The organism is Microbulbifer taiwanensis, assembly GCF_014904815.1.
In the GTDB taxonomy this organism is placed as follows: Bacteria; Pseudomonadota; Gammaproteobacteria; order Pseudomonadales; family Cellvibrionaceae; genus Microbulbifer; species Microbulbifer taiwanensis.
The window spans coordinates 1-84,226 of record NZ_JACZFR010000030.1; the positions used below are offsets into that span (position 1 = coordinate 1).

Below are 84,226 nucleotides of genomic sequence, written 5' to 3' on the forward strand. Positions count from 1 at the left end.
GGCGGCGACGCCGCCGCTGTAGGCTTCGGGATCGCCGCCGACCGGGTTCAGGTAGCCGTGGATAAATTGGATACCCGAAGTGTCGGTGGCGTCGACGAAGGTTACCTGGGGCGGGCCTCCGATCTGATCGGGGTCGCCGCTGTCCCCACCGCCATCACCACCGCCACCACCGCCACCACCGTTTCCGCTATCGCCGCCGCCACCGGATCCGCCACAACCGGCCAGGGCGCCGCAGACGGCGGCCAACAGCAGGCGAGCCGGAATCCGGCTGCGGACGCATTTGTCTATTTGGCTCACGCTATTCCCTCCCCCTCCAGTACAAACCTACATCACGCCGGCGCGACGGGCGCCGGCGCGATGCATCGAGCGTTTCTAGAACTTGTAATTCAGCCCCATGTAGAAACGGCGGCCGGTGTAGAAGCGGTTGTACAACCGGTCCTCGGAGCCCCAGTAGCGCTCACCCACTTCCTTGGTCAGGTTGATGGCCGAGACATTCAGCACCAGCGCATCGGTGAAGTAGTAGGAGCCGTTGACGTCTACCTGGCCGTAGCCGTCGGTGTACACCGTCTGGCCGTTGGACTGCTCGCCGGCGAAGTCATCCCGGAAGTTGTACGAGGCCCTCACACTGAACTTGTCGGTCTCGTAGTAGGCCGACAGGTTGTACTGGTGCTCGGAGGTGCCCGGCAGCGGAATCTCCTTCTTGGAGCCGTCCACCTCCAGCGTCGCCAGGGAGGTATCCGTGTAGGTGTAATTGGCGATCACCCCGCCGCCGAAGTCGAAGGCGTGCTGGTAGAAGAGCTCCAGCCCCGTGGAGGTAGCGTCGGTACCGTTGACCGGCAGGGAGAAGATCACGTCCACCGGCTCGGTGCGGTTGGGCACCTCGCGCTTCTCGGTGGTCTGGGCCATGGTGACAAAGGAATCGATTTCCTTGTGAAATACCGCCGCGCCCAGTACCGAGGCACTGCGGAAATACCACTCGGCGCCCAGGTCGAACTGGGTGGAGTCGTAGGGCTCGAGATCCGGGTTGCCGCGGGAGCCGGTGGTCATATCCGAGCCCTCCGGCGGCGCGTCGAAGCCCTCGGAGGCACCCAGGCTGCCGTAGCCGACCCGGGCGACCACCCTCGACGCGGCGGCGCGAACGATGAGATCCTCGTCGGCCTCCCACTTCAGGTTGAAGCTCGGCAGAACATCGGTGTAACTCCCGGCATTGACGTCCAGCTCCTCGTCGCGAATGCCGAGGGGAGCGTCGAAGGTTTCCGCCCGCTGCTCCGTCTGCACCAGGCGCAGGCCCAGGTTGCCGCTCAGGGCGCCGGTGTTGAAATTGCCCTGCAGGTAGGCCGCGGTGATTTCCTCGTTGATGTTGAAGAAGTTGTTGGGGTCGTCCCGGCGGCTGCGAATAAAGTTGTCGTCGAGCCAGGCCGTGTAGGCATCCCAGTCCACAGACAGGAAGGATTTTTCCGTTCCCGCTTCGCCTGTCAGGCCCTTGACTTTGTGAATAAAGCTGGCGATCTCCGCCGCGGACGGCAGGTTGGCATCCGTGTGCCAGTACTCGTAGCCCAGGCCACAGCAACCGCCCCACAGGGTGGCGTTATTCGGGTCGCCGTCGTCCCAGAGCAGGTTTTCGAAGCGCCGTCCTATCTCGTGGTCGCGATACTTGGCGCCCATGTCGAAGGACTCGAAAATGCCCCAGTCGGTTTCCAGGTTGAAATCCACCTGGGCGTAGAACTCTTCGTCCGACGAGGTGCCGGCATCGGCGGAGCGCCAGCCAAAGCCGTTGAAGTCCGCCGGTTCGGCGTCGTAGTGCATTATGGTGCCGGCGTGCAGGTCCCAGCCGTAGGACTGGGTGGCGCCGCCGACGCCGTAGAAGCGCTGCAGGTTATTGAAGCTGGTGCCGCCGCTGGACTCTGTGTGGCCGACGTTGGCGGACGCGGTGTAGCCATCCCCTTCGTAGACCACTTCCAGGTCGTAGGTATCGGACTTGGATTCCGACAGGGAGCGGCGGGAACCGATGGCCGGCGCCTGCAGGTCGATGGCGTGATCCGACAGGTCCGCGTCCGCCAGGTCCATGGCGACGATGGTGTCGCCGTCGTAGCGGACACTGCCGGGCACTATCGCCGGGTCGCGGTAATCCCACTCCGCCGCCAGGATCAGGTTCTGGTCGTTGTTCTGCTCCAGCTTAGCGCCGATGTAGTTGAAAGTGGTGGAGATCCGATCGGTCGGCTCCCACTGCACCGTCACCTGGTAGCCCTGGCGGTCCCGCGCCTCTTTGGATTGGGACTGCACCACGGCGAAGGGCGCGTAGCCGGTGATTTTGTTGCCGGCGGTATCTTCCAGCGACGCCTGGGCAAAGTCTTCATCCGCGCGCGCATCGTCAAACAGGGTCCAGTTCTCCAGGGAGACTCCCTCGGAGATGCTGGTGCGCTCCTGGGAGGTGTAGGAGACCAGCACGCCGAAGTTTTCCGCGGCGTTCTTCCAGGAATAGAGCCCGCTGTACTGCGGCTCCATCTCGCCGGTCACGTCCGCGTAGGTCTCCTCGAAGTTGAGAAAACCGGTACCGGATTCCATATTCAGGGGACGGCGGGTGTGGACTATGATGGTGCCGCCCAGGCCGCCCTCGTCGATTTTGGCTTCCGGCGTTTTGTAAACTTCCGTGCGCTCGAGTAGGTTGGCCGGCAGCAGGGCAAAGTTGAAGGAGCGCTGCGGGTCCCTGGACGTGGAGGCGGTGGCGATGTAATTGCCATTGAGCTGGGTCAGCGTCAGCGCCGAGCTGGTGCCGCGGATGCTGACAAACTGGCCCTCACCGCCGCTGCGGGTGATGGATACGCCGGGCACGCGCTGCAGGGCGTCGGCGACATTCTTGTCCGGGAACTTGCCCACGTCCTCGGCGGTGATGGCATCCACGAAAGAGACCGCATCGCGTTTGATGTCCAGGTTTCGCTCCAGTGTGGATCGAATGCCAACGACCTCTATCTCCTCGATGGTCTCGCCTTGCGCCCTACCCTCTTGCACCGCATCGGTCTGCGCCTGGGCTGCGCCTATAACAGCGAACAGGACCAGCGCACTGGCGGAAGTCCGCAGGACATCCGAATAGTAATTGGCTCCGGGAAATTCTCTCTTTTTCATTATCCTTGTCTCCACTTATCTTTATTGTTTCGGCTTTCCGTACACCCTGAATACCGCCCCGACCGGAAAAAGCCTCGTTATCTCTCTTTGTCGATTACCGCTGCACTGTTTAACCGGCAGTGTTCGCTGCCGGATTCGTGGCTAGCTCTGTCACATGGCCCACCTCCTTTTCGGCGCCGTCTGAAAAATTATTCCGCTTGGTTCACCCGTCCAGGCCGAGGCGCGCCAGCACTTCCGGCGGTGGGCCGGCGAAAACCGCCGTGGGCTTGTTGCCCACATAGCCGATATCCGCCATGCCCGCTTCGGTGGTGTAGAAGGCGGTGGCGGCCAGGTTGCGCACCTTGGCAAAGAAGCGGGCCCCGGCCTTGAATTCCGCCCTTGCGGTTTTTTCCCACTTGATGTCGTCGCAGATGGCGGTTTTCTGCGTGCCGTCCAGCTCGGTAAAGGGCCGCTGGAAGCGCCGTTTGGATTCGCTGTCGAGCCAGACAACGCCGCCGCGCACGGTGATCAGGTCCGCCTTGTTGTTGTCGTAGGGTGCACTCACATATTCGTTGATATAGTGATGGGCCCCGACCTCGGAGGCGCTCGGCGAAATTTCATCTGCGGGAATGATCACGTCGCACAGGGCCGCCAGGGTCACCAGTTCCCCTTCTTCCAGCACGAAATCCCAGTGAATCGTCGGGTTCAACAGGTCCGGGTCCGTGGGCGAGCGCAGCGGGGCCTTCCTCACCGGCACCGGATTGCGCGGCGCTTCTACAGGGGCGGATTTCGCCGCTTTCTCCACCGTCTTCTCGGCCACTTTTTCCGCGCAGCCGATCACCGGCACCGAGGCGGCGGTGGTGGCGATGAGGCGCAGGGCGCTGCGGCGGCTCAGGTTCAGTTTCTCGTCGCTCATGTCAGATACTCCTCTGCTTCAGCTGTTCCACGATGTAGTCGCTGGTGCGCCAGGCGAGTGCCATGATGGTCAGGGTCGGGTTCTTGTCTGCGTTGGAGACAAAGGGCGCCCCGTCGGTGATAAACAGGTTGGGTACCTCCCAGGCCTGGCAGTAGGGATTGAGCACCGAGTCTTTGGGGCTGGAGCCCATACGCGTCGTGCCCACCTCGTGAATAATTGCCCCGCCGTTGATGATTGCCTTGGCGCCGTCGCTGTGCACCGGAGAAGTCGTCTTGCCGCCCATGGCCTCGATAATCTCGGCAAAGGTCTTGTGCATATGCGCGGCCTGGTTCAGTTCCTGCTCGCTCCACTTCCAGTGGAACTTCAATACCGGTATGCCCCACTGGTCCACTTTGTCCTTGTCGATTTCGCAGTAGGAATCCTCGTTGGGAATCATTTCCCCGCGGCCGTCGAACCACACAAAGGAGCCGTAGTAGCGGCGACAGGCCTCTTTGAAATCACTGCCGTAGGCGCCGCCGGTAAAGTCGCCCATGCCGCCGAAGGCACCGGCGCCGGGCATGCTGCGGCCGCCGCCGAATTCGATGTGGTAGCCGCGCGCAAAATTCAGCTCTCCGCGCAACTGCTCCTTGTACTTCCACCAGGGCATATACATATGCATGGCCGAAGCGCCGTCTTCGTTGTGCGGCGGCAGGTTTTCCAGTGCCGGTATCTGCCCGCTGACGCCGGCACCCACGGTATCCATCAGGTACTTGCCCACGGCGCCGCTGCCGTTGGCCAGGCCGTCGGGGAAGAGCGGGCTCTTGGAATTCAGCAGGATGCGCGAGGTCTCCGCGGCGCTGGCCGCGACGACGACGACGCGCGCAGTGGCGTACTCCTCGCGACGGGTGTTCTTGTCGACATAGAGGACTCCGCTCGCGCGGCCCTTCTTGTCGACCGTCACTTCGCGCACCATCGCATCGGTGATGATGTCCAGGTTGCCGGTGGCCAGGGCCGGCGGCAGCAGCACGGTGGTCGACTGGAAATTGGCCTTGATGGAGCAGCCGCGCCCGCAGGGCGTGGCCCAGAAGCAGGCCGCGCGGGACTGCATCGACTGGCGGGTAACCTCCTGTGCCAGCTTGTTGTCCGGGAACAGTTTCTGCGGAATATTTTCGTGATCCAGGCGCTCGCTGAGGATCGCCAGGTGGGATGGAATTACCGGGATATCGAGTTTTTCGCAGGCTTTTTTTGCCAGCAGCTCGTAGGCGCGCGGCTTGGGTGGTGGCAGTAGAACACCGTCGGACGAGTCGGGGGTATTTTCCAGGCCCTCATTGGTGCCGTAGACACCGATCAGCATTTCCGTCTTGTCGTAGTAGGGCGCCAGGTCTTCGTAGCCGATCGGCCAGTCGAAACCCAGCCCGTCGCGGGAATAGGGTTTGAAATCGTACTCGCCCATGCGCAGGGAAATGCGTCCCCAGTGGTTGGTGCGCCCGCCGAGCATACGCGCGCGCCACCAGTCGAATTTCCGCCCCGGCGCCGTCGAGCCCTGGGTGTAGGGTTCACCGGGCACCTGCCAGCCGCCGTCCACGGTGGCATCGTAAAAACCGAAGGGCTTGTCCGGCGTGCTGCCGCCGCGCAGCGGCGCGTCCTTGGGCAAATTGAACATCGGCGTCTCCTTGACCGGGTCATAGGAGCGCCCCGCTTCCAGCATCAGCACCTTGAGGCCGGCGGTAGCCAGCACATAGGCGGCCATACCGCCGCCGGCACCGGAGCCGACAATCAGCGCGTCATACTCTTTTTGGTTGTTGAACTGTTCACTCGACATCGCATTTCTCCCATTGCGCTGCTTCATTATTTTTTTGCGACCTGGCCCGCGCATGACCGGATCGCTGTAACCGGTTACATTTTCCGGTAAATTTTTATTCCGCCATTAATACACCGATAAAGGTTTGCAAAAGCCCGCTCATACCAGCAGTCGCTCCGCTTGCTGCAGCAGTTTTTTTGTCGCCAGGACACCCAGGTCCTCGTCGCCCTCGCCTTCGAATTCGATACCGATATGCCCCCGGTAACCGGCATCGCGAATTATCTGCAACATGCGCACGAAATCCGTATTGATCTCGTTGCCGTCCGCATCGAATTCAAAACTCTTGGCACTGATGCCGCGCGCGTAGGGCATCAACTGACGCACGCCTAGGTAGCGGTCGTAGTCGCCGAAGTTGCCGAAGTCCGGCAGGCTGCCGCAGTTGGGCAGGTCCACGCTCGCCAACACCTGCGCCAGCCACAGGCCGTCGGAGGAGTAGCCGCCGTGGTTTTCGACAATGACACTGATGCCGTAATCGCGCGCGAACTGCGCCAGTTGGCGCAGGCCATCCACCGAGGCCGCCTGCACGTCTTCGCGGCTGCCGCGCCCGGAGGCGTTTACGCGGATCGAGTGGCAACCCAGGTACTCGGCCGCCGTCACCCATTTGTAGTGATTTTCCACCGCCCGCTGCCTGAGCGCGCTATCCGGGTCTCCCAGGTCTCCCTCGGCATCCACCATAATCAGCAGGCTCTGCACGCCGTTGTCCGAGGCCCTGGTTTTCATTTCGCCGAGGAATTTGCGGTCCTCGGCCCTGTCCATAAAGAACTGGTTGACGTACTCCACCGCCCCTATATCGAACGCCTCGCGCGTCTTGACCGGGAAATCAAGCACCTTGAGTTCGCCGCTTCTCAACTGGCGGTGCAGGGACCACTGGGCCAGGGACAGTTCGAACAGTTTTCTGTCGCTTCCGCCCGGCTGGGACTGGCAGCCTGGCAGCAGGGAGGAGGCCAGGGCCACAGATGCGAGGCCCCCGCTTTTGATCAGAAATTGCCGCCTGTTCATGCGCCCTCCCCTCTTTCGAGTTCCCCTTTTTCAAGCGCGCGACCTTCGCCAGTCGGCGCACCCTCGCCACCGCGCAGTGATCTGCGGAAACCGCCGATGGCACCGCCGATATCCTCTCCGAGGCTGCGAATCCTGCCACTCCCGAACAGCGTCAGTGCGATCAGCAGCACTATCAGCAGTTGCCAGAAACTGATTCCGGAAATGCCCATGGTCAAAGCTCCCGGATTTTGATGTTGCGGTACCAGACTTTATCGCCGTGATCCTGCAGGGCTATATGGCCGCGCTCGGTGCGCGCGAACTGCTGGTAATCGGAAAACTTGCTGTCGGCGAGGCGCGCGCGCCAGTCTTCGGACCACAGCTGGTAGCTGACGATCCTGCGGCCGTTCAACCAGTGCTCCACGCGTCCGTCCTCGACTCGGATCCTGGTGCTGTTGAATTCCCCCGCGGGCCGTACCGCTTCCTCGCTCGGCGCATAGAGGTCGAACAGGGCTCCCGCGCTGTGGCTGGGCTTTTCCAGTTCCGGGTAGGCGGCGTTGTCGAGCACCTGGTATTCCATACCGCTCATCCACACCGGGGCGTCCTCGTCGGCCACGCGATAGATGATGCCGCTGTTGCCCCGCTCGGAGATTTTCCATTCCAGCTGCAACTCGAAATCCGCAAATTTTTCCGCGCTCACCAAGTCGCCGGCGCCGCCGGCGGTGAGCACCAGGTTGCCGTCGACCACCTGCCAGGCGTCGCCGATCCGCGAGCCGTTGACGCCGGTCCAGCCGTTGAGTGTCTCGCCGTCAAACAGCGGGCGCCACTGTTCCGCAGTTTCAGTTTCTGCCTGCACAGACCGCTCGCAGGCGGAGACACCACAGAGCAGCGCCAGGCCGACTGCCACCAGTTTGCCGAACGCCATTTTATTTCCGGTTACCTGCATTATTCTTCTCCCGTTGTACTAGCGATTTGATCGGTAAATCTATTCAGTCACGGCACTCGCCGCTGCTCTCGCGAATCACCAGGTCGAAGGCGAGCTTCGCGCGCTTCTGCTCCGGCGGATTGCCGGCAATCATCTGCAGCAGCGTCTCCATGGCGCGGCGCCCCAGCTCCTCTGCCGGCTGGTCGATGGTGGTCAGCGGCGGGTCCATAAAGGAGGCAAACTCGATGTTGTCGAAGCCCACCACGGAAATATCCCCCGGTACACTCAGGCCTTTCTTCTTGATCTGGTGAATGGCGCCGATGGCCATTTCATCGTTCATGCAAAAGATGGCGCTGGGTGGCCTGTTCGCCGAGAGCAACGTCTCCGCGCCGCGGGCGCCGGAGGACATGGTGAATTCGCCATTCACCAGCAGCGATTCATCGAGTTCCAGGTTCGACGCCCGCAACACCTCGCAGAAGCCCGCCAGGCGATCGCGCACAATCGGGCTGGTCGCCGGCCCGGTGATAACACCCATGCGGCGGTGCCCCAGGGCCACCAGGTGCCGGGCGACGGCGCTGGCGGCACCGCGGTTGTCCAGTTCCACCACCGGGTAGCTGGCGTCGTCGGCGATGCGTTCACAGGCGTTGACCATGGGCACCGACGCGGCCAGGGCCATGTCCTTCTCCGCGAAGGGATAGCGGCAGTCGAGCTGGATCAGGCCGTCCGCCTGGCTGGTCAGCGCCATGCCGGCGTAGAAGTGCTCCCGCTCCGGCTTGCCCTGGGTATCCCCCAGCAGCACCGAGTAGCCCTGGTCCTGCGCCGCCTGCTCTATGCCCCTGATCACCTTGGAGAAGAAAGGGTTGGCGACATTGGGCACCAGCACCACCACCGCATAGGATTTTCCCGAGCTGAAATTTCTCGCCAGCAGGTTGGGCCGGTAACCGGTCTCCTCCACCGCCTTGAGTACCCGCTCCCTGGTCTGCGGCGATACCAGCCGCGGATCCTTCAGGGTCCGGGACACTGTGGCGACGGATACACCCGATAGGCGGGCGACTTCGCGAATGTTGGACATTTGCACCTTTACTCTGTTGTCGGCGACCTTTTTTGGTCGCCCCGTTTATCCCCGGGCCAGGCCTGCTTCAGGCGTTGCAGCTGAACGGCGACGCCGGTCCAGCAGCCAGATGGCACCGAACACCGGCAACAGGGCCAGTGGCACCAGGGCCAGGGACTGGAAGGATTCCACCGATGCCGCTGTCAGCACCGCGTCCAGCTCGGCACCGGAGAGCCGCTCGAAGGCCTCCAGCCCACCGGCGGCCTCCAGTTTCGCCTCGTCGAAGATGGCTCCCAGCTTCGGCAGTACGAACTGGATGGCCATGCCGCCGCCGAATCCCAGCAGCCCCAGGAACAGGGCCCCGCCGCGCACGAAGCGCTCGGAGACCGTGGCCAGCATCGTCGGCCACATATAGCAGACGCCTATACCCCAGAGGGTGGCGGCCAGCAGCGCCGTCGCCGGCGAGCGCGCCAGGCTCAGGGCGTAGAGGCCAGCGGCGGCCAGCAGGCTGGAAAGCCACAGCAGGCCGATGGGCGACAGCTTCTTCGCCAGGGCGCCGGCGAAGTGACGCATCACAAACATCAGCATGCTGACATAGATAAGAATCACTATGCCCTTCATGCCCACCACCCGCGACAGGGTCAGGTCGACCCACTGCCCCGGCGCCAGTTCGGCGGCGGCGGTCATCCACATGCAGATCCACAGCAGGACGAACAGCGGCTGTTTCAGCAGTTCGCGGAACATATCGCCATAGCCGATGCCCGAGGCCACCCTTTCCGTCACCGGGAATTCCGCCGTCGCCACCAGCCAGGCCATCGCCACGGCCGGCAGGGCCAGCACCACCAGGTTCAGCTGCCAGGGGGCGCCGGCAGCGGAGATCGCCAGCCCCAGCAGGCCGCCCACCACTATGCCGCCCGGCCACCAGGCGTGCAGTACATTCAGTCGCTGAGTTTTGTTGTCCGGATCCACGGCGGCGACCATCGGGTTGCTGGCCGCCTCGACCGCGCCCCAGCCGAGCCCGGTCAGCAACAGGCCCACCAGCACCAGGGTTTCGACACCGGGGCCCGCAGGCACCAGCGAGGCGGCGATGATCATCAGGCTGCCGAGCAGGTAGCCGCACGCGGAGAGCAGCAGCATGCGCTTGATACCGACCAGGTCCACCAGCGCGCTGCCAAACAACAGCGTGAAGGCGAAGCCGGTAAAGGTGAAGCCCAGCGCCTCGCCGAGCATGGCGGTGGAGTTGGCCAGGTCAATCTGGTCGTAGATATCCGCCTGCAGGTCGCCGGCGATTGAGGCCCTGACCGCAAAGCCCAGGCCGATCATAAATATCGACAGGTTGCCCACCAGGAATACCCTGCTGTAGCGGGACGCATCTGCGGGTGCTTTCATCTGCTCTTTCTCCGTTATCGTTATTATTTATTTTCTGCTGGTGATCCCGCGCCTTCAGTCCAGGCCCAGTATCCTGCGGTTCCTGGCCCTGTCCGGCTCGGCCCCGGCAAAATCGTCAAAGGCCTTCTCCGCCGCGGTGATCAGGTGGTCATTGATAAAGACGACCCCCTCCCGCGCGCCCTGCTGCTGGTCCTTGATGCAGCACTCCCACTCCAGCACCGCCCAGCCGTCGAAACCGTATTGGGTCAGTTTGCTGAAGATGGCACGAAAGTCTACCTGGCCGTCACCCAGTGAGCGGAAGCGGCCCGGGCGCTCTATCCAGGGCGCGTAGCCACCGTAGACACCGGCGCGGCCGCTGGGGCGGAACTCCGCATCCTTCACGTGGAAGGCCCGGATCCGCTCGTGGTAGATATCGATAAACTGCAGGTAATCCAGCTGCTGCAGCAGGAAATGGCTGGGGTCGTAGAGAATATTGGCGCGGGGGTGGTCGCCGACCGCATCGAGAAACCTTTCGAAGGTGAGGCCATCGTGCAGGTCCTCGCCCGGGTGCAGCTCGTAACAGAGATCGACGCCGGCGCCGTCGAAGGCATCCAGGATCGGCAGCCACAGGCTGGCCAGTTCGCGGAAGCCGTCCTCCACCAGCATCGCCGGCCGCTGCGGCCAGGGGTAGAAGGTATGCCACAGCAGGGCGCCGGAGAAGGTCGCGTGGGATTTCAGCTTCAGGTTGGCGCTGGCCCGCGCCGCCTTCAGCAGCTGATCGCGCGCCCACTCGGATCTGGCCCGCTGGTCTCCACGCAGGGGCTCAGGCGCGAAAATATCCAACATGTCACCGTAGGCCGGGTGCGCGGCCACCAACTGACCCTGCAGGTGTGTGGACAGCTCGGTGATCGCCACGCCGGCGGCATCGCAGATGCCCAACACGTCGTCGCAATAGGCCCGGCTGCTGCTGGCCAATTCCAGGTCGAAAATACGCTTGTCCCAGGTGGGAATCTGCACCCCCCGGTAGCCCAGCCCCGCGGCCCACTCGACCATCGACTGCAGGGAAGCCTGCTCGCCGGCCGGTGGCAGGAACTGGGCGAGGAAGATTGCGGGGCCCTGGATTCTCGATGACATCATTATTGTTGGCCTTAAAATTGCTAGTTAAACGCTGAACAAATCAGTTTCGTCGCTCCGGCGAAAGCCGGAGCCCGGTAACCCGGGGGCTGGATTCCGGCCTGCGCCGGAATGACGATATTCAGGGTTTGCCTAAATTTTTTATCTATCTAATTATTGGGTTGCCGGCTCTTCCCAGAGTGGACGCAGGGAGACCCAACTAGAGTGGTTGCGGCTGCTCTCGATGGCAGCGCGCACAAATGCCATGCCCCGCACCCCGGCCTCTATATCGCTGGCGGCGGCCAGCGAGCCTTCGCGGTGAGCCAGCACCCTGGCGGCAAAATCCCTGTAAATATTGGCGAAAGCCTCGATATAGCCTTCCGGGTGCCCCACTGGCGTGCGACAGAGAGCCCTGGCTCCCTCTGCGAGGTAAGCGCAGTCAGTACCCGCCTGGTATGTCTCCAGCGGCCGCCCCCTGCGCCGTACCTGAAGGCGGTTGGGATCCTCCTGCTGCCACAGAAGTGCGCCCTTTTCGCAGTAGATACTGATATTCAAGTTGTTGCCCTCGCCGGCGCAGACCTGGCTCGCCGTCAGGGTCCCGCGGGCGGAGTTTTCCAGTTTGAACAGGGCAGCGCCGTCGTCGTCGAGCAACCGCCCCTCAACCAGCGAGCGCAAGTCTGCACAGACCTCCGTAATCCTCGAGCCGGTGACATACTCCACCAGGTTGTGGGCGTGGGTGCCTATATCGCCGAAGCAGCCACTCTCACCGGAGCGCGCCGGGTCCGTGCGCCAGGATGCCTGCTTGCTGCCGCCAGTGTCCGCGGCAGATGCAAGCCAGCCCTGGGGATAGGAGACAGTTACCCGGCGCACCGCGCCCAGCTCGCCGTCCAATACCATCTCTCGCGCCTGCCGTACCATCGGGTAGGCGGCGTAGGTATGAGTAAGCCCGTACACCAGGCCCGACTGTTCAACCGACGCTCTCAGGCTGAGGGCCTCCTCCAGCGAGCGCGCTGCGGGCTTGTCCGAGAGGACGTGGAAACCGCCCTGCAGTGCCTCAATGGCCACCGGCAGATGCAGGTCGTTGGGAGTGACTACGGAGACAAATTCCATGCGCTCGCCAGCCGGCCGCGCGGCCTCGCCGAGTACAAGGTCGCGGTAGCTGGCGTAGCTTCGGTCTGCGGGCAACCCCAGCTTCGCAGCAGTTGCCCGGCCGCGCGACGGGTCACTGCTGAAACAGCCGGCGACCAGCTCAATACCGCCATCCAGGGCCGCGGCCATACGGTGTATTGCGCCTATAAACGCCCCTTCTGCGCCCCCCACCATGCCCATTCGCACTCTTTCGCTCATGTACCGCTACCTTGGCTCTACTGGAATCACTACCGTCAAAACATTCGACCCAACAGTCGATGAACGCCAGTGTAACCGGTTACATTCTGTTTCAGCAATCCCCTTTGACGTGCAAATATGAAGATTTGGCGTCAATTTCCTCCATGTATCGCTATAATTGAAATCTATTTGGATAAGTCGACCAACGGACGACATCTTCCGCCGACTGGACGTATTTCATGCCTTTTGGAGCTTTCAGCCTTTATACTTGTCCTAAGCTATAGGTCGCCGGCGCCCCCGGGATACCGGCTGCCTATGAAGTAGGACGTATAAAGAGACTCCCTATGCTTACCAACCGCATCGCCGCGCTGTTTTCCGGCTTCTTGCTCCTCACCCTGCTGTCCGCAGTTTCCCAGGCCGATATCGATGCCCTCAAGCCCGAAGCAGACCAGGGCAGTACCGCACGCGAGATTGTCGGCAAACTCGAGATGCTGCACTACAACAAGCTGAAAATCGGCGACGAGATGTCCGAGCAGCTCTGGGACGAATATATAGAGGCCCTGGATCCGACCAAGAGCTATTTTCTCGCCTCGGATATCAATGAGTTCCGCGAGTGGCGCGCCAGTCTCGACGACCAGCTGCGCGCCGGCGAGGTCAAATCGGGCTTCGAAATCTACAATCGCTACCGCCTGCGGGTGACCGATCGCCTGAACAATATCCTTTCCCAGCTCGACAAGGGCCTGCCCGCATTCGACTTCGACCGCGACGAGTCCCTCGAACTGGATCGTGAGGAGAGCCAGTGGCCCGCCTCCATCAGCGCCGCCGACGAACTCTGGCGCAAGCGCCTGAAGAGCAGCGTGCTGAACCTGCGCCTGACCGACAAGGACGACGAGGAAATCCGCGACCTGCTGGTGCGCCGCTACAAGGGCCAGCTGAAGCGCGTGCAGCAGCAGAGCAGCGACGATGTCTTCGAGCTCTATATGAATTCCCTGACCCGCCTGTACGATCCGCACAGCAATTACCTGTCGCCGCGCTCGCTGGAGAATTTCAACATGAGCATGTCCCTTTCCCTGGAGGGCATAGGGGCGGTTCTGCAGGCGGATGAGGAATACACCAAGGTCGCGCGCCTGGTGGCCGGTGGACCGGCGGACCGCACCGGCAAGATCAAGCCCAATGACAAGATCGTCGCCGTGGGCCAGGACAAGGAAGGCGAGATGGTCGACGTGATCGGCTGGCGCCTGGACGATGTGGTCGACCTGATCCGCGGCCCCGCCGGCAGCTTCGTGCGCCTGGAGACGATCCCAACCGGCGGCGACGGCAGCCATAAGACCATCCTGATCAAACGCAGCAAGGTAAAACTGGAAGACCAGGCGGCAAAGAAAGCCACCTTCGAGTTTTCCGACGGCGAGAAGAGCTACAAGATCGGCATCATCAACCTGCCGACTTTCTATATCGATTTCGAGGCCTACCGCCGTCGCGACCCCAATTACAAGAGCACCACCCGCGATGTAGCCAAACTGCTCGCCGAGCTCAAAGGGGAAAAGGTCGACGGTATTATCCTGGACCTGCGCAACAACGGCGGCGGCTCCCTGCAAGAGGCCACCATGCTCACCGACCTGTTTATCGACCAGGGCCCGGTGGTGCAGATTCGCCACGCCAACGAGCAGATTTCCCGGCACAACCGCTCCCGCTCCCGCGCCATGTACCGCGGCCCGCTGGTCGTGTTGATCAATCGCCTGTCCGCCTCGGCATCGGAAATCTTTGCCGGCGCTATCCAGGACTACAACCGCGGCCTGGTGGTGGGCAACCAGACCTTCGGTAAGGGCACGGTACAGACGATGGCACCGCTGAAAGAGGGGCAGCTGAAAATTACCCAGTCAAAGTTCTACCGCGTATCCGGTGACAGCACCCAGCACGCCGGTGTAACGCCCGACATCCCGATGCCGCAATTGATCGACGCGGAGAGTGTCGGCGAGAGCGCCTACGACACCGCCCTGCCCTGGGATCGCATCCACGCGGTGCCGCACGCCAAGTATTTCAACCTGAAAGACCTGCTGCCGCCGCTGATCAGCAAACACAACCAGCGCACCGCTGCGGATCCGGATTTCATTTTCCTGCGCGCACAGTTCCAGTTCGAGAGCGAGCGCGCGGACCAGAAATTCGTCTCCCTGAATGAAAATGCGCGAGAGGAAGAGCGCAAGGGTCTCAACCAACGCCTGCTGACAATGGAGAACCGCCGCCGCACCGCCAAGGGGCTGGAGCCATACGAGACCTTCGAAGCCTACGAGGAAAGCGAATCCGAAGAGGTGGCGACGATCGGCGGCCCGGTGGAGATCAAACTGGAGAAAGATCCCATACTGAACGAGGCGGGCTATATCATGGCGGACTTTATCGGCCTGTCCGACAAGATTGCCAAGACACCGCCACAGGTTGCCAATTTCTAAACAGTAAAAATGATCGGGGTGCGCACTGCGCGCCCCGTTTACATAACATCTCAGGTTGGGTGCGCCCGGCCTTTTTATTTTTCAGGGGGAAAAATGAAAGTCGTATCCTTTAACGTCAACAGCATACGCGCGCGCCTGCACCAGCTGGAAGCACTTGCGGAAAGCCAGTCGCCGGACATCATCGGCCTGCAGGAAACCAAGTGCACCGACGAGGATTTCCCGGTGGACGCGGTGCGCGACCTCGGTTACGAAGTCATCTACTTCGGCCAGAAGACCCACTACGGCGTCGCCCTGCTCTCCCGCCTGCCATTTGTCGACCGCGAATACGGCTTTCCGAAGGAAGACAAGGACGCACAGCGGCGCATGGTGGCCGGCAAGTTCGATATCGGCGGCAAGGAGCCACTGACAGTCATCAACGGCTACTTTCCCCAGGGCGAGAACCGCGAGCACCCGGTCAAGTTCCCCAACAAGCGCAAGTACTACGCAGACCTGGACGACTACCTGCAGACCACCTGCAAACCCGATGCACCGGTACTGGTGATCGGCGATATGAATATATCCCCGACCGACCGGGATATCGGCATCGGCGAACCCAACCGCAAGCGCTGGCTGCGCGACGGTAAGTGCAGCTTCCTGCCGGAAGAGCGCGAGTGGCTGCAGAAAATCGAGAACTGGGGCCTGGTGGACACCTTTCGCGCGCAGAATCCCGAAACCGACGACGTCTTCAGCTGGTTCGATTATCGCAGCCGCGGTTTCGACCGCGAGCCCAAACGCGGCCTGCGTATCGACCTGATAATGGCCAGCCAGCCGCTGGCGGATGCCTGCGTGGCCACCGGGGTCGACTACGATGTCCGCGCCATGGAGCGCCCCTCGGACCACGCGCCCGTGTGGGCCGAGTTCAAGATATAGAAAAAGCGCTGAAAGATGGCGAAGACAAAGCAGGCCCGGCTGACGGGCAATCTGTTCCTGCTTAGCGAGGACCAGTACGCCTTCTCCGCCGCGCAGATACAGTTGCTGCAGGCCGTTGAGGCCTGCGGTTCCATTTCCGCCGCGGCGAAACAGGTCGGCATCAGCTACAAAACCGCCTGGGACCGCGTTGACGCGATGAACAACATGTCCGAGCTGCCGCTGGTGGTGCGCACCACCGGCGGCGCCAGGGGCGGCGGCACCGCCATCACAGACCTGGGACGGGAAACCATCCGCGGCTTCGTGGCGCTGCAGGAAGAGCACGAAAACTTTCTTCAACGCCTGGGCACCAGGCTGCACTCCATCGGCGACATCGCCAATTTCATCAGGAGCGAATCGGTGAAAACCAGTGCGCGCAATCAGTTTCGCGGCGAGGTCATCCAGGTCACAATCGGTTCGGTCAATGCGGAAGTGGAACTGCGCATCGGCACCGACCAGAAGCTGACCGCCATTATCACCAACGACAGCCTGCAGGCCCTGGGCCTGAAAGCCGGCGCCAGCGCCATAGCCCTGGTCAAGGCCTCCTGGGTGCTGCTGAGCCGGGACACGAAACTGCAGTCCAGCGCGCGCAACAAGCTGGTCGGCACCGTCTCGCGCATCGCCACCGGAGCGGTGAACAGCGATATCACACTCGACCTGGGCGGGGGCAAGAGTATTTCCGCAATCATCACCAATGACAGCGTCGAACACCTGGCACTGAAACAAGGCGACAGCGCCTGCGCCTTTTTCAAGGCATCCAGCGTGATACTGATGGGCGATTAGTTATTTAACGATCGCCACGGACTTGATCTGCGCCCAGACTTTCTTGCCCGGCACTAGCTGCAGGTGATCGACCGATCTGCGCGTCAGCCGCGCAACGATATGGCGGGCTCCGCACTGCAAGCGCACCAGCGCCATGGCTTCGTCACTGTCGGGGCCAATTGCGGCGACCTCGACCGGAAGCCGGTTGAGGATACTGGTTTCCCCCTGGGGTTCCAGGGCAAGACTCACGTCCCGGGCCAGAATGCGCACGCGGATCTGCCGGTCCAGCGCATCGCCGCCGTCGCGCAGCCAGAGCTCGCCGCCGGCGAAACCGACGCGCGCCAGGTGCCATTGCTCGTTCCGCTCCAGCACCCTGCCCTCCAGCACCACGCCCGTTTCCTCCCCGAGGCGCAGCGGCAGATCCAGTCGCGACAACATCTCGGGCATATCTCCCTGTGCAGCCACCCTGCCGCCATCCAACATCAGCAGGTGGTCCGCCAACCGCGCCACTTCGTCGATCGAGTGACTGACGTACAGAATGGGCATATCAAACTCCGAACGCAGCCGCTCCAGGTAGGGCAGAATTTCCTGCTTGCGTGCCGTATCCAGGGACGCCAGCGGCTCGTCCATCAGCAACAGGCGTGGACGGATCAGCAGCGCGCGCGCTATGGCGACTCTCTGCCGTTCTCCGCCGGACATCTGCCCCGGGAAGCGGTCCAGTACCGGCCCGATGCCCATCAGGGAAACAACGCGCTCGATCAACTCACCCGGACATTCGGCGCCGGCGCGTTTGATCGCGTAATCCAGATTGCCCCGCGCGCTCAGGTGCGGAAAAAGGCTGGCCTCCTGAAACACATAGCCCAGCGGCCGCTTGTGGGTGGGAAGGGATAATCCCTCGTCCTGCCAGGTTTCACCACCGACGACCAGCCTGGCCCTGTCGGCTTGTTGCAGTCCGGCGAAACAGCGCAACAGCGTGGTTTTTCCGGAGCCGGAGCGGCCAAAAATGGCCGTGATCCCGCGCCCGGGCAAAACCGTGTTCACGTCCAGGCGAAAGGGATTTCCCCCCGGCGACGGAAAATCAACGCGAAATTGGATTTGGATGGTGCCCGCCATTACACCCAGTACCTCAAGCCAGCGCGAGACTGCCTGTGCTGAAACAGATAGAGCCCCAGCAGCACGACAAAGGAAAACAGCAGCATGGCGCCGGCCAGCCAGTGGGCCCGGGTATATTCCAGTGCCTCGACATGATCGTAGATCTGCACGGACACCACGCGGGTCTCGCCGGGAATATTGCCACCGATCATCAGGATCACGCCGAACTCGCCGACGGTGTGGGCAAAGCCGAGAATCGTCGCGGTGATAAAGCCCGGTTTCGCCAGGGGCAACACCACCGTGAAAAAGCGATCCCAGGGCCCGGCGCGCAGGGTCGCGGCGACTTCCAGCGGGCGCTCTCCCAGCGCCTCTATCGCATTCTGGATCGGCTGCACCACAAAAGGCATGGAGTAAAACAGGGAAGCGACCACCAGCCCCCAGAAAGTAAATGGCAGCGTACCCAGCCCCAGGGCCTGGGTGAACTGTCCCACGGGTCCATTGGGCCCCATGGCCAGCAACAGGTAGAAGCCCAGCACCGTGGGCGGCAGCACCAGGGGCAGCGCCACTATGGCTCCCACCGGACCTTTCCAGCGCGAGCGCGTCCTGGCCAACCACCAGGCAATGGGCGTGCCTATTACCAGCAGCAGAATTGTGACTATGGTCGCCAGCCGCAGGGTGAGCCAGACGGCTACCCAGTCCGCCTCTGAAAATCCCATATTGAAAACTCTAGCTACCGGGCTTCGGGGAAGCGATAGCCGTAGGACTCGATAATGGCCCTGGCTTTGTCCCCGCCCATAAACTGCAGAAATGCCGCCGCCCCCGCACTTTCAATGCCCCGCTGCAGCAGCACCGCATCCTGGCGGATGGGGCTGTACAGATCGACGGGCACAATCCACGCAGATCCCTCCCCGACCGATCCAGACTGCACGATTTGCGACAGGGCCACAAAGCCCAGGTCCGCATTGCCGCTGGCGACGAACTGGTAAGTCTGCGCGATATTTTCGCCCTGCACCCACCTGGTCCGGGTCGCCCCTTCCAGGCCGAGGCTGCGCAACACTTCCACGGCGGCCTGACCATAGGGCGCAAGTTTCGGATTGGCCAGCGCCAGCTTGCGGAAACTTCCATCTTTCAAGGCCGTGGCCCGCGCATCCAGCAGCGCCGGATCGGCGGACCACAGTGCCAGGCTGCCGACCGCATAAGTGAAGCGGCTGCCCGGCACCGCCAGGCCCTCTTTCTCCAGTGCCGCCGGCTTGGCGCTATCGGCGGAGAAAAATAGCTGGAAGGGTGCGCCGTTTTTGATCTGCGCATAGAACTTGCCGGAGGAACCGTAAGCCAGCTTTACCCGGTGTGCGGACGCCCTTTCAAATTCCGTCGCTATCTCTTTCATGGCCGCGGTGAAGTTGGAGGCGACCGCCACCGTCAACTCCTCGGCTACAGTCTGCAGACTGACCACGGCCGACAACAGCAACACGATTAGCTGGCGAACTATCACAGGCCTCTCCCCCCAAGCGAATTATCCGGGCTTGCTTCCCATTCGTTATATACTGCACTATACAACGGAGACGGACAAGCCCGACCGGGCTGAATACCAATCATTGCGATGGAGCAAGGAGCCGTGATACATGCGCGCAAAATCACCCTACCCGGTTTTCTATTTCTGATATCCCCCCTGGCCGCCACTGCTGAGGATGCAGCCCGCTGGCAGCTGGCTGGCAGCTATCGAGTGCGCTTCGAGACACTGGATAACAGCTTTCGCGCCAATATGGCGGGCAGTGACCAGCTGCTGGTCTCCCGACTATTGGTCGGCATTAAGGGGCGCGGCGAACATGTCTTCGGTGAAATTGAAGTCGGGGACTCCCGGGCCTGGCAAGATGATAGCTCCACGCCACTGGGCACGGACGATGTGAATACGCTGGAGCCATTGCAGGCGTATATCGGCTGGCGAGCAGGCCCGAGCAGCAATCTGGCACTGAAAGCCGGGCGCATGACCCTCGATATCGGCAGCCGCCGACTGGTGGCACGCAACCGCTTTCGCAACACCCTGAATACCTTCGACGGCGTCCACGCAGACTGGCGCCGCGGCGCCTGGTACTGGCAGGCCATCTACACAAGACCCGTACGGCGGCTGCCGGGCGAGCGCGACAAACTCGACACCAACGAGCAGCAGACGGACCGGAGCCATTCCGGCACCCGCTTCTGGGGCCTGCACTCCTCCTACAACGGCAGCGGGTCTCGGCGCCTGGAGGCCTATCTCTTTGCCCTGGGCGAAAAGGATGGGGCCGACCTGTCGACACGCAAGCGCGCCATCAAGACCCTGGGGGTACGGTTGCTGAAACCGGCCTCACCTGACAGCTGGGACTACGAGATGGAGGCGGCCTACCAGTTCGGCGAATCCCGAGCGACAGCCGGCGCTGCCGATATTGCCGAGCTCGATCACCGAGCTGTTTTCGCACACTTCCATTACGGCTACCAGTTCGCCGACCGCTGGGCCTCCCGCATCCTGCTGCAGGCCGATTACGCCAGCGGCGACGACGATCCCCTGGATAGCGAAAACAACCGCTTCGACACCCTCTACGGCGCGCGGCGCTTCGAGTTCGGGCCCACGGGTATCTACGGCGCCTTCGCCCGCGGCAATATACTGTCGCCCGGACTGCGCTGGCAGTTCAGGGGCAACGATACCCTGTCCGGGTTTCTCGGCTACCGGGCAGTGTGGCTGGCATCCGCCGGCGATGCGCTGACTACGGCCGGGGTGCGCAACAGTGGCGCAGACTGGGAGCGGTTTGTCGGCCAGCAGCTGGAAGTCCGCCTGCGCTTTGCACCCGCAGCCAGAGTCAGGGCGGAATTCGGTGCCGCCTACCTGCACAAGGGCCCGCTTCTGGACCAGGCCGCGGCGCAGCGTGGCGACAGTACATACTGGTACAGCCAGCTCTCCTACCAGCTCTGATCTGCCGGCAAGCCCACTGCCAGCTCTCTCCGGCACTTTCCCGGGCTATGCATATGCGATTTTTCATATATAATGAAAACCATATGTGAATGTGATGAGCCCCATGAAAAAACGCGTACTTTTCCTCTGCGTCGGCAACTCGGCCCGCTCACAGATGGGCGAGGCCCTGTTGCGACACCAGGCCGGCGAGCACTTCGAAGTCTACAGTGCCGGCACAGCCCCGGAGGATGTGGATCCGAGAGCGATCGAGGCCCTCGATAAGCAGGGTGTTTCGACTGCTGGCCTGTACTCGAAACCGATCGAGGTATTCGCCGAACAGGAGTTTGATTTCGTCATTACCCTCTGCAACAAGGCCCACCGGGAGTGCCAGCCGCTGGCCGGAGTGCACGAACTGATCGCCTGGGATTTTGCCGACCCCAAGACCCGCCCCTGTCCCAGACCCTTCGAGACTACGCTCAGGGAACTCGGGGAACGCATCAAGATGTTTGCCCTGGTGCAAACCAGAGAACTCCATCGCAGCCTATGAATCCCCTGATTTTCTACAAATGCCTCGCCGACGAAACGCGACTGCGCAGCCTATTGCTGATCACCTGCGAAGGAGAACTCTGCGTGTGTGAACTGACCGAAGCCCTTGGCGAAAGCCAACCAAAGGTGTCTCGCCACCTGGCACAACTGAGGAGCTGTGGGCTGCTCGAGGACAGGCGACAGGGACAGTGGGTTTTCTACCGCCTGGCCCCTTCTGTCCCCGACTGGACAAAGAAAGTACTGCAACGGACCCTGGACGCCGAGCGCACTTTTATCGACGAGAACCTGCGCAAGCTGCATCGCATGGGCGACAGGCCAGAGCGAGCCCGTATCTGCTGCTAGTGCAACGGCACCAATGCGTTAGTGTTAATCCCGCCGTCCATTCGGGAGTACCCACCGGTGAAGCGAAGGCTTCGATGCCCCTGTAGCACCTGCTGGAGCATTTCCGCTGCGTGATCAGGCGCAAGCTGGCTGGTGGCAGGACCCAGCTGCTGCATGAGATTAGGAGTAAAATGCATGGGGAATTTTGAACGCTACCTGACGCTTTGGGTCGGCCTGGCCATAGTTGCCGGGGTGGCACTGGGCAGCCAGTTTCCCGCACTTTTTTCCGCGCTCGCCGGAATGGAAATCGCCCGAGTGAACCTGGTGATGGCCCTGCTGATCTGGGCAATGATTTTCCCAATGATGGTGCAGATCGACTTCTCTGCAGCAAGGCAGGTTCACCGCCGCCCCCAGGGGCTGGCCCTGACCCTAGTGATCAACTGGCTGGTCAAACCCTTTACCATGGCCGCACTGGGCTGCCTGTTCTTCCGCGTCCTTTTCGCCGGCTGGGTGGATCCGCAATCTGCCGGGGAATATATCGCCGGCATGATCCTGCTCGGCGTGGCGCCCTGCACGGCGATGGTTTTTGTATGGAGCCACCTCAGCAAAGGGGATCCCAATTACACGCTGGTGCAGGTTTCCCTGAATGACATAGTGATGATCTTCGCCTTCGCCCCCATCACCGCGCTTTTGCTCGGCGTCAGCGATATCCAGGTGCCCTGGCAGATTCTGCTGCTGTCGGTGTTGCTTTACGTGGTGCTGCCACTGGTGGCAGGCATAGTGACGCGGCACAGGCTGGAGGAGCGCGGCGGCCGTGCGCTGGTGGAAAGCTTCCTGCACAAAATCAAGCACTGGTCGATTCTCGGCCTGCTGTGCACCGTCGTGCTGCTGTTCGGATTCCAGGCGCAGACAATCCTGGGCCAGCCCCAGACAATACTGCTGATCGCAATCCCACTGCTGATACAGACCTACGGCATCTTCGCCATCACCTACCTAGCGGCGCGCCGTCTGCGGTTGCCACACAACGTCGCCGCGCCCGCCGGTATGATCGGCACGTCCAACTTCTTCGAGCTGGCCGTGGCAGTGGCAATTTCCCTTTTCGGTCTGCACTCTGGTGCGGCACTGGCCACTGTGGTGGGTGTGCTGGTGGAGGTCCCGGTGATGCTGTCACTGGTCTACTTCGCCAACCGAACCAGACACTGGTTTGAAAGTGAGGCAAGTGACTTGGTTACCGGAGAACAGAAATGACAATCAAGATAGGCATCAACGGATTCGGTCGTATCGGCCGCCTGGTTCTGCGCGCGGGCTGGGACTGGGAAGAAGTGGAATTTGTACAAATCAACGACCCCGCAGGCGATGCAGCGACACTCGCGCACCTGCTGAATTTCGACTCGGTGCACGGTCGTTGGCAACACAGCGCCGAGGCAGATGGCGAGACCATGCTGATCGGCAACCGGCACCTGGACTGCACCGGCCATAAGTCCATCGCAGACACCGACTGGTCCTCCTGCGACCTGGTCATCGAGGCATCCGGCAAGATGCGCTCGGGCGAACTGCTGCAGGCCTATCTGAACCAGGGCGTCAAACGCGTGGTGGTCACCGCGCCGGTGAAAGAGCCCGATGTTCTCAATATAGTGATGGGCGTCAACCACCAACGATACGAACGGGAAAAGCACCGCATTGTCACCGCAGCCTCCTGCACCACCAACTGCCTGGCGCCGGTGGTCAAGGTGATCCATGAACAGCTGGGTATCAAGCACGGCTCCATGACCACCATCCACGACCTGACCAACACCCAGACGATTCTCGATGCCCCACACAAGGACCTGCGCCGCGCCCGTGCCTGCGGAATGAGCCTGATACCGACGACCACCGGCTCTGCCACCGCCATCACGGCGATATTCCCGGAATTGAGCGGCAAGCTGAACGGACACGCGGTGCGTGTGCCCCTGGCCAATGCATCGCTGACCGATTGTGTCTTCGAAGTGGAGCGCCCTACCAGCGCCGAAGAGGTCAATCGGCTGTTGGAAAGCGCTGCGGAAAACGAACTGAAAGATATTCTCGGTTATGAAGAGCGGCCACTGGTTTCCATCGACTACAAAACAGACCCCCGCTCCAGCATTATCGATGCCCTCTCCACCATGGTGGTCAACGACACCCAGGTCAAACTCTACGCCTGGTACGACAACGAGTGGGGCTACGCCAATCGCACGGCGGAGCTGGCGCGGATGGTGGGCCTGATGGACCAAACTTCCTGAGATCCTGAACGAATCTGCCCGTAGGAGCGGCGCGGCGGCCATCCGCCGCCCCGGCCGTTCCACGCATTCACGGCGCCTACGGCCCTACAAATCTATACCGAAACTGCGATGCAAATGCTTTCATCACTGCCACCCCAGGTGCACCAATACCTGATAGTCACCGGCAACTACTGGGCCTTCACTCTGACCGACGGCGCCCTGCGTATGCTGGTGGTGCTCTACTTCCACGATCTCGGCTACAGCCCGCTGCAGATCGCCATGCTGTTCCTTTTCTACGAGATCTTCGGCGTGGTGACCAACCTGGTCGGCGGCTGGCTGGGCGCGCGCCTGGGGCTCAACCGCACCATGAATATCGGCCTGGCACTGCAGGTCGCCGCCCTTGCCATGCTGCTGTTGCCCAGCGCCCTGCTCACCGTGCCCTGGGTCATGGCCGCGCAGGCGCTTTCCGGTATCGCCAAGGACCTGAACAAGATGAGTGCCAAGAGCGCCATCAAGCTGCTGGTCCCGGCCCAGGCCCAGGGCACCCTGTACCAGTGGGTGGCACTGCTGACCGGGTCGAAGAATGCGCTGAAGGGCATCGGCTTTTTCCTCGGCGGGGCCCTGCTGGCGCTAGTGGGATTCCAGGGCGCAGTGCTGGCGATGGCGATCGTCCTCGCACTGGTGTGGCTGCTGAGTATTGTGCTGCTGAAAAAAGATCTCGGCAAAGCCAGGGCGAAGAGCAGGTTCCGCGACATCTTCTCCAAGAGCCGCGCGATCAATCTGCTCGCCGCGGCGAGGCTCTTCCTGTTCGCCGCTCGGGATGTCTGGTTTGTGGTGGCACTGCCGGTGTTTCTCGCCAGCCAGCTCGGCTGGGATCACTGGAAAGTGGGCGGCTTCCTGGCACTGTGGATCATCGGTTACGGAGTCGTGCAGTCCCTGGCACCCCGCTTTACCGGTGGCAGCGCCGGCAGACCGCCGACGTCAAAGACCGCCTTTCTCTGGGCCGGCGTACTCACCGCGAGTCCGGCACTGATCGCCGTTGCCCTGCACGCGGGGATTCATCCCGTCGCCAGCCTGCTGTGCGGACTGATGCTGTTCGGCTTCCTCTTCGCGGTCAATTCCTCGCTGCACAGCTATCTGATCGTCAGCTATGCGCGCGAGGACGGGGTCTCCATGGATGTGGGCTTCTACTATATGGCCAACGCAATGGGACGGCTTGCCGGCACCATACTGTCCGGTTGGGTTTACCAAGCCTGGGGGCTCGAGGCCTGCCTGTGGATTTCTGCAGTCTTTCTTCTGCTCGCGGCTCTTCTGGCATCACTGATCAGGGAGTAATCACGACCTCGAGATCCTTTCAATCAGCTCGGGCACAGCTTCTGCCTCCAATTCGGTAAAACCCACTTGACGCATTGATGGTCGAGGTATTAAATGGTGTCATGAGCACTGCAACAAAAAGCACCCGCGGCGCCGGCAGGCGGGTACCGGACTACGGCGACGCCGCCTACTGGCGCGGCACCATCAAAATGTCGCTATCCAAGTTCTTTGTGCTTTCAGTACTGCACCAGAAGCCCATGCACGGCTATGAGGTAGTCCAGGCGGTAGAGAAAACCACCCGGGGCTGCTGCAGCCCCTCCGAAGGCACCGTATATCCGATGCTCAATGAATTCGAAGCCGGGGGCTACCTGAGCTGCGAGACCCAGGTAGTGCAGGGGCGGCCACGCAAAGTCTACTCACTCACCGACAAGGGGCGCGACGCCTTTCGGGTGGCAGTGGACGCCTGGCTGGAGGCCACCGAGTGCATTCTCGCCAGCCGGAGGAAGAGCTCCCCGGGCGAATAGAGTGGCGGGCCGATTCAGTCGGTCTTTTTTATCTTCCAATACATCGATGGTCGATGCCTTGGTGATGGAGGCTTTAGTGTTTACAGGTAGTCGCAGCCGAACGCCGGTGATCCTATCCCTGGGCTTGTCGCAAACACTGGCTTGGGGATCGACCTACTACCTGCCGGCGGTATTGGCGGCGCCCATGGCCCGGGACCTGGGACTGTCCGACAGCAGTATTTTCGCCGCCTTTTCAGCGGCGCTGGTGATATCTGCGCTGATGGGCCCCGCAGTGGGACGATCGATCGAACGTCGCGGAGGTCGCGATCTTCTGGCCATCTCCAGCCTGGTATGTGCCGCGGGCCTGATGCTACTCGGTTCGGCTGGCGGCCCGCTGCAGCTGTGGGGCGCCTGGTTGGTGATCGGCATAGGGATGGCGCTCGGACTCTACGAGCCGGCCTTCGCCACCCTGACCAGACTCTATGGTCGAGATGCACGCAGCAGCATCACCGGTATCACCCTGATCGCCGGTTTCGCCAGCACCCTGTGCTGGCCGCTTTCCGCATGGCTGGAGGCGGATATGGACTGGAGGAATGCCTGCTATACATGGGCCGCAGCGCACCTCTTACTGGGATTGCCGCTTAACCGGCTCGGTATACCCTCCACAGACAGAGTCGTCGCCCAACCCGAGAAAACCCGGGTTGCCGGGAAGGAATCCGACGCGGGTATGGCAATGGTGCTGCTCGCGTCGGCTTTCTCGATCGTCTGGTTTATCAGCACCGGAATGGCTGCACACCTGCCTCGACTGCTGCAGGAATCCGGCCTGTCCCCGGCGGCGGCGATTGCCGCAGCCGGTCTGGTGGGACCGGCGCAAGTGGCGGCGCGGCTGTGTGAAGCCGCCCTGCAGCGGTACTGCCACCCCCTGCTCTCCGCACGCTTGGCCACCCTGGCCCACCCCGCCGGCGCATTCGGCGTCATCGCTATGGGAGCACCTGCCGCGAATGTTTTCAGCTTCCTGCACGGCTTTGGCAACGGCATCCTGACCATCGCCAAAGGCACTCTGCCGCTGGCGATCTTCGGTGCGCGGGATTACGGCTTGCGCCTTGGCCTATTGATGGCCCCGGCCCGATTTGCCCAGGCACTGTCCCCGCTGGCATTTGCCTTCCTGATTGAGCGCTTCGCTGACGGTGCGCTTTTCCTTTCCTGCGCCCTGGGGCTGCTTGCCTTTGCGATGCTTTCGCTGCTCAACCACCTGACAACAAGGAACCCCGTATGAGAATTCGTACCCTTCCAGAGCCCGACTACCTGCCGGCACTCGAGCGCGACCTCACGGCCTCACTGCCGGGGAGCATACCCAATCCGTTGGGCCATCCGCCGCGGATACTGCTGCTGTATGGCTCCTTGCGCCAGCGCTCCTATTCGCGCCTGGTCGTGGAGGAGTCCGCGCGCCTATTGCGGTTGTTCGGCGCCGAGCCCCGCATCTATGATCCGGGCGACCTGCCCCTGCCGGATCAGGTCAACGGCGATAACCACCCTGCAGTGCAAGAACTGCGGGAGCTCGCCCTCTGGTCCGAGGGGCAGGTTTGGTGCAGCCCGGAACGGCACGGCCAGATTACCGGAGTGATGAAGACGCAGATCGACCACCTGCCGCTCAACATGGGCGGCATAAGGCCCACCCAAGGGCGGACCCTGGCAGTGATGCAGGTAAGCGGCGGCTCCCAGTCATTCAATGCCGTCAACACCCTGCGGCTGCTGGGCCGTTGGATGCGTATGTTCACCATCCCCAATCAGTCCAGCGTTCCCAAGGCTTTTCAGGAATTTGGCGACGATGGCAGGATGCGACCATCGCCGCTCTACGAGCGGGTCGTGGATGTGATGGAAGAGCTGGTGCGCTTCACCCTGCTGCTTCGACCCCACACCAACGCCCTGACCGACCGCTACTCGGAGCGCAGGGAGGCCGCCAGCCCCGGGATCGACAGCAAAACAGATCTATCCGCAATTGCGGTGCGACAGCAATCCCGCTGAAAGCGGTGAGTTTGCAGGCTGCCGCAGAGTAGCGGTGCGCACAGTGCACCCTGCCCGCTATTGCCCACCGAGCGAGCGATTGAACACGCCGGCCAGTCGCACGCCCGCCTGACGCAGCCGCTGTTCGACAACTTTCCTGTTGCGCTGGTAGTACTTTTCCCCAAGTCTTGCCTCATCGGTATAGGCGTGGCTGTGCACCAGGTGCTGGGACTCGGCCGCCCAATCCGGCGCATCGCTCGCCTGCCAGCTCTGGCGCTGCGGTTCGGAAATGGTTTCCAGCTGTGAGTGGGCGTATTGCCGCCAGTCCCGCACAAAACCCGCCGGCAGGTAGACATCCCAGAGCGCGTGCAGATTTGTCGGGAAGCCAAAGAACTGCACTTTTATGTCGTTACCACCGCGATCACTCGCCAGGCCTGTGTGCAACGGCTGGTGCAGGTCGCCGACAAAGTGGGCAATAAACAGCAGTGCCTGCGCGCGCTCGCTTTCCGTCGCGTGACGGTCGGCGAGTACTCTTTCGTACTGCGCCAACGCCCTCAGGATACAGCCCGCTTTCGGGCAATCCCTGGATTCCACATAGCCATCCCATTGCCGCGACAGACTGATATAGTGCAGCGGCGCGGCCCAGTCATAGTTGCTGTCGCTGCGGATCCGATCCGCCCAGGTGGTCGCCTCGGCCAGGCTGGACTCTCCAGCGCTCTGCAAGAGCTGCTCCACTTCGAGCCTCACTTCCGGCTGTAGATAGCTCCAGGCAATCTCTCCGACTACCCGGTGACCATCGTCTCCCCAACCATAGACTTTTGACACAGACAGAACAGCAAGAAACGCCAAAGATAAGCGAATAATATTTGATAATCTTCCCATCGAATAAATTCCACTAAATATTTACCGACAGATTCTAGTTATTGTTTGTGACAGATTATGCCGCGTCATATTTCTGTTAAAAAATAGAGATATAAACGCAACAACTCCTTCACCTCTACGTCAATTACTCCTGCTAAAAAGCGCACTGGCAAGAACTTATAAAAAAAGTTCCCAGTGCCAATTAAAAAAATCCTTACTGCCAATCCTATTGGCCATTTCGAGACCAGGAGAATTTCATGAAACGCTGCTTGTTCCCGCGCGCACTCTTATCTGCCGCGGTGATCTCGGCGATGGGCACGATGCCCGTGGCCAATGCGCAGGAAACCTCTGCCACCATTCGCGGTATTGTCACCGGCACCGGAGGCCAACCGGTGATCAATGCAAAAGTGATTGCCATCCACACGCCGTCCAACAGCCGCAGCGAGATCCTCAGCGGCGAATCCGGCCGCTTCAACCTCAGCGGCCTGCGAGTGGGCGGCCCCTACCGGATCACCGTGGAATCGGAACAGGGTGAGCAGCAACTGAATGGTGTTTACCTGACCCTGGGCGACCCGCTCTCACTGCCCCTGAGTCTCGATGCATCCGCGCTGGAAGAAGTGAGCGTCGTCGGGCGCATGGAGGACGGCGCCGGCAATGTACTCGGCCCAGCTTCCCACTTTACCCTCGCCGACCTGGAGAATGCCCCCGCCGTCAATCGCGACCTGAAAGACCTGGTGCGCCTGGACCCGCGCGTCTATATCGACGAGTCTCATGCCGACGGCGTGCAGTGCGCCGGCGCCAATCCGCGTTTCAACAGCCTCACCGTCGACGGCGTGCGCATGAACGACAACTTTGGCCTGAACAGCAACGGCTACCCCACCGAGCGCATGCCCTTCTCCTACGACGCCATCGACCAGGTGGCCCTGGAGCTGGCACCCTTCGATGTTCAGTACGGCGGCTTCAGCGCCTGTAATATCAACGCTGTGACCAAATCCGGCAGCAACGAGTGGCACGGTTCCGTCTTCTACGACTACACCGACGACGGCCTGCGCGGCGACCAGCTCGAGGGCGATGAGTTTTTTGTCGAGTCCTTCGACGAGCAGCGCTACAGCACCACCCTGTCCGGCCCGATCATTCAGGACAAACTGTTCTTCTTTACCGCCTACGAGAAACTCGATGGCGTGGATACCTTTTCGCGCGGCCCGGCCGGATCTGGCGCCCCCACCCAAGTCCAGGGCGTCAGCCAGGCCCAGGTGGACGAGATACTGCGCATCGCGCGCGATGTTTACGGCTACGAGCCCGGTGGCCTGCCCACCAGCCTGCCGGTGGAAGACGAAAAGCTGCTGGTAAAAATTGACTGGAATATCACCGACGGCCAGCGCGCCGCCTTCACTTACAACTACAACGACGGCTTCACCATCGCCGAGTCCGACGGCGACAGCAACGAGCTGGAGTTCTCCAACCACTTCTACGAGCGCGGCGCCGAGCTGAACGCCTACGTGGCCCAGCTCTTCTCCGACTGGAGCGATGTCTTCTCTACCGAATTCAAGATCGGCTATTCCGAGCTGGACAATCGCCAGCTGCCCCTGGGCGGCACCGAATTCGGCGAAGTGCAGATCAATACGGCAAACGATCACGACGGCGACGGCAACGCCTCGGAAGCCATCGTCTACCTGGGGGCGGACGACTCCCGCCACGCCAACAAGCTGTCGTACGAAACCTTCACCCTCAAGCTGGCCGGCAACCTGCAGCTGAACGACCACAACCTCTACTTCGGCTACGAGCGCGATACTTTCGACGTGTTCAATATGTTCGTGCAGGAGGCCGAGGGCGAGTACCGCTTCAACAGCATCGCGGATTTTGAAGCCGGCATCGCCGATCGCATTACCTACGAGAGCGCGGCGGGCAGCAACGACCCCACCGACGCCGGTGCGGAGTTCGCCTACACCACCAACTCTCTCTACGCCCAGGACGAGTACCAGTTCGCCAATGTCGACCTCACACTGGTCGCCGGCCTGCGCTACGACTGGTACCAGAGTGATGACCACCCGGTGGAGAACCCCGCAGTTGAAGCCGCATACGGTATCCGCAACACGGAAAACATGGACGGCAAGGACCTGCTGCAACCGCGCCTGGGCCTCAACTGGAATGTGAACGACGCACTGGAAGTACACGGCGGTATCGGCCTCTACTCCGGCGGCAACCCCAATGTGTGGATTTCCAACAACTACTCCAACAACGGCGTGATCCAGCTGGAAGTGCGCGATGAAAGCGGCACGCCCCTGGCGGATATGGACTGGACCGGCAGCGGCCGCCCCATCTACGACATTCCCCAGGATCTCTACGACCAGGTGGCCGGCGGCAGCACCTCCGGCAGCGTCAACCTGATGGACCCGGATTTTGAGATACCCTCCAGCTGGAAGTACGCCCTCGGCGCCAGCTACCTGTTCGAGAATGGCTACCTGGCCAGCGCCGACCTGCTGCACAGCGAATTCCAGGACGCCGCCATCATCCGCGACATCTCCCTGGAACAGGTCGGCACCGCCGCTGCCGACGGCCGCCCCCTCTACGCCGCCAGTAACGGCCGCCGGGAAGACTATATGCTGACCAATGTGGACGGCGACTCCGGCTACTCCACTTCGCTGTCGCTGGGACTCTCCAAGTCCTTCGACTTCGGTCTGGACCTGGCAGTGGGTTACGCCTACACCGAGGCGGAAGACGTCAATCCGATGACCAGCTCCGTGGCCTTCTCCAACTACAGCGGTGTCGCCACCGCCGACGCGCAAGATCCGGGTACCGCCACCTCCAACTACGCGATACCGCACCGCTTCACCCTGAAGCTGGACTACGGGCGCGAGTTCCTCAGTGGCTATGAGACCCGCGTGACCCTGTTCGGCTCAATGAACGAAGGGCGCCCCTACACCTACACCTTCTACAATCCCTATGGTTCCGACTTCGGCGCCTACGCCGACCAGTACCGCCAGTTGCTGTATGTACCCAGCGGCGAAAACGATGCAGGTGTGGTATTCGGGGAGGACTTCGATACCGATGCTTTCTTCGCCTGGGCCGACAAGGAGGATCTGGATCGCGGCGACATCGTCGAGCGCAACGAGCTGACCAGCGACTGGTGGAGCCGCCTGGACCTGCGCATCAACCAGGAGCTGCCGGGCTTCCGCGCCGGCGACCGCGCCAACGCCTACTTCGTCGTGGAAAACCTGGGTAACCTGCTGAATGACGACTGGGGTGTGATGTACGAGACAGGCTTCCCGCTGTCCCAGGCCGCAGTCCAGGTCAGCATGGACGAGCAGAACCGCTATGTGTTCGAGGAGTTCCTCGATCCGGCAGGACAGACCCGTGTCGCCGAACCCTCCTTCTGGAAGGCACGACTGGGTATTCGCTACCAGTTCTGACGAAATGGATGCCGGGTGTAGCCCGGCACCCGTGCCTGCCTGAAGCAATGAAAACTACAGGGCGGATGGCATATCCGCCCTTTATTGTGCCTGGCAGCACCCTTGTAGGAGCAGCCGCCCGCTCGCGGCCGCGATCAGGGTTTCAGGTTGCGACTGGCATCTATCGCGGCCATGGGCCACTCCTGCGGTCACTACCGGACCGGCGGGCGAACTTTATCGCCCACTGCCATTTCGGCTGCCGACTAGCCGGCGTTACCCAACCAGCGCTCCAGGGTTTCACACAGTGCATCCTTGCTCAGGGGCTTGGTCAGGAAATCATCCATACCCGCCGCCAGGCAGCGCCCCTCGAACTGCTCTTCCGTGGTGCTGGTCAGTGCGACGATTGGCAATCGGTCGTCCGGCGTGTTTTCCGCCTCCCAGCGGCGCAAGCTCTCGATAATCTCCGCACTGTGCTCGGTATTCTGCTGGCAATCCACCAGCAACAGGTCATATCCGCCATCCGGCATCTGCTGCAGCGCATCCTCGACTGACGCGGCGACATCCACGCGATAGCCCAGCGCCTGCAGCATCTCCTCGGTCACCCCCTGATGCTGTCGGGATTCCTCAATCAATAGCAGGGAACGCTGTTGGGGTTGATCCACGCCACCACAGACGATACGCCGACTGGCCTTTTTCACCCCGCCAAACAACCGCGCGATCAGGGCATCGTGCAGTTCCTTGCGCGTCACCGGCCGCGCCAGGTACTGCGCCGAGGGCAATACCTGCAGTAAAGGCGTGAAATCGGTCTTGTGGCCCTGACCACCGAGGCAGATCAGCGGATGCTGGTCTCCGTCCAGTTCGGCCTGCTTGAGAATTCTGGACACCTCCTGCAGCAGCCCGGAATCGCCCATGGCCGGTGCCAGTAGTATCAACTGTTTTCTCTCCAGAGCGCCTCGAAGAGCCTGTTCCACCTCCCCGCGCGTATCCGCCATCCATTTGAGGCTGCCCACCTCCATACCGAAAGAGCGCAGTACCTGCGCCAGCCCGGCGACAAACAGTCCCTTCTGATGCACCAACAGCACCTCGAAGTCCTGCAGGCGCCTGTCCGGGGTCAGGTAAACCCGCTGGTTGGGCTCCATGGTGAATTTCACCACCACCTGGTAGCGATTGCCCTCCGGCGTCGAATGCAGCTGCAGATAGCCCCCCATGGCTTCCGCCAGGCCCTTGGCGATCGACAGCCCCAGGCCGGTGGTGACCTGGGTGGTGTCCAGGCGGGCGAAGGCGCCGAACAGCTCGCTCTCATCCGGCAGTATCTCGCCGCGACCATCGTCGTTGAGGCTGATCGTCATCTGCCCCTCGGCACTGGTGATCGGGGTGAAACTCACCTGCCCCCAGAGTTCACCCACCTGGGCAATGACCGTGGCCGAATCCACCAGGTTGCGGATCAACTGCGCCGTCTTGCGATTGTCACCGGTCACCATGACCGGCAGGTTGTCGTCGATCTGGAAATTGAATTCCAGTCGCTGGCGGTGTGCGGCGCGGGCGGCAAATTTGAAGGATTTCTCGATCGTCTTGACCAGGTTGAAGGTTCCCTGGCGCAGGCGTATGTCCTTGCGCGCCACGCGCGTGAAGAGACCCACATTGTCCACCAACTTCAGCTGCTGGCTGCCGGCGGTTTTCGCCAGCCGCACCCACTCGCGCTGTCGCTCCGTCAGGGACTCCGCTTCGAGCAGAGCCAGGGCGCCGAGGGAATCGGACAGCTGGCTGCGAAACTCCTGGCCAATATTGGCGACGAATTCGTTGGTCAGCTCCACTGCCGCCTCCGAATGCTTGCGCGCCGCTGCCAGGCTGCTGGCGCGCTGCTGCAACTCCTGCATGGCGGTGAGGCGATCCCAGTAGTTTTCCGACTCCCGTCGCGCCTGGTGGGCGGTCAACCAGACAAAGGCAAAGGTCAGAGCGCCATAAATGGTGCCGATAATCTCCCCGGACAGCACAGCCTGAACCGCCGCCGGCATCAGCGGCAAAGCAATAAACCAGGTCAGGAATCGGTGATAGGGCGCGAAAACCGAAGTGACACTCGAGCAGAAAATAACCGTGTAGAGCCACAGGAACTGGGTTTCCGGCGCGAATCCCAGCAGCCACACATGGCAGTAGAGGATAAGCCCCCACCAGGCGGCACCGACAGTCGAGGCGAGGAAGTAGCGCTGGCGCCAGCGGTGCGGACCGGTGGAATACAGGTAGCTGAACCGGAACACATAGTAGCCGCGCAGCAGGGTCAGCAACACGAAGCCGATCCCCAGTACCAGCAGCAGCCGAGGCGCCTCGATGCGGAGATCGCCGATTGCGGCGGCGATCAGCAGGGCACAGAGGGACAGCAGCATACCCCGCCGGCTGTATTTTGCGATGCGCGTGTCGGTGGCGCGGCATACGCGGCGGTCTTTTTGGACTTTGATTTCGGGGCGATCAAATATCGGCATGGAGATCTTCCCGGGCAAGCCGGGCTTCCAGTTGCTTTAGCCTAATCCCAGTATCTCGACCAGGACTGTTTTTATTAGAAAGCCGAGCAATCCCAGGCCCAGCGCGATAAAGAGGATCAGGGTCCCGAATCGCCCGGCCTTGGACTCCTTGGCCAGGTTCCAGACGATGAAGACCATGAATAGGATAAGTCCGCCAACTCCCAGCCAGAGGGAGTACTCTTCAAACTGCTCAAAGGACATACGCCGCCCGCCTGAAAATTTGGCGCGCATTGTACAGTGACCCTTGATAAGTGGCGAGTGATGAGTGGTCAGTGTTGAGTGCAAGAAACGGAACCGCCAACTTCCCCGCTAACCACTAATCACTGACCGCTCCCATCAGGCTCCCTGATAGTAGTCGCCATCCTCCCCCGCGCGAGTACCGCAGCGCAGGCGCCGCACTTCACGGTCGCGATAGCGGCTGTCGTGCCAGCAGCGTGGCAACGCCTCGCCGGAGAGGAAACTCAGTTGGGTTTTGTCAAACACCTCCGGATCCTGCATCTCTTCGCCCCAGAGATAGCGGCCGACCACGGTCAGCTCATAGGGATTGGACAGTGTCACAATATCGGCCACCTCTACCAGGTGGTTGGTGGATGTATCTTTAAATAGCATCTTGGCACCCATTTCGTCTCGCTAACCTCAGTATAGGGCTTCTGACGCCATATCCCTGAAAGGCCGCGAGAAAATACCGGGGAACCGTCCACTCTATAAACTTCAAGAAAAACGAACATCAACAGGGAAAAACTGCAACGACCTATCGATAATTTAGAAAAGCCAGACAAAAATTCTATCCAACATTTCGAATTGCGCTTTCCGACTCCTGAAGCGTTGCTATCTGCGCTACCCCTCGAGCGTCAGGCGCGCCGAGACCATCCCCTCCTGGGGCAGGGAGTCCAGATTCACAGTGCGAATGCTGAATTTCTGTTGCATCAGGTTGTTGAGCCAGGGTTGCAGATCCTGGTAGCGCGCCTCCTCGATCCAGAGGCGGATACGCCCGTCGCCCTCCGGCTCGAAGCGCTTGATGGTGATGCGGTGCTGCTCGGCGGCTGCCGTCACCCGTTGCAGCAGGGTGCCCGAGGACTGTGCCGCGGCCACTGGCTCCAGGCGCTCCAGCACCGGGCGCTGGGACTCTATCCATTGCACCAACTGTTGCGACTCATCGGCGCGCAGGCGAGCGCCATCGAAGAAATTCTTGGCCGGCATAAACATGCCATAGACCAGGAAGAGTCCGCCGACAAACAGGATCAGGATGCCCAGGGCGCGCTGGTCGTTGGAGGGCAGCGCCTGCCACTTCTGCTGCCACTGTTCGATTTGTTCTTTCATAAGGTTTTCAACCAGATTCTTTGTGGTGCGCGGTGCGCCCTACCCGCTCCCTCAACGCAACCGTATGCGCCCGGAGACCCCTTTTTCCAGCTCGTTGGCCGCCAGCAGCTCGGCGCGAAACTCGCCCTCTCCCAAGCGGCCAACGAAGGTGTCCAGATCGGCCAGGTTGGGGGCCTGCAACTGCAGCACCATCTCGCCGCGATTGCCGTCGAAGCGCAGGGACTGCAGCTTCAGCGCTCCGCCCTTGTGCTGACCCCAGACCCGGCTCAGCAGCTGCATCTGGCTGCCAAAACTGCCACCGCTGCTGCCGGCCCGCTTCAGGTAGCCCTCTATCTGGCGGCGGATATCGGCCCTGGGCCTGTCCTGGGGAAACAATTCGCTGAAGAGCGCCTGCGCCTCGGCTTCAGTGCCGCTCGCGCGCCACTGGAAGTAGCCGCCGGCGGCGGCGAACAGCAGCAGCTGGGCGATAAAGCAGGCCGCGGCAATCTTGGCCGGCCTGTGCCACCAGTCGCGCTCATCGCTCCCGTCGGCCAGCTGGTATTCGCCGGTCATCAGGTTGGCCAGGCGCGCCGGCTTGCAATGCGTCAACAGTGCCTCCTCCGCCGGCTGCTCGACTCGCTGCAGCCTGTCGCCGAGCAGGGATTCCAGTTCCGCCACGGTCATGGCGTCCTGTTCGCCGGCGCCGAGCAGCTGCAGTTGTTGCTGCATCTCCTCGTCGCCCTCCTCTCCCTCGCCGTCAGCCAGGGACGCCAGCAGTGGTTGCAGGTATTGGCGGCGCAGGGACAGACCGTGGCCGGCGCCCTGCCAGATATGCGCCTGGTCACCATCGAGCCATAGGGCGTTGTCGCCCCCCAGCAGGTCCAGCAACTGGTAGTCCGGTATCGCCGCCATCAGCGGCCACTGCAGCCGTTGCACCTGGCTGTGCAGCGCATCCATCTTTTCCAGCGCTATCGCGTAAACACTGCAGAGATCCCCGCTGCGCGGCTGACAGACAAAGTGCAGATCCTCCACATCCTCGGCCAGCCGCTCCTCGACCATGTAGCCGACCGCATTGCTCTGGCGGCGCGCCGCCTTGGGGATCGCCTCCACACCGCTCCAGACCCAGGTGCCCGGCAGCAGCAGAAGGACTCTCGTGCCCTCATTGAAGCTGAGCTGCATGGCATCGCGAGCATTGCCTATCTCTTCGCAGCCGGGATTGAAGGCCTGCACAAAGGCGTCGTCCAGGGCCGCACGACGCCAGCCACTGTGGCTCCAGCAATGCAACTGCAGCGGTGCATTGACGCCCTCACCCTCACTCAGGCGCAGCAGCATCAGCTGGCGCCCGGGCGTAGTATTGCTTTTGTCGGCACTTAAACTATTGATCGTAACCATATGATTTCATTGACTTACTTATTCTCACCGGTGATATCGTAATCCAGGAGTTCCTGCATCATGGCGCCGGAAAAGGTGCGGCGCTGCCGCTGTACCACTACGGCCTCTCCGCTGGACTCGTCCAACTGCAGAGTGGTCTCCCAGTACTGCCGGTAGCCGCCGTCGGGCCCCAGCTGCACCGCGATTCGAGCCAGGAAATACTGGCTGTGAAACACCAGGCCGCCGGAGTTCCTGACCTGATATTCCGTAAACTGACTCCGGTCGTTGAAGACGCCGTCGGACTCGCGAAAACGCACTATCTCGGCGGCATTGGCCTCGGGATCCATCGCCTCGATCAGCTCCTGCGGGGCGAAATTGATATTGATGGCAGTACCCGTCTCCGGCAGGGCGCACAGGAAGGGACGTAGTTTCTGCCAGTCCTCCGCTTCCATGCCCTCCACCACGGACAGCTCGGAGATATCGCTGATCAGCGTATCCGGTGTTCTGTGGGCCAGCTCCCGCCCCAGGTATCCGTCATCCTCGGTGCCGGGCGCCAGCGGCGTATCGCCGGTATCCACCCAGTCCTGAATCGACTTGGCCAGTTCCGCCTTGCCACTGACATTGCGCACCAGGCGCTCGAAAACCTGTCGCTGCTCGGATTGCTCGCCGTCGGCCGTGGCGAGATTATTCACATTAAAACAAGAGTTTAAGTCCTTGATATTAATGCGAATCTTACCGTTATCCGGATTGAATGCCAGCGCCTTCTGCGCCCAGGCCTCGAGTGAGGAGTCAGCGGACTGGCGATCTTCGCGATCCGCCTCAAAATCCTTCTGCAGCGCCACACGCGCCCAGACTTCGGCACCGGTCACGAATTCCGCCAACTGGGTATTTGCCAGCAGTGCACCGGTACGCGATACGGCGATGCGATTGCGCATGATGGCGTGAGTCACTGCAGCGATGGCGATCACCATCACCAGCAGCACTGTTATCAGGGCGACGCCACGCTGGCGGCCGAGGGCATTAGCCATCGTCGCGGCCCCTGCGATCGTCGCGGTTACCGCTTTCGTCGCGGCTCCCGTTGCCGTTGTCGTCGTTACCGCCGTCGTCGTCCCTGTCCGAACCCCCGTCACCACCGGAGGAGGAACCGCCGCTGCCGCCGGCGGTTTCCGCCACCCGCGGCAGGGAGAAGACGCGCCGCAGCTCGCCGCCGGCGCGGGTCGTCAACACCAGTTCCACCGCCTCCGGCAGGCTGGTATCCACTTCTGCCGTGGAACTGCGCGCCGTAACCGGCGGCCACTGCGACAGCCAGGCCTCGGTATCCGGGTCGTAGTAGCGCAGGTTGAGGCTGTCCACACCCAGCAGCAGCGGCTCCGCTACCGGCTCGGAATCCGGCGCCCGGTCCAGAACCCGCCAGCGACTGCGCAGCAGCAAGGCGCCGCTGTCCTCTTCAAGCCCACTGAGCTCCTCATCCTCGACGAAACCGATGCTGTAGCCCAGCCGCTGTAGCTCCCCGCGCGGCTCGCCGGTCAGGTTGGCCGCGCCGAGTCGGGTAAACTCGAACTCGTCAGTATCGCCGCGCAATGCCGGCTCATAGCCGTTGTAGGCGTTCTTGACCGGACGCGCCGTCAACTGGCGCAGGTCGTCGTCGATGCGGTACATGGCCATGGAAAAGCGGCGCAATTCCTCGGCGCGTATCTCCAGCGCCCGGTCGGTACTGTTGAAGGTATCCAGCAGCGCGTAGGAGCCGATGCTGATGATGGAAACCAGTACCAGCACCACCAGGATCTCGATCAGGGTAAAACCGCGCTGGTTTAATGATGAATGCGGAATGCGGAATGCGGAATGAACTGATCCGACCTCCCGGGCACCATTCCGCATTCCGCATAGACTCGCGCCATCCATGGCGCTCGCCCTGCGGGCGCCTTCGGCGTCCAAATTTGCTCCTGCAAATTTGTCATCATTCATGATTCCGCCCCTCTTCCTTCGCAGCCCAGGCGTCGAGGGTAAGGGTCGGGTGCTCCGCGTCGGGGCGGGCTACCTGGATGGTGATATGGCGCATGCGCTCCTCGCGGGTATTCTCCACGCGGGCAGTCACCTGCCACTCACGCTCGCCCAACGGCACCCGCTCGGACTTTTCACCCAGCGGTGGCCAGGGGTTGCGCAGCCGCACCTCGGCCAGCACCTGTTGCGCCACCAGGTTGGCGGCCAGGCGCTCTTCCATCGCCGCCTGCTGGCGCACGCTGTCCTGCATCGTCTTCAGCACACTGGCGGCGACAACGCCGAAGATCACCAGCGCCACCATGACTTCCACCAGCGTAAAGCCGGCTTGCTTTAATGCGGAAGGCGGAATGCGGAATGCGGAATGATCCGCCCCGACTTCCGGAGCATTGTTTGCCGGCCTGCGAAAACTGCAGCGCCCGCGGCACAGGCAGGGAGTCTCCGTACCCCGGACCGCATTCCGCATTCCGCATCCCGCATTCCGCATTACCATTCCGCCTGCCACTCGAGTTGCAGCCCATGCAGGCTGCTGTAGGAAATGGTAGCGCCGCGGCTGGTATCGCCGGCGTCGAGCAGGAACATGGCCAGCTCTACCGGCAGTACCTCGCCGCTGGACAGGGCGATAAACTGGGGGATCGGCTGCTCGTCTTCGGCGGACTCGGCGGCGAACTCCGTCGCCTCCGCGGACGGCAGTTCGGCCTGTTCGAGTACCTCCAGGCGCATATTGTCCGGCAGTTGGTGGGCGACAAAACGCGCCGCAACCGACTTGGCCACCGCCTCATCCAGCGACTGCCATTCCAGCTCGGTCGGGTTGAAGCGCACTACGCTGTAACCGTCCGGCTCCAGCACCACGCCGTAGTGGGCCTTGTCGATCAGCGCCCGGTCGGCGACCAGCTGCAATAGCGCGGCGAGGCGCTGCACCTCTCCGCTCCAGGCACGGGCGCCGGAGTTACCCAGGGAAAGCACCGCCATGCCCGCCAGGGTGGCGATGATGACGATCACCACCAGCACCTCGATCAGGGTAAAGCCGCGGTTGCGGTTGGCCGTGGCGCACATCATGGGTGAGCGGCCTGCTACTCAGAGTTCGGCGACGAAGATATCGGCCGCCTCTCCCTCGCCGCCCGGCTTGCCGTCGGCGCCGAGGCTGAAGAGATCGTAAGGGCCGCTGCTGCCGGGGCTGAGGTACTGGTATTCGTTGCCCCAGGGATCCTTGGGCGCCTTTTTCAGGTAGGGCTCGGCCCAGTTCTTGGCCTCCGGGAAGCCGGATGGCTTGGCCACCAGTGCCTGCAGGCCCTGGTCGGAGCTCGGGTAGACGAAGTTGTCCATGCGGTACATATCCAGCGCCGTCTCGATAGCGCGCAGATCGACGACCGCCGCTTTCATGCGCGCCTCGCCGGTGCGCCCCAAGACATTCGGCACCACCAACGCACCGAGTACGCCGAGAATCACGATCACCACCATGATCTCGATCAGCGTGAAGCCGCCGCTCTTTTTCAGGTTCTTCATTTTTCCCACCTCTCCGGGATCAGTTCGCTTCGGTGCACAGGGCGCACCCTAGACTACTAGCTGGTTCATGCTCATGATCGGCATCATGATGGCCATCACGATAAACAAAACGATACCCGCCATCAGCAACAGCATGGCCGGTTCGAACAGGCTGACGAAGGCGGTTACCGCCCCCTGCAGATCCTGCTCCTGGGACTCGGCGGCGCGGCCGAGCATCTCGTCCAGTGTGCCAGAGGACTCGCCGCTGGCGATCATATAGATCATCATCGGGGGAAAATATTCCACATCTTCCAATGCCTTGCGCAGGCTTCCCCCCTCTCGCACCGACTTCTGCGCGACCTGCAATCTCTCCTTGAGGAAATCGTTGCTCATCACGCCGCTGGCAATCCCCATGGCCTGCACCAGCGGCACACTGCTGCCGGTCAGGATGGCCAGTGTACCCACATAGCGGGCGCTCTGGCTGCCCCGCACCAGCCAGCCGATCATCGGCATTTCCAGCAGCCGGTGGTGGAAACGGTAGCGGATCGCCGGCCGGCGCAACAGGTAGATGGTCGCCGCAATCAGCATCGCCAGCGCCGGCGGTACCAGCCAGCCCCAGGCGGAGATAAAGTCGGACACCGCCATCAGGATGCGCGTCGGCAGCGGCAGCACCTGCCCGGTACCGGTAAACACCTCTATGACGTCCGGCACCACGTAAACCATCAGGCCGGTTACCACCAGGATGCAGACAAACACCAGCACCGCCGGGTAGATCAGCGCCAGCTGCACCTTCTGGCGGAATTTCTGCTGGTTCTCGGTGTAGTCGCCGAGGCGCTCCAGCACCGCGTCCAGGTGCCCCGAGTGCTCGCCGGCCTCCACTGTGGCGCGGTAGAGCTTGGGAAAGGCACGTGGGAAGCTGCCGAGGGCCTGGGCGAAGCTGTGGCCCTCCAGCACCTTGCCGCGCACCGCCAGCACTATGCGGCGAATCTTGTGGTTGCGGGTCTGGCTGGCGATGGCGCCGAGTGTTTCCTCGAGGGGAATACCGGCGCGCAGCAGCGTCGCAATCTGCCGGGTCAGCAGTGCGAGGTGCTTGACACTGAGGCCGGGGCTGCCGGCAAACAGGCTCGCGCTCCCCTCCCCGGCGGATTCTGTGGCCGCTGACACCTCGAGCGGCACCATGCCCTTGGCGCGCAGCTGCTGGCGCGCGGCGCGGGCGCTGTCGGCCTCCAGGGTGCCGCGACTCTTGCGGCCGGAATCGGTGAGGGCAGTGTATTCAAACGCGGCCACGGTCAGGACTCCTGCGTGACGCGCAGTACTTCTTCCAGTGAAGTGATACCGGCCAGCACCTTGGCCACGCCATCATCGCGAATACTGGGCGCCACTTTGCGCGCCTCGGCCACCAGCTTGCTCTCCGAAGCGCGGTCGTGAATCAGTTGGCGCATGGTCTCATTCACCGGTACCAGCTCGTAGATACCGACCCGGCCCACATAACCGCTGTGGTTGCAGTGCTCACAGCCGTCGGGGCGGTAGATGACTGTCTCCCCCTCGGCGCCGAGCATCCGGCACTCGGTGGCATCGGCTGCGTGGGGCTGTTTGCACTCGGGGCAGAGCACGCGCACCAGGCGCTGGGCCAGCACGCCGATCAGGCTCGACGACAGCAGAAAGGGCTCGATGCCCATATCCACCAGTCGTGTCACGGCACCCAGGGCGGTGTTGGTGTGCAGGGTGGAGAGCACCAGGTGGCCGGTCAAGCTGGCCTGGATGGCTATCTGCATCGTCTCCAGGTCGCGGATCTCACCCACCATCACCACGTCCGGGTCCTGGCGCAGTATCGCGCGCAGGCCGCGGGCAAAGGTCATGTCCGCCTTGGTGTTGACCTGGGTCTGGCCGACGCCCTCCAGGTTGTACTCCACCGGGTCCTCGACGGTGAGGATATTCTTCTCGCGGTTGTTGATACTGCCGAGACCGGCGTAGAGGGTGGTGGTCTTACCGGAGCCGGTCGGTCCGGTGACCAGCAGAATGCCGTGGGGGCGCGACAGCAGTTCGGTCATCACCTTCAGGTCGCTGTCCGGCATGCCGAGCTTGGTCAGGTCCATCTTGCCCGCCTGCTTGTCCAGCAGGCGCATCACCACCCGCTCCCCGGCGGAGGACGGCATGGTGGACACGCGCACGTCCACTTCGCGCCCGGCCATCAGCAGGGAGATGCGGCCATCCTGGGGCACGCGTTTCTCGGCGATATCCAGCTTGGCCATAACCTTGATACGCGAGACCAGTAACGGCGCCAGGGCACGGCGTGGCTGCAGCACTTCGCGCAGCACACCGTCGACGCGGAAACGCACCACCAGGCGCTTTTCGAAAGTCTCGATATGGATATCCGAGGCGCCCTGCTTCAGGGACTCGGCGAAAATGGCGTTGATCAGCTTGACGATGGGGGCGTCGTCTTCCTGCTCCAGCAGATCCTCGGTCTCCGGCAATGCGTCGACAATGGCCGCCAGGTCCAGCTCTTCGCCCAGGCCCTCAACTTCCGACAGATTGCCCCCCTCGCGATTTTCGTACAGGCGCTGCAGGGAGGCCTGGAAGATCTCCTCCTCCACCGCCTCGATATCCACCGCAGAGCCGCTGAGGCGCTGCACCTCGGCCAGTACCGTCGGATTCAGCGGCGCCACATACTGACAGCGCGGCTGGCCGTCCATGTCGACCAGCAACACCCGGTGGCGCTTGGCAAAGGCGTATGGCAGGCGCCGGATCATCGGGGACTTCTCTACCGCTTCAGCCGTCATTTCTCGTTCACTTCCGCCTCGAGCACCTGGACCGGCGAGCCCTCTTCACCCTCGTCATAGCTGCCGGTGGGCGGCAGCAGGTCCGGTAATACGTCGCCACGGTGCCAGTCCCAAATCAGGCTGGTTCTGTCTTTCAGGTAAATCTGCTTGGACTGCAGGTCCAGGTAGCGCTTGCGGGTCTCCTCGTAGCCGGCGACCTGGGTACTGAGGATTTTCGGGCGCAGGAAGACCATCAGGTTGGTCTTGTCGACAGCTTTGCTGGAGTTGCGGAATAGGCGCCCGATACCCGGAATGTCCCCGAGCAGTGGCACCTTGGAAACCGACTCCACCACCTTGTCCTCGATCAGGCCGCCGAGCACCAGTATGGCGCCGTCGTCGATCAACACCTTGGTGCGGATCTCGCGCTTGCTGGTCACGATATCCGCCGCGCCCTCGGTAAAGGGCAGCACGTTCTCCACCTTCTGTTCAATTTCCAGGGTGACCGAATTGTTGTTGTTCACTCGCGGGGTCACCTTGAGCTCGGTGCCCACATCCTCGCGCTGGATGGTGGTAAACGGATCGTTATTGCTGCCGGACAGCAGCTGTTCACCGGTGATGAAGGGCACATTCTGGCCCACCAGTATCTCCGCCTCCTCGTTGTCCAGTGCGATGACCGTGGGCGTGGAGAGGATATTGGCGTTGCTCTCGGAAGCGACCGCGTTGATGGCCGCGCGGATATCGGTACCGCTCAGGTAGCCCAGGTGCAGGGCACCGGCGCCGGTCAGGCTGGTCAGCGGCAGCGAGAAGGGGTTCAGGGTATCGGTCACCAGGTTGCCGTCTTCATCGATGCGACTGGTGGCGGCCCGGTTGTCCCAGCCGACCACTACATCTTCGTTGGCGCCGGCGATCCAGCTGATACCCAGATCGTTGCCGGTACCCTCGGTAACCTCGACGATAATCGCCTCGATCAGTACCTGGGCGCGGCGCACGTCCAGTTTGGCGATCACTTCCTTCATGGTCTGCAGCAGCGACGGCGGCGCCGTCAGCACCAGGGAGTTGAGGGCCTCATTGACCTGGATACTGACCTCGACATTGGCCACCTGCTGGTCCTTCTCGGTCTTCTGGATGCTGCCACTCATGCCCTCGAGAATCGGCTTCAGGTCGGCGGCATTGGCGTACTGCACATAGATCACCGCGGTGTTGCCCTCGCCGGAGAGCGGCTGGTCCAGGCGGCGGATCACATTTTTCAGCTGTTGGCGGGTCACCGGATCGCCGGTCAGCAGCACGCTGTTGGAGCGCTCGTCCACGGCGATACGCAGTGGCTGCACCTCGCTCCCGGGGGTGCCGCCCTTACCGCCGGACTGGAGCAACTCACTCAGTACCTGCTTCACCTCCTTGGCAGAGGCGAACTGCAGCGGCACCAGCTCGATCTCAATGGCGCCGGCCCGGTCCAGTTGCTTTACCAGGCGCACTATCTGATCGATGTTCGCCGCACGATCGGCGATGATCAGCGTATTGGTATCCGCGTAGGCGGCCAGGTGGCCGGTCTGGGGGATCAGTGGGCGCAGCATCGCGATCAGCTGCGCGGCGGAAATATTCTCCACCCGCACGGTGCGCACCACCAGGGACTCCGCCGGCGCGCGGGTCTGCTCGTCGGCCACCGGAATCGCCTGCTGCTTGGCCAGGGCGTCGGGCACCACCTTCCAGGTGCCGCCCTGCTCCACCAGGCTGAAGCCGTTGACCTGCAGCACTGACATAAAGACGTCGAAGGCCTCATCGTGGGTCATGGGGTCACCGGCAACCACCGTGACCTTCCCCTTCACATTCGGGTGCACAATGATGTTCTTGCCGGTGAAATCGGCCGCCCAGTTGATCAGGTCGCGGATATCGGCGTTATCGAGAGACAGAGTGACCCTTTCCGGGGCCTGAGCCAGTACTGCAGTCGAAATCAACAATCCCAGTCCGGCAGCGAGCAGCCACCGATAAAACATCCTCATCATTATTTGTCTGGCTCTTTTAATTTTGTGACAGTTAAGAAATGGTCTTGGCAATAGTTAATAGTTATCGTGATCAGTTGCGGCGCTCGGCGCGACGCTCGCGGGCGAGGTTGCGCAATTCCTCCAGGCGCTCGCGAATCGACTGCTGCTTCTCCGAGCGGGATGCACTGCTGGCAGCGCTGATCTCCGCCGCCTGGCGGGCGTAATTGGTGTACTTGCGCAGTGGAACGCTGGGGCGCCCATCTTCGTCCGGATAGGTCAGTTTTTCCATCTTTCCGTTCCGGCGTAGAACTATATGATCCACAGCGACCGAGTAGAGTTCCGCTCCCCCGGGCAGGGTATCTCCGACATAGAGGCGCTGCGCCGGCTTGCCCTTCTCCGCCACCAGGGCGCTGGCCTTGTCCTTGGCACTGTTGTCGAGCACACCGGACAACACCAGATTCAGCTGGGTAATCGGGATATTGGCGAGATCCACCTCGGGTTCTTTTTCCGTCTTGACCGGCGCCTTGCCGAAGAAAGGGGTGTTGGGCAGGGAGGCAGCCCGCTGGGGTCGGACGCCAGCCCCACTGCGATCAGCCAGCAGCGACTCTTCCCCATCAGAGGGAATCAGCAGTGCTCCGTAGGCCAGCAGGTTAATAAACAACCAGCCAGCAATCACGCCAATGGATGCCAGGGCGCTGCGCGGCAAGGGCTTGCGCGACTCGCGCGGTGCAAATCTGGCACCGATGGATCCAACGGCTCGCTTTACTGCGGACATGTACAAACCTGTATATCAGTTCAACGATTGACTGAATTTATCAATTATTGACGCCTATTCTCTTTCCTCACCTCGGGAAAGGCAATCTTCCCCTTGTGATGAATTGTACCGCACAATATTTGGCCACTCCGGCTGACTCAGGCAAAAAGCCGCCGATCCATAAAAGAAAGGGCGGCTCAACGCCGCCCTTTCCAATATTGATCAGTATATTAATCAATAATTACAACTTTGTTTCAAGCTCTGGCACCGCATCGAAAAGGTCCGCCACCAGGCCGTAGTCGGCCACCGAAAAGATCGGCGCCTCTTCATCCTTGTTGATTGCCACAATCACCTTGGAATCCTTCATTCCCGCCAGGTGCTGGATGGCACCGGAGATACCCACGGCAATATAGAGGTCCGGCGCGACAATCTTGCCGGTCTGGCCCACCTGCATGTCGTTGGGCACGAAGCCGGCGTCCACCGCGGCGCGGGAGGCGCCCACAGCGGCACCCAGTTTGTCCGCCAGCTTGTACAGCAGCTCGAAGTTGTCACCGTTCTGCATACCGCGACCACCGGAGATCACCACCTTGGCAGCGGTCAGTTCCGGGCGGTCGGACTTGGCCAGCTCTTCGCCGACAAAAGAGGAAACACCGGCATCGTCGGCGATATCCACAGCATCCACCGCAGCGCTGCCGCCTTCCGCAGCCACGGCGTCAAAGGCGGTGGTACGCACGGTGACAACCTTGATGGTATCGGAGCTCTGCACCGTCGCGATCACGTTGCCGGCATAGATGGGGCGCTTGAAGGTATCGGCGCCTTCGACAGCAATGATGTCGGAGATCGGCTGCACGTCCAGCAACGCAGCGGCGCGCGGCAGCATGTTCTTGCCGGTGGTGGTGGCCGGTGCCAGGATATGGCTGTAGTCCTTGCCCAGGTCCGCGACCAGCTTGGCCACATTCTCCGCCAGCTGATGCTCGTAAGCGGCGTTGTCCGCCACCAACACCTTGGCCACGCCGTCGATCTTGGCGGCGGCTTCGCCCGCCGCTCCACAAGCGGCGCCGGCTACCAGTACATGGATATCACCACCGATGGCCTTGGCCGCAGCGACGGTATTGAGCGTGGCGCCCTTGATTTCGGCGTTGTCGTGTTCCGCAATAACCAGAATGCTCATCAGATTACCTTCGCCTCGTTCTTCAGTTTCTCTACCAGTTCCGCTACATCAGCAACCTTCACGCCCGCCTGGCGCTCGGCCGGCGGCTCGACTTTCAGGGTCTTGGTGCGCGGGGCAATGTCTACACCCAGCTCATCGGGGCTGGTGGTGTCCAGCGGCTTCTTCTTCGCCTTCATGATGTTCGGCAGCGAGGCGTAGCGCGGCTCGTTCAGGCGCAGGTCGGTGGTCACGATAGCCGGCAGTTTCAGCTCTACGGTCTGCAGGCCGCCGTCGATCTCGCGGGTCACTTTGACGGACTCGCCTTCCACGACCACTTCAGAGGCGAAGGTGCCCTGCCCCATACCGGTCAGCGCGCCCAGCATCTGGCCGGTCTGGTTGTTGTCGCCGTCGATGGACTGCTTGCCCATGATGACCATCTGCGGCTCTTCCTTGTCCACGATCGCCTTCAGGCACTTGGCCACCGCCAAGGGCTGCAGCTCGGCATCGGTCTCGACCAGGATGCCGCGGTCGGCGCCCAGCGCCAGCGCGGTGCGGATCTGTTCCTGGCACTGCTTGGGTCCCATGGAAACGGCGACTATCTCGCTGACAACGCCTTTCTCCTTCAAGCGTACCGCCTCTTCCACGGCAATTTCGCAGAAGGGGTTGATAGACATTTTTACGTTTGCGGTATCTACGTCAGTGCCATCCGCCTTGGGGCGAACCTTGACGTTGAAGTCCACAACGCGTTTCACAGCTACAAGAACTTTCATGGAAATCCCGTCTTAAATAAGCTTTTTGGGAGCCGCGACTGACTGTTCACAATCGCGAATGAATACGGTCTTCTGGTCAAACAAGTGTTTGAACGGCGTGTATGTTGGCCCTTCTATAGCGCAAAATCAATAGCCAAATGGACGAGCCGACTGCCATTCAGCAGATCTATTTCCAGCTATAAAAATCACCCATTCGGGGCTTCTAAGCCATTGAAATACAGCGTATTTGCCACGGCAAATGAATAGTCCTGCAATTGGTAGGGCTGAATAAAGGTCTATATAATCCGCTGCCAATGCTAAACGCCAAGACTGAGACAGAATAAACGATAGTCGATGCGAAGGTCCTGCTGCCGGGGCCATTCGCGGGACCCTATGAGGCATGGATGCCGATTAGAGCCTACATGGATGGCCGGTTTTTGCTCCTGCAAAACCGGCATTTCCGCCATCCGTGGCGGTCATATTCACAGCGTGTCCCGCGAATGGCCCCCGGCAGCAGGACCGCCCGGATACCCGAACAGAGCATGTCGGGACTCACAGAAGCAGAATAACCAGATCAACCAGCTGAGGAGAGCGCCGTGGAACGCGAATCAATGGAATACGACGTAGTGATCGTGGGTGCCGGCCCCGCCGGCCTGGCAGCGGCCTGCCGTATTCGCCAGCTCAATGAAGATATCTCCGTGTGTGTGGTGGAGAAAGGGTCCGAAGTTGGCGCCCATATCCTCTCCGGTGCGGTATTCGAGCCCACCGCCCTGAACGAACTCTTCCCGGACTGGAAGGACCGCGGCGCGCCCCTCAACACCCAGGTCAAAGGCGACGACATCTATGTGATGGGCAGCGCCGAGAAGGCCATCAAGGTGCCCAACCTCTTTGTGCCCAGCACCATGCACAACGAAGGCAACTACATCGTCAGTATGGGCAACCTGTGCCGCTGGCTGGCCGAACAGGCCGAGAACCTGGGGGTCGAGATATTCCCCGGCTTCGCCGCCGCCGAAGTGCTCTACAACGAAGACGGCTCCGTCAGAGGTATCGCCACCGGCGACATGGGCGTGGGCATGAACGGCGAACACAAAGACTCCTATATGCCCGGCATGGAGCTGCACGCCAAATACACCCTCTTCGCCGAGGGCTGCCGCGGCCACCTGGGCAAACAGCTGATCGAGCGCTTCAAGCTCGACGAGGGCACTGATCCCCAGCACTACGGCATCGGCATCAAGGAAATCTGGAAGGTCAGCGACGACAAACACCAGCAGGGCCTGGTAGTACACACGGCCGGCTGGCCCCTGGACGAGAGCGGTTCCCACGGCGGCGGCTTCCTCTACCACCTGGAAGACAACCAAGTGGTGGTCGGCCTGATCACCGACCTGGCCTATAGCAACCCCCACCTCAGCCCGTTTGACGAGTTCCAGCGCTACAAGCACCACCCGGTGATCAAGCAGTACCTGGAGGGCGGCCAGCGCGTCGCCTACGGCGCCCGCGCCATCGTCAAGGGCGGCCTGCAATCCCTGCCGAAGATGACTTTCCCCGGCGGCCTGCTGATCGGCGACAACGCCGGCACCCTCAACTTCGCCAAGATCAAGGGCAACCACACCGCGATGAAGTCCGGCATGCTGGCCGCCGAGAGCATCGCCGAGGCCCTGAAGGCCGAGCGCGCCAACGACGAGCTGACCGAGTACAGCGCCAAGTACCGCGACAGCTGGGCCTGGAAGGAACTGCACAAACAGCGCAACTTCGGCCCGGCCCAGCACAAGTGGGGCAATATCCTCGGCTCCGCCTACGCCTTTATCGACATCAACATCTTCCAGGGCAAGCTGCCCTGGACACTGCGCGATACCAAGGCCGACCACGCCCAGCTGAAGCCGGCGGCGGACTGCAAGAAGATCGACTATCCGAAGCCGGATGGTGTGCTCAGCTTCGACAAGCTGTCCTCGGTGTTCATCTCCAACACCAACCACGAGGAAGACCAGCCCTGTCACCTGACCCTGAAGGACGACGAAATTCCGCTGAACCACAACCTGCCCATTTACGACGAACCGGCACAGCGCTACTGCCCGGCGGCGGTTTACGAGGTAGTGGAGGAAGCGGGCAAACTGCGCTTCCAGATCAACGCGCAGAACTGCGTCCACTGCAAGACCTGCGATATCAAGGACCCGACCCAGAATATCGTCTGGGTGGCGCCGGAAGGTGGCGGCGGACCCAACTACCCGAATATGTAACTGCACTTCAAGGCGCCCACCGGGCGCCTTTTTTGTCTGATAGCTTTTTGCTGTGCCGGCTTTTGGTTGGTGTCGTCATACCGGCGCAGGCCGGTATCCAGTTCGGGGGCACCTGGATTCCGGCCTGTGCCGGAATGACGAGAGTTATCTGGACAAGCCCTATTCCACTTGGCCAGTTTTTTACCTCATCGCCAGGAACAGAGCTTTGGCCGCCAGCGAGTTCCCAGACTAAGCTTCCTCCGGTCAACACAACGAAGGACCGGCCATGAAATCCGCCCTACTCTGTATCGACCTGCAATATCTGGACGCCGCCCGCGGCTGTGGCGTCTTCGCGGACTCCGGATACAGCGCCTTCGGCAAGGAGGGCCAGGAATACTATTTTGCACGCCTGGAAAAACAGGTGCTGCCCAATGTGCAAAAGCTGCAGGCGCTGTTTCGCGACAAGGGGCTGGAAGTCATCCATATCCGGGTCATGTCCCAGACCGATGATGGTCGCGACCGCAGCTACTGGCACAGAAAGCTCGACCTTCACTGCCCGCCGGGCTCCAGGGAGTCGGAGTTTATCGAATCTGTCGCCCCCAAAAGCGGCGATCTGGTCATCAACAAAACCGCCTCAGGACCATTTGGCAACAGCAATATCCACTCCCTGCTCTCTCGCCTCGGCATTGCGCAACTCTATTGCTGTGGCGTCTTTACCGATGTAGCCGTGGAATCCACCATCCGCGCGGCGGCCGATTTCGGTTACTGCCCCATGTTGATCGAGGATGCCACCGCTTCGGCCAGCGATATGGTACAGGCAGAGTGCGTCAACCGGCTGGGGGGGCGTTACTGTGAAGTGGTGCGCACGGCGGAACTGCTGGAGGATCTGGAGCAGCATATTCGCTCGGTGAGAAAGGAAACGGGATACTGGTAATTTTCTGGCTGCCAATAAAAAGCCGGATACTGTGGCCAGTACCCGGCTTCAGTCTTTCCCTGTTGTTTAGAACTTATTGATCCTGCAGTTCTGGTTAGAATTTGTACTGTGCACTCAGAGCAAAGGACTGCCCCGGCTTCTCTTCGAAAATGGTTACGCTACTGCGCTCGATCTCGACGCCTTCGTCCAGCAGGTTCTGCATCTTCGCCTTGACAGTAATCTCCTCAGTGGGGTACCAGGAGTAAGTCAGGTCCAGAGAGTGGAACGGCTGCTCGAAGGCATCCGGGGCTCCGTTACGGCCAGCCAGATACAGGCGCTCACCAAACACGTTGTAGCCGAGGGTTGCAGAGTGATCGCCGTCAGGACTATCGAAGCCCAGCAACATATTCACTACGTACTCGGAAGCACCGGTCATTTCGCGCACCGGATTGGTCGGCGCATCTGCCTCCACGCCAGCAACCAGTTCAGAATCCTGCAGTGTTACGTTGCCCTGTACGAAGAAGCTCTCCATAAGGCCACCCATGAAACCGAGGCTTTTCATGCCCTCAATCTCGACACCCGTAATCTCACCAGATTCGGCGTTGATGATTTCGCGTAGCTGGTTGGTGTCGCTCGTGGCCGCCTGGAAGAACTCAATTGGATCGGTAATGTCCTTGTAGAAGGCCGAGACAGTCAGGCTGTCCCCGCTGTCGAAGAACCACTCGCCGCGCACATCAAAGTTATTGAGCTCGGACGGACGCACATTGGCATTACCCTTGACCTGCTCGTCGGTGATCGGGTCAATGTAAATGGCATCGGTAATCTCACGCAGATCCGGACGCACAGCGGTCTTGGAGGCACCAAAACGCAGCTGGAAGGTCTCAGCCCACAGAGAACCCATATAGGTCAGGGACAATGACGGGTAAATATCATCCTGGGCATAGACAGCTTCGGCAAGATCTTCCGGATCCGTCGGCACCTGCGGATCGGCCGGCGTGTAACCGTAGGGGTTCCATTCCAGTGCGACCTGGTTGTAATCCTCCCAGCGCGCGCCAGCAGAAAGGCGCCAGGTCTCATTCCAGGTCCAGTCAAATTTGCCGTAAACCGCATCTGTCAGTGTTGCAGCGATGTAGCTCTGCTTGTTGCTGCCGGCCCTGTCGAACGCAAAGTCATTGTCGACATTGGTGATGTTGTCATCATCGAACACCTGGTCCAGGGGTCCGTTGAGAATCGAATCATCTGCTACATCGAAAATATCCAGGCGCAACTGAGTCTGCTGATAGGTGCGGCCCTTTTCTGTACGAGCAAAGCCACCACTCAGCTCCAAAGAGGAAGTGGAGAGCTCCAGCGGCAAAGTGGCTGACCAGCCGTAGTTGCGCACTTCATCTTCCAGATCGGTATAGCGGAAGTCTGCACTGCGGGAACCGGTACTCACGGACGAACTGATAGTTTCACCGGTAGCAGGATCAGTAATGTTGTCCGCATACACATTGACTTCATTCGGAATATCGGTGGTAGCCGTAGCATCCGTGTAGAACCAGTCAAAGCGCAGATCTTCCGGTACCCAGTCGAGCATATTGCCGGGAACCAGGGCCTTGGTCTGCGGCCCCAGGGCATGACTGCCCCTGAGCTGATTGACCTTCATCTCACGCTCTTCATATTTCAATGCGTACTGGCGAAAACCCCGGCCGTCGGAGATCTGGCGGTTTTCGTTGAAGAAATCGCTGATGGCAGTCTCATCATCGGTATTGCGCAGGAACAGGTTTGTAGACTCCACCTCGTGCTCATCGGCGAAGCGCAGACCCAGGTTCAGGTTACCACTGATATCCACCGCATAGGTGGACTCGTTGCGAGTGTCAGTGCGCTCATCGGGAAACGCATGGCTACGCTTTACACGCTCCGTTTCCCGCCACTGACTTTTGTAGGAACCACCGGCGAGGAAGCCGAGCTCCCACTGATCACCAAAGTAGAAACGGTTGCCGACACTGCCTTTGAAGTTGTAGTCGGGATCATAGGATTCCTTCTCGACGGAAATATCCCTATTCAGGTTCAGCGCCAACTCACGGTTCAGTGCCTGGGCCGCATTCTGGAGCTCCTGCTCAGATGCAAACTGATTGCCTTCGGCTATCAGTGTCTTGCGAATACCTGCCACACTCAGGTCGCCCTTGAAACGCTGCATCGCAGACTTGATATCACCGGATAGAGCCCGGGTACCGTCGTCGGTGCCCCAGGCATCGTCGTCACCGCCCTTATAACTCAGTACGTCGCCGCCGGTTTCGCTGTTGAATCCACCTCCCATCTCGATGGAATAGGTCAGGTCTTCGGGAATGCCCTTGGTGCGGATATCCACGTTGCCGCCGCCAAAGCTAGCGGCCTGGTCAGCAGAATAGCTCTTCTGTACCGCCAGGGATTCCACCACCGAGGTGGGGAAAAGATCCAGCGGTATCACATTACGGGTAAGGTCCGGAGACGGCACTGTTGCGCCATTCAGCGTAGTGCTCGAATAGCGCTCACCCAGGCCGCGAACATAGACGAACTTGTCGTTGATCAGAGACAGACCGGAAACCCGACGCAGGGCCGCCGCTACGGTGGAGTCACCGACACGCCCGATCATCTCTGATCCGAGAATATCGGTGACCACTTCCTCTTCCAGGCGCTCACTGACCAGCATTTCAGCTGAGCTCTGCAGGCGCCCCTGCACCATCACCTCTTCAACCTGTTGGGCTTTTGGTGGCTCGATACTATCCTTTTCCACCTGCGCCCAAACCTGAGGCGCTATTGTTGAGGCCGCGGCAATAGCCAGTACCAGCGGCGCTCTCTGAAATTTTTCTTTCTTAACCATTACCCAGGCCTCTCATGTTCCTGTTTATCACTGCGGTAGAAGCAAAGAGGGCGCCGTCTCCCATTGCGAAGCGGCGCCCTTGCATCGGGGATTAACCCGCTTGCGACTTACTCAAACCACAGCGGCTGAGCGCGGCTGCCTTCGTGCAGGCCGTAGGTCCAGCCCTGGGTCCAGTCGCTGCCGTTTACGCTGAGGGCACCCAGGTAGGCGCGCTCAACCGGAGAAACGGTTACGCCAGCCTGTGCACCGGACGCTTCGGTGTAGAAGGCCGGGGTGCCTCCCAGCAATACGAAGCCGGTATCGGCGCCTGCGGTCGGATCGAGCTTGCCGGTAACCTCGATAAATTCATTGCCAGTAGCAGTCGCCCAATCGGCAGGAGTATCGTCGTTCGGCAGATCACCTTTAACTTTATCCTGACAGGCGAATACGTTGGAGGTGATACCTACTTCAGCACCAGTTTCCGCTTCCGCCAGAGTCTCATCGCTCTCGACACGCAGGCAGTAGTTGCTGCCTTCAGCGCCGTTTTCGTCAGCACTGAAAGAGGCGACGACCATTGAGTTGCTGATCATCGGGTAGATACCTTCGCGGAAACGCCAGCCGGCACCCGGATCGTGAGTACCTTTTGCCTGGGCAGAGACAATACAGGTCAGGCCGTCAATTACCGGGCGGCTGTTGATGCCCTGGTCGATAATCTCAGCGCGGCGATCGGTTTTGGTGCCATCGGCCATATCGTCGTAGCTACCGATACCATCGGACTCGATGCAGTGGTTACCATCGGTCTCGCTCTGGATTACCAGGGCATTGGTAATGGTGCCGCGATAACCTTCATCGATGTCGATGGAGTCGTCGCGCACATACAGGGCAACATAGTTGTCCACGTTGACGGCGCCACCGAAGAATTCGATACCGTCATCGTAAGTGGAGTAAGCCTGCAGATTATTGACGACAGTGCCGTTACCAACCGCGTCAAAGGCAACGCCGTTCAGTTCGTCGCCAGCAGCAACCTGGGCACCGGTGTGCTTGACGCGCACGTAGGTCATTTCACCGGAGCTGTCGGCATTGTTGTCGCCACCGTAGTAGGAGGCCTCATCGTCGGTGGAACCTTCCGCAGCCACGTGACATTCGCCCGTCAGAGCCAATGTGCCATCATCCAGATTGCCTTCGTAGGCACACTTGTTGGTAACACCAAAGCCGTTGATCACCATGCCGCCCCACTGGGATACGTCTTCGGCACCAACAGTACCGAGCACATCGGTTTCGGAAGTAAAGGTAATCGGAGCAGATTCGGTACCGCGGGCAAACAGCTGGGAGCCGCGATTGACAACCATAAAGGCGGAGCTGTCCTTGAACGCGATGGTGGCGCCGGCCTGGACTTCCAGCTTGACACCGTCACCGCCTTTGGCGATACCGGCCTCTGCGAGTTCCGCATTGCTGCCGAAGCTTTCGCCGACAAACAGGCTGCCGTCAAAGATGTGCGCACCACCGCTCGGCAGAGCCGGCAGGTACAGATCTTCGGTCAGCGGATTCGAGGAGGACACGAAGTCGGTACCGTAGCGGCAGTTGGCGCCTTCGGGAGTACCCTGAACTTCAGTGCTTTCGATCACGGCGCAATTGTTGGTGGTGTCACCACCACCCGGAGTGGTCGTAGAGTTGTCAGTAGAATTGTCGTTAGTAGTCGGCTCAATGTTGATACCGCCGCTGTCGCAACCAGCCAGCAGTGCGGCGATTGCGGCTGCCAGCAGCAGCTTGTTGTTTACTCGCTTCATAGTTCCCCCTAACGGAAGTTTTGCCAAATAGGTGTAATTGCGGGCAGCCAGAAATCTGTTTTTATGCTTCAGCTGTGCGTCCTGAACTTAAAAACGGATTCCCAGGTGACCCTGAAACCGTGACTTTTCTTGTTCGCCTTGGCGATTCGGACGCGAGGGAGTGTAGGAAGGGAATATTTCGAAATTGTTACTTTAGTGGTGGTTTTCCAAAAATTTTGAAATATGTTTTCGCGCAGGCAGATTAATTACACTTTTATTGCAAACAGGTTGCGATGAGCGGTGGAACGGCGAACAAAGTGTGCAGGAAAAATACAAACAGACAGGAAGATCAAAAAACATACGAGAGGGGTATATGGCTGGATCAGTACTCGCCGAGCAGGAACTCCTCACCGTCACTGTGAAGCCAGAGCTGGCCGCAGTTGTCCCCCGCCCTCTCCTCGGCCCAGTCCACTAACTGATAGAAGGCCTCGCGAGAAATCCGCGCCCGCAGGCCGTCGCGGACCTCTATATAGGGAACAGGCTGGGGCGGATCGCCAAAGGGTTCCAGATGCCAGCCCCGCCCCCTGTCCAGCGGCACTATGTCGCCGGTATTGGTGGTAAAAAGCAGGCGCTCGTGCTCACCTTCACCGCCTCTGGCTACCTGGGTGGCAATAAAGGGTACATCCTCCACGCGGATGCGGAGCTTCTCCACCGGGGTGACCAAAAAATACTCATCCCCTTCGTGCTTGAGGATACTGGCGAACAGCTTCACCAGCGGCAGGCGCCGTATTTCTGTGCCTTCATGGATCCAGCGGCCATCACGGCGAATGACCAGGTCCATATCACCGCAGAAATCCGGATTCCACTTGTGAACTGGCGGATGGCCGCGGAACTCCTGCTGCAGACGCTGCAGTTCCTTGAACAGTGCTTCAGCCACAGGAGGGGCTCCCAGCCATCTCGGAGAGCCTCAGCTGAAAGAGGAAGTACCGGCCGACTCACCGCCGGGACGGCCCTCATCCTGCTGCGGACGGCGCCCGGAGATGTCGCCGATATGCACGCCCACATCCATGATGAACTCCATCAATCCCTCGCGGTCCTCGATCACGTCGGAAAACGACTTGGAGTGATAGAGCTCCACCGCCCCCTGCACCAGGGCCCAGTAGGTGGAGTAATAGAAGTAGGCCGGCACCTTCTTCAACACCCCCTGTTCCATACGTCGCTCGAATACCCGGTTCAGGGCCGAGGCGTTGGAATTGCGGATGGCATGTAGCTCGGCAATCATCTCCGGTGCCAGGTTGAGGGCGATGATCTTCTCCTCTAGGCGCTGGAACAGCCGATCCTTGGACGGGTCGGCCATGCGCGACTCGAAGTAGGCCCGTGCCGGCGCGGTGATATCGCCCTGCTCGGCCGCGGCCAGCGCCGTCTTGAGGCGATCGGTCAGGGACTTCTCGTAATCCATCAGCAGGCGCATGTAAATCTCTGTTTTAGAGATGAAATGCTTGTAGATGGTGCCCTTGCCGATATCCACGCGCTCGGCAATCTGCTCCACGGTGACCTTTTCTTCACCGTGCTCGAGCAGCAGTTCCAGCGCCGCATCCAGGATGCGCTGCTCGCGGGCGCGAAAGCGCTGAACCTTCTCTTTTGCCTTGTCCATGCTACTGACCTTACCTGTGCGTAAAATTGGAGACTGAAATTGACTATCCATTCATGAATGATAGGCAATTCATGCAGCTTGGGAAAGCTTATAGGGAAAGTTGTTCCAATTCGCGCCAAGCAACCTCCCGTTCCACTCCCCGCCATCTTGCGCAAACGCCGCCTAATCCATCCCCAATGTGACACTCAGATCACAAATATATTGCACGCAATAATTTATTATTGCGCTCAATATAAATTATTTAAATCACGGAGGTGCCTATAGACCGAAAAAATCGATTAGTAAATAAGCAACATCAACCAACTCAACAATAAATAAGAAGAGAACGGCAATGATAGCTAACAATAATTCGGTGCTGGGCACCGCAGCCGCTGTCCTATTGAGCCTGGTATCCCAGGTATCCACCGCCGAGGCGCCCCTTCCGGCGCACCCGGCAGCCACAATAACCCCCGCGGAAATCAATGCCCCGGTGGAACCCAAATACGAGCCTCCACGACAGTTGCGCGCCCTGAGTACTGTGACCCAGGCCGCCTGCGACATGAACGGCTATGCGCAGAACAGCGGCCAGGCGTTGGTGGACCATATCCTCCAGTCCGACATCAACTGCATCAATAACCTCTACGACGGGAATGCCACCAGCTTCGCCGCCTTTACCCGACAGCGGATGATCGACGTTGCCGATGCCACCACCGATCTGGCGGCGGACTACCGGGCTGCCGATGGCGACACCAGTATCAACAAGCTATTTTATTTCCTACGCACTGGCTATTTCATCGAGTATTACTATCCGGACGACACCGAAGCATTCGATGACAATGTCCAAACCGCGGTAACCGCAGCCCTGGACAGCCTTGTCGGTAACAGCGACTTCTACAGCGCCTCATCCAGCCACGGTGACGCCATCCGCGACGCCATCATCCTGATGGACAGCGCCAACGAGCAGGCCCGCTATATCCCGGTAATCAAGGAGTGGCTGATCCACTGGGACCAGCAGGCGGCCCAATATTCCTCCATGCGCTCTTCCGTCAACGGCATATTCAGCATCCTTTACCGCGGGCACTACAATCCCACATTCGTAGCCAGCGCCGGCAGCGACAACCAGCTGATGCAGCTGCTCGGTGGTTTCGCCCGCTCCGACTGGATGCTGGAAGGCAGTGCACAGTTCATGCAGGAAAACGCGGCCCGCGAGCTGTCGCGCTTCGTGCAATATACGGATGCACCCGCCTACTCCACGATAGTGGCAGAAGTGGACGCCGTACTCCAGCACTACAGCATGACGGGCACCGGCAGCAGCGTGTGGCTGCTGACCGCCGGCAATGTGGATTACTTCGGCCAGTGTGCGCAGTTCGAGATCTGCGGCTTCGCCGAAGAACTGGAACAGCAGGTGCTGGCCCACAATCACACCTGCAGCGCCAGCCTGAAAATCCGCGCCCAGGACATGACTGGCCCGCAGATGGTCGATTCCTGCGGCAAGCTATCTGACCAGGAAAGCTACTTCCACCAACTGCTGGCGACCGGCTACAACCCGGTGGCGGACGACTTGAATGAGGACCTCGAAGTTATCGTCTTCGACGACTGGTATGAGTACGACAACTATGCGCCGCTCTTTTTCGGAATCAACACCGACAACGGCGGCATGTATCTCGAGGGCAATCCGGCCAACCCGGAAAATCAGGCGCGCTTTATCGCTCACGAGGCAGACTGGCTGCGCCCGGACTTCGAGGTGTGGAACCTGACCCACGAGTATGTCCACTACCTGGACGGCCGCTTCAACCTCCATGGTGACTTTGGCGATGCGCGCACCGGCACCCACAAGACCGTCTGGTGGATCGAAGGCCTGGCGGAGTACGTATCCAAGAAGGATTACAATGACGACGCCATTGCCCTGGCCCGCACCGGCCAGTTCGAACTGAGCGAAATCTTCGCCAATGACTACGGTAGTGGTAGCGACAGGGTCTACAAGTGGGGCTACCTGGCGGTCCGCTTTATGTTCGAACGCCACCGCGACGACGTCACCCAGATGCTGACCCACTTCCGCGCCGGTAACTATGATGGCTACCTCAGCTATCTGAACAGTATCGGCAGCGGCTACGACAGTGAGTGGCAGAACTGGTTGACCCAGGTGCAGAGCACCGAGGACACCGGCTCCGACAACGAGATAGATAACAACGAGACCATCTCCAACCTCGCCGTACCCACAGAGGGCGACGACCTGCATTTCTATATGGATGTGCCCGAGGGAGCAAACCGGCTGAGTGTTGCCATAGATGGCGGCAGTGGTGATGCGGATCTCTACCTCCGCCACGGCACCGAGGCCACCGACAGCGATTACGCCTGCCGGCCCTATATCGGTGGCAATACCGAAGTGTGCGACATAGACAATCCCGAAGCGGGCCTCTGGTATATCCGCCTCAAGGCCTATGCGCCCTTCTCCGGGGTCAACCTGTTGGCCAGTTACACCACCGTGGTGGATGCCTGTACCAGTGGCACGCCACTGGAATACGGCGCGCTGGAACTGGACAGGGCCTCCTGTGTCGCCGGCAGCAACCAAATCCGCTACTTCTATGTCTTCGTACCCGAAGGCACCGACAGCCTGGATTTCGCGCTGAGCGGTGGCGACGGCAACGGGGACCTGTACGTCAACGACGAGACCTGGGCCACTGCGTCCGACTACGACCAGGTTTCCAGCGGCCCCGGCAACAGTGAAAGCCTGAGTGTGTCTTCGCCGGACAGCGGTTGGTACTACGTGTCGGTGATCGGCGACTTCTCCGATACAACGATTGAGGTCACTGCCAACTGACCGTGCGATCGCGGCCATGGCCGCTCATACAGAGCACATTCGTCATTCCGGCGCAAGCCGGAATCCAGGTGCCCCCGACCTGGATACCGGCCTGCGCCGGTATGACGATGGATTTGGAATGAAATACTTGGAGGAGCGGCGGGACAGCCATCCGCCCATGGCTGCGATGGATCTTTAACGAATCCCCATAAAAAAATCCCGGCACTAAGCCGGGATTTTTTTGATTGAGAGTAACCCGGGTCAGAAATTGTAGCGGGCGACCAAGCTCAAGTAGCGGGCTTCGACCCGGGACTGGGGTATTCCGTAATCCGGATTCAACTCACCATTGATCGTGCGGGTTTCCATGACATCCAACGCCGCATCGTCATTCAACAGGTTGTAGACGGTTCCTTTCAGCATCAGCTCACCATCGAACAACGGCCGCGTATAGGTAAGGGACAGATCCACCTGCTTGGCCCAGGGAAGATTACCCTTGCTGCCACGCTTGGCAGGGTTTCCGTTCTCATCGTAGAAGGAAGCCGCGCCGTAGTAGCGGCTGATGCAATCGCTCCAGGGGCTGCCCTCGGCACAGCTGTCCACGCCGGCGGGGTGGATACTGAAGTAATTCTGCGGGCGCCCGGATACCAGCGAGGTGACGAGACCGAGCGTCAGGTTGTCACTGAAGTCGTAAAAGCCATTCATCTTCACGGCGTGGCGGTGGTCGTTGGGTAAATCGCCACTCCCGTGATCCATCAGGTCGGCGTAGTCATAGGAAGTGGTCCAACCCGGATCCGCCTGGTCATTATCGGTGCGCACCAGCCCTTCGGTGTTACCGTAGCTGTGGGACCAGGTGTAGGAGGCATCCATATACAGTCGGTCAGTAACTTGACCGCGCAAGCTGGTCTCGAGGGCAAAATAACGGCGTTTTGGCTCCGGCAGCGCCAGTTCCGCGGCACTCAGCTTCACATTATCCACCTGGCCATCGCCGTCGAAGTCATAGCTGATTTCCATATCCTCCCCGGGATTCATCAGCACATAGAAACTCGATTGCCCGGTCTTGTTGTCGATTCCCATTTCCGCCAGGCGATTGCCCAGTACCGGACCCACGTCGGTGTCCTCGATTGAGCGTTTCAGGTCCCGGTAGATACCGCGCACTCCCAGCACCATATCGTCGAATACCAGGGTCTCGAAACCGACCGTGAATTCGTCTGAGTACATGCCCTCCAAATTGGCGCTCGCAATCAGATCTGCGTCCACTATGCCTTCCTGGCGAACGTAACCGCTCAGTTGCTCGCCCCGGCTCGGGGAACCATCACTCAATAGCGTCGCCCGTCCATTGGCATCGACCTGATCCAATGCGTAGTACTCAAAGTACTCCCGCGAGGCGGAACCCTGGGTGATGTTCATATTGGTGGAAACCGGTTGGTAGTAGCGGCCATAAGTGGCGTACACCTTGGTGTCGCCATCGCCGTGCAGGTCGTACACCGCCTGCAAGCGGGGCGAGAAACCGTCCGCATCCACGAATACCCTGTCGTCGCCGGCTGAGTCCTGCTCGCAAAGTTCTTTGGCGGCTCCCTGAAGTTGGGCACAGCCGTCGGTCGCGGTGTTCTCGAACTGCTCGTACCGCGCCCCCAGGTTGAGGGTCAATTGGTCGGTGACCGCCCAGGAATCCTGGAGATAGATAGCGCGGGCACTAACATCGGATTCCGCATGGCGCGTGCGCACGCGACGGCTGATCATCGATGTGCCCGGCTCCAGGTTCGAACCGTCGTCCGCTTCGGCAATATCCTGACTCCACCAGCCCAGCGCACCGCCGATTCCATTGGGCGTGGAATCGTAGTAGAGATCCACCTTGTTGTAGTCCACTCCCGCTTTCAGGGAGTGATTGAGTAACTCGTAACTGATATCCAGGCGGAGCTGATCGCGAGTGTAGTCTTCTTCACCTACTGTCGAGTCACTGTGATTACTGTAACTCAGGCAAGCATTGCGGCAGTCCTCGACGATGGGGAGATCACTGATCGCCGCGTTATAGATGGTTTCCTGGGTGCGGCCCGCCACCAAGTCAATTGCGAGCGCGTCCGTCAGTTGCCCGCTGTAGTGCAGACCATATACGTTACCACCCTCTCGCGTTGCAGTTACTCCGGTGAAGTCGCCGACCTTATCCGCGGAAGGATCGTAGGCGTAGTTGTCCCGCTCGCCATTCTCCTCATTGTTGATGGCAGTAATATCGAGGCTGTGGTTTTCATTGATAAACCAGTCGAGGCGAACCAGCCAGCGATCCTCCTCACGCACGCGGTCGTAATAGGAAGAATCACTGACCCACTCGTCCTTGGTGGTGCGCGGCGCAAACAGGGCGTAGAAAAAGGCCTTGTCCGGTACTATGGGGCCACTGGCCCAGAATTGGGATTCGGTGAAGGATTCCCCACTCTGCTCGGTGTTGATCTCATAATCACCGGACTGCCTGCGCACGGAATTGTGCTGCTCGTGCATCGAATTGGGATCGAACCGCACCTGGGAACCAAACTTGAACTCGTTGTCACCCGACTTGGACACGGCATTGATGATCCCGCCGAGCGCACCGCCGTACTCCGGATCGATTGCGCCGGTCTTCACCTGGGTCTGGCTGATCGCCTCCCATGGCAGCGCGATGGAGCCGAGGCCAGTCTTGATATTGGAGACATTCAGGCCGTTCAGGTAGTAGCCGTTTTCCGCCGAGGAGGCGCCACCAAAACTGGATGCGCCGTTAAAGCTGGAACCACCCGGCTGCGCCACTCCCGGGGCCAGCTGCGCCATGGCCTCGAAACCGGTATTTACCGGCAGGGCCTGCAGCCTTTCCTGGGTGATCACCACTCCGGCGGTAGATGAACCGGTATCGATACGCCGCAGCATACTGCCGGTTACCTGTACCTCTTCCAGCACCTGCCCGGCTCCCGTCAGGGTACCGTCGTAGATCATCGACTGGCCCACACGCACCCGTACGTCCTGCGCCTGGGCCGGGCTGTAGCCATCCTTCTCGAAGCGGATACGGTACTCGCCCACCGGCAGGTTGCGCAGGTTGTACTCACCTTTCGCATTGCTCTGCACGGTGCGCACCAGGCCCTTGCCGATATGGGTAACGGTGATCGTGGCACTGGCAATCACCTCGCCAGCCGCGCCCGTCACCTGTCCCTTTAGCGAACCGCCGGAGGTATCGGCACCAGTGGCGAACTGACTTCCGAGGCTGGCACTGATTGCCAGTGCCAGCAGACTTTTTCTTATTTGCATCGTCTCTCTTCCCTTGGTCAAGGTTGGTTATTTATTATTCGACATGCAAAATATTTTGCACGCAAAGGCAAATTAAACATATTCTGTGTACAATAACAACAAAATAACCATAACGAGACTGGAGGCAAAATGTCGCAACTGGACAGTGCAGTCGCGCGGGGCGAGATCCCCGCGCAGCAGATCACGCAGGGAGGGTTCAGCCGCAGCTTCTACATGGCCAACGCCATGGAGATCTTCGAGCGGCTGGCCTGGTACGGCTTCTTTACCCTGTCATCCCTGTATATGAGCACGCCACTGGCGGAGGGCGGGCTGGGCTTCAGCGACGGTCAGCGCGGCTTCCTGCAGGGAGCCATTCCCTTCCTGCTCTACCTGCTGCCGGTGTTTACCGGTGCCCTGGGAGACAGGTACGGCTACCGGCGTATGTTCTTACTTGCATTCGCGATCATGACGCCGTCCTATTACCTGCTCGGCCAGGTGCACGCCTTCTGGGCATTCTTTGCGGTTTTACTGGCAGTTGCCCTGGGTGCGGCCATTTTCAAACCCCTGGTGGTGGCTACCGTCAGCCGCACCACCGGCGACCACAACCGCGGCCTGGGGTTCGGAATCTTCTATACCATGGTCAATGTCGGCGGCTTCGTCGGGCCGCTAGTGGCGGGGCTGGTGCGCGCGGTGAGCTGGGACAGGGTGTTCGCGATGGCATCCCTGTGGATTGCCATCAACTTTGCGCTGCTGCTGTTTTACCGCGAGCCGGTGCAGAGTGGCGAGACGAAAAAACCGCGCTCGGTACTGCGGGAAATTGGCACAGTGCTGCGCAACCGCCCCTTTGTTGTCTACCTGCTGCTGATGTCCGGCTTCTGGGCCTGTTACAACCAGATTTTTATCACCCTGCCACTGTATATCCGCGACTTTGTCGATACTGCCCCCATGCTGGCCTGGATACAGGGCTGGTCGCCGTCGCTCGCAGAGGCGGTCGCAACCGGTGGTGCCAGTCAGGTGGGCCCGGAATTTATCATCGCCTTCAATTTCGCCAGCATCCTGCTGCTGCAGATCGCCATCAGCAAACGCTGCCAGCGGCTGCCGGTAATGCCACTTCTGATGGGCGGCACACTGCTGCTCGCCGCCGCCTTTCTGTGGCTGGGTTTCGGCCCGCTGCTGGGTGGTGCCGGGCTGGTCGCCGCGGTGCTGATTTTCTCCCTCGGCGAAATGTTCGCATCTCCAAAGAGCCAGGAGTACGTGGCCGCGGTCATGCCGCGGGACAGGGCGGCGATGTTTATGGGCTACTACTTCCTGTCCATGGCGCTGGGCTTCCTGCTGGCCGGATTCCTGTCCGGCTGGGGCTACGGCACCCTGGCCAAGGAGTGGGGGCGGCCGGACCTGATGTGGGGCTGCTTTGCCCTGATCGCTGTCGCCTCCGCTGGCGGGCTCTACTGGTTCGACCGGTCCATGGCCAGGCAGCTGGCCGCTCAAAAAGAGGTTCACAGATGAAACGCATCCAGACATTGCGGGAGCAATTTGCCACTCACCGCATCGACGGCCTGCTGGTGGCCAGCATGTCCAGTATTCGCTACCTGAGCGGATTCGCCAGTGATGAGGGCGGCGTGGCACTGCTATTGATCGGTGGCAACAGGGAATACCTGATCACCGACTACCGCTTCGGCGAACAGGCGCGCGAGGAGTGCAGCCATGTGCAGGTAGTGGTGCGCGACCGCGCCCGCCAGACACTCGGCGACCTGGTACGGGAACTGGCGGTTGAATGCAATATTCAACAGCTCGGCTACGAGCGCGAACATTTCCCGCACGGGCGCTGGCTGGACCTGGCCGCGGAAATGGAAGCGCTGGTGCTGAAGCCGGTGCGCGGCCTGGTGGAACTGCAGCGCCGGATCAAAGACAACGAAGAGCTGGGCTACATGCGCCGCGCCGCAGATATCGGCGATCGGGCTCTGGACCATTTGCTCGGTATGCTGCGCCCGGGCATGACAGAGCGTGAGGCGGCAGTGGAGCTGGAATACGCGCTGAAGCGCGCCGGCTCCGAGAGTCTGGCCTTCCCCACCATCTTCACCTCGGGCCCGCGTACATCCCGCCCCCACGGTATGCCGAGCGAGCGACCGCTGCGTCGCGGCGACCTGATCACCGCGGACTTCGGCGCCGTGATAAGCGGGTACCGCTCCGATATGACGCGCAGCTTTGTCCTCGGCAAGGCCAATCCCAAGCAGCGGGAGATCTATCAACTGGTGCGCGCCGCCCAGGCATTGGGGGTGGAATCGGTACGCGCCGGTATTCCCTACAGCCAGCCGGCAGACACGGTGAGCAGATTCCTCGCCGACAGCCCCTACGCGGATTACGCGGGTGAGGGGCTCGGCCACGCACTGGGCCTGGATACCCACGAACAGCCCTATCTCGCGCCCGGCTGCGATGAACTGCTGCAGGAAAATCATGTGGTGACCGTAGAACCGGGAATCTACGTACCGGGCTGGGGTGGAGTGCGCATCGAGGACGATGTGCGGGTAACCGGGTCGAGCACCGAGCTGCTGACCAGGTTCACGCGCGAATTAATCGAAATATGAAAATACCGGCCGGCGGCCCGGCGAAGAGTGGAGAAATAACAACAATGCGCAACCTGCACCGGATACTGTTCTTTTGCTGTACTCTACTGCTGACTTCCTGCGACACACCGCGGCAAACCGCCAGCCAGAGTCTCTACCAGCGGCTCAACCAATTGCCCGGCGTCGAAGTCGCGCGGGTAAAATCACTGGACGGTTTCACCCAGGGCTATCAGCTGTGGGTCGAGCAGCCGCTGGACCACCAGAACCCGGCCGCCGGCAGTTTCAGGCAGAAAGTCTACCTGTCCCACCTGGACAGCGCCCAGCCGGTGATACTGGAAACCGAGGGCTACTGGGTGCGAGATTTCCCGCAGAAGGAACTCGCGGACATTCTGCGGGCCAACCTGTTGGCGGTGGAATACCGCTTTTATGGCGACTCCCTGAACGAAGGGGAAATTCCCTGGCAGTATCTCACCGTCGAGCAGGCCGCGGCCGACCACCACCGTATCGTCGAACTGTTCAAGCCAATCTATTCCGGCCCCTGGGTCAGCAGCGGCTTCAGCAAGGGCGGCGAATCGGCACTGATTCACCGGCGCTATTACCCGCACGACGTACAGGCCACCGTGGTCTACGATGCACCGCTGATCCTGGGCACGGAAGACACGCGAGTGGACAGCTTTATCCGCGACAGGATCGACAGCAGTGGCCAGTGCGGTCGGGAACTGGTGCGATTCCAGCGCGAACTGCTCGAGCGGCGCGCGGAGTTGATCCCGGAACTGCAGGCGCGGGCATCCGCAAACGAGCTGACCTTCTCCATCGGCGAGAGCAAGGTACTGGAATACGCCGCGCTGGAATATACCTTCAGCTTCTGGCAGCGGGGCCAGACCTGCGACGAAATACCGCCAAAAGGCGCTGCCCCCGAACAGATGCTCGACCATATTGAGGAGGGCGGCGGCTACTGGGTTTACAGCGACCAGGGTATCGAGGCGCTGGAGCCGTCCATGTACCAGCATCACACACAGCTAGGCTATTACGGCTTTATGACCCAGGACCTGGTGGATCTGCTGCAGGTTGCGCCCGAGCCGAGCAACCTGGAATTTGCGCCGAAAGAAGTGGCGATAGAATTCGATGCGAAATTTACCCCCAACCTGATCGAATGGCTGCAGCACAACGGCCACAATACGCTCTACCTGTACGGTGAGCGCGATCCCTGGTACGCCGGCGCGGTCGATCACGGCAAGATTACCAACGCCTTTACCCTGGTGCAGAAAGACGGCCACCACCTGAGCCGTATCCGACAGCTGTCGGAGGAACAGCGGGAGCGGGCCTACGATGCGCTCAGCCGCTGGCTACAGCGTCCCGTCAATCGCGGTTAGCGGCAAGGAGAGTTATGATGGGCGCACAATAAAAACCGAGGTGACCAATGAAAAAAAGCATTGCCCTGCTGATTCTCCTGCTTACAGCCTTGGCAAATGCCGGGGAGCCCCGCCCGCCCTCACAAGTGATCGCCGAGGCCCCCGCCGCGCACTGGCGCAGGGCCGCCCCCGAAAATACCCTCTACCTGGAGCTGGAAAACGGCCGGGTGATTATCGAACTGGCGGAGCAACTGGCACCCGGCCACGTCGCCAATATCAAGGCACTGACCCACGAGCGCTTCTACGACGGGCTCAGTGTCTACCGGGTGATCGAGGGATTTGTCGCCCAGGGCGGCGATATGGATGGCAACAAGCCCGTCGGGGAAGGCAAGCGCACCATTCCGGCGGAATTCTCCCGGAAAAATATCCCCGCAAAGCAGTTCACTCCCCTGCCCGGCCCGGATGGCTACGCGCCGCAGACCGGCTTTGTTCATGGTTTTCCCGCCGCGCGGGATCCAAAAACGGGCGATACCTGGCTGGTGCATTGCAACGGCGCCTTCGCCATGGCGCGGGAACAGAGTATCGACAGCGGCGGTACCGAATTCTATGCGGTGATCGGCCCGGCGCAGCGCTACCTGGACCGCAATACCACGGTCTTCGGACGCGTACTGGAAGGGATGGAGATACTGCAGCAACTGGAGCGCGGCAACCAGGCGGGAGGCGTTCTCGAGAATCCGGATAACAACCGCATAGTGCGCATGCGTGTGGCCGCCGACCTGCCGGACAAGGAACGCGAGGAGTTCGAGGTATTGAAAACAGACTCCTCCAGTTTCAGGGAACTGATCGCCGCACGCAGTAACCGCCCGGAAGACTGGTTTGTGGCCCGCCCGGATTATGTGGACGTGTGTTCCGTGGGAATCCCCACCCGTCGCGCAAACTGAGCCCTCACAAATACTGGTTGGGCTGAGCACCGCGAAGCCCAACCTATGCACTCCGATTAAAACCGATCCACCGCCAGAGGCTTCACGTCTACCTCCGGTTCCCGCCCCGCCACAAGATCGTCGATAATCTCCGCGGTTACCGCCGCCTGGGTCAGTCCCAGGTGCTGGTGACCGAAGGCGAGATAAATATTCTCCTGGCGCGGCGCGCGGCCGATGACCGGAAGCGAGTCCGGCAGCGACGGGCGGAAGCCCATCCAGCGTTTCGCCTCGCCCCGCTGCAACCCCGGCAATATTGTCTGTGCGTGCTCAAACAGGATATCCGCGCGGCGGTAGTCCGGCCTGGCCCTGAGTCCCGCCAGTTCCACGGTGCCAGCGAGGCGCATGCCCTCCTCCATCGGAGTCATGACAAAGGAACGCTCGAAGGACACCATCGGGCGAGTCAGTTCCACACCGGGATCGGGCAGCATCAGGTGATAACCGCGCTCGGTATCCAGCGGCACTCTGTAACCCAGCTGCTGTGCGAGTGGCCCCGACCAGGCGCCAGCGGCCAAAACCATGCGCCGGGCCTTGAGGGTGTCATTTTCCAGTTGCACCTGGATCCGGCCGTCAGGCAGCGGTTTCAGCCGCTGTACTTCGGCACGCCGGATCTCGCCACCACCCTCGCGGAAGCAACGCGCCAGCTCCTGCACCAGCCGCAGCGGATTGACCGTGTGTGCAGTGTCGGGAAAGTAGAGACCGCCGGCGACAGATTCACTCAACGCCGGCTCCAGCTCGCGCAGCTGGCCCGCATCGAGCTCTTCGATGTTCACCCCGTATTCGCGCAACAGATTGACCGTGGCCAGGTTGTCCCGGCGCCCCTTGTCTCTCTGGTAGAGAGTCAGGGCGCCGCGCTTCGCCATCAGTGACTGCAGGCCGGTGCGGGACAGAAGTCGATCGAAGCTGGCAATGGAGCGGCAATTCAATTCGCGCAGGCTGTGCGCGGAGGCGCGGGCATTGGCGGGCAGTGCGGCGCGGGCAAAGCGCAGCAGCCAGGGCAGCATGCGCGGGAGATAGCCCCAGCGAATCGCCAGTGGCCCCAGCGGGTCAACCAACAGCTTGGGGATGGACAGAATGGTTTTCGGGTTGGCCAACGGCAGCACCACATCGGTGGCGAAATGGCCGGCATTGCCGGAAGAACACTCCTCCCCCGGATCGCCGCGATCCACCAGCAGCACCCTGTGCCCGCAGCTCTGCAGCCTCTCCGCGATGGCGGTACCGATTATGCCGGCACCGACCACCAGGGTATCGACTTCCCCGCCGCTCATGCATCGCTCCCGGCAATCGCGCGGAAGCCGTTGCGACTCTGGTTTTCCACTCCATCCGCGTGCACCACCACACAGTCCTCCACCCGCACGCCGCCGTAGCGACGGAACCTGTCCACTTTGTCCCAGTTAATATGCCCCGCAGCAGGGCTGCGCGCCAGCTCTCCCATCTGCATATCGGAGAAATAGATACCCGGCTCGATGGTAAACGCCTGGCGTGCCTCCACCTTGCGCACCAGGCGCAGGAACTGCGCCCTGGGATCGCGCGGGAACTCCTCGCCAGCAGGATTCGCCAGGTAGCCCCCCACATCGTGCACCTGCAGGCCGATAAAGTGGCCCAGGCCGCAGGGGAAGAAGTAACTGCTGACACCCCGCTCGACGATATCCGCCGGCTCCAGCCGCACCAGGTCGAAACGCGACAGCAGGTGGGCCAGGCGCAGGTGGCCGCGCCAGTGCAGGTCGGCGAATTCCATACCGATGCGCACCTCGTCCACCAGCGCCCTCTGCTCGGCGTCCACCGCCGCAACCAACTCTGCGTATTCGCCACTGCGGTAGGCGTAGCTGCGGGTGATGTCGCTGGCATAGCCCTGGTAGTCGGCGCCGGCGTCGATCACCAGCGAGTGAATATCCTGTGGCTGCATGCGGCTGCGGTCGGCGCCGTGATAGTGCAATATCGAGCCGTGCCCGTTCACCGCCACGATATTGGCGTAGGGCAGTTCGCACTCCAGGACGCCGGCACCGCGCAGATAGGCGTGGTGGATATCCAGCTCGGTACCGCCACCCAGGAAGGCATCCCGGGCCGCATTGTGCCCCCGCGCGGCGATCAGGTTGGCGCGGCGCAGGCAGTCGATTTCATAGTCGGTCTTGTAGGCGCGCAGGAAGTGCAGCTCGGCGACCAGCTTGGCCGGGTTGACCTGCGCCTCGCTGAAACTGCCCAGCAGCTCGGGCGCATCACCGATATATGCAGTGCGCCCACCCGGCGCGGGCAATGCCGCGGCGATCTGTTTCGGCGACCTGGCCAATACCACATCGAAATGCTTGACCCAGAAGCCCTCGGGATCCTCCGGCGGCTGGTGCCAGTAGTCCTCCGGCTGGAAATAGACCAGACGCGGCCTGGCATCGGCGGATACCACCAACACCGAATAGGGGTGCTGCAGCAGCGGCAGCCAGTGCTTGAAATGCGGATTCACCCGGAAGGGGTAACTGTTGTCATCCAGGAATGGTGCGCTGGGCCCACCGGCATGGATCAGCAGGCGGTCGAAACCGCAGTTTTCCAGTGCGCGGGCGTGGCGCTCCCGCAGCTCGGCAATATGTTCGTGATACAGCAGGTCCAGGTTCATCTCCCCTCCTCTAGCAACTCTCAATTATGAAGTCAGTTTTCTGTTGACAGTCTTTGCAAACTTTATTTATTGTACACAATAACAACTCAATTCAAAGCGAATTTACACAGCGCCCTGACCCGCCGGGTCGGGGCAATACCAATGATGAGGAAGTGATATGCAGATCGACTGGAGCGGCGTTTTCCCCGCAGCCACCACCCAATTCAATGCCGACGAGAGCCTGAACATCGCGGCCACCATGGAGCACCTGGAAGTGATGCTGAATGCCGGCATCAACGGCCTGGTAATGCTGGGCACCGTGGGAGAGAACTGCTCCCTGTCCCAGGAAGAGAAGAGCGAAGTGCTGCGTGCGAGCGTCAAGCAGGTAAACGGTCGCGTGCCGGTGCTGACAGGTGTGGCCGAGTACACCACCAGCGGGGCCTGCGCCTTCGCCCACGCGGCCAAGGAAGCCGGAGTGGACGGTCTGATGGTACTGCCGCCCATGTCCTACAAGGCGGACAGCGACGAAGTCGTGACCCATATTCGCGCCGTGGCCGAGGCCACCGACCTGCCGGTAATGATCTACAACAACCCGGCCTGTTACGGCGTGGACATCACCGCGGAAACCGTGGCTGAGCTGGCCAAGGTACCGAATATCGTCTCGGTAAAGGAATCCTCCGACGACCCGCGGCGACTGACCGATATCGCCAACCTGGTAGATGACGACTTTGTCCTCTTCTGCGGCGTCGACGACCTGGCCCTGGAGAGCGTGGCCCTGGGCGCACACGGCTGGATTTCCGGTCTGGTCAATGCTTTCCCCCAGGAAAACCGCCTGCTGTGGGACCTGGCCACCAGCGGCAACTACGAAGAGGCGCGCAAGGTCTACCGCTGGTACACCCCGCTGCTGCACCTGGACACCAAACCCAAGCTGGTGCAGTACATCAAGCTGACCGTGCAGGAGTGCGGCTACGGCAGCGAAGTCTGCCGCAACCCGCGTCTACCGGTCAGCGGTGAAGAGCGCGAGGAAGTGCTGGCGATTATCCGCAAGGCGATCGCCACCCGCCCGACCATCAAGTAAACCAAATGCGATCGTAGGGTGCGCCGCGCGCACCGAGAAGCCGTCGAGTTAGCACCGATCGCCTTTGGTGCGCACGGTGCACCCTACGACACAGCAGGGAAAAAGAATGAAGACGCATCCCGTACTGATCGCTGGCCGGTGGCGCCGGGCGAGGGAAAATGGCCATTTCTCCCCCGACAACCCAGCCACCCGCTCACCCTTAGATCAGCAGTACCCGATTTCCGACTGGAGCGACTGCGACGAAGCCCTCGATGCCGCCGCGGCCGCCGCACGCGAGCTGCGGCAACTGCCCGCAAAGCAGCGGGCGCGCTTCCTGGAGCGCTACGCCGACAAGATAGATGCGGCGCGGGACGAAATAGCCGCGCTGGCCAATCTGGAAACGGCCCTGCCGGCAGCGCCGCGCCTGGCCGAAGCGGAACTGCCGCGCACCACCAACCAACTGCGCCAGGCCGCTGCGGCTGCGCGCGAGGGCTCATGGGCGCAGGCGACGATAGATACCCAGCTCAATATCCGCTCGCAACTGGCCCCGATAGGCCCGGTTGTGGTTTTCGGGCCGAATAATTTCCCGCTGGCGTTTAACGGCGTCTCCGGCGGTGACTTCGCCGCGGCCATCGCCGCCGGCAACCCGGTGATCGCCAAGGGGCACTCCTCGCACCCGGGCACCTGCCAGCGACTGGCGGAACTGGCCCTGGCCGCCCTGATCGAAACCGGCCTGCCCGCCGCCGCGGTGCAGCTGATCTACGCCACCGCGAGGGAAAACGGCCTGCGCCTGGTCAGCGACCCGCGCACTGGTGCCAGCGCCTTTACCGGCTCCCGACCCGCAGGCCTGGCCCTGAAACAGGCCGCCGATGAAGCGGGCAAACCGATCTACCTGGAGTTGTCCAGTATCAACCCGGTGGTGATACTGCCCGGCGCCCTGGCTGAGCGCGGCGCGGACCTGGCACGGGAGTTTGCCGACAGCTGCCTGATGGGCACCGGCCAGTTCTGCACCAACCCCGGCCTGCTCATACTGCCGGCGGGAGAAGCGGCGGAGCGGTTTATCGCCCGCGCCACCGAGCTGTTCAACGAGGCACCGGTGGGCACGCTGCTGGGCGCCACGGGAGAATCGGGTCTCGCCGCCGCCATCGACACTCTGCGCGGCGCCGGCGCCAGGCAGCTGACCGACAGCGACGGGGCGGATCCGAACCGCTTCTGCCGGCCCAACACCCTGCTCCGCGTCAGCGGCGAAGTATTTCTGCAACACGGTTTCCGGCTGCAGACGGAAGCCTTCGGCAATGCCGCGCTGCTTGTAGTCAGCGACAACAGCCAGCAGACCCTCGCCATCCTGGATTCCCTGGAGGGCAACCTCACCGGCTGTCTCTACTCCCACAGTGGCCGCGACGACGAGGCCGACTACGCGCTGCTGGAACCGGCGCTGCGTGACAGGGTGGGTCGACTGCTGAACGACAAGATGCCCACCGGCGTCGCCGTATCACCGGCCATGAACCACGGCGGCCCCTACCCGGCCAGCGGTAACGCCGGCTTTACCGCCGTGGGCATACCGGCATCGCTGCGGCGCTTCGCCAAGTTGGAGTGCTACGACAATGTGCGTCAGCACCGGCTGCCACCACTGCTCCAGGACCAGAATCCCGGCGACGCCTGGCGCCTGGTCGACGGCAGCTGGTCCCAACGCAGCATCCCGTAGGGTGCGCCGCGCGCACCGGATGGATGGCGCCAAAGGCAGCTACCCTAATCGGTGTGCACATCACACCCTACGGCCAAGTATCGGTACAATAAAAGATAATTCGGAGAAACTTACCGTGCACAGTATTGAGGTAATCGATTCCCACACGGGCGGCGAGCCCACTCGGGTGATCGTCAGCGGCGGCCCTGACCTGGGCAGCGGCACTATGGCCGAGCGACTGGAAGCTTTCCGCCGCGACCACGACCCGTTGCGTGCGGCCCTGGTGCGCGAACCCCGCGGCTCGGATGTACTGGTCGGCGCCCTGCTCTGCGAGCCTGTCGATCGCGACTGCGCAGCCGGGGTGATCTTCTTCAACAACGTCGGCTACCTGGGCATGTGCGGCCACGGCACCATCGGCCTCGCCGTGACCATGGCCCGGCGCGGCCTGATAGAACCCGGCGAACACCGCCTGGAAACGCCGGTGGGCGAGGTGTCATTCGTACTGCACAACAATCACCGCGTCAGCATCGACAATGTGCCCAGCTACCGCTATCGCAAACAGGTTGCTGTGGACGTTGAAGGGATCGGCACCGTGCGCGGGGATATCGCCTGGGGCGGCAACTGGTTCTTCCTGGTTTCCGAACACGACCAGATACTGGAGGTGGACAATACCGAGCAGCTCACCGACTACTGCTGGCGTATCCGCCAGGCGCTGGAGCGCCATGGCATTACCGGCGAAAACGGCGGCGAGATAGATCATATAGAACTCTTCGGCCCGCCCTCAGACCCCGCCAAAGCCGACAGCCGCAATTTCGTTCTCTGCCCAGGCAAGGCCTATGATCGCTCCCCCTGCGGCACCGGCACCAGCGCCAAACTCGCCTGCCTGCTTGCGGACGGAATCATAAAAGAAGGCCAGGTGTGGCGGCAGGAGAGTATCATCGGCAGCGTCTTCGAAGGGCGGGTGCGCCGCGCCGGAGAAAACGTCATTCCCACCATCTCCGGCAGCGCCTATATCAATGCGGAAACAAAACTGGTGTTGGAACCGGAGGATCCGTTTGTGCACGGCATTAACGGATAAAAATCCGGTGCGCACGGCGCCCCCTACGGGCGGTAGGGTGCGCCGTGCGCACCAATCAATTACGACGCCAGCTTGTTGCAGTTCAGGTATTCGATCATCCGCGACACCGCCTCGCGCTGGTCGCGAATATGGTTCGACAACGCCTGACGCGCGCCCTTCCAATCCCTTTCCAGCAGGCATTCGATAATCTCGCAGTGTTCCTGTGCCATTTCCCTTTTTACCTTTTCGTCGATCACCGCATAGTTGAACAGTGCGTTGTAAAAAGGGCTGTAGCGGGCAAAGAATTCGCGGATATAGCGGTTGCCACAGCGCTCTATCCAGTAGTCGTGCAGGTCGAAATCGAGGCGGGACTGATCGCTACCGCGCGCCGGGCGGTTGGTCTTCAGCATCTCGCGCAGCTCGTCTTCATCGAAATGCTTGCGGGCCAGGTCCAGCGCCTTCAGCTCCAGCATCTCGCGGATATCCAGGTAATCGTGCATATCCTGCTCGCTGAAAGCGCGCACCCGCCAGCCACAGCGCGGCACATGCTCGATCAGGCCGGCACCCGCCAGACGGGAGAAAATCTGCCGCACCACGGTGCGGCCAGCGCCGTACTTTTCCGCCGTGGCCTGCTCGCGCAGGTACTCGGTATCCTGCTGCAGGCTGCGCGCTATCACATCCTTGCGGATCTGCTCCTCGAGGTTCTTTTCGTAGGCAGCCGGTGCCGGCGTCTCCACCTTGCGGCCCTTGAGCGCATCCGGCACCAGCTCCAGACGACCGTTGTCCTTGCGCCGGATAACCCCCTCATCCACCAGCTCGTCGATGGCGTGACGCACCGGCGTCAGGCTCACTTTGTAGTGTTCGGACATCGCCCCCAGAGTCAGTTTATAGGGCAGCTTTCCCTGCGCCTGCAGCGCAGCTTTGACATCGGTCTTGATAAATTCGGTAATGGTCATAGCGCCAACTATTGCTATTATTCCCGCGGCTGGAACACGCCCAGGCAGTGCTCCATACTATTGAACTGATTTTTATAGGACAGGCAGTATCGCCCATGTTGGAAAAGCTGAGCAAGCTACTCGACGTTGAAGAGTTGGACCGCAACCTCTTTCGCAGCCGCCACCACGTGGAAAACTACCGCAAGGTACTCTTCGGCGGCCAGGTGCTGGGCCAGGCCCTGATGGCTGCCAGCCGCACCGTCGAGGACAGGCTCCCACACTCGCTACACGCCTATTTCCTGCGCCCCGGCAGCAGCGAGCTGCCGGTGATCTACGATGTGGACCCGATCCGCGACGGCGGCAGCTTCACCACCCGCCGGGTGGTGGCCAAACAGAAGGGCCGCGCCATCTTCAATATGTCCGCCTCCTTCCAGATCGAAGAGCCTGGTTTCGATCACCAGGTGGATATGCCCACCAGCGGCATCCCCGAGCCGGAGAGCCTGAAAAACACCCAGCAGCTGGCCCAGGAGGCCGGGCTGGTCAGCCCCCAGCACGACCAACGCCGCTATATGATCGACTTCCGCCCGGTGGATCCGCACAGCTACTTCGGCGCCGAGGTGCATGAGGCCCGCTGTATGTTCTGGCTGCGCGCAGAGGGCGAGATGTCCGACAACCCGCTGGAACACCGCAGCGCCCTCTGCTACGCATCAGATTTGGCCCTGCTCGGCACCGCCCTGCAGCCGCATCCCATCTCGCTGTTCGACCCGCACCTGATGCCGGCCAGCCTGGACCACGCCATGTGGTTCCACCGCGACTTCCGCGCCGACAACTGGCTGCTGTATGTCACCGACAGCCCTTCGGCCAGCGGCGCGCGGGGCTTCTGCCGCGGCCAGATCTTCACTCGCGACGGCGTCCTGGTGGCCTCCACCGCCCAGGAGGGCCTGATCCGAAAAATAAAGTAAATCAGTGGTTTACAGCGGGGTTTTGGCTGATATAATGCGCCCCGCTTCGCTGATGAAGCACCTCAAATGTCGGTGAGTAGCGCAGCCTGGTAGCGCACTTCGTTCGGGACGAAGGGGTCGGAGGTTCGAATCCTCTCTCACCGACCATTTCCTTGCAGAGCCTCCCCAAACAGCCCAAGCACCCCGATCTCGACGAGGTACGAGCCGCAGCTGGCGCAGCCTGCGGAGACCAGCCAGCCCGCAGGGCGAAGCTAATCCTCTCTCACCGACTATTTTCCGCACATCTCTGCCACTCGGCACCCCTACTTCCGGACTTGATTCCTGCTCCAGGGCACCGTTACGCTTCCCCGCTGTCCAATTTGACTCAAGTTTCCGGATAGGCGTCTCTATGCTGTTGCGATCGCTGATCACCCTTTTCTTCCTGCTGCTCCCACTGGGCGCAATCGCAGACACCTACAAGCTCCTCTATACCGCCCAGATAGATCCCGATTCAGGCATGGCCCGGGTAGAGATAGCGCTGGATGGCAAATCCCTGCCCCAGAAGCTCTCCATGAACCTGAGCTCCGGCCGCTACTCCGATGTCGAGAGCGATCAGCCGCTGGAACTGAAGAAAGACAGGGCTATCTGGCGCCCCGAAGGACCCAAGGCGCGTCTCAGCTACAAGTTCACCATCAACAACCAGAAAAACAGCGGCAGCTACGATTCCCGCATTACCAGGGATTGGGCCCTGTTGCGCAGCGACAAGTTGATCGCCCCGATGTCAGTCACCTCCAAAGGTGTAAGATCCAAGGCGGAACTGCAGCTGGAACTGCCGGAGGGCTGGTCGGCGGCGCTGCCCTACCCCGAGATCGGCAAGCTCCGCTACCGCCTGACAGACCCCGGGCGCCGGTTTGTGCGACCCAAGGGCTGGATGATCGTCGGCAAGATCGGCAGCCGCCAGGACATCATCGCCGGTATAGACACCAAGGTGGCGGCGCCACTGGGCCAGGATATCCATCGCCAGGACACCCTGGCCTTCCTCAACTGGAACCTGCCGGAAATCGAAAAGGTATTCCCCAAGTTCCCCAAACACCTGTTGATTGTCAGCGCCGGGGACCCCATGTGGCGAGGCGGCCTGTCCGGTACCCGCTCCCTGTTTATGCACGCCGACCGCCCACTGATCAGCGGCAACCGCACCAGCAGCATGATCCACGAACTGGTGCACGTGGGAACGGGCATCAGGAGCGGCGACAAGCAGAGCGACTGGATTGTTGAGGGGCTGGCGGAGTTCTACTCGGTGGAGATACTGCGGCGCTCCGGGGGTATCAGCCAGCGCCGCTATGACGAGACGATGGACAAACTGGCTGAGTGGGGTCGCGAGGCCCCCAGCCTGCTGGTCAGGCGCTCGTCCGGCCCCGTCACCGCCCGCGCCGCCGGCGTGATGCGCGAACTGGACAGCGAGATCCGCAAAGCCAGTGGCGGCAAAGCCAGCATCGACGACGTCGCCCGTGGCCTGGCGGAAAAGCGCGGTGAAGTTACCCTGGAGCGCTTCAGGCAACTGGCGGAAGAAGCCGCCGGCGGGCCGGTACAAGCCCTGACAATAGAGAACCTGGACGACATAGATCGGTGAAGCGCCAAATTACAGGCAAAAAAAAGCCCTGACGACGGGGGGGGGGAGAGCGTCAGGGCCAAGACCATTCTAGGAGTGAAACTTGGAGGATTTCATCCTTAACTACACATCGGGCGAATACCTTGCGGAGCGCCCTACCGGCATTACTAAACACGTTTGGGGGAGGTGTGTTAGCCAGTTACAGAGAAGTATCGAACAAGGCCGCCAGATTGCCAGCGGGCCCTCAATGGAAATTTAGATCGATTGGAAATAGCTTCGGCGCATCTCAAGCAAAAAGTTATTAAAACCCTACCACTGTATAAAAAAGGAACTCACCAACACTGTCTGCACCTAAGCCCGCCAATCCCCTCCCTTTTCGAACCCAGCTGACCAAGGCGCTTGACTAATCCGGAGCAGTCTCTAGAATAGCGCCCTCTTGCACGTCCAGCGGCGCGTAAGTATAAGAAAACGCTGGGATTTTTCGATCCAATCCGATAGAATCCGCGGCGTTTTCACTTCCACAAATTAGTGGAAATCAAGGCTAGGTGGCAGAGTGGTTATGCAGCGGACTGCAACTCCGTGTACGCCGGTTCGATTCCGACCCTAGCCTCCATATTCCCCATCGCCGACTTGCCCCTGTGAAGTCCGGCGACCAGCGAGGGCCCCGATCCAGGGACCGGACTCATGCAGAGTACCCCCTCGCACACCTCCCCCGCCCGGGTGGTGGAATCGGTAGACACAGGAGACTTAAAATCTCCCGAACGTTAGTTCGTGCCGGTTCAAGTCCGGCCCCGGGCACCAAATCTTCAAGCTAGAAAGCATACTTCCCTTTTTCTCGCATCATACTTCCTGTTCTCCGCGCGACCTAAGGCTTTGCCCTACTTCAAATCACGGTGTCGATTTCCACACTGCTTAATCGACTAGCAGTCATGGGCAGAGCCAGACCGTGTCACTAGTGGCCGGGCTCTGCTCCACCCCATAAACTGGCGGAGACGAGAATGAACTCTAATGAACTAGCACCCTCTACCCCCCTCCTCTGGACCGGCCGCATCCTGAGTGGCCTGGTTATAGCCTTCCTGGTCTTTGATGGAGCTATCAAGCTGGCTCCAATTCAACCTGTCACCGACTCGTTGCTAGAACTGGGCTTTACCCCGACTGACGCCCTGGCTCGCGGCCTTGGCATCTTATTGATAGCCTGCACGTTACTCTATGCCATCCCCAGAACTTCATTGCTGGGTGCCATACTGGTCACAGGATATCTTGGGGGCGCCATCGCAATTCAAGTAAGAGTGGGAAACCCACTTTTTACCCACATTTTATTTAGCTTCTACCTTGGAGCTTTCATGTGGGCGGGCTTACTCATCCGAAACAGGCAAGCACGGTACGCCCTGTTTTCTGAACAGCGCCAGACTTAGAGGCTTGAAACGGAGGCTTGAAACGGAGGCTTTAAGCGCAGTTACGGGGCAGAACCTCCCAGGCATCCAGGGAAGGCACACTATCAGCTCCTATACTCGAGTTTACAGCCCTTATGACTGAGGGCCGAAACGCAGAAGGGAGTAAGACATGGCAACAATCACCTGGGCGTGCCTCGAATGCGGCAAGGAAAACCACAAGCCGATCGATGTCGGAGATAACATCGCGGCCAGGGGCCTGATCCGGCAATTGCGGGAAAACTTTGACAATGGAGAGCGCTTATTCCAGTGCGCCACGGAACTGTGCGACGGGAAGCTGTATCCAGTGAGGATAGAAGGAATCGACTGAAACTCGACTGCGACGCGCCCTTCCAGGCTGCCCGCCTAAAGGGCCGGATGGGGAATTTCACCAACCGGCCCATAGTCCTCCGGCAAAACCAATATCGCCGGACCTCGATAGATCTCAGGATTTACCGCTGTTCTCATCACTCATCAGCGTCGGCCAGGCGGCGCGCAGATAAAGCACCATACTCCACAGGGTCAGTGCCGCCGCGACATAAAGCAGCACATAGCCGATCATCTCCATCACCGGATACTCGCGCACATCGAATGCCAGCAACACGATAATCGCGGCTATCTGCGCGGTAGTTTTTATTTTGCCAATAAAGGAGACGGCCACGCTACTGCGCATGCCCAGTTCCGCCATCCACTCGCGCAGACCGGATACGGCGATCTCGCGGCCGATAATGACGGCGGCGGCGATGGTAAACCAGGCGTTCTGGTGCAGGCCGACCAGCAACACAAGAGCGGTAGCGACCATCAGTTTGTCGGCAACGGGATCGAGGAAGGCGCCGAAGGGTGTACTCTGGTTGAGCTTGCGCGCCAAGTAACCATCCAGCCAGTCGGTGGCGGCAGCTGCCGCGAAAATGGCCGCGGAGGCGATATAGCTCCACTTGTAGGGAAGGTAGAAGACCAACACGAAGACGGGTATGAGTGCAACGCGGAGGAGTGTCAGTTGATTGGCGAGTGTCATGCTATTCCCTGTACTTGCGGTGGGCGTAACTTATCAAGCCGTCGCACAAATTGAAACGCCCGGCGAGGCACCAGAAAGTTAATTTTTGTCGGGCACTGCGATCTGCTTATTCGTTGTGCAGTGCCGAGTATATATCCTGGGCGAGTTTGCGGCTGACACCTTCGACGCCGGCAATCTCATCGACTGAGGCGCGACGAATCTCCTGCAGGCCGCCAAAGTGGCGCAGCAGTGCGCGGCGCCGCGCGGGTCCGACGCCGGCAATACCCTCGAGCGGAGATTCGCGGCGCTTCTTGTCACGTCGCTGGCGATGACCGGTAATGGCGAAGCGGTGCGCCTCATCGCGCACCTGCTGTATCAGGTGCAGTGCCGGCGAATCGGCGGAGAGTACCAGCTCTTTGTTACTGGCAACCACATGCAGTGTCTCGAAGCCGGCCTTGCGCGTGGTGCCCTTGGCGACGCCGATGATCTGTACACCGACGACGCCGAGTTCGTTCAGGGCATCCACCGCCTGGCGCACCTGGCCTTTGCCGCCGTCGATCAGCAGGATATTGGGGAACTTGCCCTCCCCGCCGGCCAGGCGCGTGTAGCGCCGCTTCAGGGCCTGGGCCATGGCCGCGTAGTCGTCGCCGGGCTGGATATTCTCGATATTGAATCGGCGGTAGTCGGACTTTACCGGGCCGCCGGTATCGAAGACCACACAGGAAGCGACGGTGGCCTCACCGCTGGAGTGACTGATATCGAAACACTCCAGGCGCTCCGGCAGCTGCTCCAGCTGCAGTATCTCCTGCAGGGACTCGAATCGGTTCTGCAGCTTCTGCTGCGCGGCAGTGCGGCTGCTCAGGTTCTGCTCTGCCGCCTGCTGTGCCATGGTTACCCAGGTGGCGCGGTTGCCGCGCAGTCGGTGCACAATGCTGACCTCACGACCGCTCTGCTCCTTCAGCGCCTCCTGCAGCACCTCGACATCCTCTATCGACTCAGAGGTGAGAATTTCCCGCGGCACCTCCCGCTGGCTGCCGAGATAAAACTGCGGAATAAACGCCGACAGCAGTTCAGCACTGGATAGCCCCAAGCGCTCATCGGGGAAATAGCTGCGACTGCCGAGTATTCGTCCCTGGCGGATAAACAGAATGTGCACACAGCAGCTCCCGCCCTCGCTGGCCACACCCAACACATCCACATCGCCATGGGCGCGCTCCGCCACCTGGTCCGCCTGCAGGCGCCGCAGTGCCGAGATCTGGTCGCGCAGCCGTGCAGCCCTTTCGAATTCCAGCTCCCTGGAGGCCTTATCCATCTCATCCGCCAGCTCACGGACGATCCTGTCGCTCTTGCCGGTCAGGAACATCTCCGCGTGGCGCACATCCTGGCGATAGTCTTCCTCACTGATAAAGTCCACGCAGGGTGCGGTGCAGCGTTGTATCTGGTATTGCAGGCAGGGGCGCGAGCGATTGCGGAAGACACTGTCCTCACAGGAGCGGATGCGGAAGGTTTTCTGCAGGAAATTCAGGCTGTCGCGCACCGAAGATGCATTAGGAAAAGGGCCGAAGTACTGCCCTTTTTTTCGCTTGGCGCCACGGTGCAGGGCAATGCGCGGGAAGGCGTCGCTGCTGGACAGGAAAATATATGGATAGCCCTTGTCATCTTTCAGCATGACGTTATAGGGCGGCCGCTGGGACTTGATCAGGCTTTGCTCGAGCACCAACGCCTCAGTCTCACTGCGGGTGACAGTGACCTCAATGCTGTGGATGCGCTGCACCAGTGCCATGGTCTTGGCGGTGAGACCGGATGCGCGAAAATAGCTCGACAGGCGGTTGCGCAGATTTTTGGCCTTGCCCACATACAGGATACGGCCGTCGGCGTCGAACATCTGGTAGACGCCGGGCTTGCGGGTAACAGTAGGCAGGAAGCGTTTGCTGTCGAACATCGAAAGGTATTAGAAATTGCCGGGTCCGGCGGATGGATTGATCGCGGCCATGGGCGGATGACCGCCCCGCCGCGCTTACAGGTAAAGAATTACCGCCGTTATTATAAGGCCGCTTCCGGATCCAGCATCTGGTATTTCACCGCCAGCAGGGTCAACTCCACATCGCTGTGAATGCCGAGCTTTTCAAAAATGCGGTAGCGGTAGCTGTTGACCGTCTTGGGGCTCACAGACAAGGTATCGGCAATCTCAGCCACCTTGATTCCGTTGACGATCATATCGGCTATCTGTAGCTCGCGCTTGGACAGGTCGTCGAATGGCGAGGTCTTTTCCGCTTTACCGCTGACATTGCGCATCGCCATCTTGGTGGCCATGGAGCTGCTGATAAACACTTCGCCGGAGACGACGGTGCGAATAGCCTTGACCATTTCCTCCAGGTCAGCGCCCTTGGTCACATAGCCCATGGCGCCGGCCTGCATCAGGCGACCGGGAAAGAGGTCATCATCGAGTGCACTGACGGCGATCACTTTGGCTTCAGGACAACGCGACAGCAGTTTGCGGGTAGCCTCAAGACCACCCATGCCGGGCATCTTGACGTCCATGAGAATGACGTCGACTTCAGACTGGCGCACGAATGCGAGCGCCTCCTCGCCGCTGTCGGCCTCACCCACAACTTCTATACCACTGACGTCACCCAACATGCGCGATATCCCCATGCGCACAAGGTCGTGATCGTCCACCACTAAGACTTTGATCAATTTAGCCCCAACTACGGATAAATGCAGTGGCCGCGTTGCGCATATCCCAGCCGCACGCGCTTTTTGACTGCGTTCTTGTTTTTGCCCAGCGAGTCTAATGCCCGCTATAGATCCATCCACAGAGCCTTCTCGCAACATACCAGACAAATACCCTGCTGCAAAGCGAGACAAGCGTGTCAAATACTGGGATCTAGACATAAGTGGCCGATTTTTAGCTATCGATATAACGGCCGTTTATATAACGGAATGTCAGACTGATCCGCTCCTCCATCTTGCGCGCGCTCTTGCCGATTCCGTGCAGCCAGTGGTGCTGCACCGCGCCGGATGTCAGCAACAGGGAAGCGTCCGGAAGGTCCAGAGACAACCGCCCCGCCCCATCGCGCCGCTTGAAGCCCAGCCGGCGCTCCTGCCCCAGGCTGACGGTAGCCACCACCGGCCAGTCTCCCAGCTCCCGCTCGTTGTCCGCGTGCCAGCCCATGCTGTCCGCGCCGCCGCGGTAGTGGTTGGCCAGCATCGAGTTGAACGGGAAACCGGCAGCCGTCAAGCGTGACCGGAGTATAACGAGAGAGTCAATCCAGGGATGTGGCCTCTGTTCCAAACCGGACCACCGATAGATCACATCGGGATCGCCGACGAAGGCGTGGCGGCGGGGAATTGGGTGTTGCCTGCCGAAGAGGCGCACCTCGGGTTGCTCCCAGGGGAGTTGTGCCAGGCAGGCCCGATAGATGGCGGCCGACTCCGATGATGTCAGCCAGTCGGGGATCAGCAGGGCGCGGCCGGGGGACAGGTCAATCCATTCGGCATCGGGAAAGCCTTCTGCCAAATCCGCGGCGCAGGCGCTGAAGGTCTGCTCGTTCAATCGTCACACCAGGGTGCACTTTCGTCAATCCGGGGGCGGGGCGCGCCCCCAGGGGCCCCCCAGGGGTATGGCCCGCCGCC

General features: G+C 61.0%; 70 protein-coding genes and 3 tRNA genes. 30 read left to right on the forward strand and 43 right to left on the reverse strand.

Annotated elements, in window-relative coordinates; all coding sequences use genetic code 11:
* The 11 genes from IG627_RS11750 to IG627_RS11800 all read right to left on the reverse strand — a co-directional run.
* The coding region (locus tag IG627_RS11750) for a hypothetical protein (protein WP_193192563.1) at window positions 1-297 on the reverse strand (297 nt) is incomplete at its 3' end.
* Window positions 298-372: 75 nt separating this feature from the next.
* Window positions 373-3,123 carry a TonB-dependent receptor gene (locus tag IG627_RS11755; protein ID WP_193192564.1) on the reverse strand — a complete coding sequence of 917 codons (2,751 nt, stop codon included), beginning with the start codon at window positions 3,121-3,123 and terminating at the stop codon, window positions 373-375.
* 202 nt (window positions 3,124-3,325) lie between these two features.
* Window positions 3,326-4,018 (reverse strand): gluconate 2-dehydrogenase subunit 3 family protein, encoded by a 693-nt coding sequence (locus tag IG627_RS11760; protein ID WP_193192565.1) that lies wholly within the window; start codon window positions 4,016-4,018, stop codon window positions 3,326-3,328.
* 1 nt (window position 4,019) lies between these two features.
* On the reverse strand, window positions 4,020-5,819 hold the full coding sequence (locus IG627_RS11765; RefSeq protein ID WP_193192566.1) for a GMC oxidoreductase: 1,800 nt from the start codon (window positions 5,817-5,819) through the stop codon (window positions 4,020-4,022).
* 138 nt (window positions 5,820-5,957) lie between these two features.
* Entirely contained in the window at window positions 5,958-6,857 is a 900-nt protein-coding gene (locus IG627_RS11770) for a sugar phosphate isomerase/epimerase family protein (protein ID WP_193192567.1), read from the reverse strand.
* Window positions 6,854-7,066: a twin-arginine translocase TatA/TatE family subunit gene (locus tag IG627_RS11775; RefSeq protein WP_193192568.1), complete on the reverse strand. Its 213-nt coding sequence runs from the start codon at window positions 7,064-7,066 to the stop codon at window positions 6,854-6,856. Before IG627_RS11775 ends, IG627_RS11770 begins: the two co-directional genes overlap by 4 nt.
* 2 nt (window positions 7,067-7,068) lie before the next feature.
* Window positions 7,069-7,779, reverse strand: a complete 711-nt coding sequence (locus IG627_RS11780) for a 3-keto-disaccharide hydrolase (RefSeq protein ID WP_226864996.1) — start codon at window positions 7,777-7,779, stop codon at window positions 7,069-7,071.
* 43 nt (window positions 7,780-7,822) lie between these two features.
* A complete protein-coding gene (locus IG627_RS11785; protein WP_193192570.1) occupies window positions 7,823-8,830 on the reverse strand; it encodes a LacI family DNA-binding transcriptional regulator in 1,008 nt (335 codons plus the stop codon).
* A 45-nt stretch (window positions 8,831-8,875) separates the two neighbouring features.
* The gene (locus tag IG627_RS11790; RefSeq protein ID WP_226864998.1) at window positions 8,876-10,198 is read right to left on the reverse strand and encodes an MFS transporter; all 1,323 of its coding nucleotides are present in this window, start codon (window positions 10,196-10,198) and stop codon (window positions 8,876-8,878) included.
* Window positions 10,199-10,252: 54 nt separating this feature from the next.
* Window positions 10,253-11,311: a sugar phosphate isomerase/epimerase family protein gene (locus IG627_RS11795; RefSeq protein WP_319024558.1), complete on the reverse strand. Its 1,059-nt coding sequence runs from the start codon at window positions 11,309-11,311 to the stop codon at window positions 10,253-10,255.
* A gap of 153 nt (window positions 11,312-11,464) precedes the next feature.
* Window positions 11,465-12,637, reverse strand: coding sequence for a Gfo/Idh/MocA family protein (locus tag IG627_RS11800; protein WP_226865000.1), 1,173 nt, complete (start codon window positions 12,635-12,637; stop codon window positions 11,465-11,467).
* A gap of 323 nt (window positions 12,638-12,960) precedes the next feature.
* Between IG627_RS11800 and IG627_RS11805 the strand changes: the two genes are divergently transcribed.
* The 3 genes from IG627_RS11805 to IG627_RS11815 all read left to right on the forward strand — a co-directional run bounded on the left by IG627_RS11805 (window position 12,961) and on the right by IG627_RS11815 (window position 16,788).
* Complete coding sequence (locus IG627_RS11805) at window positions 12,961-15,060, forward strand: carboxy terminal-processing peptidase (protein WP_193192572.1); 2,100 nt, start codon at window positions 12,961-12,963, stop codon at window positions 15,058-15,060.
* 93 nt (window positions 15,061-15,153) lie between these two features.
* Window positions 15,154-15,969 carry an exodeoxyribonuclease III gene (xthA, locus tag IG627_RS11810; RefSeq protein ID WP_193192573.1) on the forward strand — a complete coding sequence of 272 codons (816 nt, stop codon included), beginning with the start codon at window positions 15,154-15,156 and terminating at the stop codon, window positions 15,967-15,969.
* A 15-nt stretch (window positions 15,970-15,984) separates the two neighbouring features.
* Window positions 15,985-16,788: a TOBE domain-containing protein gene (locus IG627_RS11815; protein WP_193192574.1), complete on the forward strand. Its 804-nt coding sequence runs from the start codon at window positions 15,985-15,987 to the stop codon at window positions 16,786-16,788.
* Here IG627_RS11815 and modC read toward each other — a convergent pair whose 3' ends face one another.
* The 3 genes from modC to modA are packed head-to-tail and all read right to left on the reverse strand — an operon-like array spanning window position 16,789 to window position 19,351.
* Entirely contained in the window at window positions 16,789-17,880 is a 1,092-nt protein-coding gene (modC, locus tag IG627_RS11820) for a molybdenum ABC transporter ATP-binding protein (protein WP_193192575.1), read from the reverse strand. It lies immediately after the preceding gene.
* A complete protein-coding gene (gene modB, locus IG627_RS11825) occupies window positions 17,880-18,575 on the reverse strand; it encodes a molybdate ABC transporter permease subunit (RefSeq protein ID WP_193192576.1) in 696 nt (231 codons plus the stop codon). The genes modC and modB overlap by 1 nt, the downstream gene beginning before the upstream one ends.
* Before the next feature lie 14 nt (window positions 18,576-18,589).
* The gene (gene modA / locus IG627_RS11830; protein WP_193192577.1) at window positions 18,590-19,351 is read right to left on the reverse strand and encodes a molybdate ABC transporter substrate-binding protein; all 762 of its coding nucleotides are present in this window, start codon (window positions 19,349-19,351) and stop codon (window positions 18,590-18,592) included.
* A gap of 108 nt (window positions 19,352-19,459) precedes the next feature.
* Here modA and IG627_RS11835 point away from each other — a divergent pair, with 108 nt between their 5' ends.
* The 9 genes from IG627_RS11835 to arsH all read left to right on the forward strand — a co-directional run bounded on the left by IG627_RS11835 (window position 19,460) and on the right by arsH (window position 27,728).
* On the forward strand, window positions 19,460-20,803 hold the full coding sequence (locus IG627_RS11835; protein WP_226865002.1) for an alginate export family protein: 1,344 nt from the start codon (window positions 19,460-19,462) through the stop codon (window positions 20,801-20,803).
* 94 nt (window positions 20,804-20,897) lie between these two features.
* On the forward strand, window positions 20,898-21,329 hold the full coding sequence (locus IG627_RS11840) for an arsenate reductase ArsC (protein ID WP_226865003.1): 432 nt from the start codon (window positions 20,898-20,900) through the stop codon (window positions 21,327-21,329).
* Window positions 21,326-21,670 (forward strand): metalloregulator ArsR/SmtB family transcription factor, encoded by a 345-nt coding sequence (locus tag IG627_RS11845; protein ID WP_193192580.1) that lies wholly within the window; start codon window positions 21,326-21,328, stop codon window positions 21,668-21,670. Before IG627_RS11840 ends, IG627_RS11845 begins: the two co-directional genes overlap by 4 nt.
* A 174-nt stretch (window positions 21,671-21,844) precedes the next feature.
* Window positions 21,845-22,897, forward strand: coding sequence for an ACR3 family arsenite efflux transporter (gene arsB, locus IG627_RS11850; RefSeq protein ID WP_193192581.1), 1,053 nt, complete (start codon window positions 21,845-21,847; stop codon window positions 22,895-22,897).
* A complete protein-coding gene (locus IG627_RS11855) occupies window positions 22,894-23,907 on the forward strand; it encodes an ArsJ-associated glyceraldehyde-3-phosphate dehydrogenase (RefSeq protein ID WP_193192582.1) in 1,014 nt (337 codons plus the stop codon). Before arsB ends, IG627_RS11855 begins: the two co-directional genes overlap by 4 nt.
* Window positions 23,908-24,015: 108 nt before the next feature.
* Complete coding sequence (gene arsJ / locus IG627_RS11860; RefSeq protein ID WP_193192583.1) at window positions 24,016-25,221, forward strand: organoarsenical effux MFS transporter ArsJ; 1,206 nt, start codon at window positions 24,016-24,018, stop codon at window positions 25,219-25,221.
* A gap of 101 nt (window positions 25,222-25,322) precedes the next feature.
* The gene (locus tag IG627_RS11865) at window positions 25,323-25,724 is read left to right on the forward strand and encodes a PadR family transcriptional regulator (RefSeq protein ID WP_226865005.1); all 402 of its coding nucleotides are present in this window, start codon (window positions 25,323-25,325) and stop codon (window positions 25,722-25,724) included.
* Window positions 25,725-25,800: 76 nt separating this feature from the next.
* Complete coding sequence (locus IG627_RS11870; protein ID WP_319024559.1) at window positions 25,801-26,979, forward strand: MFS transporter; 1,179 nt, start codon at window positions 25,801-25,803, stop codon at window positions 26,977-26,979.
* On the forward strand, window positions 26,976-27,728 hold the full coding sequence (gene arsH / locus IG627_RS11875; protein WP_193192584.1) for an arsenical resistance protein ArsH: 753 nt from the start codon (window positions 26,976-26,978) through the stop codon (window positions 27,726-27,728). The genes IG627_RS11870 and arsH overlap by 4 nt, the downstream gene beginning before the upstream one ends.
* Before the next feature lie 57 nt (window positions 27,729-27,785).
* On the opposite strand, the gene IG627_RS11880 is transcribed toward arsH, so the two are convergent.
* Window positions 27,786-28,532 (reverse strand): S1/P1 nuclease, encoded by a 747-nt coding sequence (locus IG627_RS11880; protein ID WP_193192585.1) that lies wholly within the window; start codon window positions 28,530-28,532, stop codon window positions 27,786-27,788.
* 293 nt (window positions 28,533-28,825) lie between these two features.
* Between IG627_RS11880 and IG627_RS11885 the strand changes: the two genes are divergently transcribed.
* Entirely contained in the window at window positions 28,826-31,978 is a 3,153-nt protein-coding gene (locus IG627_RS11885; RefSeq protein ID WP_193192586.1) for a TonB-dependent receptor, read from the forward strand.
* A 242-nt stretch (window positions 31,979-32,220) separates the two neighbouring features.
* Here IG627_RS11885 and IG627_RS11890 read toward each other — a convergent pair whose 3' ends face one another.
* From IG627_RS11890 to IG627_RS11965, 16 genes are all read right to left on the reverse strand, one after another.
* A complete protein-coding gene (locus IG627_RS11890) occupies window positions 32,221-34,434 on the reverse strand; it encodes a response regulator (RefSeq protein ID WP_193192587.1) in 2,214 nt (737 codons plus the stop codon).
* Between the two features lie 36 nt (window positions 34,435-34,470).
* Entirely contained in the window at window positions 34,471-34,674 is a 204-nt protein-coding gene (locus tag IG627_RS11895; RefSeq protein ID WP_193192629.1) for a DUF2788 domain-containing protein, read from the reverse strand.
* Between the two features lie 135 nt (window positions 34,675-34,809).
* Window positions 34,810-35,082: an acetyltransferase gene (locus IG627_RS11900; protein ID WP_193192588.1), complete on the reverse strand. Its 273-nt coding sequence runs from the start codon at window positions 35,080-35,082 to the stop codon at window positions 34,810-34,812.
* Window positions 35,083-35,310: 228 nt separating this feature from the next.
* Entirely contained in the window at window positions 35,311-35,793 is a 483-nt protein-coding gene (gspM, locus tag IG627_RS11905) for a type II secretion system protein GspM (RefSeq protein WP_193192589.1), read from the reverse strand.
* 51 nt (window positions 35,794-35,844) lie between these two features.
* On the reverse strand, window positions 35,845-37,164 hold the full coding sequence (gspL, locus tag IG627_RS11910) for a type II secretion system protein GspL (protein ID WP_193192590.1): 1,320 nt from the start codon (window positions 37,162-37,164) through the stop codon (window positions 35,845-35,847).
* A gap of 14 nt (window positions 37,165-37,178) precedes the next feature.
* Window positions 37,179-38,171, reverse strand: coding sequence for a type II secretion system minor pseudopilin GspK (gene gspK / locus IG627_RS11915; protein ID WP_193192591.1), 993 nt, complete (start codon window positions 38,169-38,171; stop codon window positions 37,179-37,181).
* Window positions 38,164-39,021 carry a type II secretion system minor pseudopilin GspJ gene (gene gspJ / locus IG627_RS11920; RefSeq protein ID WP_193192592.1) on the reverse strand — a complete coding sequence of 286 codons (858 nt, stop codon included), beginning with the start codon at window positions 39,019-39,021 and terminating at the stop codon, window positions 38,164-38,166. Before gspJ ends, gspK begins: the two co-directional genes overlap by 8 nt.
* A 79-nt stretch (window positions 39,022-39,100) precedes the next feature.
* Complete coding sequence (gspI, locus tag IG627_RS11925) at window positions 39,101-39,493, reverse strand: type II secretion system minor pseudopilin GspI (protein ID WP_377519008.1); 393 nt, start codon at window positions 39,491-39,493, stop codon at window positions 39,101-39,103.
* 134 nt (window positions 39,494-39,627) lie between these two features.
* Window positions 39,628-40,200 carry a type II secretion system minor pseudopilin GspH gene (gene gspH / locus IG627_RS11930; RefSeq protein ID WP_226865008.1) on the reverse strand — a complete coding sequence of 191 codons (573 nt, stop codon included), beginning with the start codon at window positions 40,198-40,200 and terminating at the stop codon, window positions 39,628-39,630.
* 18 nt (window positions 40,201-40,218) lie between these two features.
* The gene (gene gspG / locus IG627_RS11935) at window positions 40,219-40,647 is read right to left on the reverse strand and encodes a type II secretion system major pseudopilin GspG (protein WP_193192594.1); all 429 of its coding nucleotides are present in this window, start codon (window positions 40,645-40,647) and stop codon (window positions 40,219-40,221) included.
* 48 nt (window positions 40,648-40,695) lie between these two features.
* Window positions 40,696-41,913: a type II secretion system inner membrane protein GspF gene (gene gspF, locus IG627_RS11940; RefSeq protein ID WP_193192595.1), complete on the reverse strand. Its 1,218-nt coding sequence runs from the start codon at window positions 41,911-41,913 to the stop codon at window positions 40,696-40,698.
* Window positions 41,914-41,915: 2 nt separating this feature from the next.
* Window positions 41,916-43,406, reverse strand: coding sequence for a type II secretion system ATPase GspE (gene gspE / locus IG627_RS11945; protein WP_193192596.1), 1,491 nt, complete (start codon window positions 43,404-43,406; stop codon window positions 41,916-41,918).
* The gene (gspD, locus tag IG627_RS11950) at window positions 43,403-45,385 is read right to left on the reverse strand and encodes a type II secretion system secretin GspD (RefSeq protein ID WP_193192597.1); all 1,983 of its coding nucleotides are present in this window, start codon (window positions 45,383-45,385) and stop codon (window positions 43,403-43,405) included. The genes gspE and gspD overlap by 4 nt, the downstream gene beginning before the upstream one ends.
* A 70-nt stretch (window positions 45,386-45,455) precedes the next feature.
* Window positions 45,456-46,139, reverse strand: a complete 684-nt coding sequence (locus IG627_RS11955) for a type II secretion system protein N (protein ID WP_193192598.1) — start codon at window positions 46,137-46,139, stop codon at window positions 45,456-45,458.
* 220 nt (window positions 46,140-46,359) lie between these two features.
* Window positions 46,360-47,289: an electron transfer flavoprotein subunit alpha/FixB family protein gene (locus IG627_RS11960; RefSeq protein WP_193192599.1), complete on the reverse strand. Its 930-nt coding sequence runs from the start codon at window positions 47,287-47,289 to the stop codon at window positions 46,360-46,362.
* The gene (locus IG627_RS11965) at window positions 47,289-48,038 is read right to left on the reverse strand and encodes an electron transfer flavoprotein subunit beta/FixA family protein (protein WP_193192600.1); all 750 of its coding nucleotides are present in this window, start codon (window positions 48,036-48,038) and stop codon (window positions 47,289-47,291) included. The genes IG627_RS11960 and IG627_RS11965 overlap by 1 nt, the downstream gene beginning before the upstream one ends.
* A gap of 575 nt (window positions 48,039-48,613) precedes the next feature.
* On the opposite strand from IG627_RS11965, the gene IG627_RS11970 reads away from it, so the two are divergent.
* Both IG627_RS11970 and IG627_RS11975 read left to right on the forward strand, forming a co-directional pair.
* Window positions 48,614-50,251 carry an electron transfer flavoprotein-ubiquinone oxidoreductase gene (locus tag IG627_RS11970; protein ID WP_193192601.1) on the forward strand — a complete coding sequence of 546 codons (1,638 nt, stop codon included), beginning with the start codon at window positions 48,614-48,616 and terminating at the stop codon, window positions 50,249-50,251.
* A 265-nt stretch (window positions 50,252-50,516) separates the two neighbouring features.
* Window positions 50,517-51,164, forward strand: coding sequence for a cysteine hydrolase family protein (locus IG627_RS11975; protein WP_193192602.1), 648 nt, complete (start codon window positions 50,517-50,519; stop codon window positions 51,162-51,164).
* Between the two features lie 94 nt (window positions 51,165-51,258).
* Here IG627_RS11975 and IG627_RS11980 read toward each other — a convergent pair whose 3' ends face one another.
* The 4 genes from IG627_RS11980 to IG627_RS11995 all read right to left on the reverse strand — a co-directional run bounded on the left by IG627_RS11980 (window position 51,259) and on the right by IG627_RS11995 (window position 57,384).
* Window positions 51,259-53,985, reverse strand: coding sequence for a TonB-dependent receptor domain-containing protein (locus IG627_RS11980; protein ID WP_193192603.1), 2,727 nt, complete (start codon window positions 53,983-53,985; stop codon window positions 51,259-51,261).
* 107 nt (window positions 53,986-54,092) lie between these two features.
* Window positions 54,093-55,751, reverse strand: coding sequence for a serine/threonine protein kinase (locus IG627_RS11985; RefSeq protein ID WP_193192604.1), 1,659 nt, complete (start codon window positions 55,749-55,751; stop codon window positions 54,093-54,095).
* A gap of 361 nt (window positions 55,752-56,112) precedes the next feature.
* Window positions 56,113-56,667 carry a DUF1285 domain-containing protein gene (locus IG627_RS11990; RefSeq protein ID WP_319024561.1) on the reverse strand — a complete coding sequence of 185 codons (555 nt, stop codon included), beginning with the start codon at window positions 56,665-56,667 and terminating at the stop codon, window positions 56,113-56,115.
* A gap of 30 nt (window positions 56,668-56,697) precedes the next feature.
* Window positions 56,698-57,384, reverse strand: coding sequence for a TetR/AcrR family transcriptional regulator (locus tag IG627_RS11995; RefSeq protein WP_193192605.1), 687 nt, complete (start codon window positions 57,382-57,384; stop codon window positions 56,698-56,700).
* A gap of 331 nt (window positions 57,385-57,715) precedes the next feature.
* Here IG627_RS11995 and IG627_RS12000 point away from each other — a divergent pair, with 331 nt between their 5' ends.
* On the forward strand, window positions 57,716-60,184 hold the full coding sequence (locus tag IG627_RS12000) for a M9 family metallopeptidase (protein WP_193192606.1): 2,469 nt from the start codon (window positions 57,716-57,718) through the stop codon (window positions 60,182-60,184).
* A gap of 240 nt (window positions 60,185-60,424) precedes the next feature.
* Here the strand turns inward: IG627_RS12000 and IG627_RS12005 are convergent, their stop codons facing one another.
* Entirely contained in the window at window positions 60,425-63,427 is a 3,003-nt protein-coding gene (locus IG627_RS12005) for a TonB-dependent receptor (protein WP_193192607.1), read from the reverse strand.
* 129 nt (window positions 63,428-63,556) lie between these two features.
* Here IG627_RS12005 and IG627_RS12010 point away from each other — a divergent pair, with 129 nt between their 5' ends.
* From IG627_RS12010 to IG627_RS12025, 4 genes are read left to right on the forward strand one after another with little or no spacing between them, the layout of a single operon-like run.
* A complete protein-coding gene (locus tag IG627_RS12010) occupies window positions 63,557-64,912 on the forward strand; it encodes an MFS transporter (protein ID WP_193192608.1) in 1,356 nt (451 codons plus the stop codon).
* A complete protein-coding gene (locus IG627_RS12015; protein WP_193192609.1) occupies window positions 64,909-65,991 on the forward strand; it encodes a M24 family metallopeptidase in 1,083 nt (360 codons plus the stop codon). The genes IG627_RS12010 and IG627_RS12015 overlap by 4 nt, the downstream gene beginning before the upstream one ends.
* Window positions 65,992-66,035: 44 nt before the next feature.
* Window positions 66,036-67,343: a S28 family serine protease gene (locus tag IG627_RS12020; protein ID WP_193192610.1), complete on the forward strand. Its 1,308-nt coding sequence runs from the start codon at window positions 66,036-66,038 to the stop codon at window positions 67,341-67,343.
* A gap of 47 nt (window positions 67,344-67,390) precedes the next feature.
* The gene (locus IG627_RS12025) at window positions 67,391-68,263 is read left to right on the forward strand and encodes a peptidylprolyl isomerase (protein ID WP_193192611.1); all 873 of its coding nucleotides are present in this window, start codon (window positions 67,391-67,393) and stop codon (window positions 68,261-68,263) included.
* 56 nt (window positions 68,264-68,319) lie between these two features.
* Here the strand turns inward: IG627_RS12025 and IG627_RS12030 are convergent, their stop codons facing one another.
* Window positions 68,320-69,567 (reverse strand): NAD(P)/FAD-dependent oxidoreductase, encoded by a 1,248-nt coding sequence (locus IG627_RS12030; protein ID WP_193192612.1) that lies wholly within the window; start codon window positions 69,565-69,567, stop codon window positions 68,320-68,322.
* Window positions 69,564-70,904 carry a Xaa-Pro dipeptidase gene (gene pepQ / locus IG627_RS12035; RefSeq protein ID WP_193192613.1) on the reverse strand — a complete coding sequence of 447 codons (1,341 nt, stop codon included), beginning with the start codon at window positions 70,902-70,904 and terminating at the stop codon, window positions 69,564-69,566. Before pepQ ends, IG627_RS12030 begins: the two co-directional genes overlap by 4 nt.
* 157 nt (window positions 70,905-71,061) lie before the next feature.
* Between pepQ and IG627_RS12040 the strand changes: the two genes are divergently transcribed.
* The 3 genes from IG627_RS12040 to IG627_RS12050 all read left to right on the forward strand — a co-directional run bounded on the left by IG627_RS12040 (window position 71,062) and on the right by IG627_RS12050 (window position 74,702).
* Window positions 71,062-71,961 (forward strand): dihydrodipicolinate synthase family protein, encoded by a 900-nt coding sequence (locus tag IG627_RS12040; RefSeq protein ID WP_193192614.1) that lies wholly within the window; start codon window positions 71,062-71,064, stop codon window positions 71,959-71,961.
* A 106-nt stretch (window positions 71,962-72,067) separates the two neighbouring features.
* Complete coding sequence (locus IG627_RS12045; protein ID WP_193192615.1) at window positions 72,068-73,645, forward strand: aldehyde dehydrogenase (NADP(+)); 1,578 nt, start codon at window positions 72,068-72,070, stop codon at window positions 73,643-73,645.
* 115 nt (window positions 73,646-73,760) lie between these two features.
* Complete coding sequence (locus tag IG627_RS12050) at window positions 73,761-74,702, forward strand: 4-hydroxyproline epimerase (protein WP_193192616.1); 942 nt, start codon at window positions 73,761-73,763, stop codon at window positions 74,700-74,702.
* Window positions 74,703-74,761: 59 nt separating this feature from the next.
* Here the strand turns inward: IG627_RS12050 and IG627_RS12055 are convergent, their stop codons facing one another.
* The gene (locus IG627_RS12055; RefSeq protein ID WP_193192617.1) at window positions 74,762-75,637 is read right to left on the reverse strand and encodes a GntR family transcriptional regulator; all 876 of its coding nucleotides are present in this window, start codon (window positions 75,635-75,637) and stop codon (window positions 74,762-74,764) included.
* A 95-nt stretch (window positions 75,638-75,732) separates the two neighbouring features.
* On the opposite strand from IG627_RS12055, the gene IG627_RS12060 reads away from it, so the two are divergent.
* The 7 genes from IG627_RS12060 to IG627_RS12090 all read left to right on the forward strand — a co-directional run bounded on the left by IG627_RS12060 (window position 75,733) and on the right by IG627_RS12090 (window position 79,927).
* Entirely contained in the window at window positions 75,733-76,578 is an 846-nt protein-coding gene (locus tag IG627_RS12060; RefSeq protein WP_193192618.1) for an acyl-CoA thioesterase, read from the forward strand.
* Between the two features lie 70 nt (window positions 76,579-76,648).
* A tRNA-Pro gene (locus IG627_RS12065) sits at window positions 76,649-76,725 on the forward strand.
* Between the two features lie 241 nt (window positions 76,726-76,966).
* Window positions 76,967-78,187 (forward strand): hypothetical protein, encoded by a 1,221-nt coding sequence (locus IG627_RS12070; protein WP_226865012.1) that lies wholly within the window; start codon window positions 76,967-76,969, stop codon window positions 78,185-78,187.
* A gap of 518 nt (window positions 78,188-78,705) precedes the next feature.
* Window positions 78,706-78,779: transfer RNA gene (locus IG627_RS12075), tRNA-Cys, on the forward strand.
* Between the two features lie 101 nt (window positions 78,780-78,880).
* A tRNA-Leu gene (locus IG627_RS12080) sits at window positions 78,881-78,967 on the forward strand.
* 197 nt (window positions 78,968-79,164) lie between these two features.
* Window positions 79,165-79,581: a DoxX family protein gene (locus IG627_RS12085; protein ID WP_193192619.1), complete on the forward strand. Its 417-nt coding sequence runs from the start codon at window positions 79,165-79,167 to the stop codon at window positions 79,579-79,581.
* 148 nt (window positions 79,582-79,729) lie between these two features.
* Window positions 79,730-79,927, forward strand: coding sequence for a hypothetical protein (locus IG627_RS12090; RefSeq protein ID WP_193192620.1), 198 nt, complete (start codon window positions 79,730-79,732; stop codon window positions 79,925-79,927).
* Between the two features lie 114 nt (window positions 79,928-80,041).
* On the opposite strand, the gene pgsA is transcribed toward IG627_RS12090, so the two are convergent.
* From pgsA to IG627_RS12110, 4 genes are all read right to left on the reverse strand, one after another.
* Window positions 80,042-80,611, reverse strand: a complete 570-nt coding sequence (gene pgsA / locus IG627_RS12095; protein WP_193192621.1) for a CDP-diacylglycerol--glycerol-3-phosphate 3-phosphatidyltransferase — start codon at window positions 80,609-80,611, stop codon at window positions 80,042-80,044.
* Window positions 80,612-80,717: 106 nt separating this feature from the next.
* Entirely contained in the window at window positions 80,718-82,532 is a 1,815-nt protein-coding gene (gene uvrC, locus IG627_RS12100) for an excinuclease ABC subunit UvrC (protein ID WP_193192622.1), read from the reverse strand.
* Between the two features lie 101 nt (window positions 82,533-82,633).
* Window positions 82,634-83,287: a UvrY/SirA/GacA family response regulator transcription factor gene (uvrY, locus tag IG627_RS12105; protein WP_193192623.1), complete on the reverse strand. Its 654-nt coding sequence runs from the start codon at window positions 83,285-83,287 to the stop codon at window positions 82,634-82,636.
* Between the two features lie 211 nt (window positions 83,288-83,498).
* The gene (locus IG627_RS12110) at window positions 83,499-84,146 is read right to left on the reverse strand and encodes an alpha-ketoglutarate-dependent dioxygenase AlkB family protein (RefSeq protein WP_193192624.1); all 648 of its coding nucleotides are present in this window, start codon (window positions 84,144-84,146) and stop codon (window positions 83,499-83,501) included.
* Window positions 84,147-84,226 lie beyond the last annotated feature (80 nt).

What these genes read in the sequence shown, in the direction of transcription:
- IG627_RS11800 (WP_226865000.1), bottom strand. Translation starts at nt 12,637, where the DNA reads ATGAGCGAAAGAGTGCGAATGGGCATGGTGGGGGGCGCAGAAGGGGCG.
- IG627_RS11775 (WP_193192568.1), bottom strand. Translation starts at nt 7,066, where the DNA reads ATGGGCATTTCCGGAATCAGTTTCTGGCAACTGCTGATAGTGCTGCTG.
- IG627_RS11900 (WP_193192588.1), bottom strand. Translation starts at nt 35,082, where the DNA reads ATGCTATTTAAAGATACATCCACCAACCACCTGGTAGAGGTGGCCGAT.
- gspE (WP_193192596.1), bottom strand. Translation starts at nt 43,406, where the DNA reads ATGACGGCTGAAGCGGTAGAGAAGTCCCCGATGATCCGGCGCCTGCCA.
- IG627_RS11760 (WP_193192565.1), bottom strand. Translation starts at nt 4,018, where the DNA reads ATGAGCGACGAGAAACTGAACCTGAGCCGCCGCAGCGCCCTGCGCCTC.
- IG627_RS11840 (WP_226865003.1), top strand. Translation starts at nt 20,898, where the DNA reads ATGAGCCCCATGAAAAAACGCGTACTTTTCCTCTGCGTCGGCAACTCG.
- IG627_RS12000 (WP_193192606.1), top strand. Translation starts at nt 57,716, where the DNA reads ATGATAGCTAACAATAATTCGGTGCTGGGCACCGCAGCCGCTGTCCTA.
- IG627_RS11805 (WP_193192572.1), top strand. Translation starts at nt 12,961, where the DNA reads ATGCTTACCAACCGCATCGCCGCGCTGTTTTCCGGCTTCTTGCTCCTC.
- gspH (WP_226865008.1), bottom strand. Translation starts at nt 40,200, where the DNA reads ATGATGTGCGCCACGGCCAACCGCAACCGCGGCTTTACCCTGATCGAG.
- IG627_RS12040 (WP_193192614.1), top strand. Translation starts at nt 71,062, where the DNA reads ATGCAGATCGACTGGAGCGGCGTTTTCCCCGCAGCCACCACCCAATTC.
- gspG (WP_193192594.1), bottom strand. Translation starts at nt 40,647, where the DNA reads ATGAAGAACCTGAAAAAGAGCGGCGGCTTCACGCTGATCGAGATCATG.
- IG627_RS12070 (WP_226865012.1), top strand. Translation starts at nt 76,967, where the DNA reads ATGCTGTTGCGATCGCTGATCACCCTTTTCTTCCTGCTGCTCCCACTG.
- IG627_RS11955 (WP_193192598.1), bottom strand. Translation starts at nt 46,139, where the DNA reads ATGTCCGCAGTAAAGCGAGCCGTTGGATCCATCGGTGCCAGATTTGCA.
- IG627_RS11895 (WP_193192629.1), bottom strand. Translation starts at nt 34,674, where the DNA reads ATGTCCTTTGAGCAGTTTGAAGAGTACTCCCTCTGGCTGGGAGTTGGC.
- gspK (WP_193192591.1), bottom strand. Translation starts at nt 38,171, where the DNA reads ATGGCTAATGCCCTCGGCCGCCAGCGTGGCGTCGCCCTGATAACAGTG.
- IG627_RS11885 (WP_193192586.1), top strand. Translation starts at nt 28,826, where the DNA reads ATGAAACGCTGCTTGTTCCCGCGCGCACTCTTATCTGCCGCGGTGATC.
- IG627_RS12060 (WP_193192618.1), top strand. Translation starts at nt 75,733, where the DNA reads ATGTTGGAAAAGCTGAGCAAGCTACTCGACGTTGAAGAGTTGGACCGC.
- IG627_RS12010 (WP_193192608.1), top strand. Translation starts at nt 63,557, where the DNA reads ATGTCGCAACTGGACAGTGCAGTCGCGCGGGGCGAGATCCCCGCGCAG.
- IG627_RS11765 (WP_193192566.1), bottom strand. Translation starts at nt 5,819, where the DNA reads ATGTCGAGTGAACAGTTCAACAACCAAAAAGAGTATGACGCGCTGATT.
- IG627_RS11845 (WP_193192580.1), top strand. Translation starts at nt 21,326, where the DNA reads ATGAATCCCCTGATTTTCTACAAATGCCTCGCCGACGAAACGCGACTG.
- IG627_RS12005 (WP_193192607.1), bottom strand. Translation starts at nt 63,427, where the DNA reads ATGCAAATAAGAAAAAGTCTGCTGGCACTGGCAATCAGTGCCAGCCTC.
- IG627_RS12025 (WP_193192611.1), top strand. Translation starts at nt 67,391, where the DNA reads ATGAAAAAAAGCATTGCCCTGCTGATTCTCCTGCTTACAGCCTTGGCA.
- IG627_RS11835 (WP_226865002.1), top strand. Translation starts at nt 19,460, where the DNA reads ATGGAGCAAGGAGCCGTGATACATGCGCGCAAAATCACCCTACCCGGT.
- IG627_RS12015 (WP_193192609.1), top strand. Translation starts at nt 64,909, where the DNA reads ATGAAACGCATCCAGACATTGCGGGAGCAATTTGCCACTCACCGCATC.
- IG627_RS11785 (WP_193192570.1), bottom strand. Translation starts at nt 8,830, where the DNA reads ATGTCCAACATTCGCGAAGTCGCCCGCCTATCGGGTGTATCCGTCGCC.
- IG627_RS12055 (WP_193192617.1), bottom strand. Translation starts at nt 75,637, where the DNA reads ATGACCATTACCGAATTTATCAAGACCGATGTCAAAGCTGCGCTGCAG.
- IG627_RS11890 (WP_193192587.1), bottom strand. Translation starts at nt 34,434, where the DNA reads ATGCCGATATTTGATCGCCCCGAAATCAAAGTCCAAAAAGACCGCCGC.
- pepQ (WP_193192613.1), bottom strand. Translation starts at nt 70,904, where the DNA reads ATGAACCTGGACCTGCTGTATCACGAACATATTGCCGAGCTGCGGGAG.
- pgsA (WP_193192621.1), bottom strand. Translation starts at nt 80,611, where the DNA reads ATGACACTCGCCAATCAACTGACACTCCTCCGCGTTGCACTCATACCC.
- IG627_RS11780 (WP_226864996.1), bottom strand. Translation starts at nt 7,779, where the DNA reads ATGCAGGTAACCGGAAATAAAATGGCGTTCGGCAAACTGGTGGCAGTC.
- IG627_RS11815 (WP_193192574.1), top strand. Translation starts at nt 15,985, where the DNA reads ATGGCGAAGACAAAGCAGGCCCGGCTGACGGGCAATCTGTTCCTGCTT.
- IG627_RS11980 (WP_193192603.1), bottom strand. Translation starts at nt 53,985, where the DNA reads ATGGTTAAGAAAGAAAAATTTCAGAGAGCGCCGCTGGTACTGGCTATT.
- IG627_RS12045 (WP_193192615.1), top strand. Translation starts at nt 72,068, where the DNA reads ATGAAGACGCATCCCGTACTGATCGCTGGCCGGTGGCGCCGGGCGAGG.
- xthA (WP_193192573.1), top strand. Translation starts at nt 15,154, where the DNA reads ATGAAAGTCGTATCCTTTAACGTCAACAGCATACGCGCGCGCCTGCAC.
- IG627_RS11985 (WP_193192604.1), bottom strand. Translation starts at nt 55,751, where the DNA reads ATGAAGCGAGTAAACAACAAGCTGCTGCTGGCAGCCGCAATCGCCGCA.
- arsB (WP_193192581.1), top strand. Translation starts at nt 21,845, where the DNA reads ATGGGGAATTTTGAACGCTACCTGACGCTTTGGGTCGGCCTGGCCATA.
- IG627_RS11975 (WP_193192602.1), top strand. Translation starts at nt 50,517, where the DNA reads ATGAAATCCGCCCTACTCTGTATCGACCTGCAATATCTGGACGCCGCC.
- IG627_RS11790 (WP_226864998.1), bottom strand. Translation starts at nt 10,198, where the DNA reads ATGAAAGCACCCGCAGATGCGTCCCGCTACAGCAGGGTATTCCTGGTG.
- IG627_RS12085 (WP_193192619.1), top strand. Translation starts at nt 79,165, where the DNA reads ATGAACTCTAATGAACTAGCACCCTCTACCCCCCTCCTCTGGACCGGC.
- gspM (WP_193192589.1), bottom strand. Translation starts at nt 35,793, where the DNA reads ATGAAAGAACAAATCGAACAGTGGCAGCAGAAGTGGCAGGCGCTGCCC.
- IG627_RS12090 (WP_193192620.1), top strand. Translation starts at nt 79,730, where the DNA reads ATGGCAACAATCACCTGGGCGTGCCTCGAATGCGGCAAGGAAAACCAC.
- IG627_RS11770 (WP_193192567.1), bottom strand. Translation starts at nt 6,857, where the DNA reads ATGAACAGGCGGCAATTTCTGATCAAAAGCGGGGGCCTCGCATCTGTG.
- IG627_RS11855 (WP_193192582.1), top strand. Translation starts at nt 22,894, where the DNA reads ATGACAATCAAGATAGGCATCAACGGATTCGGTCGTATCGGCCGCCTG.
- IG627_RS11795 (WP_319024558.1), bottom strand. Translation starts at nt 11,311, where the DNA reads ATGTCATCGAGAATCCAGGGCCCCGCAATCTTCCTCGCCCAGTTCCTG.
- arsH (WP_193192584.1), top strand. Translation starts at nt 26,976, where the DNA reads ATGAGAATTCGTACCCTTCCAGAGCCCGACTACCTGCCGGCACTCGAG.
- uvrC (WP_193192622.1), bottom strand. Translation starts at nt 82,532, where the DNA reads ATGTTCGACAGCAAACGCTTCCTGCCTACTGTTACCCGCAAGCCCGGC.
- IG627_RS11865 (WP_226865005.1), top strand. Translation starts at nt 25,323, where the DNA reads ATGAGCACTGCAACAAAAAGCACCCGCGGCGCCGGCAGGCGGGTACCG.
- gspJ (WP_193192592.1), bottom strand. Translation starts at nt 39,021, where the DNA reads ATGCGGAATGGTGCCCGGGAGGTCGGATCAGTTCATTCCGCATTCCGC.
- modC (WP_193192575.1), bottom strand. Translation starts at nt 17,880, where the DNA reads ATGGCGGGCACCATCCAAATCCAATTTCGCGTTGATTTTCCGTCGCCG.
- gspL (WP_193192590.1), bottom strand. Translation starts at nt 37,164, where the DNA reads ATGGTTACGATCAATAGTTTAAGTGCCGACAAAAGCAATACTACGCCC.
- modB (WP_193192576.1), bottom strand. Translation starts at nt 18,575, where the DNA reads ATGGGATTTTCAGAGGCGGACTGGGTAGCCGTCTGGCTCACCCTGCGG.
- IG627_RS11755 (WP_193192564.1), bottom strand. Translation starts at nt 3,123, where the DNA reads ATGAAAAAGAGAGAATTTCCCGGAGCCAATTACTATTCGGATGTCCTG.
- gspD (WP_193192597.1), bottom strand. Translation starts at nt 45,385, where the DNA reads ATGATGAGGATGTTTTATCGGTGGCTGCTCGCTGCCGGACTGGGATTG.
- IG627_RS12030 (WP_193192612.1), bottom strand. Translation starts at nt 69,567, where the DNA reads ATGAGCGGCGGGGAAGTCGATACCCTGGTGGTCGGTGCCGGCATAATC.
- IG627_RS11960 (WP_193192599.1), bottom strand. Translation starts at nt 47,289, where the DNA reads ATGAGCATTCTGGTTATTGCGGAACACGACAACGCCGAAATCAAGGGC.
- arsJ (WP_193192583.1), top strand. Translation starts at nt 24,016, where the DNA reads ATGCAAATGCTTTCATCACTGCCACCCCAGGTGCACCAATACCTGATA.
- IG627_RS11965 (WP_193192600.1), bottom strand. Translation starts at nt 48,038, where the DNA reads ATGAAAGTTCTTGTAGCTGTGAAACGCGTTGTGGACTTCAACGTCAAG.
- IG627_RS11995 (WP_193192605.1), bottom strand. Translation starts at nt 57,384, where the DNA reads ATGGACAAGGCAAAAGAGAAGGTTCAGCGCTTTCGCGCCCGCGAGCAG.
- IG627_RS12020 (WP_193192610.1), top strand. Translation starts at nt 66,036, where the DNA reads ATGCGCAACCTGCACCGGATACTGTTCTTTTGCTGTACTCTACTGCTG.